Below are 115343 nucleotides of genomic sequence, written 5' to 3'. Positions count from 1 at the left end.
GTTAATGGTGAGATCGCGTCTTAGCAAATCTTGCTCTAGGGTAACATCGGGACTGGCATAACAGCTAAAACCACCATAACCCAAACCCACTTTACGCTCCGTACGCGCTAACGCATATTCTTGCTGGGTTTTAGGGTGTAAAAAGACCGGGAAGTCTTTACCTACTTGGCGATAGCCCAATTGCTGCATTTGCTCAGGAGTAGCGCCGACAACCATATAATCTTTATCTTTTATTGGAAGGTTTAGCAGGCTGTCTCGTACAGCGCCGCCAACTAAGTAAATTTTCACAGGATTATTCTAGCGAGTGTGCCATAGGCATAGCTTATCATGATGATGCCATTGCAAGGCGAACTAGAGTGTAGATATTTATTAGAATGTCACATCCATGTTGCTGATGCTTTGACAATATCCTTTGGACGTTTTAACGTGGGGCGTTATTTTTAGCTTAGGATGATTGGTGGTATGTACAAGGCCTTTTATGGACTCAGTGATAACCCTTTTTCGATTGCACCCAATCCACATTATTTATTCTTGAGTGACAGACACAGAGAAGCCTTAGCCCATTTAACCTATGGGTTGGGTGAGACGGGTGGCTTTGTGTTACTAACGGGAGAGGTCGGCACAGGGAAGACAACAGTATCTCGTTGTTTGCTTGGGCAATTACCCGATCATACCGATACGGCGTTTATCTTAAATCCTTCGCTGACGGAGTTGGAATTACTCGCTACACTCTGTGATGAATTGAAGATTAGCTATGGTGAAAACCCAACCCTTAAACAGCTCACTGACCATCTGAGTCGTTTCTTACTGGCCAATCATGAGAAAGGCCGCAATACCGTTCTCATCATCGATGAGGCGCAGCATCTGCGTGCCGAAGTATTAGAGCAATTAAGGTTGCTCACCAATCTCGAGACCGATACGAAAAAGCTGCTGCAAGTCATTTTGATTGGCCAACCTGAACTGCAGCTGCTACTCAAACGACAAGAACTGCGGCAATTAGCCCAGCGGATCACTGCTCGTTATCATTTATTGCCGCTAAATGAAGATGAAATTGCCCTTTACGTATTGCATCGTTTGCAGGTTGCTGGTCGTTTTGAACCTTTATTTACGCGAAAAGCCATTAAGGTACTGCATAAATACAGTGGTGGTATTCCTCGTCTCATCAACTTATTGTGCGAGCGAGCCCTTATGGCTGGGTATGCTCAATCTAAGGTGCCCATTGATCACCATATGGTGAGACAAGCGGCTGCTGAAGTATTAGGGGAGGAAGAACCACAGCAGCATAAGTATCTGTGGCCAAGTGCTATCGCCGCCGCATTGGTATTAGCTTTTGGAGTATCCTATTGGTTGTTTACGGATAAACTCGCGGTTGCCAATGTGACGACCGAGCCTGTGACCCACGCCAAACAAACAGTTGTAGCTGACAATTCTGTTCAGCAAAGCCAAACGCCAGTAAATAATACTGTACCAGCACTCACTCAAGTGCAAAATACTGTTGTGGCGGCTGATCCAAGTCTGCGGGTATTACAGGAGGCTATCAAACAAAGTCGAAGTATTGATACCGCCTTTGCAGGTCTTTTTAATGTGTGGGGCAAAGTCCCATTTAAAGGCCTCACTGCCTGTCAGTCAGCACGGGAGCAGGGGCTGTCATGTTATCAACAGCAGGGAAATTGGATGTCGATTACGCGGCTAAATTATCCTGCCGTTGTATATTTAGTGGATGATAATCAACAAGATTTTTATGGTGCTGTCATTGCAGTTGATGGTGATCAGCTATTGATGCAATTGGGCGAGCAGCAGCTTTGGGTTGATAGAGCTTGGTTCAATCAACACTTTAGCGGCACCTTTGAAATTCTCTGGCAGGCCCCCAATTTACCTATGCTGGAAATTAGCCAAAAATCGAGCCCTGGGCAATTACAGTGGCTGGAGAATGCGCTTGCCCATGTGGCTAAACGACCTTCACGCCGAGTCAGCCAATTTGATCTTAAGTTGGAGAATGATCTTAAAGCCTTTCAAAGCCAACATGGATTGAAGGCTGACGGTATTGCAGGCAATCAAACGTTAGTGAGACTGAATTTGTACTTAAGTGATCAAGGGCCGCGCCTAACCGATAATGGAGCCCAGAGTTAATGTCCATTTTACTCGACGCGGTAACCCGTAATAAACAACAGCAAGCTTCACCTTTACCCGATGCGGTACTAACGCCGAGGGCAAGTTATCCTGCGCCACGCAAGGCTTCTTTCCCTGCTGCAAAATTGTCGCTGCTTGCCGTTGCGATTACTCTTGGTATCGGTGTGGCATGGGGCGTTGCGCATTGGCAACAGGTCAATTCAATGATGCCCTTGAAGGCTAATGATGATAGTAGAAGTGATCTTCAAACGGGCACAGTGATAACTCAGCATGCTTCAAATACAGGTTCTGATAGCTCTGTCTCAACGAGTCAGGCTAACCGGACCGCATCCTTAAATGACCCAGTAAGTGCAGCCACTACGGTTGCCACACAGGAAGATACTGTTACTCAGGGGAACGCCGCAGGATTTCGATTAGCTGGGAAAGTCGCTTTGCCCAGGGAGCAGGTATTAAATGATGTGCCTTTAAGCGCCCAAGCTTATCCGAGCGTAGATTCGTCACAGGTTGTCGCTACAAATACCTCCTCAAATGCTGATCCTAGTTATGATGACTATCTTGCGACGTCAGCGGCCTTAGATGAAACAACTCGCGCCCAGCCATCATCTGCCGAAAATGGGGAGCTGGCGCAAGAGTTTGCCGATCCTGAACCAATAATGTTGGGGGCGAATGCTAATCGTCAAGGGTTAGCAACACTTGAGGCGCTGCGTCAACAAGTTAATGCTGCGGCGACGGATGTTGGCTTGGATACGGCGCAGAGTCGTCAAGATGATGAATTGGTCGCGACCTTCCAAGATGCACTGAAAGAGGTGGAATATGTCAAAGCGGCTAAAACACCTGTGACAGAGCCTAAGCTTGATCCTATCCCTAAAACGGAAAATGGCGATATTCCTAAATACGGGCAACTGCCTGCGGGATTACAACTACAAGTACCGGAATTTAATATTGTTGCCCATGTTTATTCGACGGATGCGAGTCAGCGTTGGTTAAACGTTGACGGTGCCGAGTTACAGGAAGGCGATATGATTGGTGGTAAGTTAAAGATCATTGCCATTCGTCCGCGGGATGTCGTTTTAGACATTCAAGGAACACAGTTTAGGGTTCCGGCGATGTAAGGCATTCTCTTAAGACAAAAGGCGCCTGTTGGCGCCTTTTGTTTATCGTTTTAAATTAAGCAAAGAAGTTATATGCGAGGAATAAAGTTAAGCCATAGCCAACACAGTAGCATAGGAATAGTGCAGGTACATATTTCAAGTAGCTTACAAAAGTGAGCTCTTTTACTTTGCTCATGGCGACGATACCCGCGGCTGAACCAATCACTAATAATGAACCACCGACACCCACGCTATAGGTTAAGCCTAACCATTCTGGAGTGTTGAGTACTGGCTCTGCTTTTAATAGGGCAGCAGTGAGTGGCACGTTATCGATAAGAGCTGAACCCATGCCTGTGACAAAGTTTGAGATATTTGGATTAAATAGGGCATAGGCCTCGGTCAGCATATCTAAGGTGCCGATTTCTTTAAGCATGCCAACTAGCAATAAAATCCCTAAGAAGAATAACAAAGTGTCATATTCAACTTGGCGGATATATTCAAGGATCTTGATTTCTTCTTTATCGCTGCGCGTTGTATGACCAATCAGGAACATGATGGACAGACCGGTTAAGAAGGTCAGTACTGGAGGGATGCCAAACAAAATGTTGAGTAACATGGTCATTAAAATCGTGCAGAAGAACACGAGGGCAATCAGTAGATCAACCGTTTGATAACTATGTTTAATTGGGGTTGTTGAGACGATACCTTCAGCTTTTAGCGAAAAGAGCGTTGCCAGTAAAACGACACTCACGGCTGATGGGATGAATAGCATTAACAGTTCGGAGATATGTACGTGACCCGCGAGGAAGATCATCAGCGTGGTGACGTCACCAGTGATCAATGCTACACCACCTGAGTTCACTGCGAAAATAATCAACACCGCCATTCTGCGACGCATCTGTTTATCGAGTTTGAAGGTGGTTAATAAGCCCAAAGAAACCAATGTAGCGGTGACGTTATCACAAAAGGCGGACAGAATTAGCGAGAATAATGCGACTTGTATCATCAATAACCGAACAGAAACCTTTTGTGGAAAGAGCTTCTGCACCATGATTTGAATCATACCTTTGGCGTTAAGATAGGCCACAAAGGTCATTGTCGACATTAAAAATAGCCACAAGGTGGCAATTTCAAGCAAGTTTTCATTGAGTTGATGAGCAACTAACTTCTCATGGCTAGGATCTCCAGCAGCCATGAATAGTGCTACCCATGAAATACAGCCAAAGAATAAGGTGGTTTTTGCTTTATTAAGGTGGGTTACTTCTTCAAAAATAATACTGAGCAATGCAAGCAGTGCCAGTATGATCAGAAAGGTATATAGCATAACTGCAATTCCAACTGCTGTTTTAATGTCGTGGCAGGCCAAAGGCGAGCTATTGAGTGGCATTATCAAGGCTTAATTAAGTTTGCCGTGTTAACGCGTGCGGATCAGAACATAATGGCGCGAATAACGCAACTGTTAGCTGTAACTCAGTTTTGCGTTGCTTTGTGATGTGTATCTCAGTTGTTTGGGGGTGTTTTTAGTTTTAAATACTGTCTTGTGGTTTTTGTTGGTTTTTTATGTTGTTTATTTTGGGTTGGTTATTGAGTGTAAAGTAAGATCTACGATTAAAGTCTAAGCCGTTATTTTATCGATCCTGCAATTAATTTTTCTTTAGAGAGAAAATTCTGATTGAAAATTCAATGGTTCAAATTAGATGCTGGATTTGAGTTTATTACCGACAATTGTACGGAATGTGCTGAGTGAGTCACAGATATGGCCACGTCGAAATATTGACCGAACAGAAAGTGAGCGGTATCTTGTGCCTCTTTTATCGTTAGGACACTGGATGTTGTATTTTGAGGATGATGCAAAATGAACTTTGTACTCCGGAGTCTCTTACTCTTAGGCTCTTTGGTTTGGCTGATCTACAGTGGTAAACAATTACTTGCTTTGGGTATATTCCACAATCCTAGCTTAGTGATTGATCACATCACGTTAACTCTACAAGCCTTAGTCGCAGCGATTATCTTTAAGTCGGCCTTAGGTTCAAAAAAGTCCGATAGCTATTGATTGGGCTAAGATTTGCACAATATTACTTTCAAAAGCTAAGTAAGAAAAAGGGACGCTAATGCGTCCCTTGATATTTTAAGCGCTCGCTTAGATTGCCGCTTTCATGCGAGCTAATACGCGATCAGCCGCTTCAAGCGTGAGGCGCAATTCTTCTTCGCCATGGGCCATCGATAGGAAGCCAGCTTCATAAGCACTCGGTGCTAAGTAAACGCCTTCATCTAACATGCCATGGTAGAAAGTGCGGAAGTGCTCAATATTGCACTTAGTCACTTGGTCGAAGCGAGTGATCTGCTCTTGCTCAGTAAAGAAGAAGCCGAACATGCCGCCAACATAGTTGATCGCCATTGGGATGCCGTGCTTATCCGCCGCCGCTTTAAAGCCTTCGGCGATGCGCTTGGTTTTAGCGCTCAGCGCTTCGTACAGACCTTCTTCACACAGCGCTTCCATTTGTGCTAGACCCGCTGACATCGCAATAGGGTTACCTGAAAGCGTGCCTGCTTGGTATACAGGGCCAGTTGGTGCGATAAACTGCATCACATCTTTACGGCCACCAAATGCACCTACAGGCATACCGCCACCGATGACTTTACCGAGTGTGGTTAAGTCTGGTGTAACGCCATAGTGACCTTGAGCGCCACTTCTTGATACACGGAAACCTGTCATCACTTCGTCGATAATCAGCAGCGCACCAAACTCATCACACAGGCTACGCAGACCTTCGAGGAAGCCTGGGATAGGTGGAATGCAGTTCATGTTGCCAGCAACGGGCTCGATGATGATGCAAGAAATCTCAGTTGGATATTGCTCGAACAGCGAACGAACAGAATCCAGATCGTTATACACAGCAGTTAAGGTGTGCTTTGCGAAATCTTCAGGAATACCAGGAGAGCTGGGTTGGCCTAAGGTTAATGCACCGGAACCTGCTTTAACTAATAGACAGTCAGCGTGACCATGGTAGCAACCTTCAAATTTTAAGATCTTGTCACGATTAGTAAAACCGCGCGCTAAGCGAATGGCACTCATGGTCGCTTCAGTACCTGAGCTCACCATACGGACTTGCTCGATAGAAGGCACCATGGCGATCACTTTCTCAGCCATTTGTACTTCAAGTTCGGTCGGCGCGCCAAAAGACAGACCATTATGTACCGCAGCCAATACGGCTTCACGGATCTTCGGATGGTTGTGGCCGAGGATCATCGGGCCCCAAGAGCCGACATAGTCGATATAAGCTTTACCATCGGCATCGTAAATATAAGCGCCATCAGCTTTTTCAATAAACAGGGGTGAGCCACCTACACCGTTAAATGCACGAACCGGAGAGTTAACACCGCCGGGGATGGTTTTTTTAGCCTGTTCAAATAGCGCTTCGGAACGGGTCATGTTAAGTCCTTAAAGTATGTAGCCGATTAGCGATCGGCTTTACGTGAATACCAATTAACGGGACACTCATATTTTTCGAGTTGTGAGTCAACCCCGAGTGTCAATGCAAACAGTGCCATACGAATTAACAGTCCATTGTCCGCCTGTCTGAAGATAGCGAGATTAGGATGGCTGTTTAAATCATTATCTAACTCATTAGCTTGCGCACGCGAATCCCGTGGCAGCGGGTGCATGATCACTGTGTTAGATTTGCAATGTTGGGTGTAAATACTGCGATTCAAACGGAATTTACCGCGGTATTTGTTTGCTTCTTCCTGGGATGGGAAGCGCTCTTCTTGAATGCGGGTCAGATAAAGAATATCTGCTTTATCTAAGTGGCCTTCAAGCTGGTCTGTTATTTTGATGCTATGGCCAGCATTTTCAATGTCTGAGATCACATAATCAGGCATAGCTAATTCAGCTGGTGAAATCAGTGTGAAGCTGATGTTCTTATACATGCACAGCAAACGCGACAATGAATGCACGGTGCGGCCAAACTTTAAATCACCGACCATAGCGATATGCATGCCATCGATACCGCGGCCAGCATGACCTAACTCTTTTTGAATGGTAAACAAATCGAGCAAGGCTTGGGTTGGGTGCTCGTTCGAACCATCACCGCCATTGATTACGGGGACGCGGCTACCTTCGGCAAACTCTTTGACAGAGTAAGAGTCAGGGTGGCGCATCGCAATCACATCGGAATAGGTTGAGAGTACGCGGGCGGTATCGTACAGGGATTCACCCTTAGATAAGGACGAAGAGGCCATACCAGTGGTTTCACGCACATGGCCGCCGAGTAAGTTAAAGGCACAGCCAAAACTGACGCGGGTACGGGTACTTGGCTCGAAAAACAGGTTACCTAAAATGGCGCCTTCGAGCACTTTTGTGCGCTTCTCACGAAGTGCATAGGGCATCATGCGGTGGGCGACATTAAAAATAGTTTGGATTGAATCAAGATCTAACTGGTTTACGGAGAGGATGTGGGATCCTTCGAACTGGTTCATCAGCCTGTTTTCCAATTGCTAGGGGGCGTTCAAGTGCAGATATTGCGCTCGTAGCCCTAATGTTATGTAGGGTGGCTGAGGCGCGATTGTAACAGATGCACCAAGGCAGCGAAATAGTACCCTTGCCTCTGTAGTGTATTTTTACAGTGAAACAACAGGATTTTGTGAATCCAATCCACTCTTGGTTGACTGTTTAGTCTGTGACTTGGCTTAGACTTGGCCTGAGCGAATTTCTTGCTGTAGGTTCGGCCAACTAATCACCCCTACCACGTTATCTGGCGTGTCTTGATAGATAAAGACTTCACCGCTGCGCTTGGGTGACAGTATTGAATAGACCTCATCTAAGGTTTTGGTATCACTCAGTCCCTGCATGGGATGGCGTGAGAGGGTGATGTTGTCATCAAAGGATTGCATCTCAAGGCTGAGCATTTCTATTACCCCATCGGCATTACGTACTAACACAGGGCGACCTTCGGCGCGTTTTAACACCTCGAGCAGTAGCTCATCGTTGTTGTTGACGATAACGAAGCGCTTATCCATCAGGGCGCGTACGCCTTTTTTCTGTAGCGCCAGATTCACGGGGGCCACTTTATAGCCTAAGCCCATAATTTCTAACTGCTTGAAGAAGATAGAGTTAGTTTTAAAACCTTGATAGGCAATCAAAAATGCGGGAGCTGTGACAAACATCGCGGGCAGAATAATACTGGCATCGTTGGTCATTTCGAGCAGCGCGACTAATGCAGCGAGCGGCGCACTTAGGCAAACGCCCATCATGGCAGTCATGCCTATCACTGTATAGAGGCCAACGTAAGGCGCAATCGAAGGGAATAACATCGCACTGACTAAGGCTAAGATGGCACCGATTAAGGCGCCGATGCCGTAGAGCGGGCCAATCAATCCGCCCGGGATCCCAAGCCCTATAGCCGCAATCGTCGCAATAATCTTTGCGGCAAGCAGGGCGATTAACAGCAATAAACTGGGATGCTCGCTAATGGCTTCACTGATCGCTAAATCTCCAGTGCCCAGCGCCTGCGGCAAGATTAAGCCAATCAGGGTGGTGATACCGCCCGCCAGCAAGAGCCGATAAATCAGTGGCCAGTTTTGCCCCGTAGCAGTGACTTTAAGGAGCGCGTAATTGAAGAAGGCGGCGGCGCAGCCCAGTGCAATGCCGCCAAGGGCTAAAATCGGATAGTGATCCAATGGAATATGGATCACCTGAATGCGGTCAAACTCATGCACATTGCCAAACACCAGCTGGCTGGAAACTGCGCCACAAATGGCGGATAGCATAATCGGGAAGAAGTAATGCACTTTGTACTCGCGCACTATCACTTCGAGTACAAAAATCACTGCTGCTAGCGGGGCGTTAAAGGTGGCGGCAATCCCAGCTGCAATGCCGCTGGCGCACATAATTCGCACACTATTGTCGGGAAGATTAAATTTTTCGGCTAGAACACTGGCACTTACGGCGCCAAGGTGAATGGCGGGGCCTTCACGGCCCACCGAAAAATTAGTCCCTAAGGCAAACAAGGCCTGAAAAAATTGCCCTGCGGCAGATTGCAGTGGAATTTTGCCATAGTGCAATTTAACCCTATGTAATACATAGGCAATCCCCATGCGCTTGTAACGTTTGGAGCCGAGTTTGGCGACAATCCAGATCAACAAGGCGCCAAAAAGTGGCAACAATGCTCGCCAGTCGGTGATGTTACCCGTAAAATCCTGCGTCTCGATTTGGGTGTAATGGTTTGCCCACAGGAGTAAGAGTCGAAACAACAGGATCACGCAGGAGGCGAAGATGGCGAATAACAAGGCCAGTAAGCACAGCTGCGCACTGATCTTGGCTTGAGATAAATGATCACGTAGCTCGTTAGTTAAGTACTTTTTAGCTGTGCTGATAGCGTCTTGAATCGCGGCTTTATTTATCGTTAATTGCACTGCATTGGCCTGAGTTGTATTGTATCGAACTCGTTCTTGAGTTGATTGTATTTTATATAAGGGGCTGTTACCTAATGCCAAATTATCATCGTTGGCTAGACCGGCTGCAAGTCATGGATTTAAAGTATCGTCCATCGACCAAGTATTTATTGCTATTAGTTTTTGTAGCATTTTTATTGGGCGCTTGGGTGAGCTTTATTGTATTAAACAGTGATGAAGCTGTCGTGAAGCACATTGGTGGGGGTAAATTACAACGTGTTACCGCTGAACTTGAGTTGCAAACCCAGGAACTCGCTACCCGCAATTTAGAGCTATCTGTCGAACGCGAAGCCAATGCGCAAATGCAAGATATGTTTGCACAGCAGATGAAAAAACAAAAAGAGCTAGAGCACGAATTAGCCTTTTATCGCAGCATTATGTCACCAGATGACAACGCTGAAGGTGTGGCTATCCATGGCCTTGAAATGACGCCAGGGGCCTTGGTTGATGAATATAATTTCAAACTGATTTTGACTCAGCTGCAAAAACGTAAGCAGGCGATTCAAGGCCGCACCGAAATCACGCTTATTGGTGTGCAAGATGGTAAATCTGTTGAGTTAAGTGTGAACAAACTCACGGGTTCTAAGCTTGAATTTGATTTTCGCTATTTTCAGGTCATAGATACCAAAGTTACTGTGCCAGCTGGCTTTAATGTGGTGCAAGTCAAAGTGAAAGTGGTGGTGCCTTCGAGCCGCTGGACTAAAAATTCGCAGACAGAACATGTCTATAGTGTCCCTGAATTATTACAGGGTGAAAAAGAACCGCGGGTAATACTTGAACAAAATAGTCAGGTAACGGATAATTTGCCCCAGAAAACTGATGTAAGAGGTAGTAATGACTGATCAAGCTGACGCAACAATGCCAATTAAATTTACCGATGCGGCAGCCGCTAAGGTAAAAGGCTTGTTGGAAGAAGAGCAAAATCCTGCACTTAAGCTACGCGTGTATGTTACTGGCGGTGGTTGTTCTGGATTTCAGTACGGCTTTACCTTTGATGAAAAGGTCAATGAAGGCGACTTCACTGTTGAGAAACAAGGCGTCCAATTGGTCGTCGATCCCATGAGCTTACAATACCTCGTTGGCGGTGAAGTGGATTACACTTCAGGTCTCGAAGGTTCGCGTTTCTTTGTGAAGAACCCTAATGCCACAACCACCTGTGGCTGTGGTGCAAGTTTCTCTGTATAAGCTTGTGTTACAAATGTAGTTAGCTGATATAGAAAATAAAAAAGCCGTCGACAAGACGGCTTTTTTATTGGTAATGATCTACTGAGCTGCGTTGGTATAGGCCGTTAGTTCATAATATTGAGGTTTAACTTGGGCTTAAACCAAGCTTTAACGTCCTTATCGAATGCGATCCAAACCTGCAATAAAGATAAGACAATCAACACAGTAAAAATCACATAGTCAGGTAGTTTCCCCTGCCACTGGCCAAGGTGCACTGTGGTTGGTCCTGCGACGAGGTTGTCAGGATCGTATAACAGTACTGGCAGCATACTTACTAATGCTAACTGCACTAAGGTATAACCTCTTAGCATAATTAGCCCAGCCTTTTGGCGACCTATAATCCCGAGCACCATCAATAGGGTTAACATGCAGAAAAGTACCCCTTGTTTGGCGATTAAACCGCTTACCGATGCTGCGACATAAAGTAGCAGCAAAGCAATTAAGCGTTTAGGTAAACGGGCTTTTGCCAAGGGTGGCGTAGCCTGCGTTGCCAAAGAGGATTCTTGCTCGCTCAGCGACATTGTGGTTTGCCCTTGTGGATTAGTGGCTTTGTTTAGTGACTAGACGTTGATCTAACTCATAGGGTGGGATCACCACACCTAAGTCGTCCTGTACAGGGAATACGGCAACGAACAGATCGTCATCTTCCATGCCGGGTACCCATCGTTCATGCCATTCATCATAGGGAATCGCTAAGGTTTGGCAGTCGCTCCAATCATCGACTGCCCAAGATTCAGCCGCTTCTTCGGTTGGCCACATTGGGATACAGTCTTCATCTTCAGTGGTTAGCATTACGCAACCATCTTGATCTTGAAGCGTCCATAACACTTTATGTTGCTTGATTTGTTCAACGAGGTAGTCGTAACGCGCTTCTGGAGTCATGCCAGCGGCTTCTGCAAAGGTTTTAACAGTCTTGCTCATGAAAATATCTCTTATGCGTGAATAGGGCGAAGCCTGTCGTGCCACAAAAGTAAAAACGTGGGCACAGCAAAACTCACCAGTTGCCAAGATGGTAACATTAGAGCGGGGTTTGAAAAAGCACAACAGCGCAGCCAAAGCGCTGTTGGCATAGAGGGATTACTTGGCAGCGTTGAAATAACGGTAGATAACGCCCGCTAAAATGGCACCAATGATCGGAGCTGCCCAAAATAGCCATAATTGTGATACGGCCCAATCACCAACAAATAGCGCTGGGCCTGTGCTGCGGGCAGGGTTTACTGAGGTGTTAGATACAGGAATACTGATGAGGTGGATTAGGGTTAAGCATAAACCAATAGCGATCGGGGCAAAGCCTTTAGGCGCTCGTTCATCGGTTGAGCCTAAAATGACGAGTAGAAAAAATAAGGTCATTACAATTTCGCAGATCATTACCGATATCATGCTATAGCCGCCTGGAGAATGTTCACCAAAGCCATTAGAAGCAAAACCTGCCGCGAGACTAAAACCTTCTTGCCCTGAGGCGATTAAATACAATACGCCTGCACCGACAATACCACCCGCTACTTGGGCAATGATATAAGGCAACAGTTCCGATGCTGGAAAACGTCCGCCAGCCCAGAGTCCAAATGATACCGCCGGGTTGAGGTGGCAACCTGAGATATGACCAATCGCGAAGGCCATAGTGAGAACGGTTAAGCCAAAGGCGAGTGACACTCCGAGTAAGCCTATCCCCACCTCAGGAAAAGCTGCTGCCAGTACTGCGCTGCCACAGCCACCGAGCACCAGCCACAAAGTGCCCAAAAATTCTGCCGCCATTTTTTGTGACATATTCATTGATTGATTTCCTATTCAGTCGATTTATGTCGGTATGGCTTTTTGACGCCATTGCATAAACCATTGTTTATCTTGCTGGTTAAGTGTAGCTAGATAAATAACCATTCCCTTAATTGAAGTGTTATGTCTGCAGATTGTTCGGATCTCTGTAGACCATCACAACCTGGCTTTGCGTGTTTACGGCTTAGTTAACAACCACTTTAGCAAGTTTGTATGACACAACTGTGATCAAGCATAGATGGGTTTTAAGTATTTAGATTAATATCAAAGACAAAGATAACTTTAATGTGAGGAGATATTGGTTGTTGGCAGTGTTTTTGAATTGGCTTTATTAAAAGTGATTTAGTCGATAGAAGAGAATCATCAGGACACAAATACTCGAGAGCATTTGTGTCCATTAATGTTACTTAGCGCTAAAACGTCCACCCAAAACGGCTTCGCGGGAGGCGCCAGTGACGGCGGGTAGATTGGCTGGTAGGCCTAAGTGATGGCGCATCGCAAGCCATGCAAAGGCGATGCCTTCGGCCCATTTAGGATCGACTCCGAGTGCTGAGGTGGTATCGATATGATAATTCGGCAGTAACTCCGCTAAACGCTGCATTAGCTCGCCATTGAAAGCGCCACCACCACAGACAAATAATTCCCCTGCTTGGGCGAGTTTAAGGATGTCGCGGGCAATACTGTGACAGGTTAAATCGAGCAGTGTCGATTGAATATCTTCTTCATCTAATTGATTAAACGCCGATAATTGCTGCTCTAACCAGGCCTGATTAAATAGTTCTCGCCCAGTACTCTTTGGATAAGCAAGGGAGAAATAAGGGTGCGACAACAATTGCGCGAGTAGCTGTTGATCGGTTTTACCCGATGCTGCCCAAGTACCATTTTTGTCATAGGGTTCATTCTTTACTTGCTGAATCCAGGCATCAATTAAGGTGTTGCCCGGCCCAGTATCAAAACCTAAGACTTCATCGCTATTACCCGGCAGATAGGTGATATTGGCAATACCACCAATATTGAGGATGATGCGTTTTTTTCCGACTTGGGCAAAGGTTTGCTGGTGAAAAGCGGGCACTAATGGCGCGCCTTGGCCGCCTAAGGCGATGTCTTTGCGGCGAAAATCGGCAATCACATCTATGCCCGTTTCGGTTGCTATGGTGTTGGGATCGCCAATCTGCAGGGTAAAACCTACCTCAAGATTTGGCATATGGCGCACAGTTTGGCCATGGCTACCAATGGCTATGATGTCTTCTTTGGCTATCAGGGCTTTGGCGAGCAAGTTATTGACTGCAAGAGCAAATAATTTGCCAACACTGCGGTCTAGGCGGCCAAGTCGGTTGATTTCATCATTGCCTGGCAGACACAGGCGTTGTAATCCTTTGAGCAAATGGCTCGGGATCGCCTCGGTATGCGTTGCAATCAGCTGCGGCTGTTCGCCCGCAAAGTCTACTAGCACAGCATCGACACCATCCATACTGGTGCCTGACATCAGTCCAATATAATAAGCCTTGTTCATTTGATGGGATCCATCCGTCGTTATTGCATCGCCAATTGGGTTTGCTTGTTCTGTGAAATGCTTGCCATCAACTGTTTGCTGATAGTATCGAATTGAGATTTTTCTTTACGGGCGATTGATTCGGCCTTGGGCAAATCCACTGTTCTTGGATTGCGGTGCACCCCATTGACGATAAATTCATAGTGTAGGTGAGCACCCGTGACGCGTCCTGTTTTGCCTAATGTGCCAATAATTTGCCCCTGCTTAACGCTAGCCCCTTTGCTGACATTACGCTTGGTCAAATGTAAATACTTGGTCGTGTAGGTATCGTTGTGCTTAATGAACACATAGTTACCATTAAATTGATTGTAGCCGGATTCGATAACTCGTCCATTGCCTGCCGCTTTAATGGGGGTGCCAATTGCGGCAACATAGTCAACACCACGATGAGCTTTAACTTGTCCTGTCACTGGATGCAGGCGTCTAGGATTAAAGTTTGAACTGACATATTTAAAGTCAACCGGTGAGCGTAAGAATGCCTTACGCATACTTGTACCATTTTCGGAATAGTAGTTACCGTCGGTGTAGCGCACTGCAGTGTAGCGCTCATCTTGGTTAATAAACTCCGCAGCTAAGATATTGCCATTACGTAAAAACTCGCCTTCGGCATACTCTTGCTCATAGATAATGGCGAAGCTATCGCCCTCGCGTAAATCTAAGGCAAAGTCGATATCCCAGCCAAACACGGTCGAGAGTTGCATAATTTGGTTAGCATTTAAGCCCGCATCTACGGCAGCGTTCCAGAAGTTACTCTTAATTTTCGCGCTGGTGAATTGAGTGCGAATTTCAATGTCTTTTTCGGTGATTTTTTCAAAATACCTGTCGTGATCTTTAGTGATCACTAAGGTTGATATCGCATCAACACGGTAGCGCACTTCGGTTAAATCACCATTGACGTCCTTAGAGATCACAATTTCTTCGCCGGGAATGATTTTTAATAGATTCTGCTTGGCGAGCGGTAACTGAGTGATTTCATATACATCTTTGCTGGTGAGTCCTGCTCGCTCAAAAACGGCGGCTAAAGTATCGCCATTCTTAACATTAAAATGCTCAACATCCCTATGGTGGGCGCTCTCTAGGGTTTCGGGGGCTGAATGATTACCCGCAGCTAACGCGTCTACTGAAGACAAGGCTGTGGCTTGATTTGCCTCATCCTGTGTTTGTCCTTCAATGCCTTCTGGACGCTCTGGTGAGCGAAAGGCTAAGGGCACATCGTAACGGGTGTTGACTTGATGATCTGCAATACCTTGAGTTTGTCTTGAAGCTTGGGCTTCTTCAGATGGAAAGAGCAAGGTTATCATTGTGATAACAGAAAGAATGCTGAGGAGAATTTGATGCTTTTTAGGCAACAATTTAAATAACGTTATAACCTTTCCCATTGACGCCGATACCGATAACCTAAGGCTTGAATAATCCCGTTAGTGTACACACTTTCAATTGTGGTGGCTAACAAGTAACATAAGTCTCCTCATTTTATGACTATGGCCTTAGGAGTCCCCGCCGAGATGGCTGATTTAGACCAAGTATTAGCAGAAATTAGACGTGGTACCGACGAGATCCTACTCGAATCGGATCTGCTGGAAAAACTCAAAGAAGGACGTCCACTTCGTATCAAGTTAGGCGCAGATCCTACTGCACCGGATATCCATCTTGGACACACAGTAATTTTAAATAAGTTAAGATTATTCCAAGAGTTAGGTCATGAGGTCATTTTCTTAATTGGTGACTTTACCGGTATGGTGGGTGATCCAAGTGGTAAAAACAGCACTCGTCCACCACTGACTCGTGAGCAAGTGTTAGCCAATGCCGAGACCTATAAAGAGCAGGTCTATAAAATCCTTGATCCTACAAAAACGCGTATCGAGTTCAACTCGAGCTGGTTAGAGCCATTAGGCGCGGCTGGGATGATTCGTTTAGCCTCACAGCAAACTGTTGCTCGTATGATGGAACGTGATGACTTTAAGAAGCGTTATGCATCGGGTCAATCAATCGCTATCCACGAATTTATGTATCCGCTACTGCAAGGATATGACTCTGTAGCGCTCAAGGCCGACGTTGAATTAGGGGGGACTGACCAGAAGTTCAACCTATTAATGGGTCGTGAGTTACAGAAAGCCGAAGGCCAAAAACCACAAGCTGTGATTATGATGCCACTGCTTGAAGGTTTAGATGGCGTGAAGAAAATGTCTAAATCGGCGCACAACTACATTGGTGTGAGTGAGCCCGCCAATGAAATGTTCGGCAAGATCATGTCGATTTCAGACGAATTAATGTGGCGCTACTTTGAGTTGCTGTCATTCCGTCCCTTGGCCGAGATTGAACAGTTCAAACAAGATATCGCCAACGGTGCTAACCCTCGTGATACCAAGATTGCGCTCGCGAAGGAAATCATCGCGCGCTTCCACGACGAAGCCGCTGCTGAAAGTGCCCATCAAGCCTTTATTGACCGTTTCCAAAAGGGCGCTATCCCAGATGATATCCCAGAGGTTGAACTAGCGGCGGGTGAAGGCTTAGCGATTGCTAACTTACTTAAAGATGCCGACTTAGTCGGTTCGACTTCCGATGCGATGCGTATGATCAAGCAAGGCGCGGTGAAGATGGATGGTGAGAAGGTTGACGATAGCCGTATGACCTTAAGCGCTGGCACGGTTGCCGTATTCCAAGTCGGTAAGCGTAAGTTTGCGAAAGTGACTCTGGTTTAACTAATCTGAGTTTAGCTTGAATCGAATATCACGACTCGAGTACAGTGAATAAGTGCTTATTACGGTTAATAAGTACTTACCAAGTAGTAAAAAGAGCGCCTAAGGGCGCTCTTTTTATATCTGCATTTTATCTGGTGCTGGCTACATGTGAGATGCAGGCTTAAGGTGCCGTACTGGCCTCATGTTCACCAATATTACATCTGTCGGTGCCAAAATGCTGGCCATCACGACACTTCCAAGCTAGTTGAGCTGAATCGACCTGCCAGCGTTGGGCATCTTTTTTGAGTGATAAAATCAACAGCATTTGTGGATGTTGTTTAGATATTTCACTCACTTGATAGGTCAATATTCCATACTTTGTCGGCTGGGTCCGAACTAGGGTGAACTTTTGCCCCGCGTATTGGTTACTTATGGTTTTAGGATCTTCACTCCAAGCTTGATGTTGTGCTTGGGCAACACGCAGTTGTTGATTGAAATGGCTTACAGGTTGCACCGCATAGGAAACAATAATCGGCTGCTGCGCTTGTGCGTTGGGCACGAGTATCAAAGCATTTAGGGCGAGCAGGGCAATCAGTCCAAAAAACTTCATACAAACCTCATTGAAACTAAACGAACGAATTAGGCATTCAGCGCCATGGTTCAGTCGCATGACTCATTGTAGATTTCGACTCATTTTTAGGGCTCAAGTTTCAATCAAAGCGAAATTTTGTGATTATTGCATCGCTAATTGGTCTGACATTGTCTGATAGTCAATCAGATCCACATGCTCTGCGACTCTATGGTTGCGCATATCAAGTTTAAGGCTAGTCACGCCAGGGATAGCGACATCAATGATTTTGCCGGGCTTACCAAATTGCTCCCCAGGCCCCTTAAAGTGATAGTTACCAATCATCACCACTAATGAGCCCGCGTTATACATATGCTCGATATTAAAATCATATTCGAGCACTCCCTCATGGGCGCGCTCGAAAAAGTCGATAATAAAACGACCACCCGTGTATTTACGATTGGCAGTTTTATCGAAGAAAATACTATCGCGGTTATAGAATTTGCCGAGTGTTTTATAGTCGTGTTCAGTGAGCGCGTTCATATATTTGATGGCTAACTGTTGTTCCGCAGGCATTTCCCCTGAGTTTGCATGTACAGACACAGGAAACAGCGCTGGAATAAACATAAGGCAGACTAAAAGACACAATATTCGCAAACTATTCCCTCTTGGTTTTGAGATCAAAGGCGGGTAACGACAAATGCCATTTGATGGCGCATAGGCGGATCATTAATGCACTGGTCATGGCTAAAAACAGTGCCGTTTTTTCGCCCATACCCAAGGCTAAGCTTACGGTATAACCAATACCGCCGATAATTGAGGCCGTGGCATAGATTTCTGTGCGCAACACCATAGGGATTTGTCGGCACAGTAAGTCTCGAATAATGCCTCCTCCAACGCCTGTGATCAAGCCCATCACGACGGCAATCATGCCACTTAGCCCCATATTGAGGGCTTTTTCTGCACCAATCACAGTGAACAGGGCTAAACCTAAGGCATCAGCTACGGGGAGCGTATACTCCGGCATCTTGCGTGGTCGGCGTACTAACAGCAAACAAGCTAGGACAGTGGCGAGTATGACTATGATGTAGTTCGGGTCGCGGATCCAAAACACGGGTGTGGCGCCAATCAGCGCATCACGGATACTGCCACCACCTACAGCTGTGACCGATGCAAGCACTATCACCCCAAAGGGGTCCATGCGATGACGTCCTGCAGCTAAGGCGCCAGACAGAGCAAATACTGCCGTGCCACATAAATCGAAGAAGTAAATCCAATGGTTCATTTACTCATCTCTTTGATATGGATATTCAGCGCATCCACAGAAATACGAATTTCAATGACAGATAAAATCAGTGAATAAAGTAGGAGTAACAAGCTGGCACCAAAGATGATGGAGCCAGTCTTGTTAAAACCGATATAAATAAAAATCATACAGAGCACACACAGGGCAAAACTCGATACACCAGCTTCCTGCATGCGGCGAATAATCCTGATCCGCTGACTTAAGTTTTTAATCTGATCCTGATGCACGGGTTTGTCGCCGTTACTTAACTGACGGATCAATGCTGCCAGTGCAAAGAATCGGTTGGTATAAGCAAGTAATAGCAAAGAAATTGCCGGAAATAACAACGCAGGAGTTGTTAATGAGACATGCATGTTTTCGAACAAGATAGTCAGCCTTTAACCTAATGTTAAGATGAGAGGCATCATATCACAGGGTTTGTAGCCAGCGTAAACCCGCCCAAAGGAAGGGAAGAAGCGTGATAAAACTAAACCAAATTGCGCAGGCGCGTGAGGTGAGTTTTACTGCGGGGGTAATACTCTCATGGTGCGGCTGTGGGCCATAGACTATCTTTGCTACATCAATGCGTTGCCCCGAAAACTTCTGCGGTCCGCCTAATTCAATCCGTAAAATATTCGCCACTAAGGACACACTCATCACATAACCCCGTAGGGCGGGATGATTTTTAGAGGTGCGAAACAGCAATGCCAAGGCTTTAGGGCCACCCTGAATCGCAATAGACAGGCTCCATAACCAAGCGGGTATTGCCAGTAGTACCGTTGAGATAATATTCACAGTACTGCAAAAATGCTGATATTTAGGTTGTATAGGTGGCCAGCTGAGCTCGAGTTGTTTAATCATTCTGACCGCCAGCACCATAGGCGCACCCGCGATCGCAAAGAAGAAGATAGTCGAAGCCGTACCGTAAATTGGCGCTGTAGCCAATTTTTCAATCGTCGCTTTGGTTAAGCCCACTTCCGATAGGTTATCCGTATCACGGACAACCCACGGCTGTAATAGCTTTTTTGCGCTGGCATTATCCTCGCGTTTTAATGCCTTAGCGATTTCGTCGGCGACTTGGCTAAAGCCTGCATCACTCAAACACAGATAGAGTACTAAAAACTCAAAAAACCAAGGGAAAGCCGCGAGCTCGAGCAAAAAGGTAATAATCGCCCAAAAGGGGAACACTAAGAGCAGCATGGCCAAAAAGCCAGCCGTTGCTTGCTGGCTTGGTGAGCGCTCAGGGCGGTTTACTTTAGCGGCGAGCTGTTTGGCTAAGTGACTAAACCAAATCAGTGGCTGCATTTCCCTTGGCAATGGCGCTAAACGCGCCAGTAATAAAGCAAAGAAAAGTACCAAGAAGCCCTCAAACAAAGCGCCATCAATTTCGACAAGTTGTTGATAAAAAGAACTGTGCATCAGGTACTTTCCGCAATCATGCTTTAGTCAATTACTTTACTGAGTTTGGATCTAATTGCTCAAGCAGCAACATTACCATCAATGCTGAATGGTAGCCTGCCTTCACAATGTAAGAATCAAAGTCGACGGGGGAGTCGTTGTTGGCGTTGTCAGAGAGTGAGCGAATCACCACAAATGGCACGCCAAATTGGTGGCACACTTGAGCAATTGCCGCGCCTTCCATCTCACAGGCCGCCATGGTTGGGAAGTGCTCCAACATGGTCTTGGTACGTACTGGATCGCAAATAAAGCTATCGCCAGTACAGATTAAGCCTTCAATCGCTTTCACTTCGCCTAATTGTGCGATGGCCTTATTGGCTGCTTCGACTAAGTATGGCGCTGGAATAAAGGCTGCGGGTTGCTGCGCCATTTGGCCTATTTCGTAACCAAATGCGGTGACATCCACATCGTGGTGGCGCACTTCGGATGAAATCACGATATCGCCAATCGACAGTGAATCGACAAAACCACCCGCAGAACCTGTGTTGATTACTGCATCGGGGGCGTATTTCTCAATCAGCAGCGTGGTGGCAATACTAGCGGCGACTTTACCAATACCAGAGCGCGTCACTACAACGTCTTTGCCCGCTAAGGTGCCAGCGATAAATTCAATACCCGCAATCGTTTGCGAAGAGGCGTTTGTCATAGCCGCAATAAGATGGGCAACTTCTGGCTCCATTGCGCCAATAATACCAATTTTCATGGGAGACCCTTTTGATTCAACTGAATGTGTGATGCCACTAAAAGAGTGGGATAACAGAATGGCGGCTAATATACCACAGTTATGCTTTGACGTTATTGTGGGATTGCGATTGCTTGATTGGGATAATGTTAAACGGCGAATGGGTAAAAAAATGCGCACCCTAAGGTGCGCCAAAATTCACAAGCAAATGGTGGACTCGTGGGTACGAGTCCTAGACTCACAGCTACAGCGGTACAACAAAAAACCATTAATCTAAGTAGTTAAGAATGCCTTGCGCGGCATCACGTCCTTCGGCAATTGCGGTCACAACTAGATCCGAGCCACGGACCATATCGCCGCCAGCAAATACCTTTGGATTGGTGGTTTGGAATGGATTATCGGCCTGTTTACTGGCTTTTACTCGGCCCCATTGGTCGAGTTCAATGCCGTAATCGGCAAACCAAGGCGCAGGGCTAGGTTGGAAACCGAAGGCGATAATTACCGCATCGGCGTCGAGTAGCTGTTCACTGCCTTCAATCGCTTCGGCACGTTGACGGCCACTCGCATCGGCTTTACCCATTTGAGTTTCAACGCATTCGACACCCACCACTTTGCCATCCTGGGTTTTAATCGCCACGGGTTGACGGTTAAACAGGAAGTTCACTCCCTCTTCACGGGCGTTTTGCACTTCGCGGCGAGAACCCGGCATGTTGGCTTCGTCACGGCGATAGGCACAAATCACGCTGCTAGCCCCTTGGCGCACGGCGGTGCGAACACAGTCCATGGCGGTATCACCACCACCTAAGACCACCACGCGCTTACCGGCAAGGTTAAGGTAAGGCGTATCAGGGCTTGTGCTGCCCATCAGGTGATGGGTATTGCCAATCAAGTAGGGTAGGGCTTGGTACACGCCTTGGGCATCTTCGCCCTCAAGGCCCGCTTTCATGGCGGTGTAGGTTCCCATACCGAGGAAGACAGCATCGTATTCCTCAAGCAGTTGGTTAAAGGCGACATCTTTGCCCACAGTTACGCCCAGTTTGAACTCGATACCCATGCCTTCTAACACAGTGCGGCGAGTTGCCATCACGGCTTTATCCAGCTTAAAGGCGGGAATACCGTAGGTCAGCAGGCCACCAATCTGGGGATATTTATCAAACACCACAGCCTTAACCCCATTACGGGCAAGAATATCGGCGCAGCCTAAGCCAGCTGGACCTGCGCCCACAATCGCCACTTTTTCTTTACGGGGCGTGACCTTGCTCATATCCGGACGCCAGCCTTGGGCGATGGCGGTATCGGTAATGTATTTCTCCACATTACCAATAGTCACGGCGCCAAAGTCGGCGTTTAGGGTACAAGCCCCTTCACAGAGTCTGTCCTGTGGACAGACGCGGCCGCAGATCTCGGGCAGGGTATTGGTCTCATGGACTAAGTCCGCCGCCTCCATGATCCGACCCTGTTGCGCCAGTTTCAGCCAGTTGGGAATATAGTTGTGCAGCGGGCATTTCCACTCACAATAAGGGTTACCGCAATCGAGACAACGGTCCGCTTGTTCACTCACCTGTGCTTGCGCAAAGGGTTGATAAATCTCAATAAACTGAGTCGAACGCTTTGCCGCAGGGTGTTTAGTTGGGTCTTTACGACCCACTTCAATAAATTGAAAATCGTTACTCATCTGCTATTACCCCGCTTTTACTGCCAGTTCCGGGCTCGATTGCTCTAATTTGAGCAGATCTGCAACGGCGATATTTTTCGGTTTCACTAATACAAAGCAATCTAACCAGTTGGCAAAGTCGCTTAAGATCATCTTCGCGTGTTCACTGCCAGTCTCGGCCACATGCTCCTCAATCAAGCCTTTTAAATGTTGCTGATGAATAGCCGATTCGAGCTTTTGGGTGTCTACCAGTTCGCTATTGACGCGGCGATTAAAGCGGCCAAATTGGTCGAAAACATAGGCAAAGCCGCCCGTCATCCCCGCGCCGAAGTTGACCCCGGTTTTGCCGAGCACGACCACAATCCCGCTGGTCATGTATTCGCAGCCGTTATCGCCTAAGCCTTCAACTACGGCGATGGCGCCCGAGTTACGTACCGCAAAGCGTTCCCCCGCTTGACCTGCGGCGAAGAAGCGTCCGCCAGTCGCGCCATATAGACAAGTGTTACCGACAATCGCGCTGCGCTCGCTCTGGAATGGGCTACCCAGCGGTGGATAAATCACAATCTTGCCGCCCGACATGCCTTTACCGACATAGTCGTTGGCATCACCGCAGAGCTTGAGTTCGAGGCCTGGGCTGTTCCATACTCCAAAGCTTTGGCCGGCACTGCCGTTAAAGCTGAGTTTTATCGGTGCCTTAGTGCCTTTAACACCAAGGGTGGTCGCGATATAACCCGATAGGCGTGCGCCCACTGAGCGGTCGGTGTTGTTGATACTGTAAGCGGCATCGAAACACTCGCCCTTATCGACCGCACTCTGGCATTCGTTGAGCAGATGCTGGTTGAGCAAGCCTAAATCTGCTGGTGGATTGGTTTCCTGCCAAGTGCGCGAGGTGTTGGCTTTGACCTTAGGCTGATACAGAATTGGCGCTAAATCGAGTCCACGTTGCTTATCGGTCTGGCCTTCTAAGGTATGTAGCCACTCACTACGGCCCACTAAGTCTTCGAACTTGCTGACCCCTAGGGTTGCCATCCACTCGCGCACTTCCTCGGCGACAAACTCAAAGTAAGTCATTACTCGCTCTGGTAAGCCGTGGTAGTGGTTATCGCGCAGTTTCTTGTCCTGAGTTGCGACACCGGTAGCGCAGTTGTTCAGGTGGCAAATACGCAGGTACTTACAACCTAAGGCAATCATAGGCACAGTTCCGAAGCCAAAGCTCTCGGCGCCGAGTAAGGCTGCCTTGATGACGTCGGTTCCGGTTTTTAGGCCGCCATCGACCTGCAAGCGGATCTTATGGCGCAGGCCATTTTCCACCAGAGATTGATGCACTTCGGCAAGGCCGAGTTCCCATGGGCTGCCGGCGTATTTCACCGAGGTGATAGGGCTTGCGCCCGTGCCACCATCGTAGCCAGAAATAGTGATCATATCGGCGTAGGCTTTTGCTACACCAGTCGCAATGGTGCCAACACCGGGTTCAGATACTAATTTCACTGAAATCAGTGCCTTGGTATTGATTTGTTTTAAATCGAAAATCAGCTGGGCTAAGTCTTCGATAGAGTAAATATCATGGTGCGGTGGTGGTGAAATTAAGGTTACACCTGGGCGCGCGTGGCGCAGCCCTGCAATTTCCACACTCACCTTATGGCCTGGCAGTTGTCCGCCTTCACCGGGTTTTGCGCCCTGTGCGACTTTAATCTGCAACACATCGGCGTTGACTAGGTAATGGGCGGTTACGCCAAAACGTGCCGAGGCAATTTGTTTAATCGCCGAGTTACGTTCGGTGTTAAAGCGGCGAGCATCCTCACCACCTTCACCCGAGTTAGAGCGGCCACCTAAACGGTTCATTGCAATGGCTAATGCTTCATGAGCCTCGGGGCTTAAGGCACCGATACTCATGGCCGCACTGTCAAAACGTGGGAACAAGTGGCTAGCAGCTTCGACCTTATCCAGTTCAATTGCAGCTTGGTCAGCCTTAATGCCAATCAAATCCCTTAGGGTGGCAACTGGACGGTTATCGACTAATTCGGCAAACTTCTTATAGGTCGCAAAATTTTTGTCGATTAAGGATGCCTGCAATGTGTTGACCACATCAGGGTTGAAGCAGTGGTACTCACCGCCATCCACGTATTTGAGTAAACCGCCTTGTGGCAGTGGCACATGGGCGCGGTAAGCGGCTTTATGCAGCAGCGCTTGATCGTTGGCGATATCCTCAAAGCTTGCGCCTTCGATACGACTCACCACTCCTTTAAAGCAGAGTTCAATCACATCACTGGCGATACCAATGGCTTCAAACTGCTGGCTACAACGGTAGGAACCGACGGTGCTGATCCCCATCTTCGACATGATCTTACGTAGACCCTTCTCGATGCCGTAACGGAAGTTCAGCATCAGCGCCGTGGTGTCTGTCAATTGATGGCGTTTCGCCAGATCTGAGATTGATTCATACACTAAATAGGGATAAATCGCCGTGGCGCCAAAGCCGAGTAGCACTGCAAAGTGGTGCGGATCTCGCGCTGATGCGGTCTCGACAATGATGTTGGTATCGCAGCGCAGGCTCTTACTCACCAGCATTTGTTGCACCGCGCCCACCGCCATGGCTGCTGGAATCACCTGCGCCGATTTATCAATCGCACGGTCGGATAAAATCAGCAGTGTAGTGCCACTGCGGGCTAAACGCTCGGCTTCCGAGGTGATGCGGCGAATCGCCTGTTCTAAGCCTTCCTTCGGATCGTAGTTTAAATCGACGATATTGGCGCGATAGTAAGTGCTATCTAATCCGAGTAGTTGATTGAAATCACTGAATAATAATATCGGTGAGTTGAACATCACTCGATAGGCATGGCCAGTAGTTTCGTTGAAGAGGTTTTGTTCGCGGCCAATGCAGGTCGCCAGAGACATCACGTGCTTTTCACGCAATGGATCGATAGGCGGGTTAGTGACTTGAGCGAATTTTTGCCTGAAATAGTCATAGAGCGAGCGTGACTTTTTCGACAATACGGCCATTGGCGTATCATCGCCCATGGAGCCAGTCGCTTCTTCGCCTTGTTTTGCCAGTACCCAAATCACTTGTTCAAGCTCTTCGCGGGTGTAACCAAACTGCTTTTGGTATTGCAGTAGTTGCTCAGGACTTAATTCACTGGCGCCATGTTGCTCTGTCGTTAGCTGCTCGGCAGGAATTAAAGTACGACTGTTTTTCGCCATCCATTCTTTGTAGGGGTGGCGACGCTTAAGATCGTTATCGATTTCGAATGACTGATATAGACGGCCATTTAATGTATCTAACACTAACAGCTCGCCAGGGCCGACACGGCCTTTTTCAATCACTTCATCGGCGGCGTAGTCCCAAATGCCGACTTCTGAGGCGAGGGTTAAGATACGATCTTTGGTGATCACATAACGAGATGGGCGCAGACCGTTACGATCGACCGCGCAAGCGGCGTGGCGACCGTTGGTCATTACGATCCCCGCAGGACCATCCCATGGCTCCATATGCATGGAGTTAAAGTCATAGAAGGCTTTTAGCTCGTCATCCATCTCAGGGTTACTTTGCCATGCTGGCGGGATCAGCAAACGCATGGCGCGGTATAAGTCCATCCCGCCAGAGAGCAGCATCTCGAGCATATTGTCGAGGGAGGAGGAGTCAGAACCCGTTTCATTCACAAAGGGTGCCGCCTGCTGTAAGTCAGGCAGCAGCGGCGAATTAAACTTATAGGCTCGAGCGCGAGCCCATTGGCGGTTACCGGTAATCGTATTGATCTCGCCGTTATGGGCAAGATACCTAAAGGGCTGAGCGAGTGGCCATTTAGGTGAAGTATTGGTTGAAAAGCGTTGATGGAATAGACAAATGGAGCTTTTCAAACGGATGTCGGCAAGGTCGGGATAGAATGCGGGCAGGTCGGCAGGCATCATTAAGCCTTTGTAGACGATGACTTGACCTGAAAGACTCGCGACATAAAAGTCTTTATCGTCAGTAATTTGTTGCTCTAAACGGCGGCGAGCCATGTAGAGACGTCGCTCAAGGTCTTTCTCACGCCAACCAATGGGGGCGTTAATCAGCACTTGATAGATTTGCGGTAGGCTCGATTTACCAATCTCACCCAATACCTCAGGATTGATAGGGACTTTACGCCAACCAGCAATACTTAATGTTTCACGCTCCAGTTCGCGTTCGAGGATGAATTTAGCTTGGTCGGCTAATTCCTCATCTTGGCTTAAAAACAACATGCCTACAGCGAATTTGCGGCTCAAGTGCCAGTCATTTTCTGCGGCTACGGCCTCAAAGAATTGCAATGGTAGCTGCATCAATAAACCACAGCCGTCCCCAGTTCGACCATCAGAGGCGATACCGCCACGGTGTTTCATGCGATCAAGGCCATGGATAGCTGTGCGCACGATACGATGACTGGCTTCGCCATCCATTTGTGCAATCAAGCCAAACCCACAATTGTCCCGCTCAAAACTGGGATGATATAAGCTCATACAAAAACCTCCCTTGACCTCAACGAAATTACTACTCGGGAGAAATGTAAAGACTTTCTATAGATATGCACCCGAACCACCCAAATTATCCTGAGATTAACTAAAGGTCAAACCAAAATTTTGCATAAAATATGGGTATTAATTCATGTTTCATACACAAAACACAATTGCTTGACGTTAACGTTAACTGATCAAAATGCTGTATAACATTATGAATAAAAAGAATTTTAAAAAATGAAAAACTTGTAAGTTACTAAAATGTAACATTGGCGCTGATTGTTTTTGATTTAGAAATAGTGATTTTTATTGCAAATACAGTGTTTGTATAAAAATATGAAATAAGTGAATTGTTATTCTGTTTGGTTGTGAGTGCTATCACAGAATGTAAAGGCACTGTGAGGGGCGGCTCAGGTTTTTAGCTTGGATATGGTGAATATTATGAGAGTTTGATTTACCGCCAAGAAAAGTGTGCTCGCTTTGTTTATCATGAGTTTTTTCGTCTATCTACACATCATTATTTCTTCTTTCTTGTGATTTTATCTTGGTTATTTTTAATGAAACGACATGAAATATGGCAGGCGAGCTAATGGGGCTCGATGCATACGTAAACACATTTGGTGCTGTTTGTAAGGCTAAATACGGTGAGCGATTACGCAAGCTCACCATAGATGCCAAATTCACTTGTCCTAACCGTGATGGCACGCTTGGACGTGGTGGTTGTACCTTTTGCAACGTGGCGTCCTTTAGTTATCAGCAAACGGAAATGCTCAGCATCAGTGAGCAGCTAGAACAAGGGAAAGCCCGTTATAAAGAGGCGAAACCCAAGCTGAATGCGGATAAGTTTATCGCTTATTTTCAGGCTTATACGAGCACTTATGATGAGTATCAAGTGCTGATGGCTAAATACGATGAGGCGGTCAAAGACAGTGAGATTGTGGGCCTGTGTGTTGGCACTCGTCCCGACTGTGTGCCAGATAATGTATTAGATTTATTAGCGAGTTATCAGCAAAAGGGCATCGATGTCTGGTTGGAGCTTGGATTGCAAACCGCCAATGATAGCACTTTGCATAAGATTAACCGTGGGCACGATTTTGCCTGTTATTGCGATACCGTTTTGCGGGCGAGAAGTCGAGGATTAAAGGTGTGTACTCACCTTATATTAGGTTTACCCGGTGAGACTCGTCTCGATTACATGGCGACCCTTCAGGCCGTGCTGACGCAGGGCGTAGATGGTTTAAAGCTTCATCCATTACATGTGGTTGAGGGCAGTACTATGGCAAAAGCTTGGCGCACAGGGCGCTTACCTTTGCTCAGTATTGAGGAGTATGCGGCTTGTGTCGGCGAACTAGTTCGGCATACACCGAAAGAGGTGATCTTTCATCGGGTGACCGCCTATGCGAAAAAACCGATACTGCTGGCACCCGATTGGTGTGGTTATCGTTGGAATGGCTTAGTGGCGATTGTTGAGGATCTTGCGAGTAAGGGTGGACAAGGGGCGGCATTAGCGCGACCATAATGTCCATATTTGCTGAATGGATTCATTTGGTAATTTTTTATCGCTAATAGTATTTGATATAGTTGATTTTTTGTTAATAAAAACATCTTTTGACCACAAATGCTGCTATAAGTTGCGCTGACAATTTTAGTGGGTATCATGTCATAAATTTGTTTTAAGCATTGGACTACTTAAGGGAGGCCTAGATGGCCACAGTTGAATTAGAGACAATTCTAGATCTCAATACGTTAGAACAGTATTGCAGCGCGATTGGTGCCGGTACTTTGCTAAAGAGCGTGGTGTTATTTGAGCAATTAATGCCTGAATATGTTGGGAATCTAGTAAAGGCTAACGAAGCTGCTGACAAGGACACTTTATGTTCAGAGGCCCACAAATTTAAAGGTGCAGCGGGTTCAGTTGGCTTAAAACGTATTCAGCAAATTGCCCAATTACTGCAGCATGGCGAAGAAGCGCGTTGGGAAGTTGAACATGCAACTTGGGTCGCGCAAATTGTTGAATTTGCGAGTGCCGATCTGCAGCAATTAAAGCAATTCTTACAGGCTAAAGCCTAGTTTGGTTTGCGAGGTGCGGCGTAAAGGTTGCACCTCGATAACTTCTTCCTTCTCGTTTTATCCCCTCTTTTGCTTTTCCCTCCTTTATTCTGAGTCGCCTCAAGCGTTTTACCTTGATTGAAAATCGATTTTGCTCACACTATTGAGTAATTTAGCCGCGTTTTAGTTGATAACTTATGGTAGAGTTGATTAAATTTATTAATTCATAACCGTAGTGGCAATCGATAAAATGAAAAATTTACCTAGCCTTAAGAATCTATATTACTTGGTGAATCTTCATCAAGAGCAGAATTTTAATCGCGCCGCTAAGGTGTGTTTTGTCAGCCAATCGACTCTGTCAAGCGGCATTCAGAATCTTGAAGAGCAGCTTGGTCATCAGTTGATTGAACGTGACCATAAGTCTTTTATGTTCACCGCTATCGGTGAAGAAGTCGTACAGCGTTCCCGTAAAATCCTTACGGATGTCGACGATTTAGTTGAATTGGTCAAAAACCAAGGCGAACCGATGACAGGCGATATCCGCTTGGGTTGTATTCCTACCATTGCGCCGTTTCTACTCAGCCGAGTCGTTAAACAATGTCAGCAGGCGTACCCTGAGATGAGTTTGTTACTCAAAGAGGACACGACGGAACGTTTACTCGATGCCTTAGGTAAAGGGGAGTTGGATTTACTTATTCTAGCTTTACCGGTTGATACCAGTGGTTACCACAGCATGAAGGTCGGAATCGATCCCTTTAAGATGGTGATCCATAAAGATTTAGTGGGGGGAATTCATCAGCCGATCGATTATCAGACATTACCTGATGAGAGTATTTTTCTGTTGCAGAGTGAGCATTGTATTACTGGCCATGCTATTACTGCTTGTCAGTTGGGTGACAGTGCTAAAGTCAATCCTTTTGCTGCCACGAGTCTGCATACCTTAGTACAAATGGTAAATAGCAAACTGGGCACAACGTTCTTACCGCAAATGGCGATTGATGCAGGGATTTTGAATGATACCGATCTGGTGGTAATGACTCCGCCAGGTGAAGCGCCATATCGCGATATCGGTTTAGTATGGCGACAAACAACCAGCCGAATTTTAACTTTCCGTACGCTAGGTTTATTGATCCAAAAATTGTTAGCTAACGAAACCGCATAATCACTGAGTATTTTTGCTTTTGGTGAGTTTTATAAAGGGGAAACACCAAACACTTCAATCGAGTGTTGTTTCCCTTTTAATTTAATTGGGCCCAGATTAGTCAAACGATACTCACTGTTAGGATTATCGAGTCGTCCCGCTAAGGCGCCAGAGATCAACATACGCTGTCCTAAGGGATTACATTGATCCTGCAGTCTCGCTAACGTATTTAGCACATCACTAAAGAAGCTAATTTCTTGTTTTTGAACACCAACAACTGCAGCAACGACTTGCCCACAGTGAGCCGCCGCTTTAAATTTAGGCACAAAACCATAGTGTTCTTCAAAGTAACGTCTCTGCCAATTTAATTGCTGGCTAAATTCAAAATAGATATTCATGCAGCGGTCGTGCACAACACCTTCCTCTAAGGGCCAATGGATTAATACGGCATCACCCATATAGCGGTAGATTTCAGCTTCGTTATTACTCACAGTATCTGAAAGTAAGCTAAAACTATCTTGGATTAGGCGACTAAAGCGATAATCGCCAAGAGATTCAGCATGAGTTGTTGAGGCGACCATATCTAAGTAAAGAAATAAACGCTGTTCGTATCTTGGCTTATGGTATTTACCTAAACCAATATTGAGTAAAATACGTGGCCCAACTAAAAGCCCCATCTGCTCAACAAAGGCTAAGCTCACTCGTACAACGACTAAATAAACAATTAAGGCTTGGAATGAGGGACTATAGAGAATATGCGCCGTAAGCATTTGTCTAAGGGTCGACATGTGATTTTCAATGGCCCACATATTTAGAAATTGGGTCATATAAGCTAAGGTTGTTGCACCTAATAACAGGAACAATCCTTTAAAAATGACTGAGAAGATATAAGGCAGGCGATTGATAGCGCTAAAATCAGCTATCAGATTGGACATCCAGTGTAAGCTACCAAAAATAATCCCCATATAGACGGCGAGTGTCGCGAGATCAGCCGAACCTACAGCCCATTGCGGCAGTTCTGGTGATTGGGCATATCGAAAAAACACGAATGCAGCCATGGCTATCGCCCAAGCTAATATCGCAAAAAGAAGTTTTTTCGCTTGTCTACGAGTTCTCACAACGGGTTTTGTATCCGAATACGGCCATATATTTCAGGATGCCGTAGTTTATAGAAAATCATCACTAGAGTGCCAGTGATATTTGTGATCTGGATCAATACAACGCTATATAGCTACGAAAATTTAACCAAACACTTTATTTAATATCATTGCTGTAAAGGCGGTCTTGAGATAAAAACCGCGAGGATTGGTCATTTTGAGGCTGCCATCCTCGGCAATACTTTGAGTCAATGCCTTACTATTAGCGGCTTTAGGGCGTAATTGGAGAACTTCACCGTGCCTAGCGGTGAGATTTTCGACTTTACCAAGAGCAATCAGCTCCATGATTTCTTCCCAATCCTGTTGCAGTAATGCTTGCTCTTGTGGATCGGGCTGCCACAGTATTGGTGTGCCAACTCTGCGTTCACCCACAGGGATATGTCGCTCCCCCTCTACTGGTACCCACAGTACTCGTTGTAACTTGTGACACACTAAGCTGTCTTGCCAAGTTAATCCTTCAATATTGGTCAGCGGTGCAACGCACACATAGGTGGTTTCAAGTGGTTTGCCCTGATGATCAATGGGGATAGTTTTTAGCTCTACTCCGAGGTGAAGAAAATCTTGTTCGGGTTTCGAACCTGCTATCGCACCTAATTCCATTTCAATGAGTTGTCCCACCCAACCTTTATCGCGTTTCAGATTGTCGGGGACACGAATGCCGCGATGGGTAGCAATTTGCGCCAAAGATACGCCGGCCATCATATTAGCGCGTTCGAGCAATTCGCTCAGATTTTGAGGGGGAATAATAGGTTTCATAGGCGAATTTTACTGGAAAATAACTGCTTAGCAACCAAGGTCAAAAAATGAACATTAAAATAAGAATAAACGCATTGCTAACTTTTTGTATTTAACAATATGATTTTTATTGTTTTTATCTGATTTTAGGCAAGTGTCAGTTAAAGTGTTCAAAGTTACTCTCGGCTTTCCCTTGCGTTTCTCACATATTTATCCACAGATATTATGGATAACTCACAATGCGTGTGCCTTTAACTGAATAAAATCTTTGAGTCAATGGTAGTAAGTGGCATTTTTAAATAGGGATGTGGGTAATTTTGGGTGTGCTCTGTGTATAACATTTAAGGATTACTCTAATTAAATAATAGAATTTATTTTAGGTTAAAAAGTGAGCGTTTGTGTATTTGGATAGATATCTTGTAAATTATTAAGGTTTATCCTGATGATTTATAGGTTATTTTTTTAATGTGGTATGCGTTGTGATGTATATTCTATTTGTTGTTTTTTGAACGATATACCTAGTTTACCCTAGTTTCAAACAGAGATATCCACAGAAAATGTGGATATCCCCTTAAATTAATTCGATGAGTTGTTGATAAAGTAGTAAGTTGAAACTATTTATCCAAAGATAAGCTGAAAATAGAGGTTTGCTGAGAGACGGGCTTTGTGAAACAATCGCTTTATTAAAATTTATCCTTATTTGGAGTCCATGTGATTGATAGCGACGGCTTTCGCGCAAATGTGGGCATAATAATTTGTAACAGATATGGCCAAGTCATGTGGGCCAGACGGTTTGGACAACACTCATGGCAGTTTCCTCAGGGCGGTGTAGATGATGGTGAATCGGCCGAAGAGGCAATGTACCGTGAATTGTATGAGGAAGTTGGCTTAAAACCCGAGCATGTCACTATATTAACCTCGACGCGCTCTTGGCTAAGATACCGTTTACCTAAACGCTTAGTGAGACAGGACAGTAAGCCTGTGTGTATTGGCCAAAAGCAAAAGTGGTTTCTGTTACAACTAAAAAGCCAAGATAGTGCGATTAATTTAAGTTCTTCAGGCCACCCTGAGTTTGACGATTGGCGCTGGGTAAGTTATTGGTATCCGGTGCGGCAGGTTGTCTCATTTAAGCGTGATGTTTATCGTAAGGTCATGAAAGAATTTGCGGTAACGGCATTGTCATTCCAAACCCAGGAAATACCGAGGAAGCGGGTAAGACAAAAGACAACGGGCTGATTTTCAAAAGAGGATTGAAAACAGTGTTAAATACGCTCAGGGATATTACCCAAGCTGTGGCTTCTGCCCACAGCTTAGAAACCGCATTAGAAGTCCTAGTTTCATCGACCAAGGCTGCGATGGAAACCCAATGTTGCTCGGTCTATATCCTAGAGCAGCAAGAACTCGTTTTATCCGCAACCGATGGTCTCGAAAAGAGCGCTGTCGGTCGAGTGCGCATGCCTTTAACTCAGGGCTTGGTGGGCTTAGCTGCCGAGCGTGAGGAGGCGGTGAATTTAGCCGATGCACGTTTACATCCACGCTTTAAGCTCTTTCCCGAGGTTGCAGAAGAAGAATACCGTGCCTTTTTAGCTGTCCCTATTATTTATCAAAAAGCGGTTGTGGGTGTGATTGTGGTGCAGCAAGCTAGTGCACGGCAATTTAGCGAAGGCGAAGAAGCCTTTTTAATGACCTTGGCTGCGCAGCTTGCGATGGCGATCCGAGGATTAAAACAAAAGGCGCAGGTCAGTTCACTCCATCAACAGATTTTATTCCAAGGGACATCTGCATCCAGTGGGATCGCTATTGCACACGCGTTAGTGCTCGGTGGGGAGATTTCCCTCGAACAGCCCGATGTGCGCTGCGAGGACATTGCCCTTGAATCCAGCCGTTTAGTCGCGGCAATGGGGCGTTGTAAAGAGGCGATTGGTGCGCTATCTCAGCGTTTCGACCGAGAACAGGATGAGGAGGTCGCCTCAATATTCAATGCCTTACAGTTACTACTCGATGATGCCAGCCTCGGTGGTGAATATACCCGTGAAGTACAGCAGGGCTGGGAGGCTGAATCGGCGGTGAGCCGGGTTTCGTTGCGTTATATTCAGCAGTTTTTGGCGATGGAAGATCCTTATCTCAAGGAGCGGGCGAGTGATATCCGCGATTTGGGGCAAAAGGTGCTAAGGCAATTGATTGAGCCTGAGCGATTAGAGCATGAACCTGATAAACCTGTAATTTTAGTGACGAAAGAAGCCGATGCTACAATGTTGGCTGAATTTCCTCGGCAAAAATTAGCTGGGATTGTGACCGAGCTCGGTGGCGTTAACTCCCATGCGGCGATTTTAGCGCGGGCGCTTGGTGTACCTGCGATTACAGGCGTTGAACAGTTGCTTTCCGCTGATATTGATCAAAAGCTGTTAGTCGTCAATGCCAGCCGTGGGCAGCTTATGGTGTCGCCATCGCCTGCTATTGTTAGCGAATATCGCAGCCTTATCTCAGCGCAAAAAGCGTTGCAGCGCCAATACGCACAGGAGTTAGCGCTGCCTTCTGTGATGCTTGATGGCACGCGAATTAGACTCTATCTCAATGCGGGATTACTCAGTGGTGTCGCCTCGGAAATTGCCGAAGGGGCAGATGGTATTGGGTTATATCGCACTGAAATCCCCTTTATGTTGCAGCAGCGTTTTCCGAGTGAATCCGAGCAGGTAAAGGTTTATCAACAGGTACTCTCAGCGGCTTCGGGTCGCCCTGTAGTAATGAGAACCTTAGACGTTGGCGGCGATAAGCCTTTGCCGTATTTCCCTATTAAAGAAGACAATCCTTTCCTCGGTTGGCGTGGTATTCGACTATCACTGGATCACCCTGAGCTGTTTCTTGTGCAGTTAAGGGCCATGTTACAGGCTGGCGCAGAAGGCAAGCAGTTAAGCATTTTGTTACCCATGGTCAGTAATTTAGATGAAATCGATCAAGCGTTAGCCTACTTAGAGCAGGCCTATGTTGAACTCAAAAATGATGTCAACAGCAATATCGAAATGCCGCGTATTGGCATAATGCTCGAAGTGCCTGCAATGCTATATCAGTTAGATGAAGTGGCAAAGAGAGTGGATTTTGTGTCAGTTGGGAGTAACGATTTAACCCAATATTTACTCGCAGTCGATCGCAATAACCCGAGGGTCAGTTCATTATTTGACAGTTATCATCCGGGGATTTTGCGGGCCTTACATCAGGCAAGAATAGATTGTGAATATCATCATCTTGATATCAGTATCTGTGGTGAGTTGGCTGGCGAGCCCATGGGCGCGATCTTGCTTGTGGCGATGGGATACAACCAATTGAGTATGAACCAAGGCAGTTTAGCGCGAATTAACTATCTGCTGCGCCGAGTCTCTGGTGATGATTTAGCACAGTTACTCGCGCAGGCGTTAAGCCTATCTAACGGTTTCCAAGTGCGTGAGCTGGTTAAAGAATATTTTACTCAGCAAGGATTAGCCACAATTCTTAATTAACTAATCGTGCCTTTTGCTTTAAGCTAAGGCTTCACTTAATCACGCTGTAGGTATTCGTGTGGATAGTTTGTTGTTGGTGTTCTTTATTTGCTTGGCGTTAGGTGCGTTTGTCGGTTTTATGGCAGGATTATTAGGTATCGGCGGCGGCTTGATTGTCGTGCCTGCATTGCTTTATATTTTGCCATCGGTCGGTATTAGCTCTACGCAGCTACCTCATATTGCGATTGCCACTTCGCTAGCCGCCATTATTCTTACCTCTATTTCATCGGCACGTGCCCACCATAAGCGCGGTAATGTGCCTTGGGAATTGTTCAAATCAATGTTACCGGGCCTGATTATAGGCGCGCTGGCTTCAGGTTTTATTGCTGAGCGTATTCCTGCTGATGCTTTACAGAAAGGTTTTGCCATCTTTGTGATTTTAATGACAATTCAAATGGCTTATCCCGTAAAAGCCGAATCAAATCGCCAATTACCTAATTCAGTAGTGCTTTTTGTTGTATCGGCTTTGATTGCGGTTTTGGCCGGTTTGACAGGAATAGGTGGCGGTATACTGATAGTGCCATTTTTGACTTTTTATGGTTTACAGATGCGTCAAGCCGTGGGGTTTTCTGCTGCGATGGGCTTTTTAATCTCTCTTTCTGGCAGTTTCGGCTATATTATTGCGGGCATGAATGCCCCTGAATTGCCCTATGGTACCTTAGGCTATATCTATTTACCGGCGTTATTTGGCTTAATCATAACCTCAATTTTAATGGCTCCGGTTGGTGTGAAGGCTGCAAGCACTTGGCCCACCCCAGTCCTTAAAAAAATATTTGCACTTTTACTCCTTTGTGTCGGTCTCAAATTAATTCTGAGCTGATTTTTAGTTTTTAGCCCTCAATTTGAGGCTGTTGATGGATAAGTTATGGCATTGAATTTTCCCAATATCGATCCTGTGATCGTGAAGTTTGGTCCCTTTGATATTTTTGGACAAACCTTTGAACCTGCACTGCGTTGGTATGGATTTACTTACTTAGTGGGTTTTGTGGCGGCGATGTGGTTACTCAATCGTCAGGCTGACCGTTCCAATGGTTTATGGACGAGAGAGCAGGTTTCCGATTTACTGTTTTATGGCTTCCTAGGGGTGATATTAGGCGGTCGTATTGGCTATGTGCTCTTCTATCATTTTGATTATTTTCTCGCTAGTCCAATGTATTTATTTAAAATTTCAGAAGGCGGCATGTCCTTTCACGGTGGTTTGATTGGGGTGATTACCGCCATGATTTATATCACTTGGAAGCAAAAGCGTACCTTCTTTGCCGTGGCAGATATGGTGGCACCCGTGGTGCCTATTGGGCTTGGGGCCGGCCGTATCGGTAACTTTATAAATGGTGAGTTGTGGGGCCGCGTGACTGATGTGCCTTGGGCTATGGTGTTCCCAAGCGGTGGACCAGAACCACGCCATCCCTCGCAGCTCTATCAATTTGCTCTTGAAGGTGTTGCATTATTCTTACTCCTTTATTGGTTCAGTAAACGTACTAAGAAAGTCGGCGCAGTATCGGGTATGTTCTTACTAGGCTACGGTATTTTCCGCGTGATTGTCGAAACGGTAAGGCAACCTGATGCACAGTTAGGCCTCTATTGGGGCTTTATGACAATGGGGCAGATCCTCTCATTGCCGATGATCCTCTTCGGTTTATATTTAATTCTTCGTCCAGAGGGTAAGCAGTAATGCAGCAGTATTTAGACTTGATGAAACACATTTTAGCCGAAGGTGTGGATAAATCAGACCGTACAGGTACAGGCACTCGCTCGGTGTTTGGCTATCAAATGCGTTTCGATTTGAGTAAGGGCTTCCCCTTAGTGACCACCAAGAAGTGCCATATGCGCTCGATTATCCATGAGCTATTGTGGTTCCTGAAAGGGGAGACCAATATTGCTTATCTGCGTGACAATAAGGTCAGTATTTGGGACGAATGGGCCGATGAAAACGGCGATTTAGGCCCTGTTTACGGTGCACAGTGGCGCAGTTGGCCGACCCAAGGTGGTGAGGCTATCGATCAAATTTCGCAGGTCATTGCGCAAATTAAATCGCAACCCGACTCGCGCCGTTTGATTGTCTCTGCATGGAACGTGGGCGAACTGGATAAAATGGCACTGGCACCATGCCATGCGTTTTTCCAGTTTTATGTCGCCGACGGCAAATTATCCTGCCAGTTGTACCAACGCAGTTGTGATGTATTTTTAGGTTTACCATTCAATATCGCCAGCTATGCGTTGCTGACGATGATGGTTGCGCAACAATGTGATTTAGCCTTAGGTGACTTTGTTTGGACGGGGGGCGATACACATTTATACTCCAACCATATGGAGCAAACTGCGTTGCAGTTGACCCGTGAGCCAAGACCTTTACCCACCATGACAATTTTGCGTAAACCTGCCTCTATTTTCGATTATCAATTCGAAGACTTCGAACTGACCCACTACGATCCACATCCACATATCAAAGCGCCTGTTGCCGTTTAATGGCGAATTAATCGACCAACACCTCGGAATAGCCGAGGTGTTTTGTCGAAACTAACGATTATACTTGTTCATTTTCTTCGTCTACACTCAATCTATTATGATTTTTGGGAGTGCAAGATGGAAAAAGCGATTAGAAATTTTTTAAGCCAAGAGTCCGCCGGCGGCATCCTTTTATTGATTGCCGTTGCCTTTGCCATGCTGATGGCCAATTCTCCTCTCGCGGGACTCTATCAAGGTTTTCTCGGTACTGAAGTACAGGTGCGTGTCGGTGCACTCGATCTGCATAAGCCATTGTTGCTGTGGATTAACGACGGTCTAATGGCGCTGTTTTTCTTGCTGATTGGTTTAGAAGTTAAGCGCGAGCTACTCGAAGGCGCATTATCGAGTGTGGCACAGGCTTCTCTGCCAACTTTTGCTGCCATTGGTGGCATGTTAGTGCCTGCGGGAATTTATCTTTTATTTAACTATGGTGATCCTATCACTCAAGCGGGTTGGGCAATTCCTGCAGCGACGGATATTGCTTTTGCTTTGGGGATCATGGCGTTGCTAGGTAGCCGCGTACCCGTTGCTTTAAAGGTCTTTCTGCTGGCATTAGCCATTATTGATGATTTAGGCGTTATTGTGATTATCGCCCTCTTCTACAGTACCGATTTATCAACCATTAGTTTAATCATTGCCAGTATTGCGATTGTTGGTTTAGTTGCTTTAAACCGTAAAGGAGTGACCTCATTAGCACCCTATGGCGTATTAGGGCTTATCCTGTGGGTTGCAGTGCTCAAGTCAGGTGTTCATGCCACATTAGCGGGTGTCATTATTGCCTTCTGTATTCCTCTTCGAGCAAAAGATGGTAGTTCGCCTTCTGAGCATTTAGAGCATAGTTTACACCCATGGAGCACCTTCCTAATTCTGCCTGTATTTGCCTTTGCTAATGCTGGGGTCGCTTTAGGAAACATGAGCTTAGATACGCTTATTTCCCCTGTGCCAGTGGGGATTGCGTTGGGATTAATGTTAGGTAAACCGATAGGGGTGATGCTGTTTAGCTTTGTTGCTGTCAAGCTTAAGTTGGCACAGTTGCCTGATGGTATCGGTTGGAAACAGATCGCACCCGTGGCGGCGATGTGCGGGATTGGTTTTACCATGTCGATGTTTATTGCTTCGTTGGCATTTGAGCTGGCAGACCCTATGTTCGGCGATTTAGCACGCCTTGGCACCTTGATTGGCTCAATTCTCGCAGCCTTGATCGGGTATTTCTGGTTATCAAAAGTGTTACCAAAAAAAGGAGTATAACTATGATAAATATGAAATTAGTGGGAGTTGCTGCATTGTTAGCATTATCTTCAAGTGCCATGGCTTCGCAAATTGATGCCTGCAACAAAGATGTCGCATCACAAACCTGCCAAAGCTATCTTGAGGGGATAGTTGATGGGGCATTAATGTTTAAACCTGAGGCATTAGGCGCGAGGCTTGAAACCAATGGTTACGAGTCTAGAGCATTAAAATACCGTGGCGGTAAACGTTTCCAAGAAGCAAACCGTACTTATTGTGCTAGTCGAATTCCTGATCGTGACAGTTTAGTCTCTGGGGTGACTGAAGCTGTTAGCACTGGTACTGCCGCAGATTTAGAGCAACTTCAAGGAATCGTTGTTAACTTATTGGATTGCCAGCGTTTAAAATAGCGATATTGACTCATTATTTGTTAAGCTGAGTCATTGCTACCCGATATGCCACAGCATAGATGCTGTGGCATCCCTAATAGGAAGCTCATTGGCGATGCTCCATCTCAATTACAACCATCTTTACTATTTTTGGATGATTAAGAAAAAGGGCTCTGTGGCAAAAGCTGCAGAAGCCCTTTATTTAGCTCCACAAACGATTACTGGGCAAATCCGCGCCTTAGAAGACAGGCTAAACGGTAGCTTATTTAAACGTGTCGGCAGAAATCTAGAAGCGACAGAGCTCGGAGAGCTCGTCTTTCGTTATGCCGATAGGATGTTTTCTCTCAGTTATGAGATGCTCGATTTACTTAACTATCAAAAAGATGACGCTATTCTATTTGAGGTTGGGATTGCTGATGCTTTATCGAAAGCCTTATCAAGTAGAGTGTTGCTCTCGGTTGTTCCTAATGATGGCTCTATGCACCTTGCCTGTTATGAGGCGACCCATGAAAGCTTAATGTCTCGTTTACGCGAGCATAAACTCGATATGATCCTTTCAGACTGTGCGGGCGAGTCACTTAAATATCCCGAAATTCTATCGAAAAAACTGGGTGAGTGTGGTGTGAGTTTCTTTTCTGCTGAAGCTTACAGTGCGGATTTCCCTGCCTGTTTAGAGCAAGGGCCGCTATTGATCCCCGGTCGTAGAACTTCGCTCGGTCAGCAACTATATCGTTGGTTTGATGAGCAAAATCTTAAGGTGAGTATTTTAGGTGAGTTTGATGATGCGGCCATGATGAAGGCTTTTGGTTACCTTAAGCGCGGTATCTTTGTCATGCCGTCGATTTATCCGCAAGAAGTGATTTCCCATGGCATGCATTTACTCGGTGAAACCTTAGATGTGAAAGAAGAGTATCACGTTATGTTTGCCGAACGGATGATCCAGCATCCTGCGGTTAAACGCCTCCTAGAAACGGATTTTAGTGATTTATTTGCCGGATTAGATACTCAAGTTAAGCAGTATTAAACTTGTGTTTCAACAACGCTTGCATCGACACTCAATGGACTGAACTGGTAGACTAAGGCGAATTTTGTTTTGGGAGAGATTAACTTGGAGTTAATGAACATTGCACGGGTCCGTTGGGCATGTCGCCGCGGAATGCTCGAATTAGACGTTTTGTTCCAGCCCTTCGTTGAGAATGTGTATCAGGATTTGTCTGATGAAGATAAAGCCCTGTTTATTCGTTTACTCGAGTGTGAAGATCCTGAATTATTTGCATGGTTTATGGGTCATGAAGTTTGCCCTGATCCTGAGCTTGCCCGCATGGTAGTGCAAGTCCGTGGCAGAGCTGCGCCATAGTTTTAGTGTAAAAGCCTCTTTTGACCAACGTCTCTCGTTGGTCGTATTTGTTTGTGTCTGTAGCACTTCTTTACTTCTCTGGCCAGAAACGGATACCGCAGTACTACATGGACTGAGGGCTATACTCGCCGTCTTAATATTGGGATTCTTGTGCTCTCAGTTATGGCAACTGAGGAAATGGCATTGCCGTTTTGAGCTTAATGGTCAAGGAGACGGCTGGCTATCAACGGGGGAGGCGTTTCATGTATTGCCCAGAACTTGGGTAACGCCGTTTATCTGCTTGGTTTACTATCAATCTGCCGATAGGTTGCATCTCTTACCTCTATGGGCGGATATGTTTAGTGATACAGATTATCGCCACTTATGCCGGCTAATACTTAAAGTTAAAACTCAGGCGGTGAGCCAACACGAACTACTTTAATCTAAATCTGAATCTGAATCTGAACTATGAGTGATGCGACTTTCACACCGTCTAAATAACAAACGGGCTAAATCCTTATTAAGATTTAGCCCGTTATAAGCGTTTAAGTTAAGCTATCCGCTTATTTTTCAGGTTGCAAAATGGTCGGTAGCGGAGAAGCTGACTTTTCAGGATGGTCAATATTGTAGTGCAGCCCTCGACTTTCTTTACGTTCCATCGCGCAGCGAATAATGAGTTCCGCCACTTGCACTAAGTTACGCAGTTCAAGCAGGTTATTACTGACTCTGAAGTTGCTGTAATACTCTTGGATTTCCTGCTGCAACATCAAGCAGCGGCGCAGTGCGCGCTCTAAGCGTTTATCTGAGCGTACAATACCCACATAGTCCCACATAAACAGGCGCAGTTCGTGCCAGTTGTGGGCGATAACGACTTCTTCATCAGAATTAGAAACTTTACTTTCATCCCATGCGGGAATTGGGCCTGGTAAGGGGATTTTATGCAGTTGACTCTCAATATCTTGGGAGGCTGCCCGGGCAAATACCAAGCACTCAAGCAGCGAGTTACTTGCCAAGCGGTTGGCGCCATGCAAGCCTGTATAAGCGACTTCACCAATGGCATAGAGACCATTGAGATCGGTTTGACCATGTAAGTCTGTCATCACCCCACCACAGGTATAGTGGGCTGCCGGGACGACCGGAATAGCGTCCTTTGTAATATCAATACCGAGTTCTAAGCAGCGACTGTAAATCGTCGGGAAATGCTTCATTACAAAGTCAGCATCTTTATGGCTGATATCCAGATACACACAATCGGCACCGAGACGTTTCATCTCATAGTCAATGGCGCGGGCAACGATGTCACGGGGAGCTAACTCTGCACGTTCATCAAAGTCTGGCATAAAGCGGCTGCCATCAGGGCGACGCAAATATGCACCTTCACCACGTAGAGCTTCGGTCAGTAAAAAGTTACGGGCATCAGCGTGGTATAAGCAGGTTGGATGAAATTGATTGAATTCCATGTTGGCAACGCGGCAACCTGCCCGCCATGCCATCGCAATACCATCACCACTAGCCACATCGGGATTTGAAGTATACTGATAAACCTTAGAACTACCGCCAGTGGCTAAAGCGACAAACTTAGCCTTGATGGTTTCAACTTGCTCGGCATTTCGGTTCCACACATAGGCACCTAACACGCGATTACCGGGGCGATTTAATTTGCGGGTGGTGATAAGGTCGATGGCGTTATAGCGTTCTAAAACTTGAATATTTGGATGGGCTAGGGCGCGTTCTTGCAGTGTTGTCTGCACCTCTTTGCCCGTTGCATCCGCAGCATGTAGAATGCGTCTATGGCTATGGCCGCCTTCGCGGGTAAGGTGATAAGGGGCATCTTTAGCATTGTTCCCCGAGGCTTCTTCTTTATCGAAAGCCACGCCACATTCGATTAGCCATTGCATTGCACTCTTGGCGTTTTCGGCGGTAAAAGTCACCACCTCTTTATCGCACAAACCAGCACCAGCGACTAATGTATCGGCTACATGGGATTCGATAGTATCACTTTCATCGAAGACGGAGGCGATACCGCCCTGCGCGTAGTATGTCGACCCTTCCGAGAGAGGGCCTTTTGAAAGCAGAATTACGTTTGCTTTTTCAGCAAGATGCAAAGCTAGTGTCAGACCTGCGGCACCGCTACCTATGACTAATATGTCAGATTGGTGTTCAACTACTTGTTTCATCGGGTATCATGCTATGACTGAGAGTACCATCTATGGTAAACCAACTGACGAATTATGGGTACTTTCCTTTTAACCTTACTTTTTTTGTATAATTCTTAGAACTTTTTCAAAGCACGCGAGTCTACATAAGTGAATATGATTCGAGCGACTGAGAAATCAGCATTTTAGATTTGGGAGAAGTCGGCTCGGATGAGTGGACAAATAAGTGATCAACAATTAGTTGAGCGCGTACAACGGGGAGATAAAAACGCTTTTAACCTGTTAGTGCTTAAATATCAGAGTAAAGTGATTAGCTTGATTTCACGCTACGTGCGTAACCAAGCCGACGTTGCTGATGTAGCACAGGAAGCGTTTATTAAAGCTTATCGAGCTTTGCCAAACTTTCGTGGTGAAAGTGCGTTTTATACCTGGTTGTACCGCATAGCCGTTAATACGGCTAAGAATTACCTCGTATCACAGGGGCGCAGAGCGCCTGCAAATGATGTCGATGCCGAGGATGCCGAATATTATGAAGGTAGTGATGCGCTAAAGGAGTTTGCCTCCCCAGAGCGACTAATGTTATCGGATGAAATCAAGAAAGTGGTTTTCGAAACATTAGAAACATTGCCTGAAGAATTACGTATGGCGATTTCATTGCGTGAACTCGATGGGATGAGTTACGAAGATATCGCCATCATCATGGATTGCCCTGTTGGAACGGTAAGATCGCGAATCTTCCGTGCCCGTGAGGCAATAGATAAAAAGCTTCAGCCTTTGCTGGAAGCCTAAATTCTTATTTTAAGAAACCCTTAAATTTAGACAGGTGAACAATGGATAAATTAGGTCAAGAATGGGTATCAGCCGCTGTCGATGGAGAGACAGATGTGCAGACGATGGCAGAACTTGCTGCCGATACGCATTCACATAATAAATGGCGTAACTATCATTTGATAGGTGATGCTATGCGGGGTGAATTACCCCAGACTATGGCGTTAGACCTTAGTGCAAGTATTGCTGCTGCAATTGAGCTTGAGCCTGCCATTGTCTCGCCCCAAGCCAAGGCTCCGATAGCCATTACTGAACAAGTAACAACGGATAAAAACCGCGTAGTGCCACTATTTAAGCAGTTTGGTCAGTATGCGATTGCCGCTACTGTGGCCATGTTTGCCATCGTCGGCGTACAGAACTTTAACCAAACAGCTGATGATGCCGCGTCGCCATCACCTGTGCTTGTTACTCGTCCTCTGGTGGGTAGTGCGTCGCCAGTGAGCTTACAGACTGGGCCTGTTCAACAAAATCAGAGCTACACTAATGACCAAATGAACGAGCAACGTCGCCGAATTAATACGTATATACAGGATCATATGTTACAACAACGATTGAATACGGGTGCCGTTGTAGAAGACAATAGCGAGGTTATTCCCGTTCCTGTCAATCAGTAGTAAGGAGTTAGCTTGCGTCTAATCCTGTTGGCTTTGTTAGCCTTGGTATTTCCTGCGGTGGCGCAGGAAGATATGCCTGCCAAAGTCTGGCTTGAGAAAATGAGCCAGGCTTTAAAAGAGAAAGAATTTAAAGCATCGATTATACAACTTCAGGCCGACCATATTCGGCCTTTGGTTTATCTTCACGGTAAGGTGAATAATCAAGAAGTTGCCTTTCTTGAGTACCTCAACGGTCCTCCCAAAAATGCGGTAAGAGTGGGAAATCGAGTCACCTTTATCGAACATGATCAACCCGCGTACAGTATCATCTCTAATCATATTCAGGGCGTATGGCCTGCGGCTTTCTCATCAAAAATGAGCGATTTAGAAGTGGGTTATCAATTTGTATTAGGTGGCCGCACTCGCATTGCTGGGCGCCCAGGACAAATGATCCGCTTGTTGCCTAATGATGAATACCGATATGGTTTCCAAATCTGGTTAGATATGGACACCTATTTGCCACTCAGATATGACATGTTGACTCAAGATAAGCAATTGCTTGAACAACTAATGGTGATTGAATTAATTGAATTTAGCGAGCCACCATCGATTCTACAGGAAGCCTACAAGCAAGAATGGCCTGCTGTGATCGATCAGGCTGAACGTCAAGATGGACAAAATTGGCAGTTTTCTTGGCTCCCCGCTGGATTTAGCGTAGTAGTGCGTGATCATCACCGTTTGATTGGTAGCCACGAGGCGGTTGAATATATTGCCTTGACTGATGGCTTAGCCAATATTTCTATTTATGTTGCTCGCGCTGGAGCAACGCCATTGCCTGAAGAGTTAATTACGCGTAATGGCTTATCTTTAGTGTCAGAAAAAGTCGGTAATGCTGAAGTGGTGGCTGTGGGTAAAGTGCCAACTGAGACCTTAGCCCGTATCGCGAAAAGTTTGATGTTAAAATAGAGCGGTTCATCATGATGGAAGAAGTGGCGCGGGTTGTCGCCTGTGATAATCAAGGTTGGCTCACCGTTGAGGTCGAGCTTAAAAGCACCTGCAAGAGTTGCAGTAGCAGTGAGTCCTGCGGGACGTCTGCTGTTGCACAGGCTTTTTCTGCAAAGACACAGCAATTCTCTATTCAGAGTGAACGTGCCTGTGAGGTTGGTGAACTGCTAAAGCTGGGGCTACCTGAGAGTGTCATCTTGAAAGCGGCTGCCTTGGTTTATTTGACGCCACTCTTCGGCTTATTTGCGGGTGCATTATTAGGGCAGTTTTTTGCTAGTTTGTTAGTAATCAATTCTGATCTCTGTGCGATAGCCTTTGCTGCTTTAGGCGCGTTAGCCGCTTGGTTCTTTGGAAAACGTAAGGCAAAACAGCTTGAAGTAGATTCGCAACCTGTGATTTTAGCTTATTTAGGCACAGGGATCAGTTTAGATAAATTATCTTTTTGATTTCATGTTGTTATTGATTTCAATTAGACAATAAACTTTTGCTGAGGGCGGCATTTTTCGACATAAAGACAACTATGAGTGAATCTGATTGGTATTGAATCCGCAATCAGGTACAATTTCCCACCTTTGAACCGTATCCATTTTTCAGTATTAGTCATAGCAGCATAATGAAACACATTAGAAACTTCTCAATTATTGCCCATATCGACCATGGTAAATCGACGCTGTCAGATCGTCTTATTCAGGTTTGTGGCGGTTTAAGCGACCGTGAAATGGATGCACAAGTTCTTGATTCTATGGATTTAGAACGTGAGCGCGGTATTACCATTAAGGCGCAGAGCGTTACGTTGGAATATACAGCCAAAAATGGCGAAACCTACCAACTCAACTTTATTGACACCCCAGGTCACGTCGACTTTTCCTATGAAGTATCTCGTTCATTAGCCGCCTGTGAGGGTGCGCTGCTTGTGGTGGATGCTGGCCAAGGCGTTGAAGCTCAAACGCTGGCAAACTGTTACACCGCGTTGGATATGAATCTGGACGTGGTACCTATCCTGAACAAAATCGACTTACCTCAAGCTGATCCTGAGCGTGTTGCCGCCGAGATTGAAGACATCGTCGGTATTGATGCGATGAACGCGGTGCGTTGTTCTGCAAAAACCGGTGTGGGTATTGATGATGTATTAGAGGTTATCGTCGAGCAAATTCCACCGCCAGAAGGCAATCCTGATGCGCCGTTGCAAGCCCTCATTATTGACTCGTGGTTTGACAGCTACTTAGGCGTTGTTTCTTTAGTGCGTATTAAACATGGCGTGCTCAAGAAGGGTGATAAGTTCAAGGTGATGTCTACAGGGCAAAACCATACCGCAGATCGTGTCGGTATTTTCACGCCAAAACAAACCGATAAAACCGAGCTAAAAACCGGTGAAGTAGGTTTCGTTATCGCAGGAATTAAAGAAATTCACGGTGCGCCAGTGGGTGATACCTTAACACTGGCTAAAAATGGTGCCGATAAGCCATTACCCGGCTTTAAAAAAGTGAAGCCTCAGGTTTATGCTGGTGTGTTCCCGATTTCTACCGATGAATATGAAAACTTCCGTGATGCACTGAACAAACTCAGCCTGAACGATGCCTCATTGTTCTTTGAGCCTGAAAGTTCATCTGCGTTAGGCTTTGGTTTCCGTATTGGTTATTTAGGCCTGCTCCACATGGAAATCATTCAAGAACGTTTAGAGCGCGAATACGATCTTGACCTGATCACGACCGCACCTACGGTAGTCTATGAAGTGCTGATGACCAGTGGTGAGACTATCTATGTTGATAATCCAGCAGATTTGCCTGCAATTAACAACATCGAAGAGATGCGTGAACCGATTGTTGAAGCCAATATTCTGGTACCAAAAGAATACTTAGGTAACGTAATTACGCTGTGTATCGAAAAACGCGGTACTCAAGTGAATATGGTTTACCACGGTAATCAAGTGGCCGTGACTTACCATCTGCCAATGGCGGAAGTGGTGATGGACTTCTTTGATCGCTTAAAATCAACTAGCCGTGGTTATGCGTCATTAGAGTACAACTTTATCCGCTTCGATCCGGCGGACATGGTGCGCTTAGATATTCTGATCAACGGCGACCGCGTGGATGCGCTGGCGATGATTATTCACCGTTCGAATATTCGTCACCGTGGTTTGGCGTTGGTTGAAAAGATGAAAGAGCTTATCCCGCGGCAGATGTTTGATATCGCGATTCAGGCCGCGGTCGGTAGCCAGATTATTGCCCGTTCTACCGTAAAAGCGTTACGCAAAGACGTAACAGCTAAGTGTTATGGTGGTGACGTTTCCCGTAAGAAGAAACTCTTAAATAAACAAAAAGAGGGTAAAAAACGGATGAAACAAGTGGGTAACGTTGAGGTGCCGCAAGAGGCGTTCTTAGCGGTACTTAAGCTAAACGAGTAACACTCGAGATAACACAATTTAGCTATTATTGCGCCGCAGTTTGCGGCGCTTTACTTAGCTTATCGTATGTTTTGTGGTGTTTTTTTATAAATGCGGTAAGTTAACTAAAGTTCGCGAGTCGAAATACAATAGTCGCTGAGTTTAGATCTTTACATTTCAAGGCAGGAGTTCAATACGTAATGGCAGCCTATTTTTCCATTATTTTAGTGCTAGTCACTCTGATTTCAGGGTTGATCTGGTTAGTCGATGTGCTGGTATTTGCGCCTAAACGCCGTGAAAGCTTAGCCTTGGCCAAGGCTTCTCAGGCCAATTTAACTGAGGAAGCCGAATACAATATTATCCGTGAACCCACTGTGGTTGAGACTGCGCACTCTATCTTCCCGGTGATTGCCTTTGTGCTGATCCTGCGCTCGTTTATTTATGAGCCATTTCAAATTCCATCGGGTTCTATGATGCCAACGCTGTTAGTGGGGGATTTTATTCTGGTTGAAAAGTTTAGTTATGGCCTAAAAGATCCCGTATGGCGCACTAAACTGATTGAAACGGGCGAGCCCAAACGTGGTGATGTGATTGTCTTTAAGTACCCAGAGAATCCTCAGGTTGATTACATTAAGCGTGTTGTAGGTTTACCGGGCGATAGGATTATCTACCGCAACAAACAGTTGATGATCCAAAAGGCCTGTGGCGCGGAGCAAACCAATTGCCCTGAGCCAGAATTGGTGGCGCGTACCGAAATCAGCCGTGGTGATTACAGCCAAGATGGAGTGCCTTTACTGCGTTATAAAGAGCAACTCGGTGAAGTGGCACACGATATTTTAATTAATCCAAGCCGTCCTGATATGTTGGGTTATTTCAAGCGTGATGGCAATTTACCCGCGGGTGAATTTCTTGTTCCCGAAGGCCATTACTTTGCGATGGGTGATAACCGCGATAACAGTACCGACAGCCGTTTCTGGGGCTTTGTCCCTGAAGAAAATCTTGTCGGTAAAGCGGTGGCTATCTGGATCAGTTTTGAGTTTGACCGTTCAAAAGCCGACTTCCTGCCAACCTGGGTACCAAGCGGTGTGCGCTTTGAACGTGTAGGTGGAATTCACTAGTATGGAACCGATTAAAAATTTGCCGCGTTTGTGTCGTACATTGGGCTATGAGTTCAAGAATATTGACCTTCTAACCCAAGCGTTGACCCATAGAAGTGCGGCAAATAAGCACAATGAGCGTTTAGAATTTTTAGGTGATTCGATTTTATCGATAGTCATTTCGGATGCCTTATATCATCAGTTTCCTAAGGCGACTGAGGGCGATTTAAGCCGGATGCGCGCCACTTTAGTGCGTGGCGATACGCTGACCTTGATTGCTCAAGCCTTTAAACTTGGGGATTATTTATTCCTCGGTCCTGGCGAATTAAAGAGTGGCGGTTTTCGACGCGAGTCGATTCTGGCCGATGCGGTTGAGGCGATTATTGGTGCGATTTATTTAGATTCGGACCTCGAAGTGTGCCGTAAGCTGTTGCTTAAATGGTATGCCGAGCGTTTATCTGAGATTCAACCAGGTGTGAATCAAAAAGACGCTAAAACCTTACTGCAAGAATATTTACAAGGGTTAAAGAAGCCGCTACCCGATTACCAAGTAATCAACATAGAAGGCGATGCCCACGATCAAACATTCACCGTTGAATGTCGTATAGATGACTTGAGTGAAAGCGTGATTGGCGTTGCGAGCTCACGCCGCAAAGCCGAGCAGATTGCCGCGGCTCAAGTATTGGAGTTACTGAAGAAATGACCAAAAAAACAGACTTGCCAGCTGTCGATGCCGCTAACGCGAGCAATGAGCCGAGCTTAGATGAATTACTGGCAAGGATGAATGCAGCGAGCGCGGCAGCGCCGTCTGTTCACTATGATGTGACCTATTGTGGCATGGTGGCTATTATTGGCCGGCCTAACGTGGGGAAATCGACCCTGCTGAACCGTTTGCTTGGGCAAAAGATCAGTATTACCTCGAAAAAGCCGCAAACGACGCGTCATCGCATCATGGGTATCCATACCGATGGTCCGCGTCAAATCGTGTTTATCGACACGCCCGGTCTGCATATTGAAGAGCAGCGTGCGATTAACCGTCTGATGAACCGCGCGGCGGCGAGCTCGCTTGCCGATGTGTCTATGGTGATTTTTGTGGTCGATGGTATGACATGGACCGCCGATGATGAGATGGTGTTAAGCAAACTTCGCCGCGGCGGTGAAGAGCGTAAAACCATTTTGGCCATCAATAAAGTCGATAATATCAAAGACAAAGAAGCCCTTTTCCCTTATTTGGAAGAAGTGGCCAAGAAGTATCCCTTCGATGAGATCCTGCCGATTTCTGCCAGTAAGGGCACCAACGTTAAACGTATTTTAGAGCTGGCGGCAGAGTCTCTGCCAGAGAATCCATTCTTCTTCCCCGAAGATTATGTGACCGACCGTTCGCAGCGTTTTATGGCCTCTGAAATTGTCCGCGAAAAACTGATGCGCTTTTTAGGTGATGAATTGCCTTATGATGCCACGGTTGAAATCGAGCAATTTAAGATGATGGAAAATGGCGTTTACCAAATTAATGCCTTGATCCTCGTAGAGCGCGAAGGCCAAAAGCGGATGGTGATTGGTAGCAAAGGTGAACGCATCCGTACCATCGCCACACAAGCGCGCCTCGATATGGAAACCTTGTTTGATAACAAAGTGTTCCTCGAAGTCTGGGTGAAGGTCAAATCCGGTTGGGCTGATGATGAACGTGCCCTGCGAAGCTTAGGTTACGGTGACGATTAATTGTTACTGATGATAGGCCTAGCCTGACTATGAACGAGCGCGCAGATTGATGAAACGGGGTTATGTTTTGCATCATCGCCCCTATCGGGAGTCTAGCGCGCTGGTGAATCTCTTGGTCGACGGGATTGGGCGTGTCGATGCCGTCGCGCGTGTCGGGAGCGGTAAACGCTCCATCAAAAGTATCCTCCAGCCCTTTCAGCCGCTGATTTTTGAATTTAGCGGTAAATCAGAACTCAAAAACATCAGCCAAATTGAAGCGGCCGCGCCAGCCGTGCCCTTATCGGGTTATAGCCTGTATGCCGGCATGTATATCAATGAGTTGCTGATGCGAACCCTGTCTGTTCACCATAATGCCGAGGCGTTATTTCTCATCTACCACCAAGCCTTAGTAGGGCTTGCGGCGCAGTTTTGTGAGTCGAAACTGCGTTACCTTGAACTGGCGCTTTTGCGGGAACTCGGGGCTATGCCATCCCTTATCCGCGATACACAAGGCGAGCCGCTGATCCCTGAACATTACTACCAGCTTGTGCCTGAACTCGGGTTTCAATTTGTGCTAAACAGCCGAGCAAAGCACACCTATCAAGGCGCGATGTTAACCGCACTTAACGATAATGAGCTGTTGCAAGAGCAGTTTTTAGCAGCTAAACGACTGATGCGGTCTATGCTGCAACCATTGCTCGGAGATAAGCCACTGGTGAGTCGGCAGTTGTTTATGCAAGCGACAGCACCAAAGATGAATGGGAATAATTAGCCCTAGCTCCTGTTTTTTACAGTCTGTCCCAGTACAATAGGGCGCAAATCAGCGTTAATTCTCGCCTTAACAACATAAAGGAGTTCCCGATGAGCCGTATCTTATTGGGTGTTAATATCGACCATATTGCGACCCTGCGTCAGGCTCGCGGCACCAGTTATCCCGATCCTGTCCATGCGGCGGCGGTTGCCGAGCATGCGGGTGCCGACGGTATCACCATTCATTTACGGGAAGACAGACGCCATATTATCGACCGCGATGTGTATCTGCTGGCAAAAACCTTAAAGACGCGGATGAACTTTGAGTGTGCCGTGACAGAAGAAATGCTCAACATCGCCTGCGAAGTCAAACCAACCTACGTTTGTTTAGTCCCTGAAAAGCGTCAAGAAGTGACGACTGAAGGCGGTTTAGATGTGGCTGGTCAATTAGATAAAATCACTGCTGCGGTAAGCCGCTTAGCCGCCAATGGTATTCAAGTGTCACTGTTTATTGATGCTGATAAGACGCAAATCGATGCCGCCGTTGCCTCTGGCGCGCCACTTATCGAAATCCATACAGGTTGCTATGCCGACGCTAAAACTGCTGAGGATGAGGCCAAAGAGCTTGCCCGTATCAGCGAAATGGCAAAATACGCTCACGGCAAAGGGTTGGTAGTGAATGCTGGCCACGGGCTGCATTATCACAATGTTAAGCCGATTGCGGCAATCCCTGAGCTGTATGAACTCAACATCGGCCATGCCATTGTTGCGCGAGCGGCCATTGATGGCTTAGCGACAGCGGTTAAAGATATGAAAGCGCTGATGTTAGAAGGTCGTCGAGGCGAATAATGGCAATCGTTGGGCTTGGCACTGACATAGTTGAAATCGAGCGTATCACGGCCCATGTGGCACGTTCCGGCGATAAGCTGGCCAAACGCGTACTGACAGAGGCTGAGTTCGATATCTATCAACAGCATAGCCAACCGAGCCGCTATTTAGCTAAACGCTTTGCCGCCAAAGAAGCCGCCGCTAAAGCTTTGGGGACGGGGATTGGTCGTGGCGTATCTTTTCAGCATATCCACATTGGCAATACGACTGATGGTGCTCCAACGATTAACTTTACTGAAGGGGCGCTGCAACGTTTAGCTTTGCTCAATGGTGTGATTGGGCACATTTCAATCGCAGATGAAAAATCCTATGCCATTGCGACAGTGATCCTCGAGTCTCGCTAGTCTCTTACCTTGTACGAAAAAGGGAGCTTTAAGCTCCCTTTTTATTACTCAAAACACTCGGCAACATTTTTGTTACTTTTTACTGTTCAGTTTGGCATTTTTGGGCTAGGTTAGGTCAAAAGTTTTATCTATAAACTAATTTGCAGGGACACAGCAAAAGGAGCCCATGATGAAATCCGCCGTAGAGCAGTTATCAACCTATAAAAGTGTGCATTTAAATCCGCGAAATATTCGAACTCATTTTATTGGTATTCCATTAATTATATGGTCGGCATTTCTATTATTAGCGACAATCCGTATTCCACTTGGTAGTGCTGCCGATGTGAGTTTAGGTGTGATTTTAGGGGCTGGCGTGCTGGTTTATTATTTTCGTTTGCATGCAAAGTTAGCGATTGGTCTGGCCTTGTTTATCGCCCCCGTCGTGTATTCAACAGAGTTAGTGGCCTCCTCTCCCAACGCCTTCTGGTTGGCTATATCGGTATTTATCGTCGGTTGGGTTTTTCAGCTGATTGGCCATCAATACGAGAAGGCAAAGCCTGCCTTTATTGATGATTTAAACCAACTGTTAATTGGCCCGTTTTTCTTAATGGCCGAAGTGTATTTTATCCTGGGGCTAGAAAAAGATTTAGATGCCGAAATTACACCTATTGCGATTGAGAAACGCCGTGCACTCGAAGCGCGGCTGAAGACGCAAAGCGTTAAATAATCTCTTGGGGGAGAGGGAAATAGGCTGAATTCCATTTGGATTCGGCCTATTTTTTATCTGTAGTAAAGTTAGCGGGGTGGTTGATAATGCTGTGGGATAATTCGCACTGTTTTGACCATATTGTCAGCGACTTCAATGACTTCTAGCGGGTAGCCTGCAAGGCGTAGGCTCGTGTTTTCGGAGGGGATGTCCTCCAAATACTCTAAAATCAGGCCATTGAGGGTTTTAGGACCATCGGTTGGAAAATCCCATTTCATCTCTTTGTTCAAGTCTCGGATGGTGATACTGGCATCAATCAAATAACTCCCATCCTGTTGTTGGTTAATCTCTTCACTCGCGGTTGGTAACATTGAAGTGGTGAAGTCGCCGACAATCTCTTCGAGGATATCTTCGAGTGTTACCAGTCCTTGAATGTCACCGTATTCATCCACGACGAGGCCAATACGTTCTTTGTTGTGCTGAAAATTGGCTAATTGCACATTGAGTGGTGTGCCTTCAGGAATAAAGTAGAGCTCTTTGACGGCGCGCAGCAATGAGGATTTACTGAACTGCTCTTTTGATTGCAAGCGCAGCGCATCACGCAGATGAATAAAGCCGACAGCATCGTCAATGGTATCGCGGTAAACCAACACGCGAGTATGTGGGCTTTGGATCACTTGGCGATTGATATACTTAAAGTCATCATTGACGTTAATTGCATAGATATCCGAGCGTGGCACCATGATATCTTCAACAGTAACTTTTTCTAAGTCTAGGATCGATAACAACATTTCTTGGTGGCGTTGGGGGATCAATGCGCCAGCTTCATGAACGACTGTGCGAAGTTCTTCCTTGCTTAATGCATCGCTGCTGTTGATAGACTTTATCCCCACTAAGCGCAGTATGCCCGTGGTGATGAAATTGACGCTAGTGACGACATAGGAAAATACTTTCGATAGGGCGATAAGTAAATAGCTTGATGGAAAGGCGATACGTTCAGGATTGAGTGCGGCAATGGTTTTAGGTGTGACTTCACCAAAGACGAGCACGACCAATGTCAGTACCCCTGTCGCAATAGCGACCCCTAAATCGCCCCACAAACGCATTCCGATAATCGTGGCGATGGCTGAAGCGAGAATATTAACGAGGTTGTTACCAATCAAAATCAAGCCAATTAAGCGGTCTGGACGTTCAAGTAACTTGAGGGCACGAATGGCACCTTTGTGACCATTTGAGGCGAGATGCCTTAATCGATAGCGATTAAGAGTCATCATGGCGGTTTCAGAACCTGAAAAATAGGCAGAGAAAAGGATAAGCACCAATAAGAAAATGAGGAGTGCGCTTGTCGATATAGCGTCCAAAAATAGGCTCCAATTAGGCCGATAGGGTTAAGTTGATACCGAGAAATAAACGGGGTGTCAAGTCAGCTTAGCGAGTAAGCACCTAAGCTGACTTGAAATTATTAACTAAGAATTAATTCTTTGACAATGCGAGCGCCAAAATAAGCTAAGGATAACAAGGTTGCACCAGTTAAAGTGTAAATGACTGCGGTGCGAATCTTACAGCCAACCCAATACTGCTGCCACAGCATAGCGATATACACGAACCACGCGATAATTGACAAAATCGCCTTATGGCCTTTGCCATCGGCAAACATGTCATCGAGGAAGATAAAGCCTGTGGCCAGGGATAAGCTCAGTAAAATGACCCCAATAATTACAAGATGATAGAGCTGTTTTTCTACCGTCATCAGTGGTGGAATGCTAGGGCTTAACATGAGTTGTTTCTTTTTGAGCTTGTTTTGGATCATCGCCAGTTGAATCGCGTACAGGGCGGCGATCATCAGGGCGCTGTATGCCATGAGAGAGAGGACAACGTGCGCTAAGACTTCAGGATACAGCTCAAAGTGAGTAATAAACTTAGGCGGCAATAACCAGAGCAGGGCTACAGAGAGCACGGAACAGGCATAAACCACGGGCACAACCACAATCACTTTTAGCCTAAACATCATCACGGTAAAGGTGAAGGCGATGATCCAGTTCACTAACGAGATCACATTAGTGAGGCTGAAGTTTTGTCCATCAGGGGTAAATATCGCTTGTGAGAGGGCGGCTGCGTGTAGAATCACCGCAATCGCTGCGATACCTGCAACGGCTTTACGATTAGGGCCTTCAGGATGGAAGAGCCGGCTTGTCACTAATACCAATGCGATGCAATAAAAAAACATGGCTGAGGCAGAAAAAATGACCATGGGTAATTAACCTATTCGTGTTGTTAAAGGTGCCTTATATCCCCAAACTACTTGAAACTCGTATTTTCAGATTGTTTGAGTTTTAACTGGGCATACAGATCAATATTTTGCCTAGAATAGCATGAGCTATCGGCAAATGGGCAGTGACATAAGTTGCAAAATTTAGCAGATTCTTATTGTTAGGTGTAAATAGTCGCCGTCAAGTCGCAAAATAAGTGTGGTAGCAGATTAAATGCCTAAGTTAACGCAACCGGGGCGTAGCAGTAGCATAATACGCACGCATGGTTATAATACTGCCCATTAATCGAGATCCTTAAAGGTATAGAGCAGGACGATGTTTGAGAATCTAACCGACAGACTGTCACGCACGCTGAAAAACATCAGTGGCCGTGGTCGCTTAACTGAAGAAAACGTTAAGGAAACCCTGCGCGAAGTGCGTATGGCACTGCTGGAGGCCGATGTTGCCCTGCCTGTAGTGCGTGAGTTCGTTAACAATGTTAAAGAGCGCGCCGTTGGCCAAGAAGTGGCGAAAAGCCTAAGCCCAGGCCAAGCCTTTATTAAGATAGTTCAAAGCGAACTTGAAAAATCCATGGGCGAGGCGAATGAAGCCTTAGATTTGGCGACTCAGCCACCCGCAGTGATTATGATGGCGGGTCTGCAAGGTGCGGGTAAAACCACCAGTGTCGCCAAATTAGGTAAATTACTGCGTACTCGCCATAAGAAATCCGTATTGGTGGTCAGCGCCGACGTTTATCGTCCAGCGGCGATTAAACAGCTTGAGACCTTAGCGACCGAAGTCGATGTGGAGTTTTTCCCATCGGACGTGAGCCAAAAGCCAATCGATATCGCTAAGGCGGCCATTGCCCACGCTAAACTTAAATTTATCGATGTGGTGATCCTCGACACCGCGGGTCGTCTGCACGTCGATGAAGCGATGATGGATGAGATCAAGGCGCTGCACGCGGCGGTTAAACCGATTGAGACACTGTTCGTGGTTGATGCCATGACAGGTCAAGACGCGGCGAACACGGCCAAAGCCTTTAACGAAGCGCTGCCGCTCACCGGTGTGATTTTAACTAAGGTCGACGGTGATGCGCGCGGCGGTGCGGCATTATCGATTCGCCACATCACAGGCAAGCCAATTAAATTTTTGGGTGTGGGTGAAAAGACCGATGCCTTAGAACCTTTCCATCCTGACCGTATCGCCTCACGCATATTAGGTATGGGTGATGTGCTCTCACTTATTGAAGAAGTGGAGCGTGGCGTCGATAAAGAAAAGGCGATGAAGCTGGCTTCCAAAGTGAAGCAGGGCGGTAGTTTCGATCTCGAAGACTTCCGTGAACAGCTGCAGCAAATGAAAAACATGGGCGGCATGATGAGCATGATTGAAAAGCTGCCCGGTGTTGGTCAGTTGCCGCCGGATGCTTTAGCGCAAATCCAAGATGGTAAAATGACCCGTCAAATGGAAGCCATCATTAACTCAATGACGGCGAAAGAGCGTAAAAACCCTGATTTAATTAAGGGCTCACGTAAGCGTCGTATTGCTGCGGGTTCGGGGACTGAGATTCAAGATGTAAACCGTTTATTGAAACAGTTTACCCAAATGCAAAAAATGATGAAAAAAATGTCGGCTAAGGGCGGCATGCAAAAGATGATGCGTGGAATGCGTGGCATGATGCCTGGCGGAATGAAATTTCCTGGGCGCTAATCTCAACGATTTTCATCAAAGTTGATGTCTTATCAGTTGGTTGATTGTATTTGGAATGAGGCGGGCAATTCTATGGCAGGTTTAATAATCGCCAGATTGGGTTGCATTCGTTGAAAAGTCAGGTAAAATCTTCCGGCTTTCTATCTGGGACTCTTCGCGAACACGGGGTTCCAGTTTTTATTTTTGCTTCAAGCAAATCATTAGAGGATTGAAAACGCATGGTTACCATTCGTTTAGCTCGTGGTGGCGCTAAAAAGCGTCCATTTTACAACATCGTTGTTGCTGACAGCCGTAACGCTCGTGACGGTCGTTTCATTGAGCGTGTTGGTTTCTTCAACCCATTGGCCCGTGGCCAAGAAGAAACTTTACGTTTAGACCTAGCTCGCGTTGAGCACTGGGTTGCGAACGGCGCTGCGACAACTGATCGCGTAGCAAAATTGATTAAAGACGCTAAAGCTGCTGCTTAATAGCGTTAAGGTATAGATTGATGAGCAGTAACCAACAGCCAGTCGTACTGGGGAAATTAGGCTCCTGTCATGGCATTAAGGGTTGGCTGAAAATCACCGCCTATACCGATTCTGTTGAAGGTATCTTTGATTATTCGCCTTGGCTTATTAAAGAAAATGGCGAATGGCGTGAAGTAAAAGTCACTCAGTGGCGTTACCAAGGCAAGGCCGTTGTAGCCGAACTTGAAGGTGTCACCACGCGGGAGCGAGCACAAATGCTCACCAATTGCGAAATTGGTATCCTGCCGCAGCAGATGCAATCATTGCCAGAAGACGAGTTCTATTGGCGTGATCTTATCGGTTGTGAAGTGATTAATAGTACCGGCTATAACATGGGGATTGTCGATCAAATCGTGGAAACCGGTTCGAACGATGTACTACTTGTTAAGGCCAACGCTAAAGATAGTTTCGGCAAAGTGGAACGTATGGTTCCCTTTGTCCCAGGGCAATTCATCTTAAAGGTGGATGTCCAAGGGAAACAGATTTTAGTGGATTGGGATCCTGACTTTTAAGTCGAGGTACAACATATGTGGTTAGGGGTAATTACCCTGTTCCCAGACATGTTTCGTGCCGTAACAGACTTTGGGGTTACGGGTCGTGCCGTGAAAAACGGTCTGCTTGAGTTGCACACGTGGAATCCTCGCGATTTCACCCATGATAGACACAGTACTGTGGATGACAGGCCTTACGGCGGTGGTCCTGGTATGTTGATGATGGTGCAACCCTTACGCGATGCCATTCATGCTGCGAAAGCAGCAGCAGGCGAAGAGGCAAAGGTGATTTACTTGTCACCTCAAGGACGCAAGCTGGATCAGCAAGGCGTTACTGAGTTGGCTAAATCATCCCGGTTGATTTTGGTGTGTGGTCGGTACGAAGGTATTGATGAACGCATCATTCAAACGGAAGTGGATGAAGAATGGTCGGTTGGGGATTACGTGCTTTCGGGCGGCGAATTACCCGCAATGACCTTGATAGATGCAGTATCGAGATTGGTTCCTGGCGTGCTAGGAAAACAAGCTTCGGCGGAGCAAGATTCTTTCTCCGACGGTTTACTGGACTGTCCTCATTACACACGCCCTGAAAGTCTGGATGGACTCGATGTACCTGCAGTACTGCTAAGTGGCAACCACGAACAAATTAGACTCTGGCGTTTGCAGCAAAGCCTTGGTAGGACTTTTCTAAGACGGCCAGAATTATTTGAAAATCTAGCTCTGACTGACGAACAATCGACTCTTTTAGCGCAGTTCGTTGAAGCAATGGACAAGCATGCTTAGTCGTAGCTCAGTTAATTCTAGAACGGAGTAAGTTATGAACAACATCATTAAAATGCTCAACGATGAGCAAATGAAACAAGACGTACCTGCGTTTGGTGCTGGTGATACAGTAGTAGTTCAGGTTCGTGTTAAAGAAGGTGATAAAGAGCGTTTACAGGCTTTCGAAGGCGTTGTAATTGCTAAACGTAACCGTGGCCTGCACTCTGCATTCACAGTACGTAAAATCTCTAATGGCGAAGGTGTTGAGCGTGCATTCCAAACGCACAGCCCTCTGATCGCTAGCATTGAAGTTAAGCGTCGTGGCCGCGTTCGTCGCGCCAAACTGTACTACTTACGTGATCGTTCAGGTAAATCTGCACGTATCCGTGAAAAGCTGGCTACTAAGTAACAGTACCCGCTACAGAAAACAAGACGTAGTGTTCGCACAGAAAACCGCCCTAGTGGCGGTTTTTTGTTGGCTGACGTTTTTCTTTTTAGCCGTATTGAGTGCGTTTCGGGTTAATACGGCTTTTGACAGAGAGCCACTATGCCCTCAAGCCTTTGCCTTGTCTAAAGCGCGTTGAACTCCCGCTGAATGAACAGATATTTAATACGATTGGTATAAATGCCGAATTTGTTAAATTCTTCCTTGATCTTCTGCCAATTAATAGGCATATTGGTCGCCTATTGTAATGGTGTATCATTACAATATTACATGATGGCCTCGGCTATTTAATTCTTCCCCGCAGCGGTTTGAGATCCAGACTCCTGATAACCTGGGGATATGACTTCAGTTTTAGGTGGTAAGCATGCAACAGGATACGATCAATAACGTACACATCAGTTCAGAGAAAGTCCTTATTACACCGCAGGAGCTAAAAGCGACTCTGCCACTCTCTGAGCACGCGTATCGTTATATCCTCAATGCACGCAAAACCGTGGCTGATATTGTCCATAAGCGCGATCACCGCGTGCTTATTGTCACTGGACCTTGTTCTATCCATGATATCGATGCCGCCAAGGAATACGCTTTAAAGCTTAAAAAGTTACACGATGAACTCAGCGATGAGTTCTACATCTTAATGCGAGTCTACTTTGAGAAGCCACGTACCACAGTGGGTTGGAAGGGGATGATTAACGACCCCGATATGGATGAATCCTTCGATGTCGAAAAAGGCTTAAAGATGGCGCGTGAGCTGATGATTTGGCTCGCCGAGCTTGAGCTGCCCGTCGCCACCGAAGCGCTCGATCCTATCAGTCCGCAATATATTTCGGAGCTAGTGACTTGGTCGGCCATTGGTGCTCGCACGACTGAATCGCAAACCCACAGGGAAATGGCGTCGGGTTTGTCTATGCCCGTTGGCTTTAAAAATGGTACAGATGGAAAGCTCGATGTGGCAATTAATGCCCTTAAATCGGCGGCCAGCAGCCACAGATTTATGGGGATTAACCAACAGGGTCAAGTCGCTCTGTTGCAAACGGCGGGAAACCCCGATGGGCATGTGATCCTGCGCGGCGGCGTAACACCAAACTACGATGCGGCCAGTGTAGCCGAATGTGAAGCGCAGCTACATAAGGCCAAACTCAATGCGCGCCTTATTATCGATTGCAGTCACGGCAATTCCTCTAAGGATTACACCAGGCAAGTCCCTGTGTGTGAAGATGTATTTGCCCAGATCTACAACGGCAATAAGTCCATTATTGGCGTAATGCTAGAAAGTCATTTAAACGAAGGTAATCAAAGTTGTGATAAACCATTAAGCGAATTGGCCTATGGGGTTTCTGTGACAGACTCCTGTATTAATTGGGAAAAAACCGAAAGCGTTTTACGTGCGGGCGCATCGAAGTTATCTTCGGTATTGCCAACGCGTTTTGATATGCTCAAAGTGGCCAATGCTTGAGAGCAAATCTTAAGTGCCTAACGTTTAAACACCTTCCTTTTAGGTGGGTAGTGGACCGATAACATGAACGAAAAAACCACAACTGAATTAGAACACCTTCGCGGTCTTATCGACGGCGTCGACCAGCAATTGCTGCATTTACTGCGTAAACGGCTAGATTTAGTCGCGCAGGTGGGCACAGTTAAGCATGCCGCAGGCCTGCCGATTTATGCGCCGCAACGTGAAGCTGCAATGCTGGCAAAACGCCGCGAAGAAGCCAAAACCATGGGTATTGCACCGCAACTGATTGAAGATATTTTGCGCCGCTTGATGCGTGAGTCCTATCTCAATGAGAAGGATGTTGGCTTTAAGCAAGTGAAAAATGACTTAGGTTCAGTTGTGATTGTGGGCGGGAAAGGCCAGCTTGGTGGACTGTTTCAACAGATGCTGTCGCTCTCGGGTTACCAGGTCAAAGTGCTTGATAAAGACGACTGGCAGCAAGCGGAAACCTTATTTGCTGATGCCGGATTGGTACTGGTAACTGTACCTATCGCCATCACCTGCGACCTTATCCGTGCAAAACTAACCCAATTACCACAGGACTGTATTTTAGCCGACTTAACCTCTATCAAGACTGAACCGATGAATGCCATGTTAGCTGCCCACAAGGGACCCGTTGTTGGCTTTCATCCTATGTTTGGCCCAGATGTCGGCAGTTTAGCTAAGCAGGTTGTGGTGGTGTGTCATGGACGCGAAGCGGATAAATACCAATGGCTACTCGAGCAAATTACGATTTGGGGCGCGCGAATTGTCGAAGCCGAGCCTGAACGCCACGATAATGCGATGCAGTTGGTACAGGCGATGCGCCACTTCTCAACCTTTGTGTATGGCTTAAACCTTTGCAAAGAAGAAGCAGATATCGAAACTCTGCTGCAATTTAGCTCGCCCATCTATCGCTTAGAACTCGCCATGGTAGGGCGCTTGTTTGCCCAAAGCCCAGAGCTTTATGCCGATATTATTTTTGCCCAGCAGGACAGCCAGCATGCGATTGGCGATTATTTGGATAACTATCGCGAAGCATTAGAGCTATTAAAGCGGGGCGATAGGGAAGCGTTTATCAACCAGTTCCAAACGGTTGCTAAGTGGTTTGGTGATTTTGCGCCGCAGTTTCAGCGCGAAAGCCGCATGATGCTGCAATCGGTAAGTGATATGAAAACGAACTAATAATGAATGAGTTACCCATAAAAAATGCCCATCTTTGATGGGCATTTTTTATGGGTTTTGAGTCACTTTTATTGTGTAAATTAGTAACTGCTTAAGGTGATCATTCTCTAAGATTTGGCATTCAAGGTAAGAAAACACTGTCGCTTATTTTCGGTTTAGGTAGACTAATTTTAAACATGCATAAATAAAGCATGAATTTAAATTAGGAGTCTATCCATGTTCTGTATTCAGTGTGAGCAAACCATTCGTACACCCGCTGGCAATGGTTGTAGTTATTCCCAAGGTATGTGTGGCAAATTAGCGGCAACCTCCGATCTGCAAGACTTATTAATCTACATGTTGCAGGGTGTTTCCGTTTATGCGGTAAAAGCGCGCGAGTTAGGCATTGTAGATTCTGAAGTCGATACTTTTGTTCCTAAAGCTTTTTTCTCAACCTTAACCAACGTCAACTTCGATGATGAGCGGATCATTGCTTATGTACAGCAAGCTGCAACACACCGTGAAAATCTAAAAACAGCCTATGAAGCCGCTTGTGAAAAGAGCGGGAAAACGGCAGAGCAGATGCCGCCAGTCGCGCAGTTAGTGTTAGGCACAAGCAAGCTTGAAATGCTGTCTCAAGCACCAATCGCGTCGCTAAATAAAGACAAAAATAACATTCATGAAGATATTTTAGGACTTCGATTACTCTGTTTATACGGCCTTAAAGGTGCAGCCGCTTATATGGAGCATGCGCGTGTACTCGGTAAAACCGATGCTGAGATTGCTGCGGATTTCCATCAAATCATGGCGTTTCTCGGTGAACCGAGTGTTGATGCAGATAAATTATTCTCCACTGCGATGGAAATTGGCCAATTAAACTACCGCATTATGGCTTTGCTTGACGCGGGCGAGACCGAAGCCTTTGGTCATCCTGAACCGACAGTCGTCAACACTAAACCGGTAAAAGGCAAAGCTATTCTGGTTTCTGGCCATGATATGAAAGACTTAGAGCTTATCCTTGAGCAAACGGCGGGTAAAGGCATTCATGTTTATACCCATGGCGAAATGCTGCCCGCACTTGCATACCCAGCCTTTAAAAAATACCCCCATTTAGTGGGTAACTATGGTAGTGCATGGCAGAACCAGCAAAAAGAATTTGCCAACTTCCCTGGCGCGGTGGTGATGACATCTAACTGTATTGTTGACCCGAATGTTGGCCAATATAGCGACCGTATCTTTACTCGTAGCATCGTAGGCTGGCCTGGTGTGACCCATGTGACTGGCGATGATTTTTCAGTAGTGATTGAAAAAGCGCTAGCGCTCGATGGCTTCCACTACGATGAAATCCCACACAATATCACTATCGGTTTTGCCCGTAATGCCTTAATGGCTGCCGCCCCAACAGTAGTTGAAAATGTGAAAAACGGTTCTATCAAACACTTCTTCTTAGTCGGAGGTTGTGATGGTGATAAGTCGGAGCGTAGTTATTTCACCGATTTAGCGAAGTCTGCACCGAAGGATTCTGTCATCCTGACCTTAGGTTGTGGTAAGTACAAATTCAACAAGTTGGAATTTGGCGATATCAATGGTATTCCGCGTTTACTTGATATTGGCCAATGTAACGATGCCTATTCTGCTATCCAGTTGGCTATCGCGCTATCACAAATCTTTGAATGCGATATCAATGAATTACCATTGAATCTCGTGCTTTCATGGTTTGAGCAAAAAGCCATTGTGGTGCTGCTGACGCTGTTGTCACTCGGGGTGAAAAACATCCGTACTGGCCCAACGCCACCGGCGTTTTTAACGGCTAATCTTGCCAAAATTTTGGAAGAAAAATTTGGCCTGCGTAACACTACCACAGTGGAAGCCGATCTTAAGACCATGCTAAACGTAGCCTAGGTCGATTGATAGCATAGAATCACTGCGGCTTGACGATAAGGCCGCAGTGTTATGGATACAAAGATTATGAATATCAATACTCTACCCAATATCACTTTATCCTCCACGCCTACGCGTCAAGACAGTTTAAGTCAGTTAGTGTGTGTGGAACGTTGGAACGAAACCGCTGATGTGGTGAGTTTTCGCTTTCAAGCGGGTGAGCCGATGAAGTTTGATTATAAGCCGGGTCAATTTATGACCTTAGTGCTAGACATCAACGGTGAACAGGCTTGCCGCAGTTATACCTTATCTTCGACGCCGTCCCGACCTTACTCGTTAATGTTGACCATTAAGCGGGTTGAGGGAGGACTCGTATCGAATTATCTGATTGATCATCTACAGCCAGGACAAATGGTACGAGTCCTGCCGCCAACAGGGCAATTCAATCTGTTTGATATTTCAGCCCAAAAATACCTCTTTTTGAGCGCGGGTTGCGGTATAACACCTATGTATTCGATGTCGCGTTATTTGACCGATACCCAAATGAATGCCGACATCGCTTTTGTACATAGCGCGCGAACTCAAGCCGATATTATTTTTAAAACTTCATTAGAGACCATGGCTACGCGCCATCGAGATTTTAAACTGCGTTATATTGTGGAGAATGTCACCACTGATACGGTTTGGCATACTGAGGAAACATTACACGATATCGGCCGTTTAAGTGCCAATAATCTACGAGATTTAGTGCCTGATTTTGCCGAGCGAACCGTATTTTTGTGCGGGCCAGAGCCTTATATGCAGGCCGTGAAAAAGATTCTGACTGATCTTAACTTTGATATGAGTAAGCTGTATCACGAGAGTTTTGCTACCGCAGTGAAAGAAGCGCAAAGCCGAGTCAAGCAAGCTGAAATGCAATCAGCAAATCAAGTTAATGCCAGCGCAAGCTTTATGTTATCTATTGGGGATAAAAAGCGGGCCTTAACGGCAGAGCAAACGTTACTTGAGGGGATTGAAGCTGAAGGTTTACCGATTATTGCGGCTTGCCGCTCGGGTGTATGTGGCGCGTGCAAATGCCAAGTGCTCGAAGGGGAGACTGAGTCAACTAGTAGCATGACATTGACGCCAGCTGATATCGATGCCGGATATGTGTTAGCCTGTTCAACTAAGCTTAAGTCGGATGTAACGCTGTCGTTGGGCTAATATTGAGTTGTTTGAGCCATCCTTAACGGAAATATTTTGGTAGCGTAGTTGCGATTATATCGCTGAGAACGTAAGGTTAAAGACAAGGGCGGAGTTCACGCCCAGTCTCATCGTCCGGCTGGAGTCTCTCAATGACAACGACAACCACTTATGCCGCAAAAATTGAAGATCGCAGCTTAGGCCATTTACTTTACGCCTTAATGTCCGGCTTTCCGTTGTTACTGCTTCCTGTGCTGCTGAGCTTGTTTATTAACTTGTCTCAGCGACACTCTCAAGGCAATGCGGTACTAGCTTCGCACCTGCGTTGGCAACGCCATTCTAATATGATTTTTTTAGGACTCTTAATATTAGGTTATTGCTTGCCGATTACTTGGCTTAGTCTTTCGATTTATCTCTTTGGTATTATTTGGTTTTGTCATCGGATAATTAAAGGCTGGTTAAGTCTATTGGATGGTTTAGAAGTCTAAAACTTGTGCTAGAGTCTTTTCATCTTAACGAGATAAGAGGCTCTAATGTCTAGTTATCAAATTCTGTGTATTCTCTGTGCGTTAGCCTTAGTCACCTCAGTGGCATCTTCACGTTTACATAAGCTGCAAGAAACCGTTGCCATTACCGCATTGGCGTTGGGCATGAGTCTGTTGCTATTGTTGGGGGGGAAAGCACTTGGCGGTAATGTTTATGGTTACTTTGTGGCAGGGCTGGAGAAACTCGACTTTCAAGCCTTATTGCTCAATGGCATGTTAGGTTTCCTGTTGTTTGCTGGGGCATTACAGATCCGCTTAAAAATCTTAAGGCATCAAAAATGGGAAATCCTCATCCTTGCCTTTGTCAGTACCTTGCTCTCGACTTTTATCGTCGGTGGTTTGCTTTACTACATAGCTCCCATGTTGGGATTGCCCTTGGCCTTAAGCCATTGTTTGCTCTTTGGCGCCTTGATTTCACCCACAGATCCGATTGCCGTTTTAGCCATTTTGAAGAAGATGGGCGCGCCCGAAGATATTGCTATTCAGGTGGAAGGGGAGTCGCTCTTTAACGATGGCATTGGGCTGGTGATTTTTGTGGCCATCTCCCATCTAGCCTTTTCAACTGAGCCGCTGACGTTCACGCAAATCTCGTTATTGTTTGTTCAAGAGGCGCTCGGGGGCATCGTTTATGGCGCAGCGCTGGGGATATTGTTGCACCATTTCTTTCGCTACTGTGAGGAAGAAACTCAGCTGATGTTGGTTACTTTACTGATCCCGACGGCGGGTTATGTTATCGCCGAAGTATTAGGGGTGTCGGGGCCGCTGGCGATGGTGAGTGCGGGGATGATTATCGGCAACTACAGCGTGCCTAAGTATTTTGTGCGCCATGAGCGGGTAAAACTCTATACTTTTTGGTCGTTGATTGAATCCTTCTTCAATGCGCTGCTGTTCCTCCTGCTGGGATTATTACTCCTGCTTGTCACCTTTAAAGCGCCATTATGGTGGTTTATGCTGCTGGCTATTCCGCTGGTATTAACGGCGCGGGCGGTGAGTGTGTTTTTGCCCTATATGGGATTTAGATTGGTTAAGTCCTACAATCCTTATGCTGAGTCGATCCTTATTTGGGGCGGCTTGCGGGGTGGGCTGGCATTAGCGATGGCGATGAGCTTGCCCGAGGGCGTTATTATTGATTCACAAAGCGGTGTCGAGCTGCGAGAGCTACTGCTCGTGATGACCTATGCGGTAGTGGTGTTTTCAATCCTTATCCAAGGTTCAAGCATGACGGGGTTAATTCGCCGCAGTAATGCGGTGGCAACAGATACCAATAGCCAGATTGCGCCCGACCGAACCTAGCCCTGCTGCGTTTAAGCTCGATGCCTAAAATCCTAAAAGCCCTAAACAATACAGCCACGATATTCGTGGCTGTATGTTCTTCAGTATCCTTATACACGCAAATTAGCGGTATAACTCCCTTACGACCTCGCTCATCAGCGCCAATGAGTCATGTGCTTTATCTTCTTCGAGGGAGCAATTCAGCACTAGGCCATCGGCTTTCAGCTGTTTAATCCCTTGAGTTTGCAGTGGCAGCGCATCTTCGCTGATGGCATAACAAGGGTTAATTACTATGGGGAGATGACTGTTGGCCTTAATTTGGATGAGGCTTGCTAAATCCAAGGTGGGTAAGTTGGCATTGTTATAGGTACGAATGCCAGAATCACATAGGATAAGCTGTTGGTTACCTTGGCTTAAAATCGTCTCCGTTGCCGCCATAAACTCCTCATAGCTTGCCATATCGTGACGTTCGAGGAATAGCGGGATTGGCAAGGTGCCTGCCTGAGTCAGCAAGGCCTGATTAAACATTTGTTTGCCCGTTAAGAACAACATATCCGCATGGCCTGTCGCCAACGGCATATCCGTCGCCTGTTCGATGGCAATAACACAAAGCAAATCATACTGATGCAGGGTTTGGCGCAGCTTAGGGATGATGGCTTCTGCTGAGGTGAGCGAGTGGCATCCGTCTAAAATCACCGCTTGGAAACCCGCTTCTTTTAGCTGTTTCACTCTGCGCTCAAAGGCGGATAAGACGGCTGGTGACGACTCTAACAGCAGGCTTTTGCTCAGAGTTATCTTGGCAATAGCACCAAGATGGCCTGCGCCAATGGTAAAGGGGCCGCAGTGAATTTCACTCGCCTGCGCCTTATAAGCCTTAGTGTAACGATAGGGAGATGACTTAGTGCTTACTTCACTGAATACTTCGGCTTTAGAGGTATTAGGTTCAATCAACAATTGGCTATTGCTGAGTTGTGTCGGTTTTACGGTTTCGCAAGGGTAACACCCCAATACTTTGATAAACCGCGTGATCCTCTCGAGCTGTTTGAGCCCTTGCTGCATGGCTTCGCTGGAAATATTGGCATCGATATCCAGATAAAACATTTCTTCCCATGGGGTGCCTGGGATTGGGCGAGATTCGAGTTTGCTCATATTGAGTTGATGCGCCTTGAGCACCAATAGGGCTTCAACCAACGCACCCGCCTTTTGGCCTGTGGCCATAATCAGGGTAGTTTTTGCGGGCAATTGCTCGGGTACGGCTACGGCTTTTCGAGCCACAACAATAAAGCGGCTTTGGTTAATCTTTTGATTGGCAAGGCCAGATTCAATTGACTCGAGTTGGTACAGCGCGCCACCTTCTGTGCTACCAATCGCAGCGGCGCTATTGTCGGTAGACTGGTTGACCTTCTCCATGGCTTCGGCGCTGCTTGAGCAATATTCCAGTCTTAAGCCTTTGTGCTGGCTAAGATAGCGGCTGCACTGACTGATGGGCTGTGGGTGAGCATAAACAGTTTTGATATCGCTCAGTTTGCTGCCCGGTTTGCCCAATAGGCAATGGCTTACTTCGATAGTCGTCTCGCCCACGATGGACAGGCTTGTATGTTGCAGTACGTCATACACTTCGTTGATTGAGCCGGACGAAGTGTTTTCTATCGGCAAAAAGCCATAATCGGCGTGGCCTGACTCAACGGCTTGGACTATCTCATCGAAACTTTGGCAGCCTAAGTCGAGCATCTCAACCTGACGACGTTGGCAATAGCGAGACGCGGCAAGGTAAGAGTAGGAGCCGCGGGCGCCAAGGTAGGCGATACAGTATTGTTGTTTTTGCGTTTCAGGGTTCGCGCGGCCGTGAAGATAAGCCTGTTGATTCAGTACCGAGTCTTCGATAATGCTTTGATACAGCGAGATAACATAATGGGCGTCTAAGCCTTTTTCTCGCCCTGCCGTCACTAATCTTGCCAGCAGTTCTTTTTCCCTTTGGGTGTCGCGAATGGGTCTCACATCTACTTCTTTACTGCGGGCCACTTCAAGACTTAAGCGGCGACGTTCGGCGAGTAACGAGAGAAGCTCATTGTCGAGCTGGGTTATTTGCTCTCGAGTGTGATTTAAAGGCTGTGGTTTTTGCATTCTGACCTCATTTGCCGCCGGATTCTCAAGCGTTTAAGACGAAAAAGCCTCCCAGTGGGAGGCTTTGGATTTTTACTTTCGTTTTTACACAGTAAATCCGCCTCCTAGAGTGGGGGTGTAAAAAAGAAAGTAAAAAACGCTAAGGTATTTGTTTTCATAGGGACTAAAACTAAAGGGCGAGGGCGTGGCTGTCAATCAAAAAATATTCAATAGCAGTATTCTTTCACATCTAGGTTGTTGTTAACTCTTCTCACGAAATCAAATTGAATGAACAGATAGTTAATCGCATTAGTCTCAGTGGCATTTCGCTTTCTTTGCGGCATAAAAAAGGCGAAGAAATGTTTCTTCGCCTTTTGGTCTTGTTAGGGATTATTCGCCTAATTCGACGCCAGCACGGTTGATCAGGAACTGAGTCAAAATCGGTACTGGGCGGCCGGTTGAACCTTTATTGGCACCGCTGTTCCACGCCGTACCTGCGACATCTAGGTGAGCCCAGTTGTACTTTTTCGTGAAACGCGAGAGGAAACAAGCCGCAGTAATCGCGCCCGCTGGACGACCACCTAAGTTGGTCATATCGGCAAATGGGCTATCGAGCATATCTTGGTACTCATCCCACAGTGGCATACGCCATGCGCGGTCACCACTCTGCTCACCTGCATTGAGTAGCTCATGCGCAAGTGGATTATGTGATGAGAACAGACCCGATGCATGTTTACCTAAGGCAATCACGCAGGCGCCTGTGAGCGTAGCAGTGTCAATCACTAATTCAGGATCGAAACGTTCAACATAGGTTAACACGTCACACAATACTAGACGGCCTTCGGCGTCGGTGTTCAGAACTTCAACAGTTTGCCCTGACATGGTGGTTAAAATGTCACCTGGGCGGTAAGCGTTGCCCGATGGCATGTTTTCACAACCTGCGAGAATACCGACGACGTTGATTGGTAGCTTCATTTCACAAATGGCTTTCATGGTGCCGATCACACCAGCAGCGCCACCCATGTCGTATTTCATTTCATCCATGGCTTCGCCCGGTTTTAATGAAATACCGCCTGAATCGAAGGTCAAGCCTTTACCAATCAATACGATAGGTTTTTCCGTGCTATCGACGGCACCCTTGTATTCCATCACTGTCATAATGGATTCATTGGCGCTGGCGCGGCCTACGGCAAGGTAAGAGTTCATGCCGAGTTTCGCCATTTGCTCTTCACCTACAGTTGATACATGTAGATTTTCGTGAACTTCGGCCAATTGGCGAGCTTGAGAGGCTAAATAGGCTGGATTGCAGATATTTGGCGGCATGTTAGCCACATCGCGGCATAAATGCATACCGGCAGAAACGGCCATGCCGTGCTCAATCGCGCGTTCACCTAAGGTTAATTCGCGACGTGTTGGCACATTAAATACTAATTTACGCAGCGGACGACGGGTCTCACCTTTACGGGTTTTGAGCGCATCAAAGCTGTATAAACTGCTATTGGTGGTTTCGACCGCTTGGCGAACTTTCCAATAGGTATCGCGACCTTTAACGTGTAACTCGGTTAAGAAGCATACCGCTTCCATTGAACCTGTTTCATTTAAGGTGTTGATGGTTTTAGTTATGATCTGCTTGTACTGGCGCTCGTCTAGTTCTCGTTCTTTGCCGCAACCGACTAACAGCACTCGTTCACTCAATACATTAGGAACGTGGTGCAGTAATAACATCTGCCCAGGCTTACCTTCTAAATCGCCGCGACGCAGTAGATTACTGATATAACCTTCGCTAATCTTGTCTAATTGCTCGGCGATACCGGATAGACGGCGGGGTTCATAAACACCGACAACGATGCAGGCTGAGCGTTGTTTTTCGGGGCTACCGCTCTTTACGCTAAACTCCATGAGCACTCCTAGATTCTTAAAGACAAATTTTTATATTTATTGGATAATGTCTGCTTGTCCCGAAAAGGGCCTAAGTTATTACTCCAAAGGTGATTTATTCTCGGCACTTGAGTCACGTTTTTGTGAAAAAGCCGTGACATTTAATGTAAGCCAGGAACCCCTGAAGTTGGTCAGAAAACTACCAAAAGTAAACAGTTTACATGAAAGTTAGTCTGTTACCAGCAAAAAGATAAGTTTAGAGACCGGATCCTACCTGTGATTGTATTTAGATACCTTATTCGAGAAGTTTTAAAGGCGCAAATTGCGGTACTTTTTGTACTGTTAACTATTTTTATTAGCCAGCATTTCGTGCGCATATTAGCCGACGCCTCAGACGGTGAATTTCCCGCTTCTCTCATCGCCACCTTGATAGGCCTCAACTTACCCTATCTGGTTGTTCTGGTTTTACCTTTAAGTCTGTTCCTTGGGATCCTCATGGCCCATGGCCGCATGTATGCCGAGAATGAAATGGTCATTCTGCACGGTGTTGGTGTGAGTGAATGGTATGTTACCCGAGTAACTTTGATTCTCGCCGTTATTAACATGTTGTTTACTGGGTATTTATCCCTTTATGTTGCGCCTTGGGCGGAGGAGCAACAAAACCAAGTGCTGGAGAAAGCACAATCTGAAGCAGGCCTTGCCGCGCTCGTGCAAGGGCGTTTTCAGGCCAGCCCCAATGGCCGTGCGGTACTGTTTGTCGAACGCATTGGCAAGGATAATGAGCTTGAAAAAGTATTTGTGGCCCAACTCCCCGATCCAAATGATGAAATAGGCTTAACCAATGTGGTTGTGGCTAAGGGGGGGCGCGTTAATGAAGATCAAAATGGCTCACAGCAGTTACAACTCAATGATGGGGTGCGTTATCAGGGCAGCCCACAACAAAAAGACTACCAAATGATTGAATTTGGTGGCTATAAGATGCAAATCAAAGAACAACAGGTCGATGAACGTCGCCGTAAACTTTCAGCTTTACCGCTGGCAGACTTGATGAAAGTAGAAGGTTCTGAAGCAGTGGCTGAGTTTCATTGGCGTCTAGCAATTCCGTTGGCGATTCCTATTATGACCTTAATTGCAGTACCTTTGGCTCGGGTCAATGTGCGACAAGGCAAGTTCGCCAAAATGCTCCCCGCTGTTCTCTTGTACCTAGGTTATTTTGGTCTGATGGTTGCGGGTCGTAAAGCGCTGCAAGATGGCGTTATTCCACAGTATTTAGGCATGTGGTGGATCCATTTGTCGGCACTGATTATGGGGATTTTACTGCTCGGTAAAGACAGGCCCCTATTTGCCCGTTTATCAGCGGCAATGGCGCGTAAAAAGGTGGCTGCATGAAGATTTTAGACCTTTATATCGCCCGAGTTTTATTAAGCACCTCGGCGTTATGTTTACTAGTGCTAACGGGCTTGTCGGGCATTATTAAGTGGGTGGACCAACTGCGCTTAGTGGGCCGCGGCACTTACACTATGATGGATGCGGGGATTTATGTGCTATTCCTTGTGCCCCGCGATATTGAAATGTTTTTCCCGATGGCTGTGCTGTTAGGTGCCTTGATCGGTATGGGGATGTTAGCCTCTAATTCGGAGCTTGTCGTCATGCAAGCATCGGGCATGTCGCGTTTGCAGATCACGCTATCGGCGATGAAAACTGCAGTGCCGCTGATGCTGATGGTAATGGCATTGGGTGAGTGGGGCGCTCCAATTGCGGAGCAAAAGGCTAATGAACTTCAGGCCATCAAACTCTCCGGTGGCAGTTTGATTAAATCTCACCGAGGTATTTGGGCAAAAGATGGTGATTTGTTCGTGAATATTGGTGAAGTTGCGGATATCGATAAGCTCAACAATATCACTTTATATAAGTTTAACAGTGAGTTAAAACTCACCAATGTCGTGCATGCTAAAAGTGCGTTATTTAGTAAAGATAGTTGGCATCTCTCGGATGTTAAGCGTACCGATTTAAGCTACGACGAAGTGAAACTTGAGCATTTAGATGAAGATATTTGGCGCTCAAGTTTAACGCCTGACAAGCTCAGTGTGGTATCGGTTAAGCCTGAGGCCTTATCGATACGCGGCCTAATGGGATACTTAGAGTATCTTAATAGCAATAGTCAAGACCCAAGTCGTTACGAATTAGCCCTTTGGCGCAAGGTGATGCAGCCTGTTACCGTAGGGGTGATGATGCTGGTGGCGTTATCCTTTGTATTTGGACCGTTGCGGACAGTGACTATGGGGGCGCGGGTGTTACTCGGGGTGGTTGCTGGATTTAGCTTCTATATCAGTAATGAGATATTTGGCCCCATGAGTATCGTTTATGAACTACCTGCGTATGTCGGGGCAATGGCGCCAAGTCTACTATTTACGGGTATTGCCTTTTACTTTATCCGGCGGTGATAAACGCGGGTAATAAAAAACGACGCAATGGCGTCGTTTTTTATTGGGACAATTTTATAAGCGACTAAAAGCTAAATTTAAGCGCCATGCCAATTACGCATTTGGTTAGCTTCTTTGGATAACACGACTACTTCAGAACGGGTCATCATATCCTGCAGTGCGAGTTTATCGTCGTTGATAAGCACCCACAGATTACCAATACCAAGTAATGACCACACAATGCGAGCGTAAGCGGTGATAAGGCTTAGATTTTGGCCGTTTGGGTGCTGGATCTTAAGGCGCCAGGCGCGCATCCCGAGGGTTTGGCCGCCCTTACTCCAAAAAAGCGCATAAAAAGTACCTACGCAGAGCGCTAACCAAAGTTGATAAATCCCATGGTAAATCGGTGTGCCATTGAGGGCGTCGGACACATGCTCAAAGCCATTCATGCTAACGAGGCCAGAGGCTGTGAGTCCAAAAAAAATACCAAAGCCAATAGCGCCCGAAAACATATATACGGCTACCGCTAGCAGTAGGTCATAGATCATTGCCCCTAGGCGGCGAAAGAATCCGGCGCGGGGAAAGTTGGCATGTTCAGCATTTAACATCGGCGATCCTAATTCTAAATGGATAAATGACGATAAGGTTTAAGCTTCTGGTTCTTCATCACGTACAAAGTGGATATTGCTAAACCCAAAGCGAGCAAATTCGACTTTGCGATAATCTTTTTCAGCCTTGGCGCCTTTGCGTGAGGTCATGGCAATTTGTTGCTCCATCGCCAGAAACTTGGTTAAGTCTATACCTTCGGCCTCCGCTACGGCCTCGTATAAATCGTGATGTTTAGCATAACTAAAGGCAATGGTTTTCGTCTCACCTTTGAAGGTGTAAGTCACTTGACGCGCCATGGTTTTCTCCTGAAATAAGTCCTGAAATGGTTCTGAAATTAATTAAATTCGCTTCTAAAAATAAAATACACCGCACCGAGGATGCACAGACCCGCCCAGAGATAATCGAGTTTCAGTGGTTCCTTCATGTAGAAGTAGGCGAAGGGCACAAACAAGCTTAAGGTAATGACTTCCTGTAGGATTTTTAATTGTCCGACATTCATCACTGTGTAGCCGATACGGTTAGCCGGCACTTGCAGTAGGTATTCAAACAGGGCGATGCCCCAACTGACCAAGGCAGCGATAATCCAAGGCTTTGAGCCTAAGGACTTTAAATGTCCGTACCAAGCAAAGGTCATAAAAATATTGCTAAGACAGAGTAAACCGATAGTCGTCAGGGTTGGATTCATCATTCTTCTCGATGATTAAGTTTATAAATCATGTACATGGCATCATCAGTGTAGCTACCAAGGCATTTCTCTATGGCTTTAGGTTTAAAGCCCATTTTGCGCCAATAGCTATCAGCGCCTTGCACCGCCACTAAGGAGAGGGAGCTCAAGTTAAAGCGATCGGCAAGCTGCTTTAGACGCATTAAGGCTTTAGACCCAGCGCCTAAACCTTGAGCCTTTGCCGATATCGCAATATCGTGCAGATACAAAGTATCGGCCTTAGGTAAATGGGTGATTGGCTCATAAAGTGCGGGAGGCATATTGGTGGTCCAAGGATGAGCAAGACAATAGCCCACCACTGAGTCATTTACCTCAAATACAAAGCAGGATTGAGGTGAGACGTGCCACTTGCTTTGCAATACATGCAGGGGTTCAGGATCTAGTTGAGAATAACATTCTTCCTGGATCTGTAAAATAGCATCCCAATCCTGTGGGGTGATTGCACGCAGTAACATGGTCGACCTTTTTCCGTCCAAAAGCAGTTTGAATAAATAAGTCCGGGATTATATACCCAAATCGCAGCAAAAGCTTTGAAACTCCGATAGTGATGCGATTGCGCCAAGTCTAAGCGCTAGAGTGTTATTGCCAACGCTTTATGACCTAGCGCTACTGCATTTAGCCCAAATAGCGTTGAGTTAAATGCTTAGCCAGATATTGACTGTTTAACGGCTCGCCTGTGGCTTGAATGATGAGTTCATCCGTTGTCAGTAATGAGCCTTTGGACCAAATATGGCTTCCAAGCCAGTCAAATACTTGGGATAACTGCCCATTATCGATAAGGTTTTCAATCGGACCTAAGCTTCGCTCCAGCGCAAAACGGCATTGGGCGGCATACATGGCGCCTAAGGTATAACTTGGGAAATATCCCAATTCACCTACGGCCCAATGGATATCCTGCATGCAACCATCGCGATAGTTACCCTCGGTATTGATCCCGAGAAGTTGTTGCATCTGGCTTGACCAAAAATCAGGGAGGTCATCCACGCTTAGGCTACCGTCGATAAAGGCTTTTTCGGCTTCAAAGCGCAATAGAATGTGGCAAGGGTAAGTGACTTCATCGGCATCGACACGGATAAGCCCGGGATTGACGCGGGTATAGTGTCTTGCCAAGTCTTGGGCGCTAAACTCACAGCCCAAATGCTGTTTAATCAGTGGTTGTAATTGGCGTAAAAACGCGGGATTGGCACCGAGCTGCATTTCACAAAATAAGCTTTGGCTCTCATGGACGCCCATGGAACGAGCCAGTCCTGCGGGTTGACCGCGCCATTGTTTTGGTAAGCCCTGTTCATAACGGGCGTGACCAGTTTCATGCACTATGCCCATGATAGCGCTGCTAAAATCGGCTTGGTTATAGCGCATCGTAATGCGCACATCACTCGGTACACCGCCACAGAATGGGTGACTACTGATATCGAGCCTGCCATGGTTAAAATCAAACCCTAAATAGGCCATCACATCGAGGCCAAGGGCTTGCTGCGCCATGATATCGAAGGGGCCGTTAAGCTTAAGTGTTGGCTCACCGGCTTGTTTTTCGAGTACATTTTGGATGAGCGTGGGTAGCCAAATTTTTAAATTACCAAAGGTTTGCTCAAGCTTGGCGGTAGTCATGCCAGGCTCAAATTTATCGAGCAGGGCATCATAGGGGGAAATATTTTGCGCTTGAGCGCGGATTAAAGCTTCTTCCCTCGCAAGGGCGATTATCGCCTTAAGATTAGGTTTAAAGCCTTGCCAATCATTGTTTTTACGTTGCTCACGCCAGGCATTTTCACACTGATAGGCCATCTTGGTTTTGGCTTGAACCAGCTCACCCGGCACTAGAGTCGCCTGTTGATACTGATATTGCATTTCCCTTAGGTTGGCGTGTTGTTCTGAGGTAAGCGCTTCTTGCGCGGCAAGAGCGAGATTATCACCAAGGTGAGGGGACGTTTTAAGGGTATGGATATGCAATGCGAGTTCAGCCATGGCATCGCCACGCTCACTGCCGCCGCCCAAGGGCATCATTGCTGCCTGATCCCAATCACCTAGCGCACTAAAATGTTCAAAATGTGAAATTTTCTGGAAATGCGCCGTAAGTTTATCGTAACTTGGCGTAGGTTGTTTGGTGTTCATAGCGGTATCCATAGACTCAATCTTAAGGTGCGGTCGTTATCTATTAGCACGAAAAATAACAGTAACAGCATGATAATATCATGCAGTCAAAAGCACACTAGACCCCTAAAGGGAGGACGTGAACATTATTGACCATAACGGCTCACGCCATTATGGCGTAATGGGGAGTTATTCAAATCTGCTTTAGGATAAATTTTTGTTTGGAAACTAAGCTTGCCTTGCTATGCTGTCACTCGTAAGTTGATAATTACAGTGAAGTAAATGGACTGCTGTATCGTTCAAGGAGATGACTATGTGGGCGTTTTTAGTTGAACAGCCTAACCTACCTTACACAATTGCCTTCGCCTGTGTGCTTGTCCTTGGTGTTTTTGAAGCCTTATCACTCGTCATAGGATTAAGTATGATGAGCGCCTTAGACCAGTGGGTGCCTGCTGATGTTGAGTATGATGCTGATATTAGTGGTAGCGGACTCACAGGGATTGCTGGCTGGCTTTGTCTCAATCGTTTGCCGCTGCTTATCTGGTTTGTGCTGGCACTAACCAGTTTTGCCATTGCAGGCTATCTCGTTAATTACATTAGCTTAATAGTCTCGGCTACCTTGCTGCCGCAACTATTTACCTTACCTATCGCCATAGTCGGCAGTGCATTGTCTTGTCGCTATCTTGGCCGAGTACTGGCCGATTTGCTCCCCAAAAATGAATCTACCGCCATCTCCCTTGATGACTTAAGCGGTTATGTTGGCACTATCACCTTAGGTTGTGCCATTAAAGGCATGCCATCGGAAGCCGTTGTTCGCGATAAACATCAACAAAAACATTATGTATTAGTCGAGCCTGAAACCTCAGGTATCGAGTTTGCCAGTGGTACTCAAGTGGTGCTGCTTAAAAGAGAGGGAAGAGTGTGGTCTGCGACTCGCTTTGATAATTGATTTTCCAAAGCTATTAACGAAGAAGGAAAGCAAATGGATGTGTTAAACGAAGTCACCAGTTCGAGCAATTTTGTGTTGTTGGTTGCCGCAATGGTATTGATTGGCCTGATTGTGATTAGTCTGATTTTCGCCAAGTTATACAAACGGGCAACGAAGGAAATGGCCTTTGTGCGTACTGGTTTTGGTGGTGAAAAAATCATTAAAGACGGCGGCGCAATCGTCTTGCCCGTGCTGCATGAAACCATTGCAGTGAACATGAATACCCTGCGTATCGAAGTGGAAAAAACTCAAAAAGATGCACTGATCACCAAAGATCGTATGCGGGTTGATGTTAAAGCAGACTTTTATTTGCGGGTGGCACCTAATGCTGATGGCATTTCGATGGCGGCACAAACCTTAGGTACCCGTACCACGCGGGTGGAAGAGCTGAAAAAGCTGATGGAATCTAAGTTTGTCGACGTGTTGCGTGCCGTTGCGGCTGAAATGACCATGACTGAGATGCATGAGCAGCGAGCCGATTTTGTACAACGGGTGCAGAATAACGTTGCCAACGATTTAGAGAAAAACGGTTTAGAACTTGAATCCGTTTCCTTGACGGGATTTGACCAAACCGACTTGCAGTTTTTCAATGAAAACAACGCATTCGATGCAGAAGGTCGCGCGCGTCTAGCTAAAATCATTGAAGAAAAGCGTAAAGAAACGAACGATATTCAGCAGGAAAACCGCATTAAGATTGAGCAGCGTAACTTAGAGGCTGAAAAAGAATCGCTGGAGATTGAAAAGTCGGAAGAAGAAGCACGTCTTATCCAGCAACAGTCACTCGAATTTAAGCGCGCAGAGCAAAAAGCTGAAATTATTAAGCAAAAAGAAAACAAAGCGCGTGAAGAACGTGAAGCCGAAATTGCCAAAGAACGTGCTATCGAAACCGCGGAAATTGAAAAGACCAAAGATATTGAAACCCGCGAGATTGAAAAACGTAAATCTATCGAACAGGCGCGTATTCAACAGCAACGTGATATCGAAGTCGCCGAGCAGGAAAAACACATCGCGGTAGCCGCTAAATCGGAAGAAGAGTCGGCCGCCCGTGCCCGCGCAGCAGAAGCGGAAAAGCTGAAAGTGGAGAAAGAGGAAGCGGTAATTACAGCGCGCCAAATAGCCGAAGCCAATCGTCGCAAAGAAATTGAAGTGATTGATGCCCGTAAGGAAGCGGAGCGTGATGCTGTTGGTGTGACAGTGCAAGCTGAAGCCGAGAAACGTGCCGCGGAAGACAGATCGAGTGCGATTTTGATTGAAGCGCGTGCCAGTGCCGATGCGAAAAAACTGCAAGCCGAGGCGGATGAAAAAGTCTATGCCGTTGAAGCGGCTGGTAAACAAGCTCTGTACGAAGCCGAAAACGTGCTACGTGATGAGCAGATTGCGCTGCAAAAATCCCTTGCGATCTTAAAAGCCTTGCCAGAAATTGTTGCTCAAGCGGTTAAACCATTGGAAAACATCGAAGGTATTAAAATTCTTCAAGGTTATGGTGTTGGTCATCAATTTGCTACGGGTGGTGATGGTTCCGCGATCAACCAAGGTGGTATCGCTGAACAAGTGACTAGCGCAGCCTTAAACTATCGCGCCAATGCGCCAGTTGTTGATGCCATGCTACGTGAATTAGGCTTAGTCCAAGCGGATTCTGGCACTTTGAACGATCTGCTCAATGGCAATAATGCACTGACGACCGAGGCCTTAAATGTGGTGAAATCGGCCAACACAGGGCTGAATGGTTATAGTCAGCAACAGGCCATGATTGAACCAAAGATAAATAATTAAGAGTGGTCAATCACCAAAGACTAAAGCGCCTACGGGCGCTTTTTTATGCCTGAAACGGCTGTATCGATTTGTAGTATTCCACTATTACCCTAAATTTAATGGTCGGAGTAGAGTGAAATCCGCTGTTGCGTTTTCCCTTATCGAATAAAAGGAGTTTCTCATGGCCAATATTTTGATTATCGCCGGTGATTTTGTTGAAGATTACGAGTTAATGGTACCGTTCCAAGCCCTGCAAATGGTGGGTCACAGTGTCACGGTTGTTTGTCCCGATAAAGTGGCGGGGCAAACCATTAAAACGGCAATTCATGACTTTGAAGGCGACCAAACCTATACCGAAAAACCAGGACACTTATTTGCCTTAAATGGCAATTTTGCTGGTTCGAACGCGCGTGATTTTGATGCGCTGTTGCTTCCAGGTGGTAGGGCGCCAGAGTATTTACGCCTAAACCCTGCGGTGATTGCCCTCGTGGCAGAATTTGCCGCCCAAGATAAACCGATTGCGGCTATTTGCCATGGCGCACAGTTACTCACGGCGGCCAATGTGGTTCGCGGTAAAAAAGTGTCAGCCTATCCCGCTTGCGCGCCCGAGGTGAAACAAGCTGGCGCTGAATATTGTGATATTGAAGTCACTGCGGCAATTACCGATGGCAAATTAGTTACCGCGCCCGCATGGCCAGCGCATCCTGCATGGTTGGCGCAGTTTAACAAGTTATTGAATTAACGATATTCATCCTGTGTAATTTATGGCATAACAGTTCGGGTAGAGGCTTAAGTTGAGTATTCGCTGGGGACTTAAGCAAGGCGCAATGGCTGGAGCAAAGCGCAATAGCTGCTTGGGGAGTAATATTGTGTGTGAAATCTATTCCGGTGCCGAACCCGAACTGTTTGAACTCAAAACCCGCTCCATTCGCATCGATGGTGTGGTGACGAGCGTTCGGCTAGAAGCGATTTTTTGGCAGATTATTGAAGAGATTGCCGAAGATGCCGAGCTCAGTGTAGCGGTATTTTTAACCCGTATTTACCGAGAGGTGTTAACTCGCCACGGAGAAGTGGCTAACTTTGCTTCTTTATTGCGGGTCGCCTGCACAACCCATCTTAATCAGGGGCAGCGTTTGGTGTTAAAACCTAAGGTTGCACTAAACGCGAAATCCTCTTGAATATCCATTGCATCTTTGCGATTTGAAAAGACTAAAGTTGCTGCATACTTGCCGCGTTATTGCAGAGCCATTTTCTTGTGAGTACTTGGAAACATGAGCTTTTATCGATTTAGCTTGCGAAGGCTTGGGTATATTTGTTGATAATCTGCTCTACTTTTCCATTGGCTTTTAGCTGCGCTATTGCGTGATTGAGCGCAGGTAGTAGAGCAGCATGCTCTTTCCGTAGCCTTAGCACCAGTACGCCATCAGAATGCACCGCGGCTAATCCAACGGGGATCTTAAGCTTGTTTGACCAATATAAGGCGGGATAGTTACCCGAGATAATGGCCGTGATGCGGTGTTTATCTAATGCCTTAATCAACTCTTGTTCAGAGGTAAAATCGACACGGATAAACTCCTTGTCGTCATGGTACAAATATCCCCTGACGGTACCGATTTGCTTGCCTTTAATTCCAGTGATTTCTTTAAAGGATTCAACATTTTCGGGTCTGGTCACTACGTACTCAGTGATAGGCATGATGGGATCGGATTTCACGAATAAGGGACCAAAATCTTGGTTTTCAAACCAACTGGGGCTAACCACATCAAAATCTAATTGACCCGTTTCAAGGGCGTTGTTCGTCCGTTTGGGCGGCAAGGACAGATTTTCTCCCTCAATATTCGCTAAGGATAAAATCTGCGGAATTAATTCAGAAATTATTCCCGGAGCATCGGGTTGATTGGCAATAAAATACGGATACCAAGAATATGAGCCAGTAATGTTGTACCTGAGTTGTTCTGCATAGGACTGAGGGGCAAACAAAATCAGTAATAAAACGCCTTTAACGAGGCAACGATAGAGAATACTTCCTTTACCCATCGAGTCCTTCACTCCTTGGTTGATCGAGCTTAGTGGTTACTACGCTACATTGTATTCTTTCGTTGTGAAAAAATGGTTATCTGTGGCGCAGTTTACCTATTCAAGCAGTTTTAAGCCGTTAAGCCAACAGTTGGCACAATGCAGGTTGCTGATTGTGAGGATAAATTCGATAGGTCTTATGGTGTTTGATAAGACTCGTTTTCTTATTGCCCTGGCTTATCAGCAAACCATGGGAGAGGGCGATTTGAGTCAACTGTTGCTCATCGGCACGGACATATAAGTTGATGGGTTTGATGAGCTGATTATCTTGAATATGCTGGGTAAATTCTTTTACATCAATGACTAAGCTCGATTGGCCATCGCCGTCTAGCTTCAGTTTCGTATTAATTTCGGTATCGGTAAACACTAACCACTCGCGCTCAGTCAACTCGGCAATCATGGCATTTAAGGCTGTACCTAATGCGAGTTGCGAGTTTTCAACGCTCTGATATTGATGAACAATTCTTTCCAATAACCGCTTAAGTTCGGCGCCAGCACCTTGGCTGCGAGCCATACGGATCCACGTGGTCAGATCTTCAGCAACCAATTTTGAAAAGCGTTTTTCCTTCAGGGCTTCAACCATCCAGTTGCATAAAAAATGGCTTTCCTGTGCGGGTGTGCGTTGGGCTTTTTTAGCTTGAGCTGAAGTGGTTAAATCGGTAAGCCCCGCCAGTGCGAGTTCGAGTATGGCTTGATTATAGGTTTGAGAATTCATTGTGGCTCCGCCGCGGGCTAAAGGGATTGATCTGATTAAATTGGGGCGATATTTATTGCGGCGGAGCTAGTTTAGCAAAGCAGTCGCTAAATCGATAACGATTCTTAGCGGCTGCTTGGGGGAGGGGATATGATTATTATGGCGCACCTACGAGGCTAGCCGCCGTCAGAATCAACTTAGGCGCAGGTCTCACCTTGTAGTTGGGATTCACATATTGGAAATGGATTAATCCTTGAGTATCGGCGATATAAATTGCCGGTACTGGCAGGACTAATCTTTTATCGCCTTCGGGCGTTGTCCAAAGAGGATTATCCAGTTTTAAGCGGCTCAGGTAAGTCTCAGTAACTTGCTTGCTGGTATAAAAAGCAAGGCCAAAGGCTTGCGATGCCTGCATTTTTTCATCGGAAAGGAGCAAGTATTTGAGCTCATTTTTCGCCGCCGAGGCTTTTAACTGTCCTGGCGTATCGGGTGATATACCCACTAATTGAAAACCCATTTCAATGAGTTTTGGCTCGATCGCTTTTAATTGTCCCATTTGGTTATTGCAAAACGGGCACCAGCCGCCACGGTAAAAGAAGAAAATCGTTGGTTTTTGTGCCGTTAATTTCGCTAAATCAACATTTTGGCCATTCATGTCTTGCAAAGAGATTGCTGGGATTTGCTCGCCATTGAGTAGTGGTCTAACCGAATATTCATCTTTAGCGATAGGTTGAGCGAGCGTGCTAAAACTGCCGAGCAGTAGGCTGATGGTCAGTAAAAAGCGCTGTAGTGTGGACTGCATTAGAGCATATCTCCTTGTCATTAGTTTTTGTTTCAATTAAATATTCTGCTGTTAACGGTAAACCGTTATTAGCCTGTGTGCTTGGGTGGACTGAGCATGGGTGGTAAACGTAGAAATAAGAACGGCGAGATGCGAAATTTATTGCAGTATTTGTCGTTATTTATTGGGTTTGTTAATCAGTGCTATCACTCGGATATTGCAATAAGAACAATATGTCCGCAAATCACTCTGAGTCAGATAGGTTTTAAATGGTAATAAAAAAGCGTCCGTTTAAGGACGCTTTAACATTATTATTCGTGTGTTAAATTAGCGCGTTAAGATATTTATCAACAGAACATTGTGTGAATTATTTGAGTTTTTTGCCTTTGCTTGGGGCTTGACCAACTTTCATTTTCACGCGGCGGCCCTGCATGCTTTTTTCGGCGATGATCTGCTCGCTGACGTTGTCGAGTCGCTGTTGTTTTTTGGCAAAACTACGGCGAGTTTGTAGCTGTTTTAACAACAACTCACGGCTACCGACCTCATATCCTGGCACGGTAATGCGGCGAATTTTTTGGCCGATTAGCTTTTCAATATCCGCCAGGGTGCGTTCTTCTTCACGGCTCACAAATGAAATCGCAACCCCAGATTTACCTGCACGGCCAGTACGGCCGATACGGTGAACATAGTCTTCGGCAAGGAAGGGTAAGTCGAAGTTGACCACATACTCAAGGCTGGGAATATCTAAACCGCGGGCGGCCACTTCGGTCGCCACTAGCACACGTACTTTACCGGATACAAATTCGCGCAGCGCACGGCGACGGCTACCTTGGGCTTTTTCACCGTGGACGACTTCAGAGGGAATACCATCTAAATTTAATTCTTTAACCAGAGTATCCGCTGCATCGCGGGTCGCGGTAAACACTAACACTTGTTGCCAGTTTTTCTTACCAATCAACTCCGATAATAGCTCGCGTTTACGACGCTGCTCTACCGGATACACCACTTGGCTAACGGTATCGGCTGTCGTGTTTTGTTTATCGGCGCTGATCACTTGGGGTTTGACCATCATCTCGTTAGCCAGTTTTTTCACTGCGCTGGAGAAGGTGGCTGAAAACAGTAGGTTTTGACGCTTCTTGTTGACCGCTTGAAGAATTTTTTGAATGTCGGCACTAAAGCCCATATCTAGCATACGGTCGGCTTCATCGAGCACTAAAAAGTCAACGCTGGACAGACTTAAGTTGCAGGCGGTAAGGTGCTCAAGTAAACGGCCAGGGGTCGCGACAATAATATCGGCACCGCGTTTTAACTTTTGCGCTTGAGTCTCAACTTTTACGCCACCGTAGATCGTTAATACGCTGAAATTTAAATACTTGCTGTAGGCTTCAACGTTTTCTGCTACTTGGGCGGCAAGTTCGCGAGTCGGAGTGAGGATTAATACCCGCGTGTTAGATTTTAAGGTTTCACTTGGGTTTTCAACCATTTTTTGTAGGATCGGCAGTGCGAAGGCGGCGGTTTTACCTGTGCCGGTTTGCGCGCTGGCGAGCACATCTTGGCCGCGGCGGATGGCTGGGATCGCTTGCTGCTGAATCGGTGTCATTTTTTGATAACCGCAATCTGAGATAGCGCGTAAAATCTCGGGGCAAAAACTAAAAGATTCAAATCTCATTTTGGATTCCTGTCATTCACTCATTCAATCATTCAAGCGCCTCACCCTACTACAGACACTTTTACAGCAAAGTATTCTGCCATGGGCGAACGTTAACGCACTTGTTTGTGCCTTTCTAACGCTTAGCGGTCAGAAAAATGGCGGGCGCGGAGTATAGCAAAATTTTCGGTTAAAACCTGTACTTTTTAACCCTTTGGCCGTTTATAACGATATTGCTGCTGTTTTGCTGATAATCAGAGGATTAACTTAAGGCGTGGATTGGCTTGGATAAAGGATGCCGCGCTATTGTGTGTCGACAATCGCGCGGCATTACAGCTAGCCAAAGGCGCGGCGTAGGCCAAGTGCTTTTTCAGCGCTGTGTTTTAAATGATTGGCGGCATCACCAATCTGATGCGTTGCCGCGAGGTTTTCACTGCTGCTTTGGGTGATGAAATGAATATTGTTGGTGATTTCATGCACCACTTGGCGCTGCTGATCGGCGGCCACCGCATTTTGCTGTGCAAAGGTGTGGATCTCGCTGACTTCTTGGTAAATGGTGTTGACGTTTTTGGCGGAGGTTTGAATGTCGTTAGCGCATTGCTCTGCATGTTGGCGGCTTTGCTCCATTTCTTTTGCCCACGCATTTAACATGCTGAACATCTTATCGACACTCTGCGAAATACTGTTGGTCGATAACTGAGTGCGGCTCGATAGGGCGCGCACTTCATCGGCCACCACCGCAAAGCCGCGCCCTTGTTCACCCGCTCTCGCGGCTTCAATGGCGGCATTGAGGGCAAGCAGGTTAGTTTGCTCAGCAATAGAATCAATCTCACCCATGGCACTGGCAACTCGTTCAGCTTCTTGATTAAGCAGATTGGCATTATTCGCTGCATCGGCGACGGATTTAGCCAGCTGTTCGACCTTTTGGGTATTAGCCTTCATATTGGCGCTGCTTTTTAGGCAGAGATCATAGGCGGTATTAATGCTGGTTGAGGTTCGTTGAGTGTTTTGAGCAACTTCGGTAATCGTCGAACTCATTTCTTCCATTGCACTTGCCAGTTGCTCGAGCTGGTTTTTCTCTTGATCTAGGCTGGCATAGGTTTGTTCAGTGGTGACCACAAGTTGATCGGCTATCGCATGCAATTGATTAGCTTGATCTTGAGTGCGGCCGAGTACGCCATTCATCTTGGCTTGTAATAAGATCAATTGAAAATCGAGAATCGATGAGGTGTCAGCTCCCGAGTAGATGTAGCGACTAATAGAATCGTATTTTGTTTGCATATCAATCAACTTGGCCGGAATACGAAAGGCTTCATCGTAGAAGATAGCTAAGTTAAGGCCCATTAAAATCGCGCCAGCGATAATCACTCCCCAACCCCAAAGGTAACCCGCAATTAATAATCCTGTAGATGCAACTACAGCAGAGACAACACGTTTTTGCATTAAACTAAGTGGCTTAGTAATGGATTTATTGTCCAATAATCTGCGGTAAATAGCTGTTGCTCTAGTGACATAGGCTGCCTGCGGTTGCAGACGAACCGACTGATAACCAACAATTGTGCCATTCTCAAACACGGGAGAAACAAAGGCATCAACCCAATAAAAATCGCCATTTTTACAGCGATTTTTAACTATGCCACGCCAAGATTGGCCGGATTTTAGTTTTTGCCACATCTCTTTAAAAGCGGCACTAGGCATATCGGGATGACGTACTTTGTTATGCTGATGCCCAATTAATTCTTCGGCACTGTATCCTGATACTTCGGCAAATCGTTGATTAACATAAGTAATAATCCCGCGGGTATCTGTGGTGGATATCAATTCGTCTTGAGGAGTGAGGCGGATCTCTTGTGCGTGATGATGGTTGTTACTGATTTTATTGTGACTAGGGTTACTCTGGCTCATTTCGTGTGTCCATTCTGGGCCGATATTATGATTAGGGTAAATGTAATGCTAAAGCTTGTGCCGACTCTCATGGGGGTCGGCTAATTATGTGATAATGGTATCATTTTTGTGTGGATATTGGAGAGTGGTTTTTAGCATTACCCATAAGAAAAGTAATGTATTTTTCTTTTTATAACTTTTTAAAAATATTAGTTTTTTATTGCTATTTAAACGAGTGTTTATCCTGTCTTGTAGCCAAATTTATGTCATATTCACCTTCATGTGAGATGAAGTTATTCGGGAGAATCCTCAATATATGGCAACCATTCTTGGCGTCTTTGACTAAACTTGTTAGGCGTGTTGATGTTTAAGGATTATTTGGGCGAATTTAATGGCATTTGTGCAAGGTAAAGTCCGTAGATGCAGTGCTTTTGCATAAAAGGGCGCTAAGATAAATAAATGCTGCCTAAATGGGTTTTATGGCAAGCATTTACGCTTACTCAGTCTTAAGAACCGTTCGTTATTTGAATAAAAGAATGACACTTCATTCCTTATTTCGGCGAGCGCTAGCTTGGCAGAAGGAGCCAAATTTAATTTCATAAATGTCAGCAGGCAGTCGTAATGTGAACACATTTTTAAGCATTATGGGTTTTAGTCCGCATTTAATTGGTTTTGTGCAAGTCATTATCTTGTTAAATAAAATTGCGAGACCTAGGTCGATAAATTGTGAACTTAGGCTTTAAATCATCCAAAGGTAGTACTTGATTGCAAAGGGATTTTTATGGCAAGAGCACTGCCGAGTGACTTTGCTCGTTATACATCAGGTTTAACTCATTGGCGCCGAGTGATTTTTAAACGGTTATTTGGGTTTCTTGCGATCCTGTGTGTGCCTGTGTATTTCACCAGTGTTTATCTTTGTATTGCTGCCGATTTATGGGGCATGGCGATTTTTGATACCTTTGCATATTTCTTATTAGTCTTATTGCTTTTTTATCCTCATTTTTCTGATCGGCTTAGATTTAGTTTAGGATGTTTGCTTGCCTATGCCATTGGTGTTGGATTTCTTATTGCGATAGGGCCGTCAGGCGCTGGATTTTTTTGGCTATTTATTTTCCCTCCGCTGAGTAACATTTTTTTAGGCACTAAGGCGAGCATATACGCCCAAGTTTTAAATGGTGTGAGCTTAATTTTGATTGGGGTGGCGTATCATTATGAGTGGCTGATTTGGCCCGTCACTCAAGGATATAGCACTGGCATTTGGGTTGTTGTTTCAATCAATTTCCTCGTAACCAATGCTATGGTAACCCTGACTATTGCTTATCTCTTAGGCAAGTTAACCTCCTCCCTCGATTCTACACTAGCTTCTCGGCAAGCGACTGTACTGGGTTTAGCTAAGCTTGCTGAATATCGAGATAATGAAACCGGAGCGCACTTATTGAGAATGCGGCAATACTCTAAAATGCTCGCTGCCCAGCGGATGTTGGCTGACAATTCGCCTCCAGAATTAGATGAAGACTTTATCCAAGATATTAGCTTATCGGCAATTTTGCATGACATAGGCAAAGTTGGCATTGCCGATGCGATTTTGCTAAAACCAGGCCGGTTAACTCCAGATGAGTTTGAACAAATTAAGGCGCATCCCGTTATTGGGGGGCAGGTTCTGGCCAGTTTGTTAGAGTATGCTCCCCAATGCACCTTTATCAAAATGGGTAGAGATATTGCCTCTGGACACCACGAAAAATGGGATGGTAGTGGTTATCCACTTGGATTAAAAGAAGAAAATATTCCCTTATCCGCAAGAATTGTCGCTCTAGTCGATGTTTATGATGCGTTAACATCCCCACGCTGCTATAAGCGTCCTTTTAGTCATGAAGATGCCAAAGCCATGATTCTTGAGGGCCGAGCCAAACATTTTGATCCTGTGTTAGTCGATTGTTTTATGCAAATTCATACCGAGTTTGAGGTGCTTTCAAAAGCTTCATTGCTGGATGATCCTCAGTCGACTGTAGCGCAGCCTAAGATGGTGTGATTTTATTAGGCGAAAACAATAAGCCCAAGACAATCGTCTTGGGCTTATTTAATGAGATTTATCTGTGGGGGTTAGATAGCTTGTGTTGCTTGTTTGAGCCACTCAAGCTCACTGCCTGACATTAATGGCGATAAAGTATTAAACACTCTCTGATGGTAAGCATTAAACCAGTCGATTTCGCCTTGGGTTAACAGGTTCTTATCGATAAGGCGGACATCCATGGGGATCAGCGTTAGGGCATCGAATTCATACATTTCACGCTCGGCGCCCTTTAATGCTTCACAATGCCGCACTACCACTAGGTTTTCGAGGCGAATGCCAAAACTGTCGGCGCGGTAATAACCAGGCTCATTTGATAACACCATGCCAGGCATTAAGGCGATAGCATTAAGATTTTTACCTATGCGCTGTGGGCCTTCATGCACACTCAGGAAATGGCCGACGCCATGGCCTGTGCCGTGGTCGTAATCAAACCCATGTTGCCACAGATATTGGCGGGCAAAAGCATCGAGTTGTTGGCCTGTCGTGCCTTTAGGGTAGCGGGCTTGATCTAAGGCGATATGGCCTTTAAGTACCAGTGTCACCATCTTTTTCTGTTCATCACTCACTTCGCCAATGGCGATGGTGCGGGTGACGTCTGTGGTGCCGTCCAGATATTGAGCGCCAGAATCCACTAAGTAGATGCTGTTCATCGTCATCATCGCAGGCGTGCCATTGTTATGGTTATAGTGACACATGGCCGCATTGGCGCCAGCGGCGGAGATGGTGTCGAAGCTTGGCTCGCGATACTTGGGATCTTCGAGACGGAAACTCTCTAACTTGTCGGCAAGAGTGGCTTCATCGTGCAGACGATTAGCCGCGACTTCAGCATCGAGCCATGCAAGAAAACGACTGACAGCGACACCATCACGGATGTGGCTGGCGCGCATACCTGCTAATTCGGCAGCATTTTTTTGGGCTTTAGGCAGAGAGACTGGGTCGATACCGGCAATCAATTTTGCGCCAGCATCGCGGGCAAGATTTTGCGCCCAAGCGTTAGCAGAGTTGGGATCGGCCAGCAGTTTCACACCCTGCAAACTTGCCAAGGTATCGGCAAGGGCGGCTTCGCTCTTAAAGCTCACACCCGCTCCAACGTGTTCCTCAATGCCTTCGGGGAGTTTGCTCAAATCGGTAAACAGCTGCATATCACCATTGGCATGGAGCAGGGCGCAGCCGAGCACGACAGGGAGGCGAGGAACATCATTACCACGGATATTAAGCAGCCAGCAGAAAGAATCTAAAGCGGCGATTAGCGCAACATCGGCGCCGGCTTTTTTGACTAGTGCGCCAATCTCGGTCCGTTTTTGCAGGCTGGTCTTACCCGCACTTTCATTACTAAATAAGGTGATAGCTGCGCTCGACGGTGCAGGTCGATTTTGCCAGTGCTTATCAATCGGATTCTGTTCGACGGCAACCAGTTCGATTTGGGCTTTCGCTAACGTCGCTTTGGCGTTTTCAAACCACGCTAAGGTGTGTAAACGGGCATCAAATCCGACACGTGAACCTGCGGGTAACGTGTCGCATAACCATTCGATTTGCGGAGTGTCTGTCAGGCTTTCATAGCTAAAGAGGTTTGCATCGACCTGTAAACGCACTTGTACCGTATAACGACCATCGGTAAAAATGGCGGCTTTGTCTTTTAGGACAATGGCCATGCCGGCTGAACCGGTAAAATCCGTCGCCCAATAAAGACGCTCGTTGTGCTCTGGCACATATTCGCCTAAATACTCATCGGCGCGCGGAATAATAAAGGCGTCTAAGTTGGCGTTTGCTAGCTCGCTACGAATGGCGGCAAGACGGTTGGCAATCTTATTTGATTGCAATGGTTGTGACGACGAAGGTAACGACATAGGGGCTCCAAATTGATGGCATGGGCTACAAAGGTAGGCTGCCAAATTATCATGGGTAATGCTGGCGAAAAGGATGCAAATTGACAGCGATTATCGCAAGCTCAGCAACGAAGTTGCAAGGTATGGAATAAAGGATTTTGTATACAATTTTGTTTTTTAGGCAACATTTTGTGATGAAAATGGCTGTGATCTCTCGCTAATAATCAAATTGAATTGTTATCTTAATCACTCTGGAATCATGACTAATTCTTACAAATTAGCTACTTAAGTTTTATTCAATCGCTAATATTGACCCATTATGCTAACATTCGCCATCTCCGCTCGGGGTCAGAGGGGAGCACATGTATCAGTGGAGTTGGCGATGCAAACATTAACAATAGACGTGGGCGGTAGCAAAGCCCTGTTCGAACTTCAACTCAAGGGGCATACAGAACAATATAAAATCCCCACGGGTGAAGGCTTTAAAATAGAAGACTTAAATAATCAAATCGCGGCGTTGGAACGGGATTATGATTTACAGCATTACCATTTAGCGATCGCTGTACCAGGGCTTGTACAACAGAATCGTTTGGTATCTTGTAAATCCTTGCCCGGTTTAAATGGGTTGAGTTTTGATACCTTGAAAACCCAAGGTCAGCTTAAGTTTATCTGTAATGATATCGATGCGGGCATGCAGGCAACCTGTGATGAAAAATATGCCTGTGAGTTGTTAGTCATGTGTGGCACCGGTATCGGTATGTCGATTGCCTTTAACGGCAAAGCGTACACCGGTGCAACTGGCGTCGCAGGAGAGCTGGGACATTGCCGAGTGATGACAGAATCGGGGGAGTTCACTTTAGAGCAGCTTGCCAGTGGTGATTCTATCCGTAGTCGGAAGATTTCTACTGCCGATGATGTATACCGTGCAGGTACTTATCTTGGTATGGGACTCGCATGGGCGGTAAATCTGTTTAATCCTAATCGGATCTGGTTAGCGGGCGGCATGATGAACAGTGCGCCTTACTATAAAGGATGTCTGGACAGTTTAAGACGCATGGCCTTGAGTGCGCCATTAGCCGAAATGAAGATTAATCGTGTCGATGATATGGAAACCTTAGTTTGTCGTGGTTTATCAGTGATCTTGGCAAGGGATTTTTCGGATAAGGCAGATTCGTAAAAAACGGAGATAGAAAAAACAAAGCCCTACAATGCAGGGCTTTGTTTTTAATGCAGAAATTAATTTATCTTTAGCAGCTCTACATCAAAAATCAGTACCGAACCACCGCCAATTTTGCCTGTGCTACGATTGCCGTAGGCAAGCTCACTTGGAATAAAGAAGCGATACTTATCGCCTTCGACCATCAGTTGCACGCCTTCGGTCCAACCTTTAATCACCCGATCCAACGGGAAGGCAATGGGCTCACCACGCTCGACCGAGCTATCAAATACGGTACCGTCGATCAAAGTGCTGTTTGCAATGCAACTACAGTTAAATGAATAATTTTTTATCGAATTTAACTAGTTGATTTCAAATAGCTCTACATCAAATATTAACAATGAACCACCGCCAATCTTGCCCGTGCTTCTGTTGCCATAGGCGAGTTCACTTGGAATATAAAAACGGAATTTGTCACCTACAGTCATTAGCTGTAACCCTTCAGTCCAGCCCTTAATCACTTGGTTTAAGCTAAAACTAATCGTTTCACCACGCTCAACTGAACTATCAAACACACTTCCGTCAAGCAATGTTCCATGATAGTGCACAGTGACTTTGCTGTTTGCTTTTGGGTGTTCGGTGTTCGCGCTCTTAGTGAGTACTTCATATTGCAAGCCAGATGCTGTTTGAGCCACGTTTTCTCGCTTCGCATTCTCAGCTAAAAACAGCTTCGCTTTTTCAATATTCTCTTTAGTTGCTTGAGAGTTATTCATCTGGCTAAAAAAGTAAAAAATCACACCAGCAATGACCACAACAGCCAAAATCATACGCATTTAATAAGACTCCAATTAATTTGATTAGCTCATGATACGTAGGCAGCAAAGTTGAGTAAAGAAAGCGTAGGTAATCGGTCAGTCTTTGGTATGACATAATATGTCTTGGTAGTAAAATGGCTCATAAAAACAATCAGTTGAACTGTCAGGAGCTATTATGTCATACGCTATAAAGTTTGAAATCAAAGGAACACCAGAAACGGGTTACGTACTGTTCAAAACACACGAGGAAATAGGCCGAAACAAGCTAGCAAGCTTTCAACAACTGGTAGGTGGTTTAATCGAGCCAGTCGTATATATCGATGGGGCTGTGTTATTGATGAATGAAAATGCATTGCATGATGGGTCTATCGCTTGGCGCGTTCCATTGGAACTTGAGAGGATTGTGCCTGAACACTTCAAAGTGAAAGGTCATAAGGTTCTAGTTGGGCCAGTTATATTAGTGGCTGATGATGGACAGGAGTATCACGGATTTCAGACTATTGAGCTAGCGGATAAGGCACTTAGTGATGCTGCTGTGTGCTAATTAAACAAAAGCACGGATTCTTGTTTAAGAAAAATAGTTATTTACTTATATCTTACACAGGAATCCGTGCTTTATTTCAACTTCATAGAACAATCATCTTTACATCGCACACCTCAACCCCCTCTGAAAGTTCTGATATGAGTTAAACAAAATCTCAAATTCTTGTTATAGCAAAATATCAGCATCGTTGTGATGCTGAACGTAACAAGGAACTCAACACATGAAAAATACATTCAACACAGTAGTCAGCCACAGAGCTATGGTTGTCATCTCCGAAGGTGCAGTAATGCCCTCTAACTTATCGTTTGAACTAGAATTTGCTGTTTTCAGAAATGGCAGCTATCAAATCCTCGCATACTACGACCTAACGCTTACAGCAGAACAAGCAAAGAAACTAACTAGCCCAACAGATATTGCGTTGGGTAGTATCTCGATTGCGGGTCAGTATGCAAACAAATACGGCGTTGATATTGATAGGATTATTATTCGTACGACTGAGAATAAAACTGAGCAGTTCGCTAGTATCGGTTTTCTTGCAACTGCGGTATAGCTCATCTTCACCTAAAGCTAACAAATAGAAAAGACAGTCAACGTTACTCTTGTTATTGAGGATAAGAGGCAGCTTAACGGCTGCCCTCATTAATTTCTTACTTCTTTTCTGATTCCATAGCAGCTTTGATTCGAGCCACTAGCTCATCATCCCATGTAGTCGCTGTGTGTTTAGCAGCCATCTCAGCAAGTGATAGTATTACCCACTGCATTAATGCCTCACTAGCTATAGCCGTTAGAATCTGTTTCAGAACTGCTAGCAGTCCCTTTACTATAAATGTTCCCATATACTCTCCTTGTTTATGTTATTCAGCACATCCAAGTGCTTCTCCACGCGATTCGGCGTTTGCCGATACCACTTTGAATCTTTCATTTGCACCGCAGCTTCTTTATAGTCACCTGACTTTAATGCAGCGATCATCTTTTTGAACTTACATAATCCAGAATAGCCAATCTGAAATACTGCCTCAGTTAATACATCATTCACTAGGTGATTTGAATCAACATGAATCTTAGCTGCCATCTTCTGAGCTATTTCAATATCAGCATCTAATAATGCATCTGCTGTAGATACATCGATTGGTTTTTGATCATCACTGCATCTATGACCATATCCAATAGTCCAATATCCTTCACTACATTTATATCGATAGAACATACTATCCTTGAATGTGCCTATGTGTTGTTGGTATTTAATTGAACCTTCGTTCTCCTTTATTATTTCTTTCAAATCCATTTGAACTTGTCCTCACTCCTAAATATATATTTAGCGGAGAGCAATTCGATATGGATATGGACAAAGAACCAACAGCGAAGCCAAAGATCCTTACTACAAAGGAACTAAAGGCACTAAGAGCTAATAGTGAATGCTATCTGTGTAGTAACAAGGATGATTTAGTAGTTGATCATGACCATAATACACATCATATAAGACATGTCTTATGTCGAACATGTAATGGTGCATATATACTCGCTGGTATAGAGAATAGATTGAACACACTGGCTAATAGAGCAGGTATATCACTTAGTGAAGCTATAGGAATGATTCAAGAGTACTTAACTGATGATTATTCAATGAATGATTATTACATAAATATGTTAAGCATAAAGGCTAAAAAGTTCGCGCGTTTAAACGCCACTGAACAGCGAGAGACACTGAAAGCATTAAACGTTAATACAAGTACAACTAACGCACTAACAAACGGCAATCAGCGTTTAATAGCTTATAAGACAGCACTTAAACAGCAGTATAAAAGGCAGTAGCAAGGAGTAATAGAAAGAATGATAAAGGAAATAGATGCAGATGTAGCCGTAACTGATGATGAATGGATTCAATACGTATTAGATGGCCCTTTATTCCTTGAGCTATTGGTGGATAATTCTGAGTTATTGCAAAAAATACTTGAATAAAAAAGCACGGATTCTTGTGTAAGATATAAGTAAATTACTATTTTTCTTGAAGCATAATCCGTGCTTTTGTTTGTTATTTAAACAAAGAGCATTACCACATCTCTCATCATATCCCACATTTGAAGTATTTAATGTTAATTAATAATAAATACATAAGAAGAAAATCAAATGAGGAATCAATATGAACACAACAACTATAATCTTTAATGACCCAGTACTAGGAAAAATCCCTGTGGTTCACCTAGAGATAATATCAATTAACGAGTACCATAGAACTCCATTTGTGCCATTTGAAGTATCTAAGGAATTATCTGATTTACGGTTCATCCGCGAAGGTAACTCAGTTCACATTTACAAGATAGATAAAATAATAGGGTAAAATATGAAAACTAATTCTCTCTTACTGATACTGCTGCCAGTACTAATCACACTACTAGCATATATTCTCGGGCATTGCATTTACACTAAGCTTAACCGTATTGAATCAAATCAAATAGTGATAGCTAATAACATCAAGCTTAACCTTGACGTGATTTATACGGAGCTTAAAGAATTTAAAGAACTTAAGAATGAAAGTATGCAATAAGGCTGGTTGTATCCAAGCACACTCTAACGATAATGGCTATTGCAATTCACACCAAAAGTATTATCAAGAGCAAGTAGCTACCCGAAACAAACGCTATAACGATAATAGACCTCCTAGACATTCTTTCTACTTTACTAACACATGGAAACGCTTACGTGATCAATGGATACGTGAGAACCCTTTGTGCTGTCGTTGTGAGGCATTAGGCATAGTTAAGCTGGCAACAATTGTTGACCATATCATTGAGATACAAGACAACCCTGACCTTAAAGATGATTATCTTAATCTCCAATCTCTATGTCACGCCTGCCACAATACTAAGACAGGTGAAGCAGCACGTGAGCGGAAGAAGAAAGAATCTCTTAAAGGTATAGGTAGAGATATTAACCAAGGATGGTAAGGCCACAGTTGGTGGTCGTATGGTGAGGCTGGTATGTACCAGCTGATAGTGAGGTAATAATGATAAGAGCAGAACAACTGCATAATGTCTTAATGACGTATAAGGACTCAGTGTTATGGATTAAGTATTCAGACAATGGCATTGAGATAAGTAATATTAGCACTAGTGAAGTTATAACAGGTGAAGAAGAACTAGATGTTCTTAAGTATATCATCGGTGCATTATCACTAGTTTGTGATGAGTAGATGTGTTGTGTGTTAATTAAGCAAAAGCACGGATTATGCTTCAAGAAAAATAGTAATTTACTTATATATTACACAAGAATCCGTGCTTTTACTTCCCCCAATAACCATATGGATATTGAACCATTTTTCCCTGAATAATATCCATCCATTCACATGTGTAATCCATTCGGCAATACAGTCCCTGAATAAATAACACATAGGGGGTGGGGACGTTTAAATTTAAAACTTTAATTAAACGCACCGTAACCGTTCTTAATAAATATTTTTCCTTATACCCCAAAACGTGTGAGGTCACAGGACACACAGAGACAGGAGAGACAAAGAAAGCCAAGGAGGGCTTATGAAGAAACTTAAATGGCTGCCTAAGCAGTCTGACGCATTCTACAAACAACTATCTAAAGTAATTGAGAACACATATAGCGATATCGATGACATCGATAACATGTTAATGAGTATGCTTGCAATTGAGCTTAATGAATACGTTCAAGCAATCACAGAGCTAGAAACGAATGGCTCTACCATCACAGTTAAAGGCGCTAATGGGTACAGTGTCACCAAGCAATCACCAGCAGTGCAAACCAAACAAGCAGCATTCAAGAACATAATTGAGATATTAACTAAGACAGGATTGTTAAAAGACCCATTATTAAGATCGTGTGTTCAATCTGAGTCAGATTATAGCGATTTCTTAAATAAAGACGAGGTATAACTATAGATGTCAAGCAGGTATCAAATGCTGCTTGATATCAATGGATTTGATACACCTCTGGAAGATATACCGTTAATTCCAAGTCAAGATTACCGTCAAGCTTATCTATATGCAGCTGACATTATCACAGGACACATAGTATCGAATAAATATATCAAGCTCGCATGTCAAAGATTTATAGATGATCTTAATTCAATTGAAGACCCATCATTCAAATACTTCTTCTCTACCAAAAAAGCACAACGGATAGTTGATTTCTATAAGCATATGAAACACACAGACGGTGACTATTATGGTCAACCGTTCACGTTAATGCCGTGGCAGATCTTTATTGTCACTAACATCATAGGTTGGTTAAAGAAGGAACAACATCACCGAAGTAAGAAATATGTTCGAAGATTTACCGAAGCTCAATTATGGGTAGCACGGAAGAATGGTAAATCAGCCTTATCATCTGGCTTAGCATTGTACTTCTTCTTAGCTGATGGCGAACACGGTGCACAGGTATACAGTGTTGGTCCATCACTCAAACAAGCCAAAATCGTATATGAACAATCAGTAAAAATCATTAATGGTATGCCAGTAAGAAGCGACAAAGCATTCAGACAACGCTTTGATGGTATGCATTATGAAAACTCGAAATATCAACCACTGGCTAACAACAGTTCGACACTTGATGGTTTATCAAGTCACTTAGTCGTGTGCGATGAGATTCATGAGTGGGCTGATAGGAACTTATATGGAGTTATGGACACAAGTACAGGGGCAAGGACACAGCCATTAATGCTTGTGATCAGCACAGCAGGAACAATTCTAGATGGTATTGCGGTTGATCTTTATAAACGTGGTCAACGTATGCTCGATAAGATTGTTGAAGCTGACCATATGTTCTCAATGATCTATGGCATCGATGAAGGTGATGATTACTTCTCAGAAGAAGCATGGATGAAAGCTAACCCAGCATTAGGTGTGGTTAAAGAACTTGCGGACATGAGAAAACAAGCTGCATCAGCACGTGATCTAGTATCTGAACGGAATGGATTTTTAACTAAGCATCTTAATGTTTTCTGTCATTCAGAGAAAGTTTGGCTTAAGAAAAATGATCTGGATAAATGCTTACTAGAAATGGATTTTGATTCTGATAAATATAAAAAATATGATTGTTATATTGGGGCTGACTTAGCTCAAAAGATTGACTTAACCGCTGTATCAGCTGTGTTCAAAGTACCTGAAACTGATACTCAAAGCGGTAAGGTCGAATATCACATCATGCAGAAACATTATATCAGTCGTGGTGCAATAAATAAGGCAAGTGAACAAGTTCAGAATCTATATGACGTGTGGAGTCAAATGGGATATCTGGAAATTGTAGAATCAACCATCACTGATTTCGATTTAGTACGTGATTATATTGTGGAGCTCAGTAAGAAATATAAAGTCGTTGATGTTGGCTTTGACCCAGCTCAAGGCAATCAATTGATGAATGATTTGCGCTCAAATCACGGTATTAACGTAGTTGAAGTAAAACCAACACCAGTTAATCTTAATGAAACTGTTAAACGTGTTGAATCGATGATTATAGATGGTCGCATTAAATACAACGGTGATAAGGTTTTCGAGTACTGTTGTTCGAATGCGTTATTAAAGAATCACCCTAATAACATTGTCAGTATTGTTAAGAATTCGAATGAAGACAAAACAGATAGCTTAATGGCTATGATTGTAGCTGCATCACGTATATCAGAAGAGTCAAATCGTTCCATATATGAAGATTTAAGGGGATTAGTATCGACTAAATACTAAGAATAAAAGAAGGAGAAGTAAATGGGATGGATTCCTAAATTCTTTAAAAGGTCTCAAGAACTTGAGGCTAAAATGGCAATGACCAATTATGAATTCAATGATCTCATGTATCGAATTCGGTCAGGCGCCACGAGTTCAGCATCAATAAGCGAGATGGACACATTAGGGCTGAGTGACATCTTTGCATGTATTAAGGTTAAATCAAATACAGTCAGTCAATTACCACTTAAGATTTTCGATACTCGAAAGGGTCGACGTCAATTAACAGTTAAAGATAACCCAACGGTATATACGTTAACCAAACGTCCTAATAATTATCAAACAATGCATGAATTTATTAAGATGATGATTATGCATCTTGATATTCGTGGGAACTTCTACGCAGTAATCACACGTGATTCAAGCGGTAATATCATTGATTTATTACCTGTACCACCCACAATTCGGCCTACTATGGAGTTATTAGGGGACGTTATTCAGTATCGAATTGGCTCAGTTACGTATGAACAAGAAGACATTCTGCATATTAAAGACTTCAGTTTCGATAGTATTAGAGGGCTAAATAACTTTGATGTGGCATGCAATGCAATCAATCTTAACTATTTCGCACGTAATCACGGTTTAAGCTTCTTTATGAATGGTAGTGCACCAGCTGGTGTTATTACCACTGATAAAACTATGAGCCGCGAAGCACAAGCGGCATTCCTTGAAAGCTGGGTGCAGACATATGGCGGAGTCGGCAATCATAACAGAACTGCAATGCTGGTTGATGGCGTTGATTATAAGCCTATTGGGTTATCTAACGTTGATGCGCAGTTCCTTGAGACACGCAAATACCAACGCACAGAGATTTCAGGTGTGTTCTTAGTACCATCATTCATGATTGGCGACTTAGAGAATGCTCACTTCAATAACCTTGAATCACAAAACAGATTCTTCCATCAAACATGTATCGGTCCATTACTTCAAAACATTGAAGAACGGATTAACGCAATCTTACCGGCTGGTTTAGAGATTGAATTTGATGATCAAATGTTCTTACGTGGTGATGTTAAGACTCAAGCTGAAGTACATAAAGCATATCTTGAAATGGGTGTTTACAGCGTTAACGAGATCAGGGAAGAAATTGGGAAAGAGCATATTGAAGATGGTGATAAACGTGTAATTCAAACGAACAATATCACTTTCAGTAACACAAATCCGCAAAACCAGCCTCCAGTTGTTTGATAAATAAATAAAACAACAGGAGGTAACAATGCAATATCGTGAATATGAACTCGATATTAAATCTATTGATGAGCTTGGTTTCATCGTCTGCTACGCAAACACATTTAATTATGTAGACAAAGCGAACGATGAAACCATTCAAGGCGCTTTCAAACAAACAATTGCAGACCACACAGCTAAAGGCACCATGCCTAAGATGCTCTTTAACCATAATCGCGATGAACCTATTGGTAAATGGTTATCAATGGAAGAAGACGCTTATGGCTTGAAGATGACTGGTCAATTGATTCTTGAAGTTCAACGCGCACGCGAGATATACGCCTTATTAAAAGCAGGTGCAATCAATGGTTTTAGTATTGGATATAAGGTTAAGAAACAAGTATTCGATCGAGTAACTAAGGTTACTAAATTAATCGAACTTGAATTAGGTGAAGTATCTATTGTGCCCTTCCCATGTAATGACCAAAGTGTTCTAACATCAATCAAAAGTACGTTTGAATCAGGAGAGATTCCTCGTCCAAGTATTATTGAGAAAGAGTTAGTTAATCACTTCGGCTTATCTAAGGCTCAAGCCTTAGCATTTATGGCAGCTGGTTACAAAGGACTAAATACAGATACACCAGATACAGTTGTTATATCAGAAGATAATGAAACTGATGAACTGCTTGAAAAGTCTATTAGTCAAAAGCAACAAGATAAATTAGATCAATTATTAGGGCTTCTTAAAGCTTCTTAATACCCCTCTATACATCTTATTTCTACTCATTTAATTCAAAAAATCAAACCAACAACATATACGAACAGCGGGATGCTTTCGTACATGTACGGCTGTGGGATGCAGCCTGACAAGAAAGGGAATTCAAATGGATAAACTCGATTTAATCATCGATGCCGTTTCAAAAATGAAACAAGCACAAGAAGCAACACAACAACAAACACAAGCTGATATTGAGCAAGTTAAATCTGAAACTCAAGAAACAGTTAATCAAATTCAGCAAGTTAAATTAGATATTGAAAGCGTTAAATCTGCCGCTATGGATGGCGCGGAGTTAATCAAATCTGAAATTAAATCAGAAATGAAAACAGATATCGAAAACGTTAAATCCGAACTCGATACCGAAATCAATTCAATTAAATCAACCATGCAAACACTGGACGCAATGGTTGCAAAACAAGGACGTAAAACAATGATTCAAAAAAATGTAGATACAACAAATGAAACTTTTAACGCTGCTATTCGTGAAGGTATTAAATCAGCACAAAAAGGTGAAGCGTTCCTAGCTAAAGGCTTAAACACTGTTGAACAAGGTAACGGTGCTGAAGTGGTATTAACTGACTTCGACTTAGCAGTTGTTGAACGTATGCGTTCACAAGGCGCTATGATGCGCGACGTTAGTGTTCGTTCAGTAGCAAGTAAATTGTTCGAACGCTTTATTAAAACTAAAAACTCTGAAACTGTGTGGATTGATGAAGACGTAGCTAACGCTGGCATGTCTAACACCGCAGCGACTCAACGTGTTCGTGTTGTTTGCACTACAGGTAAAACTGCTGCGTACCCATTCATCACTCGCGAATCTATTAATGACAGTAAAATCGACATTTATGGTGATTTGAAAGCTGACATCGCAACTCAGATCGGTCGTGGTGTTCACTTATCACTGGTTAAAGGTGATGTAGCTAAGAAACAACCTAAAGGTATCTTGGGTCATGTTGATGCAGTTGAATCACTGAAATCAGATGATGAACGTGACTTACGTTACTTCCAAGTAATTGAATCAAGCACTGTTGCCAAGGTAGCTGCTGGCACTGGCACTGCTTACTCAGCTAACGTTCAAGACGCTATTCTGTCAATGATCTTCGCAGTTGATGCAGGCGCTCGTTCAGGTTGCAAATTCTATATTTCACAAGAGATGCAATTCGAATTAATGCGCTTACGTGATGCAGATGGTCGTCCATTACTGTGTCCTGATATTTCAGGCAATGCTGCTGGTTCTTTATTCGGTTTCCCAGTTGAAGTTGAACATTACCTAGGTGGCATCGTAACTGGTGAGTACCCAATGGTATTCGGTAATTTAGCAGAGTCATTCGAATTACTGTCTATCGGTGAAGCATTCACTCAAGAAAACCCATATTCAGTACCGGGCAATATCCAGCTGTATTATGAAACTCGCGTTGGAACAATCATCAAAGATTCTACTCAACTGAAACTGTTCCGCGTGAAGTAATGAGGTAGGGGATATGTATATAGTCACAAAAAGACCTGAAATGTCCCCAGTATCACTCAAAAAAGTAATGCAACATCTGCGAATCAGTGATGAAAATGAAACTGAGTATTTGAACTCACTGATTCTCGCTGCGACTGACTATGTTGAGCAGTACTGCAATATTAAGATTATGACCACTCATATAGCTATAGAGCTAACCGTCAAGGGTAATCAACCAGTGAAATTACCGTTCGGAAATTTAAAATCCGTTCAGGATGTCAGTGTTGATGATGTCTTACTAGATAAATCTGAGTATAAGGTCAGTCTTATTAAAAAGAGTATAACGTTCAACAAGTCAGCAGATGTTGTCATTAATTATGTTGTCGGAACTGATGATGTTCTTGAAGTCCCTGATGCTATCAAACAAGCAATCTTATTGGTCATTGGAACTTTCTATGAACATAGAGAGCAACAGACTGAGCTTAATCTAAAAGAGATTCCATTCGGAGTTGAAAATCTCCTAGCTAATTACAAATACTTCTAGGAGGTTATATGCAAGCAGGGAAGCTTAATAAACTCTGTGAGATATTCAGAGCAACAGAAATCATTGATGAAATTGGACAAGTACAGAGTGAGCTGAAATCAATATTAACCATCTATGCAAGTGTATCAAAGGTGCAATTCGATGAAAGCACTTTTGATAAGGTCAAGAAACAGTTAACACGTTACGTTATTCACACTCGTTGGAACCCTCTTGAGATACTAAATACTGATGTCATTGTATATAACAACATTCAATTAGAAATACTCTCAGTTGATAACGTTAATGATGCAAACCGTGAGCTTGTAATCATAGCACAATCTCTTAAATAGAGGTGATTATGATATACAAGTATACAACGGTGCATGGGTTAAAAGAACTCGACGATGCGCTTGCAGAAATCGGTATAAAAGCGGGTACTAAAATACTAAGAACTGCTGGTAAAGAAGCAATGAAGGTAGTTTTAGATACAGCTATTGCATTAGTGCCGCAAGATACACAAGTCCTTAAAGAATCATTACAGTTAAGAGTATCAACTTATAAGACAGAGAAACAGATACAGCGTGAGTTACGTGAACTGAATCTATCTGGAGTTGATAAACCGACAATGGCGTTCAAGGTTGGTAACTTCAAACGTATTAAACACGCTAGCACTGATATAGACAGTAGATACTATATCTTAGCTATTGAGTTTGGTTCAAGTAAGAAAGCTGCATCTCCCTTCTTAAGACCTGCATTAGAAAATAATCAAAGCTTAGTTCTTAACACATTCAAACAAAGCTTATCACTAGGTTTAATACGTGAATCGATGGTTATTGCAGCTAAGAATGCTAGAGCAGTTGCAAGGGCTGCGAAAGCTGCTAACAAAGGAGGTAAGCCATGATTGATATTGCATTAAAGTCTGAGCTTGAAACACTTCTGAATGTTCAAGTGTACTTTATGGAAGCACCTGAAAGTGCAATAGATAACTTCGTTGTGTTAACACCACTTGTGAATCAATTCAATGCTCATATGGATGCTGTTTATAGCGTGAATTATCAAGTATCAGTGTTCAACAAATCAGCTTTAAATGGTCGGGAATTACAGGGAGTAATTTTCGATAAATTCTATGGGTATTCAGGTGATATCAATAGTGCAAAAGATAGTTACCGAGTATTGAACGTTAATATAACTGAACAACAACCAATATTCGAGAGCGATACAAAACTATATCAATTCATTACGGACATAAATCTAGCAATGGATACAAGATAAGTAGATTAGAAAATAAAGATTAATAGGAGGCCATGGATGGCTACTACAGGTGTAAGAAATACAGGTTTAGCAACACGTTTATTCGTTGGTGCTATTGGTGCAACTACTGCTGATGTGGCAGTACAAGCTAATTTAGTTGGGTACGTCGCAGACATTTCAGGTTTAACTGATGCAGCTGGCACAGTAACAGTTAATGAATATGCAGATGGTTATGATAGCCAAGGCTACGCAATAAACTTATCAGGTATCAAGACTGCTGGTCCATATACAGTGCTGGTTAACTACGTTATGGATGATGGTGGATTGGCTCGTTTGCAAGCTGCATACGATGCTGGCACATCACATACTGCTGTTATTGAAATGGGTGAAACAGCTGAATATAAGAAAAGTTCATTATTAACTGTTGATTGCCAAATGGGTTCATTTGACTTTACAACAGCTGCTGATGGTGTTCGTCAAGTTTCAATTGTAATGAATATTATTGGCGCACCACGTAAATCATTAAAAGGTTTCTAAACTGATTAAATAGATTAAATAGACAATCTTTACTAATAAACGAGAGCACCAGTTTGAGACCTATGCTCTAAGGAGATCATAATGGCTAGGAAAGCTAAAGAACAGGAAAAAGGAATAGGCGCTTTGATGCGTATGTTCAAACCGCGTTTATATAAACGCACATTATCGAATGGGGATGTTATCTATCTCCAAAGTATGTCAGTTGCTGATCATGAAGCATTCGTTAAAGAACACTTGGATACTCCTGATGAGATCTTTGCTAAAGGTATTCTTTATTGGCTTCGAGATGAGAATGGTGAGCCTGTATTAACGTCATTTGATGATCTTAATGCATTAGACCAAGGAACAGTACTTGAACTGTCAGAAACAATTTTTGAGTGGCTTAGAGATCCATTGGGAAAGAATCAAGCGAAGGTAGATCTAAATTAAATTCGCGTGATCACACAATAGCTTTGATATGTGATGTGTTTAAAAAACTTCCAAGTGAGATCAGAGCTATGCCATATGATGATTACTTGCTACTTGCCCAATATTGCACTGAGAATAAATGCGGTGCGGAATGGGAGACATTCAAATCTTATAGGATGATTGAGTTTCTAACAGCACCGCATATGGCTAAGGGTAAATCATTTAAACCTGTCGATGTGTTTCCAGAACAATACGCTCAATACGAGAAAGTTGAGTCAAGTGAAGATAGAGTCGCCAAAGCATTCAATACATTGTTTTCAATAGCTATTGATGACGAGACTGCATCATAAAAATCACATTCTGCCCTCGCAAGTACCTCATTCTCAATTTAAACAAATCTCAAACTGGGGTCATCCCGTTTAACAGCCCTTCGGGGCTTTTTTTTTGACCAAAAAATCTATCAATAAACACATGAAAAGGACTTCATATGTCAAATATTGCAACATTAAGCGTGAGCTTAGTGGCGAACACTGCTCGATTTAGTCAAGCATTAGTCGCTGCAAGCGCAAGCGCAAAAAAGAATACAAATGAAATAGGTAAGAGCTTGGCAGGCGTAGGCGCAGCAGCTGGCGGTATTATGACTCAAGGCTTGATGATTGGCCTAGGAGCAGTGACTGCATTTGGTACAGCTATCATTGCAAATACGTTAAGCACTTCTAAGAACATTAAGGAGCAGGTCAATCTGTCACGTCAGATAGGTGTGAATGTTAACCAGTACCGTGCATTAACAACTCAACTGGCTGCATTCGGTGTAACTAGTGATGATGTTTGGAGTGGATTAAAGGATCTTAACCTTAAAATCAGCGAACTCGCTATTACTGGTGGCGGTGCATTTAAAGATTTAACTGACTCAGTGAATCTTAACCTTAAGCAGTGGAACATGGCTGGGCCAGTTGAACAGTTACAGATGTTTATGGATGCCACTAAGAACATGTCAGAGAACAACCGTAGACAGTTCGCAGATGCCTTGGGTAGTGATGCATTACTAAAGGTTGTAGATGCTCTTAGAGCTAAGGGGAAGTCGGTTAATGACGTTATTGCAGAGTATAGGCAGATGGGCGGTTTCGTTACAAAAACCGACATCGAGTTACTTAACGATGCAAGTAAAACGTGGGAGAAATTAGGGCTACAGATAAGCATTATTAGGGAACGTTTCGGTGTGGCGTTTGCGCCTATGATTGAAACGGTAATGAAAACGGCTAGTGATTATCTGCTCGAAATTGAAAAGGGTGAAGGTGGCTTGCATCAATGGGCGTTAGACACTGCTAAAACCATCACTAACACTGTAATTAACGTTACTGAGTTCCTAGTTAAAACATTCCAGAGCATCTATAGGGCAGTGGTTGAGGTTCATAACGCATGGGCTAACATGCCAGGGACTGATGCTGAGCCGATTAAGATTGAACTTACCACTAGTGATCTTGAAAAAGAGTTAAAAGCACGCTCTGAGGAACTAGGTTTAGCTGAGGATCGATTACTTAAGGCAATGTCAGTACGTGATGCGACTAAGAAGACGTTATCAGATAATCCATATCATGCAGGGCTAATCCAGCCCAAATTAGACCAGAAAGAACGTGTAGTGAGTGATGCACAAGCTGAATTCAATCAATTATCCGCTCAAGTATTCAGTCTATCAGGCCAAATTAAAACGAGTGTTAACACAGGATTCGAAGGCGGATTTAAATCAGCACGTGAAAGCACTGCAAATCTATTCTCTAAACTTCAAAAAGACATCGATGATGCAGCTAACAAAGTAGGCTCTGGTGCCATAACGGACAGTGAAGGAATAACACCATCAGCCAAAGGTGATGTTATTGGCGCTGGCCGTAAAGATGCACTAGCTGATTATAACAGTATGATCTCAGGAGCTATTGGCGCTCGTTCAGCTATTGAGAATGCTTATAAGGAATCAATTAAAAAGATTGCCGAATACAGACGCAATGGTTTCTTGACCGAAGCAGAGGAAGCTAAAGCTCAATCAATATTGTTGAATGATTATAATAAACAAGTACTTGATAATAAGATCGGAACATTGGAGCAACTTGGATTAGCAGAAGATGCTAATTCACTAAGATTCCAATCACGTCTTAATGAGATCAATAAACTTGAAAGCCAAGGAGAATTATCAAGCATTGAAGCCAGTAAGGCCAAAATGCAATTAAGCGAAGATATAGCTACTCAAGAACGCGCTTATGCACAAGAGAGGATTGACCTATTAGCTCAAGTAGGACTCGTTGAAACAAGTAACACTATGCAACGCAAGCTTGATCTACAGAACATCGCTGATCAACAAGCGGCAGGTTTGATTACTGAACAAGAGGCTCATGATGCTCGGATGGAATGGGCACAAGCTGAGGCATTGGAACGTGCTAATAAGCTTGAATCATTTGGCTTAGAAACTGAAGCATTACAAATCAAGCAGGAGCTGGAATTACAGAATCTTGAAAAGGGGTTCGCAGATAAGCTTATAACTGAACAAGAATACCTTGATGCCAGAGCTGATATGGAATATGAGCATCTTGAGTCACAGCGAGAAGTTTGGGCTGAATCATTAACTGGCTTTCAAGAAGACATGTGGGGTATGTGGGAAAGTATTAGTGAGGGTGTTGGACAAAGCTTTGCAGAGATGATGGTGAATGGTGATGACTTTGGTAAGAGTATGCAGAACGTATTTAAACAAATGGCCATTCAATATATTGCTGAAAAAGTTAAGATGTTCCTTATTGATAAAATGTATGCAGCTATAGCGGGTAAGACAAACGCTAAGGCGGCCGCAGCAAAAGGCACAGAGAAGATAGCGGAAGCGTCATTAAACGCTCTAACGTCATTTGCCGCAGCTCCATGGCCTATTAACATGGGTGCCCCTGCATTTGCGACAATGATTGGTGGCTTAGCTGGAGGTTTTGCAGGTGGTATGACAGCCGCTGCCAGTGCGGGTGCAAGTGTTATCGGTCAGTTCCATAATGGTGGTGAGATACCTTCAACGGGTACAGCGTATGTTGAGAAGGGGGAGATTATTATCCCTAAACATGAGGCTAGAGCTATCAGTAATCTAAAATCTCTTAAATCAAATGATGTAAGCTCTAAACAACCAACGTCACTTACAGTTCAAATTACTGCATTAGATAGTAAATCCGTGATTGATCAGATGGATTCAATCGAGGGTTATCTGCAAGAAATGATTGAGAAGCATTCAACTTAAAAAGTGTAAGGCTAATAGGGTTAGACTCTTTGTATTAGCTTGGACTTAACCTGTCAAGATTCACTGCTGGATACAATTAAAGTCATTTTTGCATTTCCTTACAGTACCAAGAGGCTTAACAACATACAGTCGTATTCAAATCATGGCATCTTTGGAAGGTTTTATCCTTCCTTCGTGCGCGTTTTCACATACAAGTCCAAACAAATGGAATTAAAATCAAATGCCTATTGATTTCATTGCATAAATAAACGGTTTGGGGAACGCGCATGAGCATTTTGCTGGATGGTATATTTGCTAAAAAGCTGATAACTTTTTTGCATTATATACAGTTAACTATGCGCGTTTTCACTAGTCTAATGAAGTAACCGTACATGCGCACCCAAAATGTTAGGCCGGATACGAATATAGCACCGAGCAAAGGAGTTAGGTTTGAGCATCGAATTTTTGGAAAGTGATTTCGATAAAGTTAGCTATCTTGTTAACCTTTTAACCTCAAGAGCTACAGGGTTGGCGGCTGACTCACGAGAGTTTGAGTTCTTGCGTTCTGAGTTGTTAAACAATCCAAATATTTCTCCTTTTCTTCCTCAATGGTTAAAGCAACACAGAAACTTAGACACTTTCTGGGGATTTATTAAGCAGAAATTCGGGACATATGCTGAGCGAAGAACATATCTATCTGCGGAGTTTACCCCTGTGCTTGACCTGCTTGAGTTTGGTCAGCCAGCCCAGCCGATACCGCAAGTTGGCTCTTTTCAGAATGTGTCAGCGAACGAGCCGATGGTCGTGACAAGAAATAAGCGAAAAGTGTTTATTGTTCATGGGCGAGATAATGAAGCGAAGCAAGAGGTCAGCCGATATATTGAAAAATTGGGGCTTGAAGCAATTATCTTGCATGAACAAGCAAGCTCTGGCATGACGATTATTGAAAAAATTGAATACTATTCCAATGATGCGGATTTCGCACTTGTGCTTTACACGGCATGTGATCACGGACGGGGCGTCCATGAATCGAAGATTAGTCCTAAAAATAGAGCTCGCCAGAATGTTGTATTTGAGCATGGCTACCTTATGGCTAAGCTAGGCAGAAAAAACGTTTGCTCACTTGTAAAAGGTGATATTGAGACACCGAATGATATAAGCGGCGTTGTTTATGTTACTTTGGACCCATTAGGTGCATGGAAAAACAATGTAGCAAAAGAATTAATAGCCTGTGGCTATGTCATTAATAGTTTCATTTAAATGACATCTAAGGCCTAACAAATGTAGGCACAGCGATGGCTTTTCGTTTGCAGCTTAGTCTTCGCTACAAAGTTGTACGCGTTGTGTGCGTTTTCCGAATGAGTGAATAATGAATATCGACGAAATAATTCAATTTATCCAGCTATTAGATTCACCAGTAACAATAGGTATTGAAGGTGCTTCTGGCGCAGGGAAAACGACATTAGGCCGTGAGCTTTCATCTCGCCTTGGTATCGAATTTGTAGACATAGATTCATACATTATTAGAAGCGATGAAGAAGTTCCTTTTATTACGCAGATTGATATAGAGTCACTACAAGCGAGGATGACTGCACTTGAAGAAAGTAACCGTACGTTTATCGTACTTGGCATATGCTTACGTGACGTGTTAGCGATGATTTCTGCTACTGTTGGAATCTGCATTTATGTAAAAAAATTGTCGGCTATGAAGTTATGGCACTATGGATTTGATATTGAGTCATACGCTTCTGAATCGGAACCTTCAGGTATTTACGACTGCGAACCATACAAAAGTGATATGAAATACCATCAATCCATGCAACCGCATATGAACTCAGAGTTAGTATATGAGTATGATGCTGACTAGCACATAACAAAGTGCTCGAGTGATTTGGCACATGTGGCATTTGTTGGTGTCAGTATTCCGTACATCACACCTAAATAGGGCGTTATGGATAGAAACCAGTTAGAAGAATATGCAAGCTCAAGTCTAGCTTTTTATGGATTGGATCTGTCGCGTATTAGTTCGGTTTTGATAGCTCAAATCTGGAATCATGAGTTAAATCGCAGTCTAAGCGTTCATTGCATAAGTGATGAGTTAAAAAGAATTGAGAAGGGTAATTCCAAGAAGGTAGGAGTATTCAAGCACTTACCACTGAAAGGGTTATATAAAGCTCATTTTTTTAATGCTAGCTTTATTCGCGGCAATATAAATGCTGAGTTTGGTCTTGAATATTGTGGTAACACGAAACTAGACAAGGCCTTGAATGAAGCTTTTGAGCGATATAAGTCTGGTTATACGAATGATGAAATGTACAAGCTTTTGGCTCATGAGTTTACGGTAATGACCATTGAGAAACGTGCACATAAAGGGAAACTTTCTGGTGAATGGATTGTTTATCAAGTATATGAAGGTAAAAATTATTATTTAGCACTAGGTTGCCATAAAGAAGACGATCAAGATATCTATGACAGGGTAAAAGCAGCATATCGATTAAATTTCCCTTTTCTAGTGGATACTAGCGCTTAACCAAGTGCTTCTAGAGGCACGGTGGTTATGGCTGTTGTATTTGAGTTTACTGGCTATGCGTTGCCAGCCAGAGAGGTTGTTATGACATTAAAAGCTATGAAAATTCCTTATATTTCAGTGTTGCACTTGACCAATGAAATAGTGGAATCACTTGTTAGTCAAACTGAGAAAATAATTGAGTCGGAGATAAAAAAGTATCAGGCTGAGGGGCCTGAGACATTTGAGATTGAAATTAGTAAAGAAGAAGGGATATTTGATAGCATTGAACACTATCATGGCTTATCAGGCAATGATGTGATTTTAGATGACATGTTTTTGGAATATTTCCCTTGCCTAAACAGAAGATCTGTATTCCAAACTATCTATGGAATTTATGAAGTGGACTTGTTAGGACTTTGTCGTGGTTATCACAAAAGTTTAGGAGGCAAAAAGCCAGATAACTTCGATGATAGCGGGATTGTTAAGGCACACAATTTTCTTTCAAAGCATTATCCTGAGCTGAAAAATTCAAAAGAATGGGCTGCAATAGACCGATTACGCCTGCTTAGAAACAATTGCGTTCATAATAATGGTTGCGTGTTTGAGCGTAAAAAGCCAATAGCAGCTATTGATGCCCTAATCGAAAGTTACCCCCATTTATTCCATCATGATGGTATCGAAGATCCAGAACAAAGTAGATACTCTGATGGTTCAGTCAAAAGGTTAGGCCGTAATATAGTTTTAGAGAAAGGCAGTTTGAACTATATCATTGATGCCTTCAAAGCTTATGTGAAACTGGTGGATGAGGCACACCGTAAAGCGCGTATAACAACGCATCAAGTCACACCCTGAAAACGTTTTGCTGCCCTTATGCAGGCCTTAAGTGTTCATCTTAGATGGTGTATTTTCGATACGTCAAGATGATTAATTAAGAAAAGAAGTTGGCTCTATTCAAGCCTTATTTTCGATTGGAGATTGATCATGAGTGAAGTGTGTCCTAAATGTGGAGCTGAATTTTCAGTAACCGAAATCGGTGGTGGAGGAATTTGTGGAGCTTGTAGAGAGCCAATTAACTGTCCCAATTGCCATAAAACTGTAAGGGAAGAGCGTACAACAGGTACTTTTTTCGAAACACTTATAAAAGCTCCTGATAGCCTTCTATCTCAGCACCTTGGGATTTCTGATGATGACTGGGAAGAGATGGGAGCGGAGCTTAATGAAAACACCGGCAATAGTGGTGACATGACTTATTGTTATTGGTTCATCGTACCCGAGAATACCCCTGAGGAAATCCTAGTTAAAACTGGTTGGAAAATTGGACAAATGATTGATCAAATTCCTGTAGAGATTGTAGAAAACGATTGGGATTATTAAGGCAATTCTTTCCGATGGTGGGCACTTAACAAACCATTGTCAATGCTCTTAGCTCTACGCTAAGGACATTTGTTGTCATTGTCTCGATATAAAAGCACTGATTCTTGTGTCAGATATAAGTAAATTACTATTTTTCTCAAACAAGAATCCGTGCTTTTACCTCATTACTTCCTCACCAACGCTCTCATGTTCTTACCAGCACTTGATGCTTTCGCTGCAATAATGGCTTCTTTCAAAACCTTATCATCTTTACTTGGCTGCTTAGCCAGTACATAGCCAGATAATGATTTAGATCTTACTTCCGCATAACAAACTTTCTTTCCGTTTACGCGAGTAGCTTTCTGCTCACTAAGGATGATGTATCTCTTTAGGATTGCAGTAGCTGATTTACTTGTAATCACTCCATTCTCGTATTTTGCAATCTTACTAAGGTCAACATCAGCAGCTTTCAATGCTGGAAGCTTTCTGAAAATGTTCATGATGCTTTCTGCTAGTGCAAGCTTATTGCCATCATTATATAAACGATCACCGATGTTCAAGTTCGATTGCAGATAGCTATATACTTGGTTATCGAAGGCAACACGCTTGATATCAGTTTCAAGCTTTTCAAAGTTTTTTTTCTGTAGCATATGAATCACATCATCCTTGGAAATATAATTCAACGCCTTCAAAGCTTGATACAACATGCTAACTAATACCTGTTCACTCTCTTTATAACGTATCTCTTCAAGTACACTTTCAACTGAACCATTTCGAACACAGTCAATAGCAGTAGCTAATGCCTCAGCAATTACCTTTTCATTCTCAGCAGCTACAGCCTCATCAATAGCTTCCTGTTCTTCTTTAGTGAACTTATAAGCCTTAGCGAATTTCAAACACACAATGTGATTCAAACCACTTAGGCGTTGCTTATAGCTATTGAAGTTCAGACTATCAAATCTGGCCTTACTATTTGAAATCTGATTATCAATACCAACGTAATTTACAGCGAACTCGTCATCAACCACACGCACCAAGCTATAACAGTTACTGATGAATTTTGCGTCATATAAATCATGATGCAGTTTCTTTGCAAACACGTACTGAGCTTCTTTAGTAATGGCTGATTGCAATACAATGTTCAATGCATTCTTTTTCGTTACAGCATCTGATACAACGTCTTTTCGATTTAGAATGCTGTATTCCAAATCAGGTTGAACAGGTGATACGATGTGCTGCACTGTTACTTGTTGAGCTTTTCTATAACGGTTCGATACTTGTTCAATACGCTCAATGCACTCGTCACCAACAATGAACACATCAACAGTGTCAACAACGTTCTTGACGTTCATTCCTTCCACAATGCTATACGTGCCAATGATGCCATTGTAGCCTGAGGGCAGTTTCTCTGACGTTTTCAAATGACGTTGGTCGAGTTGGTTACGTTGTTCGTCTTTGTCATTAGAAGTGATTCTAAGCAGCTTCTTAGTGATCAGTTGTTCAAGTTTCTTGATTTGGTCAACGTTGTTCCATAACACAACAATACCATCAGCCATTGATGTGTTGATTGCGTTCGCAGTATAACTCAGTAACTCATCAGTAATTACCTTAGTGGTATACTTGGGCTGTGTTTTCTTAGCCACGCGAATAACTTTATCGAAAGTAACGTGATAATCATCAGTTGTTGATGTGCCTGACATAAACACAACGTTCTTGAATAATTTCAATCGAACAATGTCATATACCACGTTCAATGTTTTCTCTTTGAACAAATCCATATACAAGCCATGACTCTCGTCAACCCAAAGTGTTATGTTCTTTAGTGATGATAAATCTTCACCAGCTTTATGCTTCTGTATTATTGTTATGAGCTGATTCCATGTGGCTAGTGCGCGGCCATCTTCAAGCTTGAGTTTGTTTTCTTCAATTGCGTCTAACTTGACGTCAACAACATCATAATTTTCTTCGTTAGCTGATGCTGCGTTCTGTTGAACAATAATTCTCAGGGGACTCACAACCCAGTTATTTGGGGTGCGGGATGTTGAGAAGTTCTTACCTGTACCACAATCAGCAATCAATAGATTCAAGTATCCAAAGTTACTCTCAATGGCCGCTAACACGTCACCTAAGTATTCATCTGGATTTAGGTTATAAAGGAGATCGAAAGGTGAGTGCTCTTTCTTCTCCTCCTTACTTTTAGTCGCGATGGCTAGCTTAGGTTCAGGTTTATATAGTTGCACTTGTGCAATTCGGTATAAGCTACCAGCGCCGTAATGCGCAGCGTTCAAACGCTTATACTCAGATAACCAATAGCTGATAGTCTTATTTGAACCAGTTGACATAATCAATTGAGCTGCTACTAGTGCGTCAATACTAACAGCTTTCATGCAACCTAAAAGTCTGTATCGATCATTATGATTCAATGTCTCATGTGGTAAATGTTTAGTTAACCCGCACACAAGTTCATCATGTGAATCAAGTGATAAAGTGAGGTTGAATTCACTCTTGTTTATCTCTTTTTTCGCTAATGCAAGTGCATCGAATGGCTTACCTGTATTGGTTTTGAACACGTAAGAACTTCTGTTATTAGGTGATACAACAGGGGTTACCATGTACTGACAGAAGGTGAAGCCAGCTGGGTCTGCAAATTTGAACATCTGCTTCATAGAGTCTTTGCGCGTGTTCCATTCTTCATATGATAATGCCGTTTCAAGTGGCATGATTACGCGGAACTTAGGCTTCTGAGGTGTATGGCTGAATGTTGTGTATAGTAAATACGTATAGCCATTCAGTGCTGTTTCGACTTCTTCAATAGTTGCACCATCATCTACGTCGACGTAGAAGAATTCACGTTGAATAGCGTTTTCAGTACTTCTATATGCACCAGACATCTTGCAACCAACGAATCCAGTTGCTGTGTACTTGTCATCACTTTCAATTGGAGTTGAGAATATAAAAACTAACTCGTCCCATGTTGATGTGTGCAGTAACATATCGGGCTTTCTAGTCGAAGCCACAAATCCATAATTATAAATAGTATTGTTATTATTGTTATTCATATAAACTCCATGTAAGTTAAGCCTCAGTTCCAGCTGGGGCTTTATTATTTCTATTATCTTTATTC

114 protein-coding genes, 1 pseudogene and 1 other annotated feature (1 of these 116 running past the window's edge) are annotated in these 115343 nt (G+C 44.7%); of the genes and pseudogenes, 74 read left to right on the top strand and 41 right to left on the bottom strand.

The annotated features are described in order from the left end of the window. Positions 1-288: the beginning of a multifunctional CCA addition/repair protein gene (locus MMG82_RS02940; protein ID WP_047537779.1), read on the bottom strand. The gene continues 963 nt to the left of window position 1, outside the view; the window shows 288 of its 1251 coding nt (coding positions 1-288); the start codon lies at positions 286-288; its stop codon lies beyond the left edge, outside the window. Positions 289-462: 174 nt separating this feature from the next. On the opposite strand from MMG82_RS02940, the gene MMG82_RS02935 reads away from it, so the two are divergent. Continuing rightward, complete coding sequence (locus MMG82_RS02935; RefSeq protein ID WP_047537776.1) at positions 463-2130, top strand: AAA family ATPase; 1668 nt, start codon at positions 463-465, stop codon at positions 2128-2130. Further along, a complete protein-coding gene (locus tag MMG82_RS02930; protein WP_069454475.1) occupies positions 2130-3242 on the top strand; it encodes a general secretion pathway protein GspB in 1113 nt (370 codons plus the stop codon). Before MMG82_RS02935 ends, MMG82_RS02930 begins: the two co-directional genes overlap by 1 nt. A 55-nt stretch (positions 3243-3297) precedes the next feature. Here the strand turns inward: MMG82_RS02930 and nhaD are convergent, their stop codons facing one another. Next, positions 3298-4545: a sodium:proton antiporter NhaD gene (gene nhaD, locus MMG82_RS02925; protein WP_037427613.1), complete on the bottom strand. Its 1248-nt coding sequence runs from the start codon at positions 4543-4545 to the stop codon at positions 3298-3300. A 531-nt stretch (positions 4546-5076) separates the two neighbouring features. On the opposite strand from nhaD, the gene MMG82_RS02920 reads away from it, so the two are divergent. Then, positions 5077-5274: a hypothetical protein gene (locus tag MMG82_RS02920; RefSeq protein WP_037415478.1), complete on the top strand. Its 198-nt coding sequence runs from the start codon at positions 5077-5079 to the stop codon at positions 5272-5274. An 87-nt stretch (positions 5275-5361) separates the two neighbouring features. Here MMG82_RS02920 and hemL read toward each other — a convergent pair whose 3' ends face one another. From hemL to MMG82_RS02905, 3 genes are all read right to left on the bottom strand, one after another. After that, entirely contained in the window at positions 5362-6654 is a 1293-nt protein-coding gene (hemL, locus tag MMG82_RS02915; RefSeq protein ID WP_241406457.1) for a glutamate-1-semialdehyde 2,1-aminomutase, read from the bottom strand. Positions 6655-6680: 26 nt separating this feature from the next. After that, entirely contained in the window at positions 6681-7700 is a 1020-nt protein-coding gene (locus MMG82_RS02910) for an aspartate carbamoyltransferase (protein WP_037427609.1), read from the bottom strand. A 210-nt stretch (positions 7701-7910) separates the two neighbouring features. Next, on the bottom strand, positions 7911-9635 hold the full coding sequence (locus tag MMG82_RS02905) for a chloride channel protein (RefSeq protein WP_241406456.1): 1725 nt from the start codon (positions 9633-9635) through the stop codon (positions 7911-7913). A gap of 74 nt (positions 9636-9709) precedes the next feature. On the opposite strand from MMG82_RS02905, the gene MMG82_RS02900 reads away from it, so the two are divergent. Continuing rightward, a complete protein-coding gene (locus MMG82_RS02900) occupies positions 9710-10516 on the top strand; it encodes a DUF6776 family protein (protein ID WP_047537771.1) in 807 nt (268 codons plus the stop codon). Then, entirely contained in the window at positions 10509-10859 is a 351-nt protein-coding gene (gene erpA, locus MMG82_RS02895) for an iron-sulfur cluster insertion protein ErpA (RefSeq protein WP_011071517.1), read from the top strand. Before MMG82_RS02900 ends, erpA begins: the two co-directional genes overlap by 8 nt. Before the next feature lie 104 nt (positions 10860-10963). Here erpA and MMG82_RS02890 read toward each other — a convergent pair whose 3' ends face one another. The 5 genes from MMG82_RS02890 to MMG82_RS02870 form a co-directional block, all read right to left on the bottom strand. Continuing rightward, entirely contained in the window at positions 10964-11419 is a 456-nt protein-coding gene (locus tag MMG82_RS02890) for a hypothetical protein (RefSeq protein WP_241406455.1), read from the bottom strand. 19 nt (positions 11420-11438) lie between these two features. Further along, complete coding sequence (locus MMG82_RS02885; protein WP_037415505.1) at positions 11439-11819, bottom strand: DUF2750 domain-containing protein; 381 nt, start codon at positions 11817-11819, stop codon at positions 11439-11441. A gap of 156 nt (positions 11820-11975) precedes the next feature. Then, positions 11976-12671, bottom strand: coding sequence for an aquaporin Z (aqpZ, locus tag MMG82_RS02880; RefSeq protein ID WP_037427605.1), 696 nt, complete (start codon positions 12669-12671; stop codon positions 11976-11978). Positions 12672-13074: 403 nt separating this feature from the next. Beyond that, complete coding sequence (locus MMG82_RS02875; RefSeq protein WP_047537769.1) at positions 13075-14184, bottom strand: anhydro-N-acetylmuramic acid kinase; 1110 nt, start codon at positions 14182-14184, stop codon at positions 13075-13077. Between the two features lie 20 nt (positions 14185-14204). Beyond that, positions 14205-15602 (bottom strand): peptidoglycan DD-metalloendopeptidase family protein, encoded by a 1398-nt coding sequence (locus MMG82_RS02870; protein WP_037427603.1) that lies wholly within the window; start codon positions 15600-15602, stop codon positions 14205-14207. A gap of 126 nt (positions 15603-15728) precedes the next feature. On the opposite strand from MMG82_RS02870, the gene tyrS reads away from it, so the two are divergent. Then, positions 15729-16925 carry a tyrosine--tRNA ligase gene (tyrS, locus tag MMG82_RS02865; RefSeq protein WP_047537767.1) on the top strand — a complete coding sequence of 399 codons (1197 nt, stop codon included), beginning with the start codon at positions 15729-15731 and terminating at the stop codon, positions 16923-16925. A gap of 160 nt (positions 16926-17085) precedes the next feature. On the opposite strand, the gene MMG82_RS02860 is transcribed toward tyrS, so the two are convergent. The 8 genes from MMG82_RS02860 to gltB form a co-directional block, all read right to left on the bottom strand. After that, a complete protein-coding gene (locus tag MMG82_RS02860; protein ID WP_037427601.1) occupies positions 17086-17514 on the bottom strand; it encodes a hypothetical protein in 429 nt (142 codons plus the stop codon). A 123-nt stretch (positions 17515-17637) separates the two neighbouring features. Beyond that, positions 17638-18129, bottom strand: coding sequence for a nuclear transport factor 2 family protein (locus MMG82_RS02855; protein WP_037415527.1), 492 nt, complete (start codon positions 18127-18129; stop codon positions 17638-17640). Between the two features lies 1 nt (position 18130). Further along, a complete protein-coding gene (locus tag MMG82_RS02850; RefSeq protein WP_037427599.1) occupies positions 18131-18757 on the bottom strand; it encodes a trimeric intracellular cation channel family protein in 627 nt (208 codons plus the stop codon). After that, the gene (locus MMG82_RS02845) at positions 18754-19131 is read right to left on the bottom strand and encodes a DUF2721 domain-containing protein (RefSeq protein WP_037415657.1); all 378 of its coding nucleotides are present in this window, start codon (positions 19129-19131) and stop codon (positions 18754-18756) included. Before MMG82_RS02845 ends, MMG82_RS02850 begins: the two co-directional genes overlap by 4 nt. 55 nt (positions 19132-19186) lie before the next feature. Beyond that, complete coding sequence (locus MMG82_RS02840; protein WP_037427598.1) at positions 19187-20176, bottom strand: cobalamin biosynthesis protein; 990 nt, start codon at positions 20174-20176, stop codon at positions 19187-19189. Positions 20177-20207: 31 nt separating this feature from the next. Next, positions 20208-20918, bottom strand: a complete 711-nt coding sequence (locus MMG82_RS02835; RefSeq protein WP_037427597.1) for a 5'-methylthioadenosine/adenosylhomocysteine nucleosidase — start codon at positions 20916-20918, stop codon at positions 20208-20210. 247 nt (positions 20919-21165) lie between these two features. Further along, positions 21166-22572: an FAD-dependent oxidoreductase gene (locus MMG82_RS02830; protein ID WP_088585908.1), complete on the bottom strand. Its 1407-nt coding sequence runs from the start codon at positions 22570-22572 to the stop codon at positions 21166-21168. A 6-nt stretch (positions 22573-22578) separates the two neighbouring features. Next, on the bottom strand, positions 22579-27027 hold the full coding sequence (gltB, locus tag MMG82_RS02825; RefSeq protein ID WP_047537755.1) for a glutamate synthase large subunit: 4449 nt from the start codon (positions 27025-27027) through the stop codon (positions 22579-22581). A gap of 586 nt (positions 27028-27613) precedes the next feature. Between gltB and MMG82_RS02820 the strand changes: the two genes are divergently transcribed. The 3 genes from MMG82_RS02820 (at position 27614) to oxyR (ending at position 30235) form a co-directional block, all read left to right on the top strand. Then, positions 27614-28543: a TIGR01212 family radical SAM protein gene (locus MMG82_RS02820; RefSeq protein WP_047540536.1), complete on the top strand. Its 930-nt coding sequence runs from the start codon at positions 27614-27616 to the stop codon at positions 28541-28543. A 185-nt stretch (positions 28544-28728) separates the two neighbouring features. Continuing rightward, the gene (locus MMG82_RS02815) at positions 28729-29094 is read left to right on the top strand and encodes an Hpt domain-containing protein (RefSeq protein WP_037415552.1); all 366 of its coding nucleotides are present in this window, start codon (positions 28729-28731) and stop codon (positions 29092-29094) included. Between the two features lie 229 nt (positions 29095-29323). Further along, positions 29324-30235, top strand: a complete 912-nt coding sequence (gene oxyR, locus MMG82_RS02810; RefSeq protein WP_051714062.1) for a hydrogen peroxide-inducible genes transcriptional activator OxyR — start codon at positions 29324-29326, stop codon at positions 30233-30235. A gap of 29 nt (positions 30236-30264) precedes the next feature. On the opposite strand, the gene MMG82_RS02805 is transcribed toward oxyR, so the two are convergent. Both MMG82_RS02805 and mutH read right to left on the bottom strand, forming a co-directional pair. After that, the gene (locus MMG82_RS02805; RefSeq protein WP_037415556.1) at positions 30265-31332 is read right to left on the bottom strand and encodes an adenylate/guanylate cyclase domain-containing protein; all 1068 of its coding nucleotides are present in this window, start codon (positions 31330-31332) and stop codon (positions 30265-30267) included. Positions 31333-31455: 123 nt separating this feature from the next. After that, positions 31456-32127 carry a DNA mismatch repair endonuclease MutH gene (gene mutH / locus MMG82_RS02800; RefSeq protein ID WP_047537752.1) on the bottom strand — a complete coding sequence of 224 codons (672 nt, stop codon included), beginning with the start codon at positions 32125-32127 and terminating at the stop codon, positions 31456-31458. A gap of 690 nt (positions 32128-32817) precedes the next feature. On the opposite strand from mutH, the gene rppH reads away from it, so the two are divergent. The 10 genes from rppH (at position 32818) to MMG82_RS02750 (ending at position 41538) form a co-directional block, all read left to right on the top strand. Further along, entirely contained in the window at positions 32818-33342 is a 525-nt protein-coding gene (rppH, locus tag MMG82_RS02795; protein ID WP_037415562.1) for an RNA pyrophosphohydrolase, read from the top strand. A 23-nt stretch (positions 33343-33365) separates the two neighbouring features. Next, entirely contained in the window at positions 33366-35600 is a 2235-nt protein-coding gene (gene ptsP / locus MMG82_RS02790) for a phosphoenolpyruvate--protein phosphotransferase (RefSeq protein ID WP_047537749.1), read from the top strand. Positions 35601-35658: 58 nt separating this feature from the next. Then, positions 35659-36459 carry a sulfite exporter TauE/SafE family protein gene (locus tag MMG82_RS02785; protein WP_037415568.1) on the top strand — a complete coding sequence of 267 codons (801 nt, stop codon included), beginning with the start codon at positions 35659-35661 and terminating at the stop codon, positions 36457-36459. A gap of 45 nt (positions 36460-36504) precedes the next feature. Continuing rightward, positions 36505-37311, top strand: a complete 807-nt coding sequence (gene lgt / locus MMG82_RS02780) for a prolipoprotein diacylglyceryl transferase (RefSeq protein WP_047537746.1) — start codon at positions 36505-36507, stop codon at positions 37309-37311. Then, positions 37311-38105, top strand: a complete 795-nt coding sequence (gene thyA, locus MMG82_RS02775; protein WP_037415574.1) for a thymidylate synthase — start codon at positions 37311-37313, stop codon at positions 38103-38105. Before lgt ends, thyA begins: the two co-directional genes overlap by 1 nt. A gap of 117 nt (positions 38106-38222) precedes the next feature. Continuing rightward, entirely contained in the window at positions 38223-39392 is a 1170-nt protein-coding gene (gene nhaA, locus MMG82_RS02770; RefSeq protein ID WP_218677709.1) for a Na+/H+ antiporter NhaA, read from the top strand. A gap of 2 nt (positions 39393-39394) precedes the next feature. Then, a complete protein-coding gene (locus tag MMG82_RS02765; RefSeq protein ID WP_037415577.1) occupies positions 39395-39781 on the top strand; it encodes a hypothetical protein in 387 nt (128 codons plus the stop codon). Between the two features lie 94 nt (positions 39782-39875). After that, a complete protein-coding gene (gene nhaR / locus MMG82_RS02760; RefSeq protein ID WP_037415659.1) occupies positions 39876-40784 on the top strand; it encodes a transcriptional activator NhaR in 909 nt (302 codons plus the stop codon). 84 nt (positions 40785-40868) lie between these two features. Beyond that, on the top strand, positions 40869-41117 hold the full coding sequence (locus tag MMG82_RS02755; protein ID WP_139122633.1) for a succinate dehydrogenase assembly factor 2: 249 nt from the start codon (positions 40869-40871) through the stop codon (positions 41115-41117). Continuing rightward, positions 41098-41538, top strand: a complete 441-nt coding sequence (locus MMG82_RS02750) for a protein YgfX (protein WP_037415579.1) — start codon at positions 41098-41100, stop codon at positions 41536-41538. The genes MMG82_RS02755 and MMG82_RS02750 overlap by 20 nt, the downstream gene beginning before the upstream one ends. Before the next feature lie 121 nt (positions 41539-41659). Here the strand turns inward: MMG82_RS02750 and nadB are convergent, their stop codons facing one another. Continuing rightward, positions 41660-43273, bottom strand: a complete 1614-nt coding sequence (nadB, locus tag MMG82_RS02745; protein WP_241406454.1) for an L-aspartate oxidase — start codon at positions 43271-43273, stop codon at positions 41660-41662. 189 nt (positions 43274-43462) lie between these two features. On the opposite strand from nadB, the gene rpoE reads away from it, so the two are divergent. The 12 genes from rpoE (at position 43463) to MMG82_RS02685 (ending at position 53544) form a co-directional block, all read left to right on the top strand. Beyond that, a complete protein-coding gene (gene rpoE / locus MMG82_RS02740) occupies positions 43463-44041 on the top strand; it encodes an RNA polymerase sigma factor RpoE (protein ID WP_037415584.1) in 579 nt (192 codons plus the stop codon). 41 nt (positions 44042-44082) lie between these two features. Then, complete coding sequence (locus MMG82_RS02735; RefSeq protein WP_037415587.1) at positions 44083-44694, top strand: RseA family anti-sigma factor; 612 nt, start codon at positions 44083-44085, stop codon at positions 44692-44694. A gap of 12 nt (positions 44695-44706) precedes the next feature. Next, a complete protein-coding gene (locus tag MMG82_RS02730) occupies positions 44707-45639 on the top strand; it encodes a MucB/RseB C-terminal domain-containing protein (RefSeq protein ID WP_037427579.1) in 933 nt (310 codons plus the stop codon). Positions 45640-45650: 11 nt separating this feature from the next. Next, on the top strand, positions 45651-46124 hold the full coding sequence (locus tag MMG82_RS02725) for a SoxR reducing system RseC family protein (protein WP_037415592.1): 474 nt from the start codon (positions 45651-45653) through the stop codon (positions 46122-46124). A gap of 167 nt (positions 46125-46291) precedes the next feature. Next, positions 46292-48082: a translation elongation factor 4 gene (gene lepA / locus MMG82_RS02720; protein ID WP_037415595.1), complete on the top strand. Its 1791-nt coding sequence runs from the start codon at positions 46292-46294 to the stop codon at positions 48080-48082. A gap of 179 nt (positions 48083-48261) precedes the next feature. Further along, positions 48262-49179, top strand: a complete 918-nt coding sequence (lepB, locus tag MMG82_RS02715) for a signal peptidase I (RefSeq protein ID WP_037415598.1) — start codon at positions 48262-48264, stop codon at positions 49177-49179. 1 nt (position 49180) lies between these two features. Continuing rightward, positions 49181-49861 carry a ribonuclease III gene (rnc, locus tag MMG82_RS02710; protein ID WP_241406453.1) on the top strand — a complete coding sequence of 227 codons (681 nt, stop codon included), beginning with the start codon at positions 49181-49183 and terminating at the stop codon, positions 49859-49861. Beyond that, positions 49858-50877: a GTPase Era gene (gene era / locus MMG82_RS02705; protein ID WP_241406452.1), complete on the top strand. Its 1020-nt coding sequence runs from the start codon at positions 49858-49860 to the stop codon at positions 50875-50877. The genes rnc and era overlap by 4 nt, the downstream gene beginning before the upstream one ends. A 49-nt stretch (positions 50878-50926) precedes the next feature. Beyond that, positions 50927-51628, top strand: a complete 702-nt coding sequence (gene recO / locus MMG82_RS02700) for a DNA repair protein RecO (RefSeq protein ID WP_037415604.1) — start codon at positions 50927-50929, stop codon at positions 51626-51628. Positions 51629-51717: 89 nt separating this feature from the next. Next, complete coding sequence (gene pdxJ, locus MMG82_RS02695) at positions 51718-52455, top strand: pyridoxine 5'-phosphate synthase (protein ID WP_037415609.1); 738 nt, start codon at positions 51718-51720, stop codon at positions 52453-52455. After that, positions 52455-52838: a holo-ACP synthase gene (gene acpS, locus MMG82_RS02690; RefSeq protein WP_047540057.1), complete on the top strand. Its 384-nt coding sequence runs from the start codon at positions 52455-52457 to the stop codon at positions 52836-52838. The genes pdxJ and acpS overlap by 1 nt, the downstream gene beginning before the upstream one ends. A 169-nt stretch (positions 52839-53007) precedes the next feature. Continuing rightward, positions 53008-53544 carry an Mpo1-like protein gene (locus MMG82_RS02685; protein ID WP_047540056.1) on the top strand — a complete coding sequence of 179 codons (537 nt, stop codon included), beginning with the start codon at positions 53008-53010 and terminating at the stop codon, positions 53542-53544. Between the two features lie 68 nt (positions 53545-53612). On the opposite strand, the gene MMG82_RS02680 is transcribed toward MMG82_RS02685, so the two are convergent. After that, positions 53613-54884 (bottom strand): CNNM domain-containing protein, encoded by a 1272-nt coding sequence (locus MMG82_RS02680; protein ID WP_037415623.1) that lies wholly within the window; start codon positions 54882-54884, stop codon positions 53613-53615. Between the two features lie 101 nt (positions 54885-54985). Beyond that, on the bottom strand, positions 54986-55774 hold the full coding sequence (ccsA, locus tag MMG82_RS02675; protein ID WP_037415626.1) for a cytochrome c biogenesis protein CcsA: 789 nt from the start codon (positions 55772-55774) through the stop codon (positions 54986-54988). A gap of 334 nt (positions 55775-56108) precedes the next feature. Between ccsA and ffh the strand changes: the two genes are divergently transcribed. The 12 genes from ffh to MMG82_RS02615 all read left to right on the top strand — a co-directional run bounded on the left by ffh (position 56109) and on the right by MMG82_RS02615 (position 67225). Continuing rightward, positions 56109-57482 carry a signal recognition particle protein gene (gene ffh, locus MMG82_RS02670; protein ID WP_037431253.1) on the top strand — a complete coding sequence of 458 codons (1374 nt, stop codon included), beginning with the start codon at positions 56109-56111 and terminating at the stop codon, positions 57480-57482. 218 nt (positions 57483-57700) lie between these two features. Continuing rightward, the gene (rpsP, locus tag MMG82_RS02665; RefSeq protein WP_011071566.1) at positions 57701-57949 is read left to right on the top strand and encodes a 30S ribosomal protein S16; all 249 of its coding nucleotides are present in this window, start codon (positions 57701-57703) and stop codon (positions 57947-57949) included. Positions 57950-57969: 20 nt separating this feature from the next. Next, on the top strand, positions 57970-58500 hold the full coding sequence (gene rimM, locus MMG82_RS02660) for a ribosome maturation factor RimM (RefSeq protein WP_047540053.1): 531 nt from the start codon (positions 57970-57972) through the stop codon (positions 58498-58500). A gap of 15 nt (positions 58501-58515) precedes the next feature. After that, on the top strand, positions 58516-59262 hold the full coding sequence (gene trmD, locus MMG82_RS02655) for a tRNA (guanosine(37)-N1)-methyltransferase TrmD (protein ID WP_037415633.1): 747 nt from the start codon (positions 58516-58518) through the stop codon (positions 59260-59262). 34 nt (positions 59263-59296) lie between these two features. Continuing rightward, complete coding sequence (rplS, locus tag MMG82_RS02650) at positions 59297-59650, top strand: 50S ribosomal protein L19 (protein ID WP_006080791.1); 354 nt, start codon at positions 59297-59299, stop codon at positions 59648-59650. Between the two features lie 98 nt (positions 59651-59748). Further along, positions 59749-59934 carry a hypothetical protein gene (locus MMG82_RS21650; protein ID WP_081990942.1) on the top strand — a complete coding sequence of 62 codons (186 nt, stop codon included), beginning with the start codon at positions 59749-59751 and terminating at the stop codon, positions 59932-59934. A gap of 116 nt (positions 59935-60050) precedes the next feature. After that, the gene (locus MMG82_RS02640) at positions 60051-61142 is read left to right on the top strand and encodes a 3-deoxy-7-phosphoheptulonate synthase (RefSeq protein ID WP_037415636.1); all 1092 of its coding nucleotides are present in this window, start codon (positions 60051-60053) and stop codon (positions 61140-61142) included. A gap of 63 nt (positions 61143-61205) precedes the next feature. Next, positions 61206-62345, top strand: a complete 1140-nt coding sequence (gene tyrA, locus MMG82_RS02635; protein ID WP_037431256.1) for a bifunctional chorismate mutase/prephenate dehydrogenase — start codon at positions 61206-61208, stop codon at positions 62343-62345. Positions 62346-62561: 216 nt separating this feature from the next. Continuing rightward, the gene (hcp, locus tag MMG82_RS02630) at positions 62562-64226 is read left to right on the top strand and encodes a hydroxylamine reductase (RefSeq protein WP_047540048.1); all 1665 of its coding nucleotides are present in this window, start codon (positions 62562-62564) and stop codon (positions 64224-64226) included. A 66-nt stretch (positions 64227-64292) separates the two neighbouring features. Beyond that, complete coding sequence (locus MMG82_RS02625) at positions 64293-65408, top strand: hybrid-cluster NAD(P)-dependent oxidoreductase (RefSeq protein ID WP_241406472.1); 1116 nt, start codon at positions 64293-64295, stop codon at positions 65406-65408. Positions 65409-65539: 131 nt separating this feature from the next. After that, positions 65540-65875 (top strand): hypothetical protein, encoded by a 336-nt coding sequence (locus MMG82_RS02620; RefSeq protein WP_037425417.1) that lies wholly within the window; start codon positions 65540-65542, stop codon positions 65873-65875. A 45-nt stretch (positions 65876-65920) separates the two neighbouring features. Beyond that, complete coding sequence (locus MMG82_RS02615; protein ID WP_047538024.1) at positions 65921-67225, top strand: sodium:proton antiporter; 1305 nt, start codon at positions 65921-65923, stop codon at positions 67223-67225. Between the two features lie 102 nt (positions 67226-67327). Here MMG82_RS02615 and MMG82_RS02610 read toward each other — a convergent pair whose 3' ends face one another. Both MMG82_RS02610 and pepA read right to left on the bottom strand, forming a co-directional pair. Next, entirely contained in the window at positions 67328-69328 is a 2001-nt protein-coding gene (locus MMG82_RS02610; protein WP_047538027.1) for a chorismate mutase, read from the bottom strand. A 37-nt stretch (positions 69329-69365) separates the two neighbouring features. Next, positions 69366-69484, bottom strand: a sequence feature (Phe leader region). A gap of 213 nt (positions 69485-69697) precedes the next feature. After that, the gene (pepA, locus tag MMG82_RS02605; RefSeq protein ID WP_241406451.1) at positions 69698-71206 is read right to left on the bottom strand and encodes a leucyl aminopeptidase; all 1509 of its coding nucleotides are present in this window, start codon (positions 71204-71206) and stop codon (positions 69698-69700) included. A 255-nt stretch (positions 71207-71461) separates the two neighbouring features. Here pepA and lptF point away from each other — a divergent pair, with 255 nt between their 5' ends. Together lptF and lptG are read left to right on the top strand one after the other, a co-directional pair. Beyond that, complete coding sequence (gene lptF / locus MMG82_RS02600) at positions 71462-72574, top strand: LPS export ABC transporter permease LptF (RefSeq protein WP_037415652.1); 1113 nt, start codon at positions 71462-71464, stop codon at positions 72572-72574. Then, on the top strand, positions 72571-73629 hold the full coding sequence (gene lptG, locus MMG82_RS02595) for an LPS export ABC transporter permease LptG (protein ID WP_037425424.1): 1059 nt from the start codon (positions 72571-72573) through the stop codon (positions 73627-73629). The genes lptF and lptG overlap by 4 nt, the downstream gene beginning before the upstream one ends. A 77-nt stretch (positions 73630-73706) precedes the next feature. On the opposite strand, the gene MMG82_RS02590 is transcribed toward lptG, so the two are convergent. From MMG82_RS02590 to MMG82_RS02570, 5 genes are all read right to left on the bottom strand, one after another. Beyond that, a complete protein-coding gene (locus tag MMG82_RS02590; RefSeq protein WP_069454493.1) occupies positions 73707-74216 on the bottom strand; it encodes an RDD family protein in 510 nt (169 codons plus the stop codon). 39 nt (positions 74217-74255) lie between these two features. Further along, positions 74256-74513, bottom strand: a complete 258-nt coding sequence (locus tag MMG82_RS02585) for a DUF2960 domain-containing protein (RefSeq protein ID WP_011071581.1) — start codon at positions 74511-74513, stop codon at positions 74256-74258. 38 nt (positions 74514-74551) lie between these two features. Further along, positions 74552-74902, bottom strand: coding sequence for a DMT family protein (locus tag MMG82_RS02580; protein ID WP_037415674.1), 351 nt, complete (start codon positions 74900-74902; stop codon positions 74552-74554). Continuing rightward, on the bottom strand, positions 74902-75396 hold the full coding sequence (locus MMG82_RS02575) for a GNAT family N-acetyltransferase (protein ID WP_037415676.1): 495 nt from the start codon (positions 75394-75396) through the stop codon (positions 74902-74904). The genes MMG82_RS02580 and MMG82_RS02575 overlap by 1 nt, the downstream gene beginning before the upstream one ends. Positions 75397-75556: 160 nt before the next feature. Beyond that, positions 75557-77062, bottom strand: a complete 1506-nt coding sequence (locus MMG82_RS02570; RefSeq protein WP_241406450.1) for a carboxypeptidase M32 — start codon at positions 77060-77062, stop codon at positions 75557-75559. A 280-nt stretch (positions 77063-77342) separates the two neighbouring features. Between MMG82_RS02570 and MMG82_RS02565 the strand changes: the two genes are divergently transcribed. From MMG82_RS02565 to MMG82_RS02550, 4 genes are all read left to right on the top strand, one after another. Continuing rightward, positions 77343-77978, top strand: a complete 636-nt coding sequence (locus MMG82_RS02565) for a YqiJ family protein (protein WP_241406449.1) — start codon at positions 77343-77345, stop codon at positions 77976-77978. A gap of 33 nt (positions 77979-78011) precedes the next feature. Beyond that, a complete protein-coding gene (locus MMG82_RS02560; RefSeq protein ID WP_144345775.1) occupies positions 78012-79790 on the top strand; it encodes a flotillin domain-containing protein in 1779 nt (592 codons plus the stop codon). Positions 79791-79950: 160 nt separating this feature from the next. Continuing rightward, complete coding sequence (locus MMG82_RS02555; RefSeq protein ID WP_241406448.1) at positions 79951-80511, top strand: DJ-1/PfpI family protein; 561 nt, start codon at positions 79951-79953, stop codon at positions 80509-80511. Positions 80512-80638: 127 nt separating this feature from the next. Then, complete coding sequence (locus MMG82_RS02550) at positions 80639-80947, top strand: ribbon-helix-helix domain-containing protein (RefSeq protein WP_037416089.1); 309 nt, start codon at positions 80639-80641, stop codon at positions 80945-80947. A 109-nt stretch (positions 80948-81056) separates the two neighbouring features. Here MMG82_RS02550 and MMG82_RS02545 read toward each other — a convergent pair whose 3' ends face one another. The 5 genes from MMG82_RS02545 to MMG82_RS02525 form a co-directional block, all read right to left on the bottom strand. Beyond that, on the bottom strand, positions 81057-81806 hold the full coding sequence (locus tag MMG82_RS02545) for a transporter substrate-binding domain-containing protein (protein ID WP_241406447.1): 750 nt from the start codon (positions 81804-81806) through the stop codon (positions 81057-81059). A gap of 118 nt (positions 81807-81924) precedes the next feature. Then, positions 81925-82560 (bottom strand): DUF2913 family protein, encoded by a 636-nt coding sequence (locus tag MMG82_RS02540; RefSeq protein ID WP_241406445.1) that lies wholly within the window; start codon positions 82558-82560, stop codon positions 81925-81927. Positions 82561-82696: 136 nt separating this feature from the next. Next, complete coding sequence (locus tag MMG82_RS02535) at positions 82697-83341, bottom strand: peroxiredoxin-like family protein (RefSeq protein ID WP_241406443.1); 645 nt, start codon at positions 83339-83341, stop codon at positions 82697-82699. Between the two features lie 346 nt (positions 83342-83687). Continuing rightward, positions 83688-84989 (bottom strand): DEAD/DEAH box helicase, encoded by a 1302-nt coding sequence (locus MMG82_RS02530; protein WP_037415712.1) that lies wholly within the window; start codon positions 84987-84989, stop codon positions 83688-83690. Between the two features lie 315 nt (positions 84990-85304). After that, positions 85305-86873, bottom strand: coding sequence for a PAS domain-containing methyl-accepting chemotaxis protein (locus tag MMG82_RS02525; protein ID WP_055647342.1), 1569 nt, complete (start codon positions 86871-86873; stop codon positions 85305-85307). 760 nt (positions 86874-87633) lie between these two features. On the opposite strand from MMG82_RS02525, the gene MMG82_RS02520 reads away from it, so the two are divergent. After that, complete coding sequence (locus MMG82_RS02520; protein ID WP_218738179.1) at positions 87634-88881, top strand: HD domain-containing phosphohydrolase; 1248 nt, start codon at positions 87634-87636, stop codon at positions 88879-88881. Positions 88882-88952: 71 nt separating this feature from the next. On the opposite strand, the gene MMG82_RS02515 is transcribed toward MMG82_RS02520, so the two are convergent. Beyond that, the gene (locus MMG82_RS02515) at positions 88953-90770 is read right to left on the bottom strand and encodes an aminopeptidase P family protein (RefSeq protein ID WP_047534930.1); all 1818 of its coding nucleotides are present in this window, start codon (positions 90768-90770) and stop codon (positions 88953-88955) included. A 361-nt stretch (positions 90771-91131) separates the two neighbouring features. Here MMG82_RS02515 and MMG82_RS02510 point away from each other — a divergent pair, with 361 nt between their 5' ends. Next, positions 91132-91926, top strand: a complete 795-nt coding sequence (locus MMG82_RS02510) for an ROK family protein (RefSeq protein ID WP_037415724.1) — start codon at positions 91132-91134, stop codon at positions 91924-91926. Positions 91927-91985: 59 nt separating this feature from the next. Here the strand turns inward: MMG82_RS02510 and MMG82_RS02505 are convergent. Both MMG82_RS02505 and MMG82_RS02500 read right to left on the bottom strand, forming a co-directional pair. Beyond that, a pseudogene (locus MMG82_RS02505) lies at positions 91986-92216 on the bottom strand (FKBP-type peptidyl-prolyl cis-trans isomerase); the annotation flags it as partial. A 51-nt stretch (positions 92217-92267) separates the two neighbouring features. Further along, positions 92268-92738: an FKBP-type peptidyl-prolyl cis-trans isomerase gene (locus MMG82_RS02500; RefSeq protein WP_241406442.1), complete on the bottom strand. Its 471-nt coding sequence runs from the start codon at positions 92736-92738 to the stop codon at positions 92268-92270. Between the two features lie 157 nt (positions 92739-92895). Here MMG82_RS02500 and MMG82_RS02495 point away from each other — a divergent pair, with 157 nt between their 5' ends. Continuing rightward, positions 92896-93264: a DUF3846 domain-containing protein gene (locus tag MMG82_RS02495; RefSeq protein ID WP_241406440.1), complete on the top strand. Its 369-nt coding sequence runs from the start codon at positions 92896-92898 to the stop codon at positions 93262-93264. 220 nt (positions 93265-93484) lie between these two features. Beyond that, on the top strand, positions 93485-93814 hold the full coding sequence (locus MMG82_RS02490; RefSeq protein ID WP_241406438.1) for a hypothetical protein: 330 nt from the start codon (positions 93485-93487) through the stop codon (positions 93812-93814). 97 nt (positions 93815-93911) lie between these two features. Here MMG82_RS02490 and MMG82_RS02485 read toward each other — a convergent pair whose 3' ends face one another. Both MMG82_RS02485 and MMG82_RS02480 read right to left on the bottom strand, forming a co-directional pair. Next, positions 93912-94100 (bottom strand): hypothetical protein, encoded by a 189-nt coding sequence (locus tag MMG82_RS02485; RefSeq protein WP_241406437.1) that lies wholly within the window; start codon positions 94098-94100, stop codon positions 93912-93914. Further along, positions 94085-94549 (bottom strand): glycoside hydrolase family protein, encoded by a 465-nt coding sequence (locus MMG82_RS02480; protein ID WP_241406436.1) that lies wholly within the window; start codon positions 94547-94549, stop codon positions 94085-94087. The genes MMG82_RS02485 and MMG82_RS02480 overlap by 16 nt, the downstream gene beginning before the upstream one ends. Before the next feature lie 50 nt (positions 94550-94599). On the opposite strand from MMG82_RS02480, the gene MMG82_RS02475 reads away from it, so the two are divergent. The 21 genes from MMG82_RS02475 to MMG82_RS02380 all read left to right on the top strand — a co-directional run bounded on the left by MMG82_RS02475 (position 94600) and on the right by MMG82_RS02380 (position 112240). Continuing rightward, entirely contained in the window at positions 94600-95076 is a 477-nt protein-coding gene (locus MMG82_RS02475; RefSeq protein ID WP_241406435.1) for an endonuclease domain-containing protein, read from the top strand. Positions 95077-95094: 18 nt separating this feature from the next. Then, positions 95095-95223, top strand: coding sequence for a hypothetical protein (locus tag MMG82_RS21550; protein WP_277622144.1), 129 nt, complete (start codon positions 95095-95097; stop codon positions 95221-95223). A gap of 569 nt (positions 95224-95792) precedes the next feature. After that, positions 95793-96209 (top strand): HNH endonuclease, encoded by a 417-nt coding sequence (locus MMG82_RS02470; RefSeq protein WP_241406434.1) that lies wholly within the window; start codon positions 95793-95795, stop codon positions 96207-96209. A gap of 585 nt (positions 96210-96794) precedes the next feature. Beyond that, positions 96795-97163 carry a P27 family phage terminase small subunit gene (locus tag MMG82_RS02465; RefSeq protein ID WP_241406433.1) on the top strand — a complete coding sequence of 123 codons (369 nt, stop codon included), beginning with the start codon at positions 96795-96797 and terminating at the stop codon, positions 97161-97163. A gap of 24 nt (positions 97164-97187) precedes the next feature. After that, on the top strand, positions 97188-98966 hold the full coding sequence (locus MMG82_RS02460; RefSeq protein ID WP_241406432.1) for a terminase TerL endonuclease subunit: 1779 nt from the start codon (positions 97188-97190) through the stop codon (positions 98964-98966). Positions 98967-98987: 21 nt separating this feature from the next. Beyond that, positions 98988-100193, top strand: coding sequence for a phage portal protein (locus MMG82_RS02455; protein WP_241406431.1), 1206 nt, complete (start codon positions 98988-98990; stop codon positions 100191-100193). Positions 100194-100221: 28 nt separating this feature from the next. Continuing rightward, entirely contained in the window at positions 100222-100929 is a 708-nt protein-coding gene (locus tag MMG82_RS02450) for an HK97 family phage prohead protease (protein ID WP_241406430.1), read from the top strand. 127 nt (positions 100930-101056) lie between these two features. Continuing rightward, positions 101057-102418, top strand: a complete 1362-nt coding sequence (locus MMG82_RS02445) for a phage major capsid protein (protein WP_241406429.1) — start codon at positions 101057-101059, stop codon at positions 102416-102418. A 13-nt stretch (positions 102419-102431) separates the two neighbouring features. Next, positions 102432-102941, top strand: coding sequence for a head-tail connector protein (locus MMG82_RS02440; protein ID WP_277622143.1), 510 nt, complete (start codon positions 102432-102434; stop codon positions 102939-102941). A gap of 8 nt (positions 102942-102949) precedes the next feature. Further along, positions 102950-103270 (top strand): head-tail adaptor protein, encoded by a 321-nt coding sequence (locus MMG82_RS02435; RefSeq protein WP_241406427.1) that lies wholly within the window; start codon positions 102950-102952, stop codon positions 103268-103270. A gap of 8 nt (positions 103271-103278) precedes the next feature. Next, positions 103279-103821: an HK97-gp10 family putative phage morphogenesis protein gene (locus MMG82_RS02430; RefSeq protein WP_241406426.1), complete on the top strand. Its 543-nt coding sequence runs from the start codon at positions 103279-103281 to the stop codon at positions 103819-103821. Further along, complete coding sequence (locus MMG82_RS02425) at positions 103818-104192, top strand: hypothetical protein (protein WP_241406425.1); 375 nt, start codon at positions 103818-103820, stop codon at positions 104190-104192. The genes MMG82_RS02430 and MMG82_RS02425 overlap by 4 nt, the downstream gene beginning before the upstream one ends. A gap of 36 nt (positions 104193-104228) precedes the next feature. Further along, positions 104229-104708, top strand: coding sequence for a hypothetical protein (locus tag MMG82_RS02420; RefSeq protein ID WP_241406424.1), 480 nt, complete (start codon positions 104229-104231; stop codon positions 104706-104708). Positions 104709-104789: 81 nt separating this feature from the next. Next, positions 104790-105137, top strand: coding sequence for a hypothetical protein (locus MMG82_RS02415; RefSeq protein ID WP_241406423.1), 348 nt, complete (start codon positions 104790-104792; stop codon positions 105135-105137). A gap of 35 nt (positions 105138-105172) precedes the next feature. Then, entirely contained in the window at positions 105173-105466 is a 294-nt protein-coding gene (locus MMG82_RS02410) for a hypothetical protein (RefSeq protein WP_241406422.1), read from the top strand. Between the two features lie 137 nt (positions 105467-105603). Then, complete coding sequence (locus MMG82_RS02405; RefSeq protein WP_241406421.1) at positions 105604-108378, top strand: hypothetical protein; 2775 nt, start codon at positions 105604-105606, stop codon at positions 108376-108378. Positions 108379-108807: 429 nt separating this feature from the next. Continuing rightward, on the top strand, positions 108808-109617 hold the full coding sequence (locus tag MMG82_RS02400) for a nucleotide-binding protein (RefSeq protein ID WP_241406420.1): 810 nt from the start codon (positions 108808-108810) through the stop codon (positions 109615-109617). Positions 109618-109726: 109 nt separating this feature from the next. Continuing rightward, positions 109727-110224 (top strand): shikimate kinase, encoded by a 498-nt coding sequence (locus MMG82_RS02395; protein ID WP_241406419.1) that lies wholly within the window; start codon positions 109727-109729, stop codon positions 110222-110224. Between the two features lie 84 nt (positions 110225-110308). Further along, positions 110309-110887 carry a hypothetical protein gene (locus MMG82_RS02390; RefSeq protein ID WP_241406418.1) on the top strand — a complete coding sequence of 193 codons (579 nt, stop codon included), beginning with the start codon at positions 110309-110311 and terminating at the stop codon, positions 110885-110887. A 27-nt stretch (positions 110888-110914) separates the two neighbouring features. Then, positions 110915-111718, top strand: a complete 804-nt coding sequence (locus tag MMG82_RS02385; protein ID WP_241406417.1) for a hypothetical protein — start codon at positions 110915-110917, stop codon at positions 111716-111718. A gap of 129 nt (positions 111719-111847) precedes the next feature. Then, positions 111848-112240: a hypothetical protein gene (locus MMG82_RS02380; protein ID WP_241406416.1), complete on the top strand. Its 393-nt coding sequence runs from the start codon at positions 111848-111850 to the stop codon at positions 112238-112240. 164 nt (positions 112241-112404) lie between these two features. Here the strand turns inward: MMG82_RS02380 and MMG82_RS02375 are convergent, their stop codons facing one another. Continuing rightward, the gene (locus MMG82_RS02375) at positions 112405-115278 is read right to left on the bottom strand and encodes a hypothetical protein (protein WP_241406415.1); all 2874 of its coding nucleotides are present in this window, start codon (positions 115276-115278) and stop codon (positions 112405-112407) included. Between the last annotated feature and the right edge of the window lie 65 nt (positions 115279-115343).

The organism is Shewanella sp. MM_2022_3, assembly GCF_022557375.1.
Classification (GTDB): domain Bacteria; phylum Pseudomonadota; class Gammaproteobacteria; order Enterobacterales; family Shewanellaceae; genus Shewanella; species Shewanella xiamenensis.
This window is presented reverse-complemented; position numbering and strand designations above follow the sequence as displayed.

Excerpts from the sequence above, each read along its gene's own strand:
- oxyR (WP_051714062.1), top strand. The coding sequence starts at position 29,324 with ATGAAAAATTTACCTAGCCTTAAGAATCTATATTACTTGGTGAATCTT.
- aqpZ (WP_037427605.1), bottom strand. The coding sequence starts at position 12,671 with ATGAATATGTCACAAAAAATGGCGGCAGAATTTTTGGGCACTTTGTGG.
- MMG82_RS02545 (WP_241406447.1), bottom strand. The coding sequence starts at position 81,806 with ATGGGTAAAGGAAGTATTCTCTATCGTTGCCTCGTTAAAGGCGTTTTA.
- MMG82_RS02570 (WP_241406450.1), bottom strand. The coding sequence starts at position 77,062 with ATGGATACCGCTATGAACACCAAACAACCTACGCCAAGTTACGATAAA.
- ccsA (WP_037415626.1), bottom strand. The coding sequence starts at position 55,774 with ATGGTCATTTTTTCTGCCTCAGCCATGTTTTTTTATTGCATCGCATTG.
- MMG82_RS02615 (WP_047538024.1), top strand. The coding sequence starts at position 65,921 with ATGTCTAGTTATCAAATTCTGTGTATTCTCTGTGCGTTAGCCTTAGTC.
- MMG82_RS02555 (WP_241406448.1), top strand. The coding sequence starts at position 79,951 with ATGGCCAATATTTTGATTATCGCCGGTGATTTTGTTGAAGATTACGAG.
- MMG82_RS02540 (WP_241406445.1), bottom strand. The coding sequence starts at position 82,560 with ATGAATTCTCAAACCTATAATCAAGCCATACTCGAACTCGCACTGGCG.
- MMG82_RS02430 (WP_241406426.1), top strand. The coding sequence starts at position 103,279 with ATGATATACAAGTATACAACGGTGCATGGGTTAAAAGAACTCGACGAT.
- MMG82_RS02840 (WP_037427598.1), bottom strand. The coding sequence starts at position 20,176 with ATGCACAGTTCTTTTTATCAACAACTTGTCGAAATTGATGGCGCTTTG.
- MMG82_RS02870 (WP_037427603.1), bottom strand. The coding sequence starts at position 15,602 with ATGGGAAAGGTTATAACGTTATTTAAATTGTTGCCTAAAAAGCATCAA.
- nhaA (WP_218677709.1), top strand. The coding sequence starts at position 38,223 with ATGGAAAAAGCGATTAGAAATTTTTTAAGCCAAGAGTCCGCCGGCGGC.
- MMG82_RS02575 (WP_037415676.1), bottom strand. The coding sequence starts at position 75,396 with ATGTTACTGCGTGCAATCACCCCACAGGATTGGGATGCTATTTTACAG.
- MMG82_RS02380 (WP_241406416.1), top strand. The coding sequence starts at position 111,848 with ATGAGTGAAGTGTGTCCTAAATGTGGAGCTGAATTTTCAGTAACCGAA.
- MMG82_RS02830 (WP_088585908.1), bottom strand. The coding sequence starts at position 22,572 with ATGAGTAACGATTTTCAATTTATTGAAGTGGGTCGTAAAGACCCAACT.
- MMG82_RS21550 (WP_277622144.1), top strand. The coding sequence starts at position 95,095 with ATGATAAAGGAAATAGATGCAGATGTAGCCGTAACTGATGATGAATGG.
- MMG82_RS02435 (WP_241406427.1), top strand. The coding sequence starts at position 102,950 with ATGCAAGCAGGGAAGCTTAATAAACTCTGTGAGATATTCAGAGCAACA.
- MMG82_RS02520 (WP_218738179.1), top strand. The coding sequence starts at position 87,634 with ATGGCAAGAGCACTGCCGAGTGACTTTGCTCGTTATACATCAGGTTTA.
- era (WP_241406452.1), top strand. The coding sequence starts at position 49,858 with ATGACCAAAAAAACAGACTTGCCAGCTGTCGATGCCGCTAACGCGAGC.
- MMG82_RS02385 (WP_241406417.1), top strand. The coding sequence starts at position 110,915 with ATGGCTGTTGTATTTGAGTTTACTGGCTATGCGTTGCCAGCCAGAGAG.
- rpoE (WP_037415584.1), top strand. The coding sequence starts at position 43,463 with ATGAGTGGACAAATAAGTGATCAACAATTAGTTGAGCGCGTACAACGG.
- MMG82_RS02525 (WP_055647342.1), bottom strand. The coding sequence starts at position 86,873 with ATGAGCCAGAGTAACCCTAGTCACAATAAAATCAGTAACAACCATCAT.
- mutH (WP_047537752.1), bottom strand. The coding sequence starts at position 32,127 with ATGAAACCTATTATTCCCCCTCAAAATCTGAGCGAATTGCTCGAACGC.
- MMG82_RS02375 (WP_241406415.1), bottom strand. The coding sequence starts at position 115,278 with ATGAATAACAATAATAACAATACTATTTATAATTATGGATTTGTGGCT.
- lgt (WP_047537746.1), top strand. The coding sequence starts at position 36,505 with ATGGCATTGAATTTTCCCAATATCGATCCTGTGATCGTGAAGTTTGGT.
- thyA (WP_037415574.1), top strand. The coding sequence starts at position 37,311 with ATGCAGCAGTATTTAGACTTGATGAAACACATTTTAGCCGAAGGTGTG.
- pepA (WP_241406451.1), bottom strand. The coding sequence starts at position 71,206 with ATGGAGTTTAGCGTAAAGAGCGGTAGCCCCGAAAAACAACGCTCAGCC.
- MMG82_RS02815 (WP_037415552.1), top strand. The coding sequence starts at position 28,729 with ATGGCCACAGTTGAATTAGAGACAATTCTAGATCTCAATACGTTAGAA.
- MMG82_RS02590 (WP_069454493.1), bottom strand. The coding sequence starts at position 74,216 with ATGTTAAATGCTGAACATGCCAACTTTCCCCGCGCCGGATTCTTTCGC.
- tyrS (WP_047537767.1), top strand. The coding sequence starts at position 15,729 with ATGGCTGATTTAGACCAAGTATTAGCAGAAATTAGACGTGGTACCGAC.
- MMG82_RS02405 (WP_241406421.1), top strand. The coding sequence starts at position 105,604 with ATGTCAAATATTGCAACATTAAGCGTGAGCTTAGTGGCGAACACTGCT.
- MMG82_RS02860 (WP_037427601.1), bottom strand. The coding sequence starts at position 17,514 with ATGAAGTTTTTTGGACTGATTGCCCTGCTCGCCCTAAATGCTTTGATA.
- MMG82_RS02585 (WP_011071581.1), bottom strand. The coding sequence starts at position 74,513 with ATGGCGCGTCAAGTGACTTACACCTTCAAAGGTGAGACGAAAACCATT.
- MMG82_RS02890 (WP_241406455.1), bottom strand. The coding sequence starts at position 11,419 with ATGTCGCTGAGCGAGCAAGAATCCTCTTTGGCAACGCAGGCTACGCCA.
- pdxJ (WP_037415609.1), top strand. The coding sequence starts at position 51,718 with ATGAGCCGTATCTTATTGGGTGTTAATATCGACCATATTGCGACCCTG.
- MMG82_RS02875 (WP_047537769.1), bottom strand. The coding sequence starts at position 14,184 with ATGAACAAGGCTTATTATATTGGACTGATGTCAGGCACCAGTATGGAT.
- nhaD (WP_037427613.1), bottom strand. The coding sequence starts at position 4,545 with ATGCTATATACCTTTCTGATCATACTGGCACTGCTTGCATTGCTCAGT.
- MMG82_RS02885 (WP_037415505.1), bottom strand. The coding sequence starts at position 11,819 with ATGAGCAAGACTGTTAAAACCTTTGCAGAAGCCGCTGGCATGACTCCA.
- MMG82_RS02565 (WP_241406449.1), top strand. The coding sequence starts at position 77,343 with ATGTGGGCGTTTTTAGTTGAACAGCCTAACCTACCTTACACAATTGCC.
- MMG82_RS02640 (WP_037415636.1), top strand. The coding sequence starts at position 60,051 with ATGCAACAGGATACGATCAATAACGTACACATCAGTTCAGAGAAAGTC.
- MMG82_RS02530 (WP_037415712.1), bottom strand. The coding sequence starts at position 84,989 with ATGAGATTTGAATCTTTTAGTTTTTGCCCCGAGATTTTACGCGCTATC.
- MMG82_RS02735 (WP_037415587.1), top strand. The coding sequence starts at position 44,083 with ATGGATAAATTAGGTCAAGAATGGGTATCAGCCGCTGTCGATGGAGAG.
- MMG82_RS02450 (WP_241406430.1), top strand. The coding sequence starts at position 100,222 with ATGCAATATCGTGAATATGAACTCGATATTAAATCTATTGATGAGCTT.
- rimM (WP_047540053.1), top strand. The coding sequence starts at position 57,970 with ATGAGCAGTAACCAACAGCCAGTCGTACTGGGGAAATTAGGCTCCTGT.
- MMG82_RS02535 (WP_241406443.1), bottom strand. The coding sequence starts at position 83,341 with ATGCAGTCCACACTACAGCGCTTTTTACTGACCATCAGCCTACTGCTC.
- erpA (WP_011071517.1), top strand. The coding sequence starts at position 10,509 with ATGACTGATCAAGCTGACGCAACAATGCCAATTAAATTTACCGATGCG.
- lepA (WP_037415595.1), top strand. The coding sequence starts at position 46,292 with ATGAAACACATTAGAAACTTCTCAATTATTGCCCATATCGACCATGGT.
- MMG82_RS02490 (WP_241406438.1), top strand. The coding sequence starts at position 93,485 with ATGAAAAATACATTCAACACAGTAGTCAGCCACAGAGCTATGGTTGTC.
- MMG82_RS02725 (WP_037415592.1), top strand. The coding sequence starts at position 45,651 with ATGATGGAAGAAGTGGCGCGGGTTGTCGCCTGTGATAATCAAGGTTGG.
- MMG82_RS02470 (WP_241406434.1), top strand. The coding sequence starts at position 95,793 with ATGAAAGTATGCAATAAGGCTGGTTGTATCCAAGCACACTCTAACGAT.
- hemL (WP_241406457.1), bottom strand. The coding sequence starts at position 6,654 with ATGACCCGTTCCGAAGCGCTATTTGAACAGGCTAAAAAAACCATCCCC.
- MMG82_RS02480 (WP_241406436.1), bottom strand. The coding sequence starts at position 94,549 with ATGGATTTGAAAGAAATAATAAAGGAGAACGAAGGTTCAATTAAATAC.
- MMG82_RS02685 (WP_047540056.1), top strand. The coding sequence starts at position 53,008 with ATGAAATCCGCCGTAGAGCAGTTATCAACCTATAAAAGTGTGCATTTA.
- MMG82_RS02475 (WP_241406435.1), top strand. The coding sequence starts at position 94,600 with ATGGATATGGACAAAGAACCAACAGCGAAGCCAAAGATCCTTACTACA.
- lepB (WP_037415598.1), top strand. The coding sequence starts at position 48,262 with ATGGCAGCCTATTTTTCCATTATTTTAGTGCTAGTCACTCTGATTTCA.
- MMG82_RS02460 (WP_241406432.1), top strand. The coding sequence starts at position 97,188 with ATGCTGCTTGATATCAATGGATTTGATACACCTCTGGAAGATATACCG.
- MMG82_RS02845 (WP_037415657.1), bottom strand. The coding sequence starts at position 19,131 with ATGCATGTCTCATTAACAACTCCTGCGTTGTTATTTCCGGCAATTTCT.
- gltB (WP_047537755.1), bottom strand. The coding sequence starts at position 27,027 with ATGAGCTTATATCATCCCAGTTTTGAGCGGGACAATTGTGGGTTTGGC.
- tyrA (WP_037431256.1), top strand. The coding sequence starts at position 61,206 with ATGAACGAAAAAACCACAACTGAATTAGAACACCTTCGCGGTCTTATC.
- rnc (WP_241406453.1), top strand. The coding sequence starts at position 49,181 with ATGGAACCGATTAAAAATTTGCCGCGTTTGTGTCGTACATTGGGCTAT.
- MMG82_RS02580 (WP_037415674.1), bottom strand. The coding sequence starts at position 74,902 with ATGAATCCAACCCTGACGACTATCGGTTTACTCTGTCTTAGCAATATT.
- MMG82_RS02610 (WP_047538027.1), bottom strand. The coding sequence starts at position 69,328 with ATGCAAAAACCACAGCCTTTAAATCACACTCGAGAGCAAATAACCCAG.
- MMG82_RS02930 (WP_069454475.1), top strand. The coding sequence starts at position 2,130 with ATGTCCATTTTACTCGACGCGGTAACCCGTAATAAACAACAGCAAGCT.
- MMG82_RS02560 (WP_144345775.1), top strand. The coding sequence starts at position 78,012 with ATGGATGTGTTAAACGAAGTCACCAGTTCGAGCAATTTTGTGTTGTTG.
- MMG82_RS02395 (WP_241406419.1), top strand. The coding sequence starts at position 109,727 with ATGAATATCGACGAAATAATTCAATTTATCCAGCTATTAGATTCACCA.
- MMG82_RS02620 (WP_037425417.1), top strand. The coding sequence starts at position 65,540 with ATGACAACGACAACCACTTATGCCGCAAAAATTGAAGATCGCAGCTTA.
- MMG82_RS02850 (WP_037427599.1), bottom strand. The coding sequence starts at position 18,757 with ATGAACCATTGGATTTACTTCTTCGATTTATGTGGCACGGCAGTATTT.
- nhaR (WP_037415659.1), top strand. The coding sequence starts at position 39,876 with ATGCTCCATCTCAATTACAACCATCTTTACTATTTTTGGATGATTAAG.
- trmD (WP_037415633.1), top strand. The coding sequence starts at position 58,516 with ATGTGGTTAGGGGTAATTACCCTGTTCCCAGACATGTTTCGTGCCGTA.
- rplS (WP_006080791.1), top strand. The coding sequence starts at position 59,297 with ATGAACAACATCATTAAAATGCTCAACGATGAGCAAATGAAACAAGAC.
- MMG82_RS02440 (WP_277622143.1), top strand. The coding sequence starts at position 102,432 with ATGTATATAGTCACAAAAAGACCTGAAATGTCCCCAGTATCACTCAAA.
- MMG82_RS02935 (WP_047537776.1), top strand. The coding sequence starts at position 463 with ATGTACAAGGCCTTTTATGGACTCAGTGATAACCCTTTTTCGATTGCA.
- MMG82_RS02765 (WP_037415577.1), top strand. The coding sequence starts at position 39,395 with ATGATAAATATGAAATTAGTGGGAGTTGCTGCATTGTTAGCATTATCT.
- MMG82_RS02510 (WP_037415724.1), top strand. The coding sequence starts at position 91,132 with ATGCAAACATTAACAATAGACGTGGGCGGTAGCAAAGCCCTGTTCGAA.
- MMG82_RS02500 (WP_241406442.1), bottom strand. The coding sequence starts at position 92,738 with ATGCGTATGATTTTGGCTGTTGTGGTCATTGCTGGTGTGATTTTTTAC.
- MMG82_RS02415 (WP_241406423.1), top strand. The coding sequence starts at position 104,790 with ATGGCTAGGAAAGCTAAAGAACAGGAAAAAGGAATAGGCGCTTTGATG.
- acpS (WP_047540057.1), top strand. The coding sequence starts at position 52,455 with ATGGCAATCGTTGGGCTTGGCACTGACATAGTTGAAATCGAGCGTATC.
- MMG82_RS02420 (WP_241406424.1), top strand. The coding sequence starts at position 104,229 with ATGGCTACTACAGGTGTAAGAAATACAGGTTTAGCAACACGTTTATTC.
- MMG82_RS02485 (WP_241406437.1), bottom strand. The coding sequence starts at position 94,100 with ATGGGAACATTTATAGTAAAGGGACTGCTAGCAGTTCTGAAACAGATT.
- MMG82_RS02390 (WP_241406418.1), top strand. The coding sequence starts at position 110,309 with ATGGATAGAAACCAGTTAGAAGAATATGCAAGCTCAAGTCTAGCTTTT.
- nadB (WP_241406454.1), bottom strand. The coding sequence starts at position 43,273 with ATGAAACAAGTAGTTGAACACCAATCTGACATATTAGTCATAGGTAGC.
- recO (WP_037415604.1), top strand. The coding sequence starts at position 50,927 with ATGAAACGGGGTTATGTTTTGCATCATCGCCCCTATCGGGAGTCTAGC.
- hcp (WP_047540048.1), top strand. The coding sequence starts at position 62,562 with ATGTTCTGTATTCAGTGTGAGCAAACCATTCGTACACCCGCTGGCAAT.
- MMG82_RS02425 (WP_241406425.1), top strand. The coding sequence starts at position 103,818 with ATGATTGATATTGCATTAAAGTCTGAGCTTGAAACACTTCTGAATGTT.
- MMG82_RS02835 (WP_037427597.1), bottom strand. The coding sequence starts at position 20,918 with ATGAAAATTGGTATTATTGGCGCAATGGAGCCAGAAGTTGCCCATCTT.
- MMG82_RS02515 (WP_047534930.1), bottom strand. The coding sequence starts at position 90,770 with ATGTCGTTACCTTCGTCGTCACAACCATTGCAATCAAATAAGATTGCC.
- ffh (WP_037431253.1), top strand. The coding sequence starts at position 56,109 with ATGTTTGAGAATCTAACCGACAGACTGTCACGCACGCTGAAAAACATC.
- MMG82_RS02920 (WP_037415478.1), top strand. The coding sequence starts at position 5,077 with ATGAACTTTGTACTCCGGAGTCTCTTACTCTTAGGCTCTTTGGTTTGG.
- MMG82_RS02625 (WP_241406472.1), top strand. The coding sequence starts at position 64,293 with ATGAATATCAATACTCTACCCAATATCACTTTATCCTCCACGCCTACG.
- MMG82_RS02495 (WP_241406440.1), top strand. The coding sequence starts at position 92,896 with ATGTCATACGCTATAAAGTTTGAAATCAAAGGAACACCAGAAACGGGT.
- MMG82_RS02910 (WP_037427609.1), bottom strand. The coding sequence starts at position 7,700 with ATGAACCAGTTCGAAGGATCCCACATCCTCTCCGTAAACCAGTTAGAT.
- MMG82_RS02445 (WP_241406429.1), top strand. The coding sequence starts at position 101,057 with ATGGATAAACTCGATTTAATCATCGATGCCGTTTCAAAAATGAAACAA.
- rpsP (WP_011071566.1), top strand. The coding sequence starts at position 57,701 with ATGGTTACCATTCGTTTAGCTCGTGGTGGCGCTAAAAAGCGTCCATTT.
- MMG82_RS02465 (WP_241406433.1), top strand. The coding sequence starts at position 96,795 with ATGAAGAAACTTAAATGGCTGCCTAAGCAGTCTGACGCATTCTACAAA.
- lptG (WP_037425424.1), top strand. The coding sequence starts at position 72,571 with ATGAAGATTTTAGACCTTTATATCGCCCGAGTTTTATTAAGCACCTCG.
- MMG82_RS02820 (WP_047540536.1), top strand. The coding sequence starts at position 27,614 with ATGGGGCTCGATGCATACGTAAACACATTTGGTGCTGTTTGTAAGGCT.
- MMG82_RS02455 (WP_241406431.1), top strand. The coding sequence starts at position 98,988 with ATGGGATGGATTCCTAAATTCTTTAAAAGGTCTCAAGAACTTGAGGCT.
- MMG82_RS02900 (WP_047537771.1), top strand. The coding sequence starts at position 9,710 with ATGCCAAATTATCATCGTTGGCTAGACCGGCTGCAAGTCATGGATTTA.